General features: G+C 71.2%; 95 protein-coding genes and 1 riboswitch (1 of these 96 running past the window's edge). Of the genes, 55 read left to right on the top strand and 40 right to left on the bottom strand.

The window, feature by feature from the left end; genetic code table 11:
• A protein-coding gene (locus ACZ7M2_RS34955) for a GntR family transcriptional regulator (RefSeq protein ID WP_352049258.1) crosses the window boundary here: on the bottom strand, positions 1-178 show its start. 563 nt of this gene lie to the left of the window's left edge; only the first 178 of its 741 coding nucleotides appear in the window; it begins with the start codon at positions 176-178; the stop codon falls past the left edge of the window.
• A gap of 212 nt (positions 179-390) precedes the next feature.
• Here ACZ7M2_RS34955 and ACZ7M2_RS34950 point away from each other — a divergent pair, with 212 nt between their 5' ends.
• The 10 genes from ACZ7M2_RS34950 to ACZ7M2_RS34905 all read left to right on the top strand — a co-directional run bounded on the left by ACZ7M2_RS34950 (position 391) and on the right by ACZ7M2_RS34905 (position 12,033).
• A complete protein-coding gene (locus ACZ7M2_RS34950) occupies positions 391-1,548 on the top strand; it encodes an ABC transporter substrate-binding protein (RefSeq protein ID WP_471598723.1) in 1,158 nt (385 codons plus the stop codon).
• Positions 1,545-2,456: an ABC transporter permease gene (locus ACZ7M2_RS34945; protein WP_471598722.1), complete on the top strand. Its 912-nt coding sequence runs from the start codon at positions 1,545-1,547 to the stop codon at positions 2,454-2,456. Before ACZ7M2_RS34950 ends, ACZ7M2_RS34945 begins: the two co-directional genes overlap by 4 nt.
• On the top strand, positions 2,441-3,319 hold the full coding sequence (locus tag ACZ7M2_RS34940) for an ABC transporter permease (protein WP_471598721.1): 879 nt from the start codon (positions 2,441-2,443) through the stop codon (positions 3,317-3,319). The genes ACZ7M2_RS34945 and ACZ7M2_RS34940 overlap by 16 nt, the downstream gene beginning before the upstream one ends.
• A 3-nt stretch (positions 3,320-3,322) precedes the next feature.
• The gene (locus tag ACZ7M2_RS34935) at positions 3,323-4,399 is read left to right on the top strand and encodes an ABC transporter ATP-binding protein (RefSeq protein ID WP_075027524.1); all 1,077 of its coding nucleotides are present in this window, start codon (positions 3,323-3,325) and stop codon (positions 4,397-4,399) included.
• 45 nt (positions 4,400-4,444) lie between these two features.
• Positions 4,445-5,920: an HAD-IA family hydrolase gene (locus ACZ7M2_RS34930; protein WP_471598720.1), complete on the top strand. Its 1,476-nt coding sequence runs from the start codon at positions 4,445-4,447 to the stop codon at positions 5,918-5,920.
• A 140-nt stretch (positions 5,921-6,060) separates the two neighbouring features.
• Positions 6,061-8,370 carry a sensor histidine kinase gene (locus tag ACZ7M2_RS34925; RefSeq protein WP_471598719.1) on the top strand — a complete coding sequence of 770 codons (2,310 nt, stop codon included), beginning with the start codon at positions 6,061-6,063 and terminating at the stop codon, positions 8,368-8,370.
• Positions 8,360-8,830, top strand: coding sequence for a roadblock/LC7 domain-containing protein (locus tag ACZ7M2_RS34920; RefSeq protein ID WP_471598718.1), 471 nt, complete (start codon positions 8,360-8,362; stop codon positions 8,828-8,830). The genes ACZ7M2_RS34925 and ACZ7M2_RS34920 overlap by 11 nt, the downstream gene beginning before the upstream one ends.
• A 7-nt stretch (positions 8,831-8,837) precedes the next feature.
• A complete protein-coding gene (locus tag ACZ7M2_RS34915; RefSeq protein WP_403694961.1) occupies positions 8,838-9,218 on the top strand; it encodes a DUF742 domain-containing protein in 381 nt (126 codons plus the stop codon).
• 252 nt (positions 9,219-9,470) lie between these two features.
• Entirely contained in the window at positions 9,471-10,259 is a 789-nt protein-coding gene (locus tag ACZ7M2_RS34910; RefSeq protein WP_471598717.1) for a carbon-nitrogen hydrolase family protein, read from the top strand.
• A 64-nt stretch (positions 10,260-10,323) separates the two neighbouring features.
• Positions 10,324-12,033, top strand: a complete 1,710-nt coding sequence (locus tag ACZ7M2_RS34905; protein WP_471598716.1) for a flavin monoamine oxidase family protein — start codon at positions 10,324-10,326, stop codon at positions 12,031-12,033.
• Between the two features lie 160 nt (positions 12,034-12,193).
• Here ACZ7M2_RS34905 and ACZ7M2_RS34900 read toward each other — a convergent pair whose 3' ends face one another.
• Complete coding sequence (locus ACZ7M2_RS34900; protein ID WP_471598715.1) at positions 12,194-13,126, bottom strand: LLM class F420-dependent oxidoreductase; 933 nt, start codon at positions 13,124-13,126, stop codon at positions 12,194-12,196.
• Positions 13,127-13,184: 58 nt separating this feature from the next.
• A complete protein-coding gene (locus tag ACZ7M2_RS34895) occupies positions 13,185-13,889 on the bottom strand; it encodes a DUF5995 family protein (protein ID WP_471598714.1) in 705 nt (234 codons plus the stop codon).
• 142 nt (positions 13,890-14,031) lie between these two features.
• Here ACZ7M2_RS34895 and ACZ7M2_RS34890 point away from each other — a divergent pair, with 142 nt between their 5' ends.
• A complete protein-coding gene (locus ACZ7M2_RS34890; RefSeq protein WP_471598713.1) occupies positions 14,032-15,222 on the top strand; it encodes a glycoside hydrolase family 6 protein in 1,191 nt (396 codons plus the stop codon).
• Here ACZ7M2_RS34890 and ACZ7M2_RS34885 read toward each other — a convergent pair.
• Positions 15,204-16,598 carry a uracil-xanthine permease family protein gene (locus ACZ7M2_RS34885; RefSeq protein ID WP_471598712.1) on the bottom strand — a complete coding sequence of 465 codons (1,395 nt, stop codon included), beginning with the start codon at positions 16,596-16,598 and terminating at the stop codon, positions 15,204-15,206. The genes ACZ7M2_RS34890 and ACZ7M2_RS34885 overlap by 19 nt on opposite strands.
• Before the next feature lie 121 nt (positions 16,599-16,719).
• Here ACZ7M2_RS34885 and ACZ7M2_RS34880 point away from each other — a divergent pair, with 121 nt between their 5' ends.
• Together ACZ7M2_RS34880 and ACZ7M2_RS34875 are read left to right on the top strand one after the other, a co-directional pair.
• A complete protein-coding gene (locus tag ACZ7M2_RS34880) occupies positions 16,720-17,985 on the top strand; it encodes an alginate lyase family protein (protein WP_471598711.1) in 1,266 nt (421 codons plus the stop codon).
• Positions 17,986-18,083: 98 nt separating this feature from the next.
• Positions 18,084-18,545: an acyl-CoA thioesterase gene (locus ACZ7M2_RS34875; protein ID WP_471598710.1), complete on the top strand. Its 462-nt coding sequence runs from the start codon at positions 18,084-18,086 to the stop codon at positions 18,543-18,545.
• Here the strand turns inward: ACZ7M2_RS34875 and ACZ7M2_RS34870 are convergent.
• Entirely contained in the window at positions 18,505-19,707 is a 1,203-nt protein-coding gene (locus ACZ7M2_RS34870) for an MFS transporter (protein WP_471598824.1), read from the bottom strand. The genes ACZ7M2_RS34875 and ACZ7M2_RS34870 overlap by 41 nt on opposite strands.
• A gap of 129 nt (positions 19,708-19,836) precedes the next feature.
• Here ACZ7M2_RS34870 and ACZ7M2_RS34865 point away from each other — a divergent pair, with 129 nt between their 5' ends.
• The 10 genes from ACZ7M2_RS34865 (at position 19,837) to ACZ7M2_RS34820 (ending at position 29,084) form a co-directional block, all read left to right on the top strand.
• Positions 19,837-21,087 carry an ROK family transcriptional regulator gene (locus ACZ7M2_RS34865; protein ID WP_471598709.1) on the top strand — a complete coding sequence of 417 codons (1,251 nt, stop codon included), beginning with the start codon at positions 19,837-19,839 and terminating at the stop codon, positions 21,085-21,087.
• 316 nt (positions 21,088-21,403) lie between these two features.
• Positions 21,404-21,534, top strand: a riboswitch (FMN riboswitch).
• Between the two features lie 152 nt (positions 21,535-21,686).
• A complete protein-coding gene (locus tag ACZ7M2_RS34860; RefSeq protein WP_054236274.1) occupies positions 21,687-22,322 on the top strand; it encodes a riboflavin synthase in 636 nt (211 codons plus the stop codon).
• Complete coding sequence (locus tag ACZ7M2_RS34855; RefSeq protein WP_471598708.1) at positions 22,319-22,963, top strand: nicotinamide mononucleotide transporter family protein; 645 nt, start codon at positions 22,319-22,321, stop codon at positions 22,961-22,963. Before ACZ7M2_RS34860 ends, ACZ7M2_RS34855 begins: the two co-directional genes overlap by 4 nt.
• Positions 22,960-24,249: a bifunctional 3,4-dihydroxy-2-butanone-4-phosphate synthase/GTP cyclohydrolase II gene (locus tag ACZ7M2_RS34850; protein WP_471598707.1), complete on the top strand. Its 1,290-nt coding sequence runs from the start codon at positions 22,960-22,962 to the stop codon at positions 24,247-24,249. Before ACZ7M2_RS34855 ends, ACZ7M2_RS34850 begins: the two co-directional genes overlap by 4 nt.
• 22 nt (positions 24,250-24,271) lie before the next feature.
• Complete coding sequence (ribH, locus tag ACZ7M2_RS34845; RefSeq protein ID WP_352049238.1) at positions 24,272-24,757, top strand: 6,7-dimethyl-8-ribityllumazine synthase; 486 nt, start codon at positions 24,272-24,274, stop codon at positions 24,755-24,757.
• Between the two features lie 34 nt (positions 24,758-24,791).
• A complete protein-coding gene (locus ACZ7M2_RS34840; protein ID WP_054236279.1) occupies positions 24,792-25,064 on the top strand; it encodes a phosphoribosyl-ATP diphosphatase in 273 nt (90 codons plus the stop codon).
• 57 nt (positions 25,065-25,121) lie between these two features.
• Complete coding sequence (hisG, locus tag ACZ7M2_RS34835; protein WP_075027511.1) at positions 25,122-25,979, top strand: ATP phosphoribosyltransferase; 858 nt, start codon at positions 25,122-25,124, stop codon at positions 25,977-25,979.
• A gap of 17 nt (positions 25,980-25,996) precedes the next feature.
• Positions 25,997-26,452 carry a PH domain-containing protein gene (locus tag ACZ7M2_RS34830; protein ID WP_471598706.1) on the top strand — a complete coding sequence of 152 codons (456 nt, stop codon included), beginning with the start codon at positions 25,997-25,999 and terminating at the stop codon, positions 26,450-26,452.
• Positions 26,453-26,655: 203 nt separating this feature from the next.
• On the top strand, positions 26,656-27,990 hold the full coding sequence (locus tag ACZ7M2_RS34825; protein ID WP_471598705.1) for a hemolysin family protein: 1,335 nt from the start codon (positions 26,656-26,658) through the stop codon (positions 27,988-27,990).
• The gene (locus ACZ7M2_RS34820; protein ID WP_471598704.1) at positions 27,987-29,084 is read left to right on the top strand and encodes a hemolysin family protein; all 1,098 of its coding nucleotides are present in this window, start codon (positions 27,987-27,989) and stop codon (positions 29,082-29,084) included. Before ACZ7M2_RS34825 ends, ACZ7M2_RS34820 begins: the two co-directional genes overlap by 4 nt.
• Positions 29,085-29,175: 91 nt before the next feature.
• On the opposite strand, the gene ACZ7M2_RS34815 is transcribed toward ACZ7M2_RS34820, so the two are convergent.
• Complete coding sequence (locus tag ACZ7M2_RS34815; protein ID WP_471598703.1) at positions 29,176-31,041, bottom strand: AAA family ATPase; 1,866 nt, start codon at positions 31,039-31,041, stop codon at positions 29,176-29,178.
• Positions 31,042-31,477: 436 nt separating this feature from the next.
• On the bottom strand, positions 31,478-32,098 hold the full coding sequence (locus ACZ7M2_RS34810) for a uridine kinase family protein (protein ID WP_471598823.1): 621 nt from the start codon (positions 32,096-32,098) through the stop codon (positions 31,478-31,480).
• Between the two features lie 242 nt (positions 32,099-32,340).
• Between ACZ7M2_RS34810 and ACZ7M2_RS34805 the strand changes: the two genes are divergently transcribed.
• Positions 32,341-33,699, top strand: a complete 1,359-nt coding sequence (locus ACZ7M2_RS34805; protein WP_471598702.1) for a peptidase C39 family protein — start codon at positions 32,341-32,343, stop codon at positions 33,697-33,699.
• A 70-nt stretch (positions 33,700-33,769) separates the two neighbouring features.
• Here the strand turns inward: ACZ7M2_RS34805 and ACZ7M2_RS34800 are convergent, their stop codons facing one another.
• On the bottom strand, positions 33,770-35,269 hold the full coding sequence (locus tag ACZ7M2_RS34800) for a M1 family metallopeptidase (protein ID WP_471598701.1): 1,500 nt from the start codon (positions 35,267-35,269) through the stop codon (positions 33,770-33,772).
• Between the two features lie 245 nt (positions 35,270-35,514).
• On the opposite strand from ACZ7M2_RS34800, the gene ACZ7M2_RS34795 reads away from it, so the two are divergent.
• Together ACZ7M2_RS34795 and ACZ7M2_RS34790 are read left to right on the top strand one after the other, a co-directional pair.
• Complete coding sequence (locus tag ACZ7M2_RS34795) at positions 35,515-35,661, top strand: SCO1431 family membrane protein (protein ID WP_107096575.1); 147 nt, start codon at positions 35,515-35,517, stop codon at positions 35,659-35,661.
• Positions 35,662-35,831: 170 nt separating this feature from the next.
• Complete coding sequence (locus ACZ7M2_RS34790) at positions 35,832-36,491, top strand: TetR/AcrR family transcriptional regulator (RefSeq protein WP_471598700.1); 660 nt, start codon at positions 35,832-35,834, stop codon at positions 36,489-36,491.
• 51 nt (positions 36,492-36,542) lie between these two features.
• Here ACZ7M2_RS34790 and ACZ7M2_RS34785 read toward each other — a convergent pair whose 3' ends face one another.
• Positions 36,543-37,793 (bottom strand): glycoside hydrolase family 18 protein, encoded by a 1,251-nt coding sequence (locus tag ACZ7M2_RS34785; RefSeq protein ID WP_471598699.1) that lies wholly within the window; start codon positions 37,791-37,793, stop codon positions 36,543-36,545.
• Positions 37,794-38,144: 351 nt separating this feature from the next.
• On the opposite strand from ACZ7M2_RS34785, the gene ACZ7M2_RS34780 reads away from it, so the two are divergent.
• From ACZ7M2_RS34780 to ACZ7M2_RS34770, 3 genes are all read left to right on the top strand, one after another.
• The gene (locus ACZ7M2_RS34780; protein WP_471598698.1) at positions 38,145-39,338 is read left to right on the top strand and encodes an acyl-CoA dehydrogenase family protein; all 1,194 of its coding nucleotides are present in this window, start codon (positions 38,145-38,147) and stop codon (positions 39,336-39,338) included.
• A gap of 422 nt (positions 39,339-39,760) precedes the next feature.
• Complete coding sequence (locus ACZ7M2_RS34775; RefSeq protein WP_471598697.1) at positions 39,761-40,888, top strand: Rv3169 family protein; 1,128 nt, start codon at positions 39,761-39,763, stop codon at positions 40,886-40,888.
• Positions 40,889-40,899: 11 nt separating this feature from the next.
• The gene (locus tag ACZ7M2_RS34770) at positions 40,900-42,012 is read left to right on the top strand and encodes a phosphotransferase family protein (protein ID WP_471598696.1); all 1,113 of its coding nucleotides are present in this window, start codon (positions 40,900-40,902) and stop codon (positions 42,010-42,012) included.
• Between the two features lie 13 nt (positions 42,013-42,025).
• On the opposite strand, the gene ACZ7M2_RS34765 is transcribed toward ACZ7M2_RS34770, so the two are convergent.
• A complete protein-coding gene (locus ACZ7M2_RS34765) occupies positions 42,026-42,463 on the bottom strand; it encodes a hypothetical protein (RefSeq protein WP_471598695.1) in 438 nt (145 codons plus the stop codon).
• Positions 42,464-42,730: 267 nt separating this feature from the next.
• Between ACZ7M2_RS34765 and ACZ7M2_RS34760 the strand changes: the two genes are divergently transcribed.
• The 4 genes from ACZ7M2_RS34760 (at position 42,731) to fxsA (ending at position 46,870) form a co-directional block, all read left to right on the top strand.
• Entirely contained in the window at positions 42,731-43,171 is a 441-nt protein-coding gene (locus tag ACZ7M2_RS34760) for an Lrp/AsnC family transcriptional regulator (RefSeq protein ID WP_470051082.1), read from the top strand.
• A gap of 47 nt (positions 43,172-43,218) precedes the next feature.
• A complete protein-coding gene (locus ACZ7M2_RS34755) occupies positions 43,219-44,835 on the top strand; it encodes an amidohydrolase (protein ID WP_471598694.1) in 1,617 nt (538 codons plus the stop codon).
• A 537-nt stretch (positions 44,836-45,372) separates the two neighbouring features.
• Entirely contained in the window at positions 45,373-46,167 is a 795-nt protein-coding gene (locus tag ACZ7M2_RS34750) for a polyprenol monophosphomannose synthase (RefSeq protein ID WP_471598693.1), read from the top strand.
• 133 nt (positions 46,168-46,300) lie between these two features.
• Entirely contained in the window at positions 46,301-46,870 is a 570-nt protein-coding gene (gene fxsA / locus ACZ7M2_RS34745; protein WP_352049224.1) for an FxsA family membrane protein, read from the top strand.
• 222 nt (positions 46,871-47,092) lie between these two features.
• Here fxsA and ACZ7M2_RS34740 read toward each other — a convergent pair whose 3' ends face one another.
• The 4 genes from ACZ7M2_RS34740 to yczE all read right to left on the bottom strand — a co-directional run bounded on the left by ACZ7M2_RS34740 (position 47,093) and on the right by yczE (position 50,569).
• Positions 47,093-47,467, bottom strand: coding sequence for an RNA polymerase-binding protein RbpA (locus tag ACZ7M2_RS34740; RefSeq protein WP_003977404.1), 375 nt, complete (start codon positions 47,465-47,467; stop codon positions 47,093-47,095).
• A 255-nt stretch (positions 47,468-47,722) separates the two neighbouring features.
• Positions 47,723-49,072 carry an MFS transporter gene (locus ACZ7M2_RS34735; RefSeq protein ID WP_471598692.1) on the bottom strand — a complete coding sequence of 450 codons (1,350 nt, stop codon included), beginning with the start codon at positions 49,070-49,072 and terminating at the stop codon, positions 47,723-47,725.
• 43 nt (positions 49,073-49,115) lie between these two features.
• On the bottom strand, positions 49,116-49,883 hold the full coding sequence (locus ACZ7M2_RS34730; protein ID WP_388552533.1) for a glycerophosphodiester phosphodiesterase family protein: 768 nt from the start codon (positions 49,881-49,883) through the stop codon (positions 49,116-49,118).
• Entirely contained in the window at positions 49,880-50,569 is a 690-nt protein-coding gene (gene yczE / locus ACZ7M2_RS34725) for a membrane protein YczE (protein ID WP_471598691.1), read from the bottom strand. Before yczE ends, ACZ7M2_RS34730 begins: the two co-directional genes overlap by 4 nt.
• Positions 50,570-50,704: 135 nt before the next feature.
• On the opposite strand from yczE, the gene ACZ7M2_RS34720 reads away from it, so the two are divergent.
• A complete protein-coding gene (locus ACZ7M2_RS34720) occupies positions 50,705-52,204 on the top strand; it encodes an SCO1417 family PLP biosynthesis transcription factor (RefSeq protein WP_352049221.1) in 1,500 nt (499 codons plus the stop codon).
• A gap of 80 nt (positions 52,205-52,284) precedes the next feature.
• Here the strand turns inward: ACZ7M2_RS34720 and ACZ7M2_RS34715 are convergent, their stop codons facing one another.
• Positions 52,285-53,844 carry a P-loop NTPase family protein gene (locus ACZ7M2_RS34715; RefSeq protein WP_471598690.1) on the bottom strand — a complete coding sequence of 520 codons (1,560 nt, stop codon included), beginning with the start codon at positions 53,842-53,844 and terminating at the stop codon, positions 52,285-52,287.
• A gap of 37 nt (positions 53,845-53,881) precedes the next feature.
• Positions 53,882-54,076, bottom strand: coding sequence for a hypothetical protein (locus tag ACZ7M2_RS34710; protein ID WP_235455802.1), 195 nt, complete (start codon positions 54,074-54,076; stop codon positions 53,882-53,884).
• A 360-nt stretch (positions 54,077-54,436) separates the two neighbouring features.
• Here ACZ7M2_RS34710 and ACZ7M2_RS34705 point away from each other — a divergent pair, with 360 nt between their 5' ends.
• The 5 genes from ACZ7M2_RS34705 (at position 54,437) to ACZ7M2_RS34685 (ending at position 59,817) form a co-directional block, all read left to right on the top strand.
• Complete coding sequence (locus ACZ7M2_RS34705; protein WP_067366209.1) at positions 54,437-54,829, top strand: ankyrin repeat domain-containing protein; 393 nt, start codon at positions 54,437-54,439, stop codon at positions 54,827-54,829.
• A 300-nt stretch (positions 54,830-55,129) separates the two neighbouring features.
• A complete protein-coding gene (locus tag ACZ7M2_RS34700) occupies positions 55,130-56,548 on the top strand; it encodes a HEAT repeat domain-containing protein (RefSeq protein ID WP_352049219.1) in 1,419 nt (472 codons plus the stop codon).
• Positions 56,549-56,687: 139 nt separating this feature from the next.
• Positions 56,688-57,812, top strand: coding sequence for a glycosyltransferase family 4 protein (locus ACZ7M2_RS34695; protein WP_352049218.1), 1,125 nt, complete (start codon positions 56,688-56,690; stop codon positions 57,810-57,812).
• Positions 57,809-58,963: a glycosyltransferase gene (locus ACZ7M2_RS34690; RefSeq protein WP_471598689.1), complete on the top strand. Its 1,155-nt coding sequence runs from the start codon at positions 57,809-57,811 to the stop codon at positions 58,961-58,963. The genes ACZ7M2_RS34695 and ACZ7M2_RS34690 overlap by 4 nt, the downstream gene beginning before the upstream one ends.
• Positions 58,960-59,817, top strand: a complete 858-nt coding sequence (locus ACZ7M2_RS34685; RefSeq protein ID WP_471598688.1) for an SGNH/GDSL hydrolase family protein — start codon at positions 58,960-58,962, stop codon at positions 59,815-59,817. The genes ACZ7M2_RS34690 and ACZ7M2_RS34685 overlap by 4 nt, the downstream gene beginning before the upstream one ends.
• Before the next feature lie 27 nt (positions 59,818-59,844).
• On the opposite strand, the gene ACZ7M2_RS34680 is transcribed toward ACZ7M2_RS34685, so the two are convergent.
• From ACZ7M2_RS34680 to ACZ7M2_RS34660, 5 genes are read right to left on the bottom strand one after another with little or no spacing between them, the layout of a single operon-like run.
• Positions 59,845-60,714 (bottom strand): 5-oxoprolinase subunit C family protein, encoded by an 870-nt coding sequence (locus tag ACZ7M2_RS34680; protein WP_471598687.1) that lies wholly within the window; start codon positions 60,712-60,714, stop codon positions 59,845-59,847.
• Entirely contained in the window at positions 60,711-61,355 is a 645-nt protein-coding gene (locus ACZ7M2_RS34675) for a 5-oxoprolinase subunit B family protein (RefSeq protein ID WP_471598686.1), read from the bottom strand. Before ACZ7M2_RS34675 ends, ACZ7M2_RS34680 begins: the two co-directional genes overlap by 4 nt.
• Positions 61,352-62,110 carry a LamB/YcsF family protein gene (locus ACZ7M2_RS34670; protein WP_471598685.1) on the bottom strand — a complete coding sequence of 253 codons (759 nt, stop codon included), beginning with the start codon at positions 62,108-62,110 and terminating at the stop codon, positions 61,352-61,354. Before ACZ7M2_RS34670 ends, ACZ7M2_RS34675 begins: the two co-directional genes overlap by 4 nt.
• A 30-nt stretch (positions 62,111-62,140) precedes the next feature.
• On the bottom strand, positions 62,141-62,971 hold the full coding sequence (locus ACZ7M2_RS34665; RefSeq protein ID WP_471598684.1) for a putative hydro-lyase: 831 nt from the start codon (positions 62,969-62,971) through the stop codon (positions 62,141-62,143).
• Positions 62,968-64,287 carry an MFS transporter gene (locus ACZ7M2_RS34660; RefSeq protein ID WP_471598683.1) on the bottom strand — a complete coding sequence of 440 codons (1,320 nt, stop codon included), beginning with the start codon at positions 64,285-64,287 and terminating at the stop codon, positions 62,968-62,970. The genes ACZ7M2_RS34665 and ACZ7M2_RS34660 overlap by 4 nt, the downstream gene beginning before the upstream one ends.
• A gap of 172 nt (positions 64,288-64,459) precedes the next feature.
• Between ACZ7M2_RS34660 and ACZ7M2_RS34655 the strand changes: the two genes are divergently transcribed.
• From ACZ7M2_RS34655 to ACZ7M2_RS34640, 4 genes are all read left to right on the top strand, one after another.
• Complete coding sequence (locus tag ACZ7M2_RS34655) at positions 64,460-65,164, top strand: GntR family transcriptional regulator (RefSeq protein ID WP_471598682.1); 705 nt, start codon at positions 64,460-64,462, stop codon at positions 65,162-65,164.
• A gap of 270 nt (positions 65,165-65,434) precedes the next feature.
• On the top strand, positions 65,435-66,952 hold the full coding sequence (locus ACZ7M2_RS34650) for a hypothetical protein (RefSeq protein WP_471598681.1): 1,518 nt from the start codon (positions 65,435-65,437) through the stop codon (positions 66,950-66,952).
• A 154-nt stretch (positions 66,953-67,106) separates the two neighbouring features.
• The gene (locus tag ACZ7M2_RS34645; RefSeq protein WP_067366242.1) at positions 67,107-67,988 is read left to right on the top strand and encodes a hypothetical protein; all 882 of its coding nucleotides are present in this window, start codon (positions 67,107-67,109) and stop codon (positions 67,986-67,988) included.
• A gap of 69 nt (positions 67,989-68,057) precedes the next feature.
• Positions 68,058-72,761 (top strand): hypothetical protein, encoded by a 4,704-nt coding sequence (locus ACZ7M2_RS34640; RefSeq protein ID WP_471598680.1) that lies wholly within the window; start codon positions 68,058-68,060, stop codon positions 72,759-72,761.
• 60 nt (positions 72,762-72,821) lie between these two features.
• Here the strand turns inward: ACZ7M2_RS34640 and ACZ7M2_RS34635 are convergent, their stop codons facing one another.
• The 9 genes from ACZ7M2_RS34635 to ACZ7M2_RS34595 form a co-directional block, all read right to left on the bottom strand.
• Positions 72,822-74,372 (bottom strand): GMC family oxidoreductase, encoded by a 1,551-nt coding sequence (locus ACZ7M2_RS34635; RefSeq protein ID WP_471598679.1) that lies wholly within the window; start codon positions 74,370-74,372, stop codon positions 72,822-72,824.
• Between the two features lie 50 nt (positions 74,373-74,422).
• Entirely contained in the window at positions 74,423-75,988 is a 1,566-nt protein-coding gene (locus ACZ7M2_RS34630) for an APC family permease (protein ID WP_471598678.1), read from the bottom strand.
• Positions 75,989-76,079: 91 nt separating this feature from the next.
• Positions 76,080-77,546: an aldehyde dehydrogenase family protein gene (locus ACZ7M2_RS34625; RefSeq protein ID WP_471598677.1), complete on the bottom strand. Its 1,467-nt coding sequence runs from the start codon at positions 77,544-77,546 to the stop codon at positions 76,080-76,082.
• Positions 77,539-78,684: an aromatic ring-hydroxylating oxygenase subunit alpha gene (locus ACZ7M2_RS34620; protein WP_471598676.1), complete on the bottom strand. Its 1,146-nt coding sequence runs from the start codon at positions 78,682-78,684 to the stop codon at positions 77,539-77,541. The genes ACZ7M2_RS34625 and ACZ7M2_RS34620 overlap by 8 nt, the downstream gene beginning before the upstream one ends.
• Before the next feature lie 11 nt (positions 78,685-78,695).
• Positions 78,696-79,850, bottom strand: coding sequence for an N-methyl-L-tryptophan oxidase (gene solA, locus ACZ7M2_RS34615; protein ID WP_471598675.1), 1,155 nt, complete (start codon positions 79,848-79,850; stop codon positions 78,696-78,698).
• A gap of 10 nt (positions 79,851-79,860) precedes the next feature.
• The gene (locus ACZ7M2_RS34610) at positions 79,861-82,437 is read right to left on the bottom strand and encodes a GcvT family protein (RefSeq protein ID WP_471598674.1); all 2,577 of its coding nucleotides are present in this window, start codon (positions 82,435-82,437) and stop codon (positions 79,861-79,863) included.
• 44 nt (positions 82,438-82,481) lie between these two features.
• Positions 82,482-83,138 (bottom strand): MBL fold metallo-hydrolase, encoded by a 657-nt coding sequence (locus tag ACZ7M2_RS34605; protein ID WP_471598673.1) that lies wholly within the window; start codon positions 83,136-83,138, stop codon positions 82,482-82,484.
• Entirely contained in the window at positions 83,135-84,220 is a 1,086-nt protein-coding gene (locus ACZ7M2_RS34600) for an S-(hydroxymethyl)mycothiol dehydrogenase (protein WP_351708528.1), read from the bottom strand. The genes ACZ7M2_RS34605 and ACZ7M2_RS34600 overlap by 4 nt, the downstream gene beginning before the upstream one ends.
• A gap of 233 nt (positions 84,221-84,453) precedes the next feature.
• Entirely contained in the window at positions 84,454-85,275 is an 822-nt protein-coding gene (locus tag ACZ7M2_RS34595) for an IclR family transcriptional regulator (protein ID WP_471598672.1), read from the bottom strand.
• A gap of 215 nt (positions 85,276-85,490) precedes the next feature.
• Here ACZ7M2_RS34595 and ACZ7M2_RS34590 point away from each other — a divergent pair, with 215 nt between their 5' ends.
• Both ACZ7M2_RS34590 and ACZ7M2_RS34585 read left to right on the top strand, forming a co-directional pair.
• Entirely contained in the window at positions 85,491-85,811 is a 321-nt protein-coding gene (locus tag ACZ7M2_RS34590; protein WP_471598671.1) for a bifunctional 3-phenylpropionate/cinnamic acid dioxygenase ferredoxin subunit, read from the top strand.
• Positions 85,812-85,845: 34 nt separating this feature from the next.
• A complete protein-coding gene (locus tag ACZ7M2_RS34585) occupies positions 85,846-87,039 on the top strand; it encodes an NAD(P)/FAD-dependent oxidoreductase (protein ID WP_471598670.1) in 1,194 nt (397 codons plus the stop codon).
• 179 nt (positions 87,040-87,218) lie between these two features.
• Here the strand turns inward: ACZ7M2_RS34585 and ACZ7M2_RS34580 are convergent, their stop codons facing one another.
• Positions 87,219-87,776: a hypothetical protein gene (locus tag ACZ7M2_RS34580; RefSeq protein ID WP_471598822.1), complete on the bottom strand. Its 558-nt coding sequence runs from the start codon at positions 87,774-87,776 to the stop codon at positions 87,219-87,221.
• Positions 87,777-88,464: 688 nt separating this feature from the next.
• Here ACZ7M2_RS34580 and ACZ7M2_RS34575 point away from each other — a divergent pair.
• From ACZ7M2_RS34575 to ACZ7M2_RS34555, 5 genes are read left to right on the top strand one after another with little or no spacing between them, the layout of a single operon-like run.
• Positions 88,465-91,353, top strand: a complete 2,889-nt coding sequence (locus ACZ7M2_RS34575) for a sensor histidine kinase (protein WP_471598669.1) — start codon at positions 88,465-88,467, stop codon at positions 91,351-91,353.
• Positions 91,350-91,790, top strand: a complete 441-nt coding sequence (locus ACZ7M2_RS34570; protein ID WP_054237190.1) for a roadblock/LC7 domain-containing protein — start codon at positions 91,350-91,352, stop codon at positions 91,788-91,790. Before ACZ7M2_RS34575 ends, ACZ7M2_RS34570 begins: the two co-directional genes overlap by 4 nt.
• Before the next feature lie 9 nt (positions 91,791-91,799).
• Positions 91,800-92,195: a DUF742 domain-containing protein gene (locus tag ACZ7M2_RS34565; protein WP_067366277.1), complete on the top strand. Its 396-nt coding sequence runs from the start codon at positions 91,800-91,802 to the stop codon at positions 92,193-92,195.
• A gap of 24 nt (positions 92,196-92,219) precedes the next feature.
• Positions 92,220-95,849: a hydantoinase B/oxoprolinase family protein gene (locus ACZ7M2_RS34560; RefSeq protein ID WP_471598668.1), complete on the top strand. Its 3,630-nt coding sequence runs from the start codon at positions 92,220-92,222 to the stop codon at positions 95,847-95,849.
• The gene (locus ACZ7M2_RS34555; protein WP_352049196.1) at positions 95,830-96,435 is read left to right on the top strand and encodes a GTP-binding protein; all 606 of its coding nucleotides are present in this window, start codon (positions 95,830-95,832) and stop codon (positions 96,433-96,435) included. The genes ACZ7M2_RS34560 and ACZ7M2_RS34555 overlap by 20 nt, the downstream gene beginning before the upstream one ends.
• 118 nt (positions 96,436-96,553) lie before the next feature.
• Here the strand turns inward: ACZ7M2_RS34555 and glpK are convergent, their stop codons facing one another.
• The 5 genes from glpK to ACZ7M2_RS34530 form a co-directional block, all read right to left on the bottom strand.
• Positions 96,554-98,074: a glycerol kinase GlpK gene (gene glpK, locus ACZ7M2_RS34550; protein WP_471598667.1), complete on the bottom strand. Its 1,521-nt coding sequence runs from the start codon at positions 98,072-98,074 to the stop codon at positions 96,554-96,556.
• Positions 98,075-98,129: 55 nt separating this feature from the next.
• A complete protein-coding gene (locus tag ACZ7M2_RS34545; RefSeq protein ID WP_471598666.1) occupies positions 98,130-98,870 on the bottom strand; it encodes an MIP/aquaporin family protein in 741 nt (246 codons plus the stop codon).
• A 423-nt stretch (positions 98,871-99,293) separates the two neighbouring features.
• A complete protein-coding gene (locus tag ACZ7M2_RS34540; RefSeq protein WP_471598665.1) occupies positions 99,294-100,919 on the bottom strand; it encodes an EAL domain-containing protein in 1,626 nt (541 codons plus the stop codon).
• 171 nt (positions 100,920-101,090) lie between these two features.
• Complete coding sequence (locus tag ACZ7M2_RS34535) at positions 101,091-102,281, bottom strand: lipid-transfer protein (protein WP_471598821.1); 1,191 nt, start codon at positions 102,279-102,281, stop codon at positions 101,091-101,093.
• A gap of 26 nt (positions 102,282-102,307) precedes the next feature.
• A complete protein-coding gene (locus ACZ7M2_RS34530; RefSeq protein WP_471598820.1) occupies positions 102,308-102,733 on the bottom strand; it encodes a Zn-ribbon domain-containing OB-fold protein in 426 nt (141 codons plus the stop codon).
• Between the two features lie 289 nt (positions 102,734-103,022).
• Here ACZ7M2_RS34530 and ACZ7M2_RS34525 point away from each other — a divergent pair, with 289 nt between their 5' ends.
• Together ACZ7M2_RS34525 and ACZ7M2_RS34520 are read left to right on the top strand one after the other, a co-directional pair.
• Positions 103,023-103,832, top strand: coding sequence for a M15 family metallopeptidase (locus ACZ7M2_RS34525; protein ID WP_471598664.1), 810 nt, complete (start codon positions 103,023-103,025; stop codon positions 103,830-103,832).
• Positions 103,833-103,958: 126 nt separating this feature from the next.
• The gene (locus ACZ7M2_RS34520; protein ID WP_471598663.1) at positions 103,959-104,495 is read left to right on the top strand and encodes an NUDIX domain-containing protein; all 537 of its coding nucleotides are present in this window, start codon (positions 103,959-103,961) and stop codon (positions 104,493-104,495) included.
• Positions 104,496-104,523: 28 nt separating this feature from the next.
• Here ACZ7M2_RS34520 and ACZ7M2_RS34515 read toward each other — a convergent pair whose 3' ends face one another.
• The gene (locus ACZ7M2_RS34515) at positions 104,524-106,890 is read right to left on the bottom strand and encodes a glycoside hydrolase family 31 protein (protein ID WP_471598662.1); all 2,367 of its coding nucleotides are present in this window, start codon (positions 106,888-106,890) and stop codon (positions 104,524-104,526) included.
• A 204-nt stretch (positions 106,891-107,094) separates the two neighbouring features.
• On the opposite strand from ACZ7M2_RS34515, the gene ACZ7M2_RS34510 reads away from it, so the two are divergent.
• Complete coding sequence (locus ACZ7M2_RS34510; protein WP_471598661.1) at positions 107,095-109,062, top strand: acetoacetate--CoA ligase; 1,968 nt, start codon at positions 107,095-107,097, stop codon at positions 109,060-109,062.
• Here ACZ7M2_RS34510 and ACZ7M2_RS34505 read toward each other — a convergent pair whose 3' ends face one another.
• On the bottom strand, positions 109,063-110,382 hold the full coding sequence (locus tag ACZ7M2_RS34505) for an aminotransferase class I/II-fold pyridoxal phosphate-dependent enzyme (RefSeq protein ID WP_471598660.1): 1,320 nt from the start codon (positions 110,380-110,382) through the stop codon (positions 109,063-109,065). It lies immediately after the preceding gene.
• Positions 110,383-110,493: 111 nt separating this feature from the next.
• Here ACZ7M2_RS34505 and ACZ7M2_RS34500 point away from each other — a divergent pair, with 111 nt between their 5' ends.
• A complete protein-coding gene (locus ACZ7M2_RS34500) occupies positions 110,494-111,702 on the top strand; it encodes an MFS transporter (protein ID WP_471598659.1) in 1,209 nt (402 codons plus the stop codon).
• A 22-nt stretch (positions 111,703-111,724) separates the two neighbouring features.
• Positions 111,725-112,618, top strand: a complete 894-nt coding sequence (locus ACZ7M2_RS34495; RefSeq protein WP_471598658.1) for a hypothetical protein — start codon at positions 111,725-111,727, stop codon at positions 112,616-112,618.
• A gap of 68 nt (positions 112,619-112,686) precedes the next feature.
• Here the strand turns inward: ACZ7M2_RS34495 and ptsP are convergent, their stop codons facing one another.
• Positions 112,687-114,357, bottom strand: a complete 1,671-nt coding sequence (gene ptsP / locus ACZ7M2_RS34490) for a phosphoenolpyruvate--protein phosphotransferase (RefSeq protein ID WP_352049185.1) — start codon at positions 114,355-114,357, stop codon at positions 112,687-112,689.
• An 83-nt stretch (positions 114,358-114,440) separates the two neighbouring features.
• A complete protein-coding gene (locus tag ACZ7M2_RS34485; protein ID WP_099923862.1) occupies positions 114,441-114,890 on the bottom strand; it encodes a PTS sugar transporter subunit IIA in 450 nt (149 codons plus the stop codon).
• Positions 114,891-115,343: the final 453 nt, after the last annotated feature.

The raw sequence follows: 115,343 nt of genomic DNA, 5'->3' as shown, positions 1-115,343 counted from the left end.
GGGAGCCGATGAGGCCCTCGGCGGTCAGGGCCGCGACGGCCTGGCGGACCGTGCCGCGTGCCACGCCGTACTGGGCCGCGAGGTCCGTCTCCGCGGGCAGCAGACTGCCCACCGTGTACTCCTCGCGGTCGATGGCGCGCCGCAGCTCGTCGGCGATCTCCTCGTGTCGCGCCGGCATGCTTCCCCTCTGATTCGACTGCTGTGCACAGCGTGACCAGCCTAATCGAGATCGGACGGTGATCTGCGCGCCCCGGGATTGTGCAGGGAATCAGGGTCCAGCGTTTCGCCAGTGTTTACGAACAGGACACCAGCGACGGGCCTACTGAGGCCAACTTGTTCAGACAAGTTCGCCGCACTACTCACACCCTCGTGCGTACTCCTGGAGAGACCGTGACCGTGTTCCTGCCGAGGACCGCCGTCCTCACCGGCGGCCTCGCCGTCGCCGCCGCCCTCGCCCTCAGCGCCTGTGGCGCGGCCCCTGACGACAAGTCGACCACCGCTGACGGCAAGAGCGCGGCCACCGCGACCTCCGCCGCGGACTTCGGCGGCCTCGACGCCCTGGTCAAGGCCGCCAAGAAGGAGGGCACGCTGCACGCGATCGCGCTGCCCCGTGACTGGGCCAACTACGGCGCCCTGATCGACGGCTTCAAGAAGAAGTACGGCATCAAGATCGAGGTGGAGAACCCGGACGGCTCCAGCCAGGACGAGATCAACGCCGTGACGTCGAGGAAGGGGCAGGACCGCGCCCCGGACGTCGTCGACCTGGGCAGCTCGTTCGCGCTCAGCGCGGCCCAGCAGGGGCTGCTCGCGCCGTACAAGGTGACCGCGTTCGCCGATATCCCCGAGGGGCAGAAGGACGCGCAGGGCCGCTGGTTCAACGACTACGGCGGCTACATCTCCATCGGCTGCGACGCCAAGAAGGTCAAGGAGTGCCCGAAGACCTTCAAGGACCTGCTCAAGCCGGAGTACAAGGGCCAGGTCGCCCTCAACGGCAACCCGACCAAGTCCGGTTCGGCCTTCGGCGGCGTGTACGCGGCCTCGCTCGCGGCCGGCGGTTCGTTCGACGACATCCAGCCCGGCCTGGACTTCTTCGCCAAGCTGAAGAAGAACGGCAACTACACGCCCGTCGAGTCGACCCCGGCCACCGTCGAGAAGGGCGAGACCCCGATCAGCATCGACTGGGACTACCTGAACGCCGGTTACGCCGACGAGTTCAAGTCGAAGGGCGTGGACTGGACGGTCACGGTCCCCTCGGACGGAAAGTTCTCCCAGTACTACTCCCAGGCCATCAACAAGGCCGCCCCGCACCCGGCGGCCGCCCGCCTGTGGCAGGAGTACCTCTACAGCGCCGAGGGCCAGAACCTGTGGCTCAAGGGCTATGCCCGCCCGGCCCTGATGACCGCCCTGCAGACCGCCGGCACCCTCGACAAGACCGCCGCCGCCAAGCTCCCCGCGGTCTCCGGCACGCCGAGCTTCCCGACCGAGGCCCAGCAGGCCAAGGCCAAGACGGTCCTCGCGCAGGGCTGGGGCAAGGCCGTCTCCGGATGACCACCGTCCTCACCGAGGCCGAGGCCGACGTGACGCCCGCCGCCGCCGCTCCCCAGCGGCGGCGGCGCCGCGCCCCCGGCTGGCTCGCCGTGCGCCCGCTGCTCGTCTTCGTCACGATCGCCTTCGGCATCCCCGCCCTGGCCATGCTGAACGGCGCCTTCACCGTCAAGGACCAGACGACCGGCGCCACCTCGTACACCACGGCCAACCTGACCGACTCGCTCCAGGGCGCCTACCTCACCGCCCTGATCGGCAGTGTCAAGCTGTCCGCGGTCTCCGCGGGCATCGCGACCCTCCTCGGACTGCCGCTCGCCCAGGCCGTGGTGACCTCCCGCTTCCGCGCCCTGCGCGAGGCGGTCCTCACCGCGTCCGGCGTCCTCGCCAACTTCGGCGGCGTCCCGCTGGCCTTCGCGTTCGTCGCCACCCTCGGCAACGCGGGTGTCCTGACCGAGCACCTGGGCCTGAAGGACAAGGGCTGGAACCTCTACAGCTTCTGGGGCCTGGTCATCGTCTACCTGTACTTCCTGATCCCGCTGATGGTCCTCACCATCACGCCCGCCCTGGACGGCCTGCGCTCCCAGTGGCGCGAGGCCGCACAGAACAACGGCGCCACCGCAGTCCAGTACTGGCGGCACATCGCCCTCCCCGTCCTCACGCCCTCCCTGCTCGGCGGCCTCGTGCTGCTCTTCGGCAGCGCCTTCGCCGCGTACGCCACCGCGGCGGCCATGGTGGGCAGTGCGGTCCCGCTGGTCACCCTGCAGATCGCCGACGCCATCTCCGGCAACGTCCTGGTCGGCCAGGAGAACGTGGCGCTCGCCCTCAGCCTCGACATGGTCCTCATCGCGGGCCTGGTCATGGCCGTGTACCTGCCCCTGCAACGACGGAGCGCGCGATGGCTGGAAGCCTGAACAATCCCGCTCGGGTCCCCAAGCCCGCCCGCGGGGCGAACAAGTCCGTACGCGTACGTCCCTGGCGCGGAGTCGTCCTCGTCTGCGCCGGGCTCTACTTCCTGGTCCCGCTCGCCGCGTCCGTGATCTTCACGGTCGACGTGCCGAACCAGGGGATCACCTTCGACGCGTACCGCCAGATCGTCTCCGCCGACGGCTTCGGCTCCAGCCTGCTGCTCTCGCTGGAACTGGCCGCCGCCACCATCGCCGTGGTCCTGCTGCTGATGGTGCCCGCGATGGTCGCGCTGCGGCTCGGCGCGCCCAGGCTGCGCCCGGTGGTGGAGGTGATCTGCTCGCTGCCGCTGGTCGTCCCGCCGATCGCCTTCGTCGCCGGGATCGCCACGGTCCTCAAGTGGGGACCCGAGCACCTCTCCCGCACCCCGCTGTTCGAGACGTTCGTGGCCCTCCAGAACCCCGACTTCCCGTTCGTGCTGGTCCTCGCGTACGTCGTGATGGCGCTGCCGTTCGTGTACCGGGCCCTGGACGCCGGGCTGCGCGCCGTCGACGTACGCACCCTCGTCGAGGCCGCGCGCAGCTGCGGGGCGAACTGGCCGCAGGCGCTGGTACGGGTCGTGCTGCCCAATCTGCGCGGGGCGCTGCTCAACGCCTCCTTCCTCACGCTGGCCCTGGTGCTCGGCGAGTTCACCGTCGCCCAGCTGCTCGGCTTCCAGCCCTTCGCCGTGTGGATCTACAGCGTCGGCGGCTCGCAGGCCCAGCTCTCCGTCGCCGTCTCCGTGCTCAGCCTGCTCGTCACGTGGGCCCTGCTCCTCTCGCTCGCCGGGCTCGGCGGGCGCTCCCGTTCCGCTTCCGCCTCCCGGGGATGAACCATGACCGTCACCACGCTTGAGAAGGCCGCCGACGCCAAGGCCGCCACCGTTGAATTCCGAGGCCTGCGACGGGAGTTCGGCCCGACCGTCGCCCTCGACGGCCTCGACCTGACCGTCCGTCCCGGCGAACTCCTCGCCCTGCTCGGCCCCTCCGGCTGCGGCAAGACCACCGCGCTGCGCATGCTTGCCGGGTTCGAACACCCCGACTCCGGCGAGGTACTGGTCGACGGCGAGGACGTCACCCGGGTCCCGGCCCACCGCCGTGACGCGGGGATGGTCTTCCAGTCCTACAGCCTCTTCCCGCACCTCAGCGCCCTCGACAACGTGGCCTTCGGGCTGCGGATGCGCAAGGTGCGTACCGCCGAACGGCGTTCCCGCGCGGCCGAGTTGCTCGACCTCGTGGGCCTCGCCGACAAGGGCGAGCGATTCCCGCACCAGCTCTCCGGCGGCCAGCAGCAGCGCATCGCGCTGGCCCGCGCGCTCGCCCTGCGTCCGCGCGTGCTGCTGCTCGACGAGCCTCTCTCCGCCCTGGATGCCAAGGTGCGGCTCACCCTGCGCGAGGAGATCCGCCGGCTTCAGCAGGAACTCGGCATCACCACGCTGTTCGTGACGCACGATCAGGAAGAGGCGCTGTCCATGGCGGACCGCGTCGCCGTGATGCGGGCCGGGCGGCTCGAACAGTGCGCCGCGCCCGCCGAGCTGTACGGGCGGCCCGCGACCGCCTTCGTCGCCGAGTTCGTCGGCACGATGAGCCGGATTCCGGGGCGGCTGGACTCCGGCGTGGCCGAGGTGCTCGGACAGCGGCTGCCGGTCGACGGGGACGCGCCCGCCGCGACCGAGATCGACGTGCTCGTACGGCCCGAGGCGGTGCGGGTACGGGCCGACGAGGCCGGGACCGCCCGCGTCGTCGCCACCGCCTTCCTCGGCGCCGCCACCCGCGTCACCGTCCGGCTCCCGGACGCCACCGAGGTCAAGGCCGACCTGCCCACCCACGAGGCCGCCGGGCTCGGCTCGGGCGCCGCCGTGACGGTGAGCCTGCCGGAGCGGCCGGTGCTGGTCGCCGAGCGCACGCAGTAACCGACGCATCCCCCCACTGAGTTACGCCGACTGAAAGAGAGCACCGTGACCCTCCGCACCACCTCCCGCCGACTCCCCCTCCAGGCCGTCCTGTTCGACATGGACGGCACGCTCGTGGACACCGAGCGGCTGTGGTGGGAGGCGGTGGAGCAGGTGGCCGAGGGGCTCGGGCGCCGGCTGACCGGGGCCGACCAGCCGGAGGTGCTCGGCCGGCCCGTCGAGTACACCGCCGCCTGGCTGGGCGGGGTCACGGGCGCCGAGGTGGGGGAGATCGCCGCCGAGCTGCACCGGGAGTTCGCGCACCGGGTCCGCACCGGCATCGTGCCCCGCCCGGGTGCCCTGCGGCTCCTTGGCGAACTGGTCCGCGAGGGTGTCCCCACCGCCCTCGTGACCGCGTCGCCGCGCGCGGTCGCCGACACCGTCCTCGCGGCCCTCGGCGCCGAACACTTCGCGGTCTCCGTCACGGCCGACGACACCGAACGCACCAAGCCCGCCCCCGACCCCTACCTGGCTGCCTGCCACGCCCTCGGCGTCGATCCCGCCGCGTGTGTGGCCGTGGAGGACACCGAGACGGGTGTGGCGTCCGCCGAGGCCGCGGGCTGTGCCGTGCTCGCCGTGCCCTCGCTCGCGCCGATCGACTCCGTACCCGGACGCACCGTCCTGACCAGCCTGGAGGAGGTGACCCCGGCCCGGCTGCGCGCCATGGTCGCGCCCCGCGAGCTGCGGGTGATGAGCTGGAACCTCTGGTACGGCGGGACGAAGGTCGACGACCACCGCGAGAAGCAGCTCAAGGTCATCGCCGAGACGGGCGCGGACGTGGTCGGCCTCCAGGAGACGTACGGCACCTCGGCACAGGAACTCGCCGAGGCCCTCGGCTGGCACCACCACCGGGCCGGCGAGAACCTCGGCGTCATCAGCCGCTACCCGATGACCGCCCGCCACGGCGACCCGGACGTCGGCTTCTACGGCGGCACCGGAGTGCGCGTCCGGCTGGACGGCGGCCAGGAGGTGGACGTCTGGAGCGCCCACCTCGACTACACGCCGTACGGCCCCTACGAGGCCCGCTTCGACGGGCTCCCGGCGGCCGAGCTGATCGCCCACGAGGGCGTCCGGCTGGAGCAGATGCGGGAGATCCTGCGGCGGATCGCCGAGTCCGCGACCGAGTCGGTCCCCGTGGTCCTGGTCGGTGACTTCAACGCGCCCTCGCACCTGGACTGGCCGGACGTCGCGTGGCCCGTGACCAGGGCCGCCGAGGAGGCAGGCCTGCGCGACTCCTACCGCGAGGCCCACCCCGACCCCGTGCGGGAGCCCGGTCACACCTGGTCGCCGGTCCACGTGGAGCACGAGGACGGCAGCGGGCGGCCCGAGCCGCAGGACCGGATCGACTTCGTGCTGCACCGGGGACTGACGGTGCTCGACTCCCGGGCGCTCGTCACCGGCACGCCGCGCCCCTGGCCCGAGGTCGCCGGCAACGACTGGCCCTCGGACCACGCCGCGGTCGTCACCACCTTCGCCGTCTGAACCGAGCGGCGGTCCAGGAAACCATTGCGGTGCGGGCGCGCCATCACGTAGGTTGATCCGCGCCCGCTACCAGCGAGTAACACCGATGGGTAACCAACCGTCGCCCGGCCACTCGACCGTCCTGTCGTCCTGGGGAGTCCATGCGCTGGTCCTTCGGCCGTCCCGCCACGGTCCGTACGCGCATCGTGGCGCTCGCGCTCGCACCGGTGGTCGCCCTCATGGTGCTGTGGAGCTTCGCCATGGTGTCCGTCACCGGCGAACTGCGCGCGCTCGTCCGGGTCCAGGGGGTGTACGACGACTTCGGGACGCCCGTCGACACGGCGATCGGCCAGATCCAGATCGAACGGCGGCTCGCGGCCGCCTATCTGGGCGCCGGCCACGGCACGGCGGCGGCCCTCGACCTGATGGAGCAGCAGCGCCGCACCGACCGCGCCGTGACCGCGATGCGGACGGCGATCCGGGACGGCGACCGCGGGCGGCTCTCCGGCAGGCAGCGGCAGGTGCTCGACGCCGTGCTGCGCTCCTTCGACGGGCTGGAGGGGCTGCGGGAGCGGGTGCTCTCCCGTGCCATCAGCTGGGACCGGGCGGTCACCGAGTACGGCGCCCTCGTGGAGCCGGGCTTCGACGTCCAGTCCGCCCTCACCGCGCTGCAGGCCGGACAGTTGGCTCGCGAGGCCCAGGTCGTCATCGAGCTGGTGCGGGTCAGGGAGTTCGTCTCGCGGGAGGACGCGCTCGTCGCCGGGGCGCGAGCCGCCGGATCGCTCACCGACCGCCAGTACGACACGCTCACCGCGACGATCGAGGACCGCCGGGTCTTCGAGCGGACGTATGTGCCCGACCTCCCCGCCGACTCGCGCGCCCTCTTCGAGGAGTTCCAGCGCGGCTCCCTGTACCGGGAGCTGACCCGGGGTGAGGACGCGCTGCTGCGGGCGGGCGCACGGGGTGCGGGGGAGGCCGTCGCGGCCGGCTCCTGGCGCACCACCACCGACCGGGCCGTCAAGCGGTACATGCAGTTGTGCACGCGGTCGGCCGTCAACTCCGCCGAACGCGGACGGGCCTTCGCCTACCGGGAGCTGGCCAAGGCGGCGATCGTCGGTGCACTCGGACTCGCCGCCGTCGGACTGTCCCTGTGGCTCGCCGTGCGCGGCGCCCGGCGCATCTCGCGCCGCCTGGAGACCCTCCGGGACGCCGCCGACCTCCTCACCACCCGCCAACTGCCCGACGTGATGCGGCGGCTCGGCGCGGGCGAGGACGTGGACGCCGCCACCGAGGCACCGCCCCTGGCCGACGGGGAGGCGGGAGCCGACGAGATCGGCCAGGTCGGCCGCTCCTTCAACACCGCCCGTCTCGCGGCCGTCGAGGCGGCCGTCAAGCAGGCCACCCTGCGCCGCGGGCTGTTCGCGGTGCTCCTCAACATCGCCCGCCGCAACCAGGCGCTCGTCCACCGCCAGCTCAAACTGGTCGACACGCTGGAGCGGCGCACCGAAGACCCGGACGTCCTGGACGACCTGTTCAGGATCGACCACCTCACCACCCGGATGCGGCGCCACGCGGAGAGCCTGATCATCCTCTCCGGCGCGGCGCCCGGCCGCAGATGGCGCAGGCCCGTACCGGTCGCCCGTGTGGTGGCCTCCGCGGTGAGCGAGATCGAGGAGTACGCGCGCGTCGTGGTCCCGCCGATGCCGGAGGTGGGCGTGGCGGCGGACGCCGTCGCCGACGTCGTCCACCTGATCGCCGAACTCGTCGAGAACGCCACCGTGTTCTCACCGCCCCGGACCCAGGTCACCCTGCGCACCGGCCGGGCCGGGGGCGGGTTCGTCCTGGAGATCGACGACCGGGGCCTCGGTCTCGAACCCGAACAGATCGAGGAGGCCCACCGCACCCTCACCACGCCGGACGACTTCGACCCGACCCGGCACGACCGGCTCGGGCTGTACGTGGTGGGGCGGCTCGCCGCACGGCACGGCATCGAGGTCACGCTGTGCCGGTCGCCGTACGGCGGTACGACGGCGGTGGTGCTGCTGCCGGAGACGGTCCTCGCGCCGGTCGACCCCGAGCGGCCGGGGCCGGCGGCGGACACGGACCCGCGGGCACTGCCGTCGCGCACCTCCCGGACCTCGGAGACTTCCCGGAAGGGCGCCGCGGTCCTTGAGAAACAGCGGGAGGCACCTGAGCGGCACGCGGACCGTGTGCCCAAGAACGCTCCCGCCACGAGCCCGCCCGCGCTGCCCACCCGCGTCCGGCAGACCTCCCTCGCCCCCGAACTGCGCACCGAGGGCCCCGCCGCCGACGAGCCGTCGCAGCGCGAGGTCACCCCCGAGGAGGTCCGCGCGGTCTTCGGCGCCTTCCAGCGCGGCCTCGACCGCGGCCGCAAGGGCCTGCCCACCGGGCCCGGATCCGAGCGGCGAACCGACACCGAGGAAGGGACGGACGCCGACGATGCTCCGTGACCAGACCCCCGAGCACTCCGACCGGGCCTCCGAGCCCCAGGACAGCACCCCCGAACCGCCCGGCACGGACCTCGGCTGGCTGCTCGACGACCTCGTGGCCAGGACCGACCACGTCCGCCAGGCCGTGCTCCTGACCGCCGACGGCCTCCCGCTGAGCTGCTCGGACGGCATGCGCCGACGGGACATCGAGCACCTCGCCGCCGTCTGCTCCGGCTTCCACAGCCTGGCCCGCTCGGCCGGTGAACGCTTCGCCGCGGGGGAGGTGCGCCAGACCATGGTGATGCTCGACGACGCCTACCTCTTCATCACCCCGGCGGGCGACGGCAGCCGGCTGGCCGTCCTGAGCGAGGTGCAGACGGACGTCGGACAGCTCGCCCACGAGATGGCGTTGCTGGTGCGCCGCGTCGGCCGCCACATGGCCGCCGCCGTACGGTCGGCCGCCGACCCCGCGGGCCCCTGACCCGGCCGTGACCGACGACCACTGGTACGAGGACGAGACCGGGTCGATGGTGCGGCCCTACACCGTGACCCGGGGCCGTACCCGGCCCTCGGACCGGCACACGATCGATCTGATGTCGCGGGTCACCGCCCTGAGGACGGAAGAGGGCCGGCCGGGTGTCGACCACGCCGGCGCCGCCCTGCTGGCCCTGGTGCGCCACGGACCCCGGCCGGTCGTCGAGCTCGCCGCCGACGCCGACCTGCCCCTGACCGTCGTACGCGTGCTGCTCGGCGATCTGGCCGAGGCCGGTCTCGTACGCATCGACGCGCCCCGGCGGCCGGAACAGGGCGGCCCGGCGGCCGACCCCGAGCTGCTGCGCGAGATCGTGGAGCGACTGCGCGCGCTGTGAGAACGGGACACGGGCCGTGCGGCCGGGACGGCTCGGCACGGCAAGGTCGCGTCGGCTCGTGACGGCGTCTGTGACCTGCGCCTCAAGGGTTTTGGGCCCCGCCCGAGGGCGCGCAACGAATCGCCGCCGGAGGCGGGGCGCACGCAACGATTCGTCCACCGGCGCGCAACGGCTCCTCCTTGTCCCCCCGAGCCCCCCGCCCGTACCGTCTAAGCAGCCCCCGACACCCCTCCGTACCCGTGAGGACCACGCATGCGCACAGCCCTGCTCCAGAGCTCCGGCCGCCCCGGCTCGGTCGTCGAGAACCTGAAGGTCCTCGACGAGGCCGCGGGCCGCGCCGCCGCTGCCGGCGCCGGGCTCGTGGCGGCGCCGGAGATGTTCCTCACCGGGTACGCGATCGGCGACGACATCGCCCGCCTCGCCGAGCCCGCCGACGGGGACTCCGCCGACGCGATCGCCGCGATCGCCACCCGCCACGGCGTCGCCGTCGTCTACGGCTACCCCGAGCGCGAGGGCGAGACGGTCTACAACTCCGCGCAGCTCATCTCCGCCGACGGCACCCGCCTCGCGAACTACCGCAAGACCCACCTCTTCGGCTGCTTCGAGCGCGACCACTTCACGCCCGGCGAGCAGCCCGTCGTCCAGGCGGAGCTGAACGGCCTCCGCGTCGGCCTCATGATCTGCTACGACGTCGAGTTCCCGGAGAACGTCCGGGCGCACGCCCTCGCCGGCACCGACCTCCTCGTCGTGCCGACCGCGCAGATGCACCCCTTCCAGTTCGTCGCCGAGGCCGTCGTCCCGGTGCGCGCCTTCGAGAACCAGATGTACGTCGCGTACGTCAACCGGGTAGGTCCGGAGGGCGAGTTCGAGTTCGTCGGACTGTCCACGCTGGCCGGCCCCGACGGGATCGCCCGTACCCGGGCCGGACGCGGTGAGGAACTCGTCCTCGCCGACGCCGACCCCGGCTTCCTCGCGGCCTCGCGCGAGGCGAACCCGTATCTGAAGGACCGCCGCCCCGGCCTCTACGGGTCGCTCGTCTGACACCCGGCCGTCCCCCGGCGCCTCGCCTTCCCTCACCAGCTTTCCCGCAAGGAGTCCGTACCCCATGACGTCCACGGTGCCCACCGCCGTCCAGCACGCCGACGCGCAGCAGCCGCCGATCACCATGTTCGGCCCGGACTTCCCGTACGCGTACGACGACTTCCTCGCCCACCCGGCGGGCCTCGGCCAGATACCCGCGACCGAGCACGGCACCGAGGTCGCGGTCATCGGCGGCGGCCTGTCCGGCATCGTGGCCGCCTACGAGCTGATGAAGATGGGCCTCAAGCCCGTCGTCTACGAGGCCGACGAGATCGGTGGTCGCCTGCGCACCGTGGGCTTCGAGGGGTGCGACCCGTCGCTGACCGCCGAGATGGGCGCCATGCGCTTCCCGCCCTCCTCCACCGCCCTCCAGCACTACATCGACCTGGTGGGTCTGGAGACCCGGCCGTTCCCCAACCCGCTCGCGGAGTGCACTCCTTCGACGGTCGTCGACCTCAAGGGCGAGTCGCACTACGCGACCACCGTCGACGACCTGCCGCAGGTCTACCGCGACGTGATGAACGCCTGGAACGCCTGCCTCGAAGAGGGCGCCGACTTCTCCGACATGAACCAGGCCATGCGTGAGCGCGATGTGCCGCGCATCCGCGAGATCTGGGCGAAGCTCGTCGAGAAGCTCGACAACCAGACCTTCTACGGCTTCCTCTGCGACTCGGACTCCTTCAAGTCCTTCCGGCACCGCGAGATCTTCGGCCAGGTCGGCTTCGGCACCGGAGGCTGGGACACCGACTTCCCGAACTCGATCCTCGAGATCCTGCGCGTCGTCTACACCGAGGCCGACGACCACCACCGCGGCATCGTCGGCGGCTCCCAGCAGCTGCCGCTGCGCCTGTGGGAGCGCGAGCCGCAGAAGATCGTGCACTGGGCCTACGGCACCTCGCTCGCGAAGCTGCACGACGGCGCCCCGCGCCCGGCCGTGACCCGGCTGCACCGCACCGCGGGCAACCAGATCACCGTCACCGACGCGAACGGCGACATCCGCACCTTCAAGGCGGCGATCTTCACCGCCCAGTCCTGGCTGCTGCTCTCCAAGATCGCCTGCGACGACTCGCTCTTCCCGATCGACCACTGGACGGCGATGGAGCGCACCCACTACATGGAGTCGAGCAAGCTCTTCGTGCCCGTGGACCGGCCGTTCTGGCTGGACAAGGCCGTCGACGACAGGGGAAATCCGACGGGGCGTGACGTCATGTCGATGACGCTCACCGACCGCATGACCCGCGGGACCTACCTCCTCGACGAGGGCCCGGACAAGCCCGCCGTCATCTGCCTCTCGTACACGTGGTGCGACGACAGCCTGAAGTGGCTGCCGCTGTCCGCGAACGAGCGGATGGAGGTCATGCTGAAGTCGCTCGGCGAGATCTACCCGCAGGTCGACATCAGGAAGCACATCATCGGCAACCCGGTGACCGTGTCCTGGGAGAACGAGCCCTACTTCATGGGCGCGTTCAAGGCCAACCTGCCCGGCCACTACCGCTACCAGCGCCGCCTGTTCACGCACTTCATGCAGGACGCACTGCCCGAGGACAAGCGGGGCATCTACCTCGCAGGCGACGACATCTCCTGGACGGCCGGCTGGGCCGAGGGTGCCGTGCAGACCGCGCTGAACGCGGTCTGGGGCGTCATGCACCAGCTGGGCGGGGCGACCGACCCGACCAACCCCGGGCCCGGCGACGTCTACGACGAGATCGCGCCGGTGGAACTGCCCGAGGACTGAGCGCTCCGCTGGAAGTGCGGGGAGGTGCCGTCGATCGTCCGCGGCTCCATCGTGGCCGGTCGCGCAGTTCCCCGCGCCCCTTCAGGGCGCTGCCGAACCGCAGCGGACTTCGCCCGACCCGCTTAGGGCCTGACCGGGCCGGCCTTCGCGGGGCGGCCGGTCAGATTCCGGCCGCGCGCGCCGCCGTGTACACCTCGGCGGCCAGGTCCTTGAGTTCCTCGGCGTCCCGCGGGCCGTCCTGGAGGTCGACGAAGTACTCGTCGAGGCCGATCTCGGCGTACGGCACCAGGTCCGACACGATCTGGTCGACGTTGCCCTGGAAGGGCTGGCGGTCCGCGCCGTCGTAGGCCTTGGCGGAGTAGCGCGTGTTGATCCGCGCCACCGACTGGATCGGCTCGGTGCGCCCGCGCTCGGCCGCGAAGTCCTGCACCTGCCGCCACTGGGCGGCGAGTTGGTCGGCGCCTCCCTGGGCCACCGGCTGCCAGCCGTCGCCGCGGTCCACGAGCCGGGTCAGCGCCTTCTTGCTGAAGGCGGGCAGCAGGATCGGGATCGGCCGGGCGGGCTTCGGGGCGACCACGGCCGACTCGATCCTGGTCAGGCGGCCCTCGTACGACACCGGGTCCGGGCCCCACACCGCGCGGCACACGTCGAGGACCTCGTCCAGGACCCGGCCCCGCTCCTCGAATGGCGCCACGCCCGCCGCGGCGTACTCGTCGAGCGACCAGCCGGTACCGAGACCCGCCACGACCCGGCCGCCGCTCGCCGCGTCCAGTGTGCCGAGGGCCCTGGCCAGCTGGAACGGGCCGTGCAACGGGGCGACCAGGACGCTGGTGCCCAGCCGCGCCCGCTGCGTGGCCGCCGCGGCCAGCGTCAGGGTCACCAGCGGCTCGGCGACCCCGCGGTAGGAGTCGGGCCAGGGCAGGTTCGGGACGCCGTACAGCCCCTGCGTGGCGGGGTCCGGGAACAGGGCGCGCTCGAACACCCACAGGCTCTCGTAGCCGATCTCCTCAGCCGTGCGCGCCACGTCCGGGACGTCTCGACCGATGTCGTACTGGCGTGTTTGAGGAAGACTCAGACCCAGCCGAGCAGCCATGCTTGTGCTCCTTCGCGTCAGGCACGTGAACCGTGAACGTAGCGCGTACGAGCGTGAGTTACACGCCGTACGCGGGGATATGGCCGGATCCGTCCCCCAGGGGCGTGAGCAGCATCCGGCCCGCCAGACCGACGGCGGCGCCGAGACGGTCGGCGAACTCCTCGGCGAGGTCGGGGAGTCCGCGCAGCGCCCACAGGGCCCGCGCCGCCGACCAGGCCGCGTCGCGGGCCCTCTCCAGGCTCCACGAGCCGAGCAGGTGGGTGAGCGGATCGGCGATCTGGAGGAGGTCGGGGCCCGGCATCAGATCTTCGCGGACGCGCTCCTCCAGCGAGACGAGGAGGTCACCCACGCGCTCGAACTCGTCCTCCAGGTCGGCTGGTTCGCAGCGGAGCGTACGGCAGGTGTCCACGACGGCGAGCGCCAGATCGTGTCCGATGTGCGCATTGATGCCCGCGAGCGCGAACTGCAGCGGGCGTACTCCCGGATGGCGCCGGAACTGGAACAGGGGGCGCCAGCAGGCGGGCGGGGACCCCTCCTCGGCCACGCGCAGATAGCGCTCGGCGAAACGTACATCCAGCGTGACCGCGGCCTCGCCGTCCGGGAATTCCCCTGCGTCCAGGCGCCGTTCGACCTCCTCCGTGACGGTGAGGTAGACGCGGTTGAAGACCGCGATTCCGTCCCGCTCCGGCAGGGTCGCCGCCAGGGTGCGCATCCGGGAGGCGATGGCGTCCACGGGGGTGGTGAACTGTTCCAACTGCGTCATGGGGGCAGGTTCCCAGTCCTAGGCTGACCGGAGTCGCCGCCTGGCCGGGCGCATCCCCAGAACGGGGGAACCCGCCCGTGTCGTCAGGCGCGGATGTGGCCGGGAGCGGCGGAAACGTGGTGGGAACCGGGGGGAGCGGTACGTGTCAGGCTTACGTGCGCGGCGCCTGGCCGCACGCAGGGCCGAGCGCAGGCGGGCGGCCCGGCGCGCGGCCATGGTCGCGGCGGCCTCGGTGGTCGTGGCGGTCGGCGCGGTGACGGGGACGATGTCCGCCCTCGACCGCGAGCGGCCCTCCGACGACGCCCGACCGCTGGTGACCCGCTCGCCCGGCCTCCGCCCGCCGCCCGCCGTGCCGACGCCCTCCCCGCCCGGGACCTCCGCCGCGCCGTCCCCGTCCTCGTACCACCCGTCCCCGAAGCCGAGCCCGACGCCCTCCCCGAGCAGGAAGGCCCCGGCGACCGTGGCCGCCCCCGCCCTGCTCTACAGCCACCCCGACTCCCAGGTCCTGGACTGGGTCGCGTCCCACCCCGGCGACCACCGGCGCGCGGTCATCGAGTCCCGGATCGCCGACCGCCCGGCCGCCGTCTGGTTCGCCGACTTCACCCCCGCCACCATCACCGCGCGGGTCAGGGCGGTGACCGCGGGCGCCGCGGCCGAGGGCCGGGTCCCGGTCGTCGTGCCGTACGCCATCCCGCAGCGCGACTGCGGCGGGGCCTCACAGGGCGGCGCACCCGACCTCGCCGCGTACGACGGCTGGATCGACGACTTCGCGGCGGGCCTCGGCGACGACGAGGTCATCGTCATCCTGGAGCCCGACTCGGTCGCCCAGGCCGGCTGCCTCCCCGCGACCGACCGGGCCGCCCGCTTCGCCTCGCTGGCCCGCGCCGGCCGCGTCCTCAAGGCCGCCGACCCCCGGGCCCGCGTCTACTACGACGCCGGCCACTCCGCCTGGAACCCGGCCGGCGAGCAGGCCGCGCTCCTCGCACGGGCGGGCGCCGCCTCGGCCGCCTCCTCCGACGGCGTCTTCACCAACGTCTCCAATTTCCACCGTACGAGCGACGAGATCGCGTACGCCCGGCAGGTGCTGTCCGCGCTGGGCGGCCCCGTGAGTCTCGGCGCCGTCATCGACACCAGTCGCAACGGCAACGGTGCCCCGGCCGACGGGGAGTGGTGCGATCCGGCGGGCCGGAAGATCGGCCGGGCGCCGACCCTGAACACCGGGGAGGCCAGGATCGACGGCTATCTGTGGGTGAAGCTGCCGGGGGAGTCGGACGGGTGCAAGGGCACACCTGGAACGTTCTCGGCGGAGTACGCCTATGAGCTGGCGCGCTGATCGTCCGCCTCGTCGTACGAGGACGTGCCGGAGTCCAGCAGTGGCTTCTGGGTCTTGAGATGGGCCGGGGCCATCGCCCGCAGCGCGTGGTACCCGGTGATCACGACGAGCGTGCCGAGCGCGATGCCGCTGAGCGAGAAGTTGTCCGTGAACTTCAGCGAGACGCCACCGATGCCGATGATGACGCCCGCGGCGGCCGGCACCAGGTTCAGCGGGTTGCGCAGGTCGACCCGGGCGTTGAGCCAGATCTGGGCGCCGAGCAGGCCGATCATGCCGTACAGGATGACGGTGATGCCGCCGAGCACGCCGCCCGGGATCGCGGCCACGATCGCGCCGAACTTGGGGCAGAGGCCGAAGAGGAGGGCGAAGCCCGCGGCGGCCCAGTAGGCGGCCGTGGAGTAGACGCGGGTCGCGGCCATCACGCCGATGTTCTCGGAGTACGTGGTGTTGGGCGGGCCGCCGACCGCCGTGGAGAGCATCGAGGCGACGCCGTCCGCGGAGATCGCGGTGCCCAGCTTGTCGTCCAGCGGATCGCCGGTCATCTCGCCGACGGCCTTGACGTGCCCCGCGTTCTCGGCGACCAGCGCGATCACGACCGGCAGCGCGACGAGGATCGCCGACCACTGGAAGGACGGGCCGTGGAAGGACGGCAGCCCGATCCAGTCCGCCTTGCCGACGCCGGAGAGGTTTAGCCGCCAGTGGTCGGTGAGCTTGCCGCTCGCGTCCACCGAGTGGATCTTTCCGAAGACCCGGTCGAAGACCCAGGAGATCCCGTACCCGAAGAGCAGGCCCAGGAAGATCGCGATCCGTGACCAGAAACCGCGCAGACAGACGACCGCCAGACCGGTGAGCAGCATGGTGAGCAGGGCCGTCCACTGGTCCTGCGGCCAGTACGTGGACGCCGTCACCGGCGCCAGGTTGAAGCCGATCAGCATGACGACCGCGCCCGTGACGATCGGTGGCATCGCGGCATGGATGATCCGCGCCCCGAATCGCTGCACGGCCAGGCCCACCAGGAACAGCGCGACGCCGACGACGAACACCGCGCCCGTCACCGTGGCGCTGGTGCCGCCCTGCGCGCGGATCACCGCGGCGACGCCCACGAAGGAGAGCGAACAGCCGAGGTAGCTGGGCACCCGGCCGCGGGTGGCGAGCAGGAAGATGACCGTCGCGAAGCCGGACATCATGATCGCGAGGTTCGGGTTCAGACCCATGAGCACGGGTGCCACGAACGACGCCCCGAACATCGCCACCACGTGCTGGGCGCCGAGCCCGATCGTGCGCGGCCACGAGAGGCGTTCATCGGGGCGGACAACCGCTCCGGGCGCGGGCGTCCGCCCGTCGCCGTGCAGTTTCCAGCGCACGCCGAGGTCCATGGTGAGTTTCGCTTTCTTCGTACGTGAAACTTTGTCCGGACCATTGTCACGGGTACCTGGTGGTTCTAGGCTCGCACGGTCTTACTCATGAACTGCGTTCATATTTCTGATCGGAGGCTTGATGAGTGCGCGACCCCGTCTGGCTGTCCTCCTCGCCGCCGTGGCCACCTTCGCGGCGGTCGTCGTCCCCTCCGCCTCGGCCCACGCGGCGCCGAAGGCCCCCCGGACCGTCGTCCTCGACGGCGCCCGGCTCCAGCAGACCCGACTCCGCCTCGACCGCGGGGATCCCCAACTGAAGCGCACGCTCAAGGACTTGACGGTCCGCGCCGACAACTGGCTGCCCCAGGGCCCCTGGACGGTCGTCGACAAGCCCAAGCCCGCCCCCGGCGGCGACGTCCACGACTACCTGAGCCAGGCCCCGTACTGGTGGCCCTCCCAGCCCAAGACCGCCGACAACCCCTGGGGCTGCCCGTACGTCCAGCGCGATGGCCAGCGCAACCCCGAGGTCGACACCGGCACCGACCGTCAGGACGTCGAGAAGGTCTTCGACTCGACGTACGACCTCGCCCTCGCCTGGTACTACACCGGCAGGAAGCAGTACGCCGAGAAGGCCGCCACCGTGCTGCGCACCTGGTTCCTCGCCCCGGCCACCCGGATGAACCCGAACCTCGACCACGGGCAGTTCATCCCCTGCAAGTACGACGGCCGGGCCATCGGCATCATCGACTTCTCGCAGTCCTACACCAGTGTCCTGGACGCGATCGCGATCCTGGAGACGGGTGCCCCCGGCTGGTCGAAGAGCGACCGCACCGCCATGCGCGCCTGGAACACCGACTTCCGCGACTGGCTGGAGAACAGCGCCTTCGGCGGCGAGGAGGGCGCCGCCAAGAACAACCACGGCACCTTCTACGACATGCAGCTCGCCGCCCTGGCGTACGCGACCGGCGACGAGGACCTCGCCCGCCGGACCGTCCTCGGCGCCGAGCCCAAGCGGATCGACCCGCAGGTCGCCGCGGACGGCAGCCAGCCCCAGGAGCTCACCCGCACCCGCAGCTGGCACTACTCGACCTTCGACCTCGTCGCCTACACCCGCCTCGCGGCCATCGGCCGGCACGTCGGCGTGAACCTGTGGCGGTACACGGGGCCGGACGGCCAGACCCTGGCCAAGGCGGTCGACTATCTGCTGCCCGCCGCGACGGGCGCCGCGCCGTGGCCCTACCCGGAGCTGGAGTTCCACCGCTACGCGGCGAGCGACATCGTGCACGCGGCGGCCGACGCGGGGGACCGGGCGGCCCAGGCCGCGGTGCCGAGACTGGAGACACCGCCCGGCGGCGACCTGTGGACACTGCGGCCCGCCGCCGAGCAGCTGGACTCGATCGCCGGCTGACCGGGGGCATACGAACACCCTGATCAGGGGCTCCTGAGCGGCCGCTTAGGATGGAGGTGTCCCCACCGTCTCCACCGGCACCCTCAGGAGCCCCGCCCGTGACCGCCGAAGCCCCCGCAGCCCCCGCCCTCTCCTACGGGCGGCTCCTCCCCGTCACCGTCCACTTCGACGACCTGGACGCACTCGGCCTGCTCCACAACGCCCGGTACCCGGTCATGGTCGAACGCGCCTGGACAGCCCTGTGGAACGACCAGGGCTTCCTGGCCTACGAGGGCGACTGGGGGGCGGCGGGCGACTTCTGCAACGCCGTCAAGGAACTGCGGATCAGCTACGAGGCCCCGGTCAACCGCCCCGGCGAGTACGCCGTCCACCTCTGGCTGGAGCGTCTGGGGAACACCGGACTGACGTACGGCTTCCGCTTCTGCTCGGCCGACGGCGCGCTCACGTACGCGCACGGGACACGGGTCCTCGTCCGGCTCGACGCCGCGACGCTGCGCCCCACGCCCTGGAGCGACCGCTTCAGGGCCGTGGGTCGGGAACTGCTGCGGTCGCGGGACTGACCTTGGGCCGGTCGCGCTCGCCCGCGCGCAGCACCCCCGCGAACGCGGCAAGGCCGCACGCCAGCACCGTGACCAGCCCGAACGACACCACCAGACTCGTCGCCTGCGCCAGAGTGCCGATCGCGCTCGGCGCGACCAGGCCGGAGGTGTACGTGATGGTGGCGACGCCCGCGATGGCCTGACTGGGGTTGGGGCCGCTGTGCCCCGCCGCCGCGAAGCAGAGCGGGACGACGACCGCGATGCCGAGACCCATCAGCGCGAAGCCGCTCATCGCCACGGCCGGATGGTCCGCGACGACGACGAGCAGCCCGCCGAGCACGGCGAGACCGCCGCCGGCCCGCACCGTGCGCACCGCGCCGAACCGGTTGACCACCGCGTCGCCCACGATCCGGGCCAGTGCCATGGTCAGCATGAATCCGGTCGTCGACGCGGCCGCAAGACCGGCAGAGCTGCCCAGCTCGTCCTTCAGGTAGACCGCCGACCAGTCCAGACTGGCACCCTCCGCGAACACGGCGCAGAAGCCGACCGCCCCGATGAGCAGGGCGGACTTGGGCGGCAGCGCGAAGCGCGGCGGCGGGGCCTCGTCCTCGGTCGGTCGCAGGTCCAGCACCCATCGGCAGGCGGTCAGACCCAGGACCGTCAGGACCCCGGCCGCCAGCGCGTGGTGCAGGCGCGCGTCCGAACCGAGGTGCGCGGCCAGGGTGCCGCCCGCCGAGCCGACCAGGGCGCCCGCGCTCCACATGCCGTGCAGCCCCGACATGATCGACTTGCCGAGGCGGCTCTCGATCTCGACGCCGAGCGCGTTCATCGCCACGTCCGCCATGCCCGCCGACGCGCCGTAGACGAAGAGGGCCGGGCACAGCGTGTAGATGTTCGGCGCGAGGGACGGGAGGATCAGTGACAGCGTCCACAGGGACATCAGCCCGCGCAGCGCGGTACGGGCGCCGAAGCGGTGGCTGATGCGGCCCGCCAGTGGCATCGCGACGGAGGCACCGATCGCCGGGAACGCGAGGGCCAGTCCGAGCTGGCCGGTGCTGACGGACGTGTGGTCCTGGATCCAGGGGACACGGGTCGCGAACGAGCCCGTCACCGCTCCGTGCACGGCGAAGACGGCAGCCACGGCGTACCGCGCCCGCTTCACCTCACGCAGGTCGTAGACCATGTAACCCATCTTTCCCGCTCCTCCAGGCTCTGCTCCCCGCGCTGCCGCCGTAAACTATCAGGAACCCTGCCTGATAGATAGATGATTTACTGGCCACCGACTGCGCGACTGATCTGGGAGGATCCCGGCATGCCCGCATCACCGAGCACCGCCCGGGCCATCAACGACCGCCTCGCCCTGCGCCTGCTCCAGCAGGAAGGCCCCCTGACGGCGGGACAGTTGAAGCAGCTCACGGGACTGTCCCGGCCCACCGTCGCCGACCTCGTCGAACGCCTCACGGCCGCCGGACTGATCGAGGTGGTGGGGGAGTCGGGGGAACAGCGCCGTGGCCCCAACGCCCGTCTGTACGGGATCGTCGCCGACCGGGCCCATCTCGCCGCCCTCGACGTCCGCACCGAGGGCGTCTCGGTCGTCGTCTCCGACCTCCTCGGCAGGGAGCTGGCCCGGGCGTCGGTGCCGATCGCGGACGACACCGGCACCGGGCCCGCCGTCGAGCAGGCGGTCACGTTGGTCGAACGCGCGGCCAAGGAGGCCGGGGCGGAGCGCCTGCACACCGTCGGCGTCGGGGCCCCCGGCCTCATCGACCCCGCCACCGGCGAACTCCGCGACTCCTCCGGCCTGCCCGAGTGGCACCGCCGTCTGGTCGCCGCCCTCCAGGAACGGCTGCCCGCCCGTGTGATCGTCGAGAACGAGACGAACCTCGCCGCCCTCGCGGAGCAGCGTGACGGCGCCGCCCGTGACCGCGACACGTTCGTCCTGCTCTGGCTCGGCCACGGCACCGGTGCGGCCGTCGTGCTCGACGGCAGACTCCGTCGTGGGGCGTCCGGCGGCACGGGCGAGATCGGGTTCCTGCCGGTGCCGGGCACGTCGACGCTGCCCTCGGCGACGGACTGCGAGGGCGGTTTCCACTCCCTGGCGGGGTCCGCCGCGATCGTGGAACTCGCGGCCGGCCACGGGCTGGTGGCGACAGCGGTGTCTCCCGGCGAACCAGAGGCGGCGGCGCTGGTGAGGCAAGCGGTGGCGGCGCTTGCCTCCCCCTCTCCTTCGCGCTCCCCCTCCCCTTCCTCTTCCCCCTCCCCTTCTCCTTCGGCTTCCTCCGGAGCCGACCGCTTCCTCTCCGCCCTCGCCGACCGCCTCGCCATCGGCGCGGCGTCCGTCGTGGCCGTTCTCGACCCTGGATGCGTGGTGCTCGGCGGTGAGGTGGGGCAGGTGGGCGGTGAGGTGCTGGCCGCGCGGGTCGGTGAGCGACTCACCCGGATGTCCCCGCTGCCGGTCGAGGTGCGCGCGAGCGTGCTGGGCGGCGGCGCGGTACTCCGCGGAGCGCTCCTGACGGCCCGGGAGTCGGCCCAGGACGAGCTCTTCGCGCCACGCTCCCGGTGATTCGATGCGGGCGCGCCCCGGAAGGGGAGACCCGGCGGCGGGGCAAGGGCCTCCGTCACCGCCGCCGGGCCGCTCAAGGGGCGAGTGCGACACCTCGGCTTCGACAAACCATTGATCATGGACCTTAAGTGGACTAGACCAGGGCGGTCAATGGGTGCGGACCAAGGGGCGATCGCGTCAAGCACGAGGAGTCTCGCGGGAGTTGACCTGCCGCGATGCGCCGGAGAAGTCCATCCGGACGACCTGTGAGGCACCCCACAGGCGATCGCTCGCATGGACGTGGATCAGACGTGGCACACTGATGCTGTACCAGAAGCAGCGCACTCCGGGGTCGGTGAAAGTCCGAACCGGCGGTTATAGTCCGCGACCCGGTCGCTTCCAGCGGCCGGTTGACCAGGTGAAATTCCTGGACCGACGGTTAAAGTCCGGATGGGAGGCAGTGCGCGGCGGGCGGGCATTCGTGCGCGCTGCCGTTTGTTTCGGCACGTCCTTCGGGACGTGCCGCCCATGCGGCTCGCTCCCGGTGTCGCAGTCCGCTCATTCTGTCGTCATCGACAGGCCCCGGAGTCCGTGCCCCATGAGGCAGGAGGACCCGGGAAGTGTTCACCGGAATCGTCGAAGAGCTGGGTGAGGTCACCGCCGTCGAAATTCTCGACGACGCCTCCCGTTTCCGTCTGCGTGGCCCCGTCGTCACACAGGGCGCACAGCACGGCGACTCCATCGCCGTGAACGGCGTCTGTCTCACGGTCGTCGAACACGAAGGCGACGAATTCACCGCCGACGTCATGGCCGAGACCCTGGACCGCTCCAGCCTCGGCGCCCTGACCGTCGGCTCCCGCGTCAACCTGGAACGCCCGATGGCCGTGGGCGAGCGCCTCGGCGGCCACATCGTCCAGGGCCACGTCGACGGCACGGGCACGGTCATCGAGCGCAAGCCGTCCGAGAACTGGGAGATCGTGAAGATCTCCCTCCCCGCGGACCTCTCCCGCTACGTGGTCGAGAAGGGCTCCATCACCGTCGACGGCATCAGCCTGACGGTGGTCGACGCGGGCCCGGACTTCTTCACCGTCAGCCTCATCCCCACCACCCTCGACCTGACCACGCTCGGCCACAAGCAGGCAGGCGACCCGGTCAACCTCGAGGTGGACGTGATCGCCAAGTACGTCGAGCGACTGCTCGGCGCCCGTGGCGAGCAGCCGGTCGCGCTGCCCGACACCCAGGGGAGCGGTCGGTGAACTGGCTGAACTCCGAGGCGTTCACGCTCCTCGGACAGCACATCAAGTGGTCGGACATGATCGGCAACATCATCGGTCTGATCGGCCTCGCACTCGGCTGGCTGCGCTCCATATGGAGCTGGCCCGTACAACTCCTGTCCGGCGTCGTCCTCTTCGCGGCCTTCGCCAGCGGCCATCTCTCCGGCAGCGCCGGCAAGCAGGTCGTGGTCATCGTCGTCGCCGTGTGGGGCTGGTGGCAGTGGAACCGCGGCAAGGCGGAGGGCCAGGGCGGCCACATCTCCGTACGGTTCGCCACCTGGCGCGAGCGCGCCTACATGGTGGCCGCCGCCGCCGTCGGCACGCTCGCGGTCAGCGGTCTGTTCCACGCGTACCCGACCCTGTCCTGGGACCCCTGGCCGGACGCGTACATCTTCGTCGGCACGATCGTCGCCATGTACGCGCAGGCCCGCGGCATGGTCGAGTTCTGGTTCGCCTGGCTGCTGGTCGACGTGGTGGGCGTCCCGCTCAACTTCGCCAACGGCTACGCCTTCTCCGGTTTCGTCTACGTCGTCTACGGCGCACTCGTCCTGTCGGGCATGCGCGACTGGTGGCTGCGCTCCCGCAAGGCCGGGCAGCCCGTCCTGGAAGGAGCCCCCGCATGACCGCGGCACCCGTCTGGTACAGCACGGACAATATCGAGGACTTCGCGCTCGACCCGGTCGAGAAGGCCATCGCCGACATCGCGGCGGGCCGACCGATCGTGGTCGTCGACGACGAGGACCGGGAGAACGAGGGCGACCTCGTCGTCGCCGCCGAGAAGGCGACCCCCGAGATCATCGCCTTCATGATGAGCGAGTGCCGCGGGCTGATCTGCGCACCCATGGAGGGCGACGAACTCGACCGCCTCCAGCTCCCCCAAATGGTCCAGAACAACACCGAGTCGATGAAGACCGCGTTCACCGTCTCGGTGGACGCCTCCGCCGCCCACGGCGTGTCCACCGGCATCTCCGCGGCCGACCGCGCCACCACCCTGCGGCTGCTGGCCGGCGGCGAGGCCGAGGCGGGCGACTTCGTGCGCCCCGGCCACATCTTCCCGCTGCGCGCCAAGCCCGGCGGTGTCCTCGTCCGCAACGGCCACACCGAGGCCGCCGTCGACCTCGCCCGGCTCGCGGGCCTGCGCCCGGCCGGCGCGATCGTCGAGATCGCCGGGGAGGACGGACGCATGCTCCGTCTGCCCGAGCTGATCCCGTTCGCCCGCAAGCACGGTCTGACGATCATCTCCATCGAGGACCTGATCGCCTACCGCCGCACCGCGGAGCCCACCGTCCGCCGCGAGGCCAAGACGCAACTGCCCACTGCCTTCGGCGAGTTCACGGCGTACGGCTATCGCTCCACCGTCGACGGCGTCGAGCACGTCGCCCTGGTGCACGGCGAGATCGGCGAGGGCGAGGACGTCCTCGTCCGTGTCCACTCCGAGTGCCTGACCGGCGACATCTTCCACTCGCTGCGCTGCGACTGCGGCCCCCAGCTCCAGACCTCCATGGAGCGCATCCAGGCCGAGGGCCGGGGCGTCGTGGTCTACCTGCGTGGGCACGAGGGGCGCGGCATCGGCCTGTTGTCCAAGCTGCGCGCCTACGAGCTCCAGGAGCGGGGCCGCGACACCCTCGACGCCAACCTGGAACTCGGCCTGCCCGCCGACGCCCGGGACTACGGCGCGAGCGCGCAGATCCTGGAGGACCTCGGCGTCCACAGCCTGCGCCTGCTGACCAACAACCCCGACAAGACCGACGCGCTGGTCCGGCACGGCCTCAAGGTCACGCGCCGGGAGCCGATGCCCGTACAGGCGGGCGAGCACAACCTCCGTTACCTGCGCACCAAGCGGGACCGGATGGGTCACGACCTGCCCTGGCTCGACACGGCCACCGTGTCCGCCTGCGGCAACCAGTAACAAGAAAGCACTGAGGAGAGACGTGAGCGGCAAGGGTGCACCTGAACTGTCCGTACGCAACTGCGGCGACCTGCGGGTCGCGGTCATCGCGGCACAGTGGCACGAAAAGGTGATGGACGGCCTCGTCAACGGCGCGCTGCGCGCCCTGCACGAGCTCGGGATCGACGAGCCGACCCTGCTCAGGGTCCCCGGCAGCTTCGAGCTGCCGGTCGTCGCCAAGGTCCTCGCGGGCCGCGGCTACGACGCGGTCGTCGCGCTCGGCGTCGTCATCCGCGGCGGTACCCCGCATTTCGAATACGTGTGCCAGGGCGTCACCCAGGGCCTCACCCAGGTCTCCATCGAGACCGGCGTCCCCATCGGCTTCGGCGTGCTGACCTGCGACACCGAGGAGCAGGCTCTCGACCGTGCGGGCATCGAGGGCTCCAACGAGGACAAGGGACACGAGGCGGTGACGGCCGCCGTGGCGACCGCGGCCACACTGCGCTCAGTATCCGAACCCTGGCACTGAGGCAGGGGCGGTAGCGCGTAGGGTGGGCGGCATCATGTCCAAGAAGACGTTCGAGGAGCTCTTCACTGAGCTCCAGCACAAGGCCGCCACCGGCGATCCCACCACTTCGCGCACCGCCGAACTGGTCGGCAAGGGCGTCCATGCCATCGGCAAGAAGGTCGTCGAAGAGGCCGCCGAGGTCTGGATGGCCGCCGAGTACGAGGGCAAGGACGCCGCCGCCGAGGAGATCTCGCAGCTCCTCTACCACGTTCAGGTGATGATGGTGGCGCGCGGGATCTCCCTCGACGACGTGTACGCCCACCTCTGAGCCGTAAACCCCGCAATCCCGTACGTATCGTACGCACGAACGAAGGAAGCCGACCTCATGCTGCGCATCGCCGTCCCCAACAAGGGTTCCCTGTCAGGCCCTGCGGCGGAGATGCTGCATGAGGCCGGCTACCAGCAGCGCCGGGAGTCCAAGGAACTGCGCATCGTCGACCCGGGCAACGAGGTCGAGTTCTTCTACCTCCGCCCCCGCGACATCGCGATCTACGTCTCTTCCGGCCGCCTCGACATCGGCATCACCGGCCGCGACCTGCTCATCGACTCGGGCGCCAACGCGGAGGAGATCCTCCCGCTCGGCTTCGCCCGCTCGACGTTCCGCTTCGCCACCAAGCCCGGCACCGCCAAGGGCATCGAGGACCTCGGCGGCATGACGGTCGCCACCTCCTACGAGGGCATCGTGGCCAAGCACCTCGCCGACAGCGGCATCGACGCCTCCGTCGTCCACCTCGACGGCGCCGTCGAGACCGCGATCGAACTCGGTGTCGCCGAGGTCATCGCGGACGTCGTCGAGACCGGCACCTCGCTGCGCAACGCGGGCCTCGAGGTCTTCGGCGACCCGATCATGAAGTCCGAGGCCGTCGTCATCCGCCGGGTCGGGGCCGACACCTCCGAGGACGCCGAGCCCAAGGTGCAGCAGTTCCTGCGCCGCCTCCAGGGCGTCCTGGTCGCACGGACGTACGTGATGATGGACTACGACTGCCGCGCCGAGCACCTGGAGAAGGCCGTCGCGCTCACGCCCGGCCTGGAGTCGCCGACCATCTCCCCGCTGCACAACGAGGGCTGGGTCGCCGTCCGCGCCATGGTGCCCGCCAAGGAGGCCCAGCAGATCATGGACGACCTGTACGCGCTCGGCGCGCGGGCCATCCTGACCACGGCCATCCACGCCTGCCGCCTCTGAGGACCCCGACCGAAACCATGCCCGACCTTCCCACGCTCCCCGTCACGTTCCGGCCGTCCCTCACCCGGGCCGTGCTGCTCACCGCGGGCGTCGCGATCTTCGTCGTCATAACGACGGTCGCGCTGCTCCTCGAACAGCTCAGCCCGGGGGAGAAGCTCAGCTTCGTCTTCATCGGCGCGCTGCTCTTCGGTGTCCTGCTGATGCTCTCGCGGCCCAAGGTCGTCGCCGACGAGACCGGCGTCACCGTGGTGAACATCACCAGCAGGCGACACCTGGAATGGGCGGAGATCCTCCAGGTCAACCTGCGCCCCGGCGACCCCTGGGTGTTCCTCAACCTCAGCGACGGCACCAGCCTGCCCGTGCTCGGCATCCAGCCGGGCATCGCCAAACAGCGCGCGATCCAGGACGCCCGCGCCCTGCGCGCGCTCGCCGAAGCCCGCTCCATCGGCGACCGGGAGCAACATCACGGCTGACTCTCGGCCTTCCACCCTGCCGTACGGGCCCATGTCTTGATTAATCTGTTGGCGGAGGCGTTTTCGTTGCGCCTCCGCCGCTGATGTTCCACCTGGTGACTCAGAGGCCCCCTGCTACCCGAGGAGTGACTCCCTCCAGCGATGGACGGATCGTCCTGTAGTACCTGCGCCGCCCCCTCCCGACATATCGAGGCGGCGGCATCATGACCATCCCCCTGCTGCTCCTTGGGGCGGCGTTCCTGTTGATCCTCGCCAACGGCTTCTTCGTGGCGGCCGAGTTCGGCCTGGTCACGGTCGAGCGGCCGGACGCCGAGAAGGCGGCGGCCGAAGGCGACCGACGGGCCGGTACGGTCGTCGAATCGCTCAAGGAGCTGTCCTTCCAGCTCTCCGGCACCCAGCTCGGCATCACCATCACCTCGCTCGTCGTCGGCATGCTCGCCGAACCCGCGCTCGCCGAACTGCTGCACGGACCCTTCACCGCGATCGGGCTGCCCGAGGGCGCCGTGTCCGGTGTCGCCGTGGTGGTCGGCATGCTGCTCGCCGCCGCCGTGCAGATGGTGATCGGCGAGCTCGTGCCCAAGAACTGGGCGGTCTCCAAGCCGCTTCAGGTCGCCCGCTTCGTCGCGGGTCCGCAGCACGTCTTCTCCCGCCTCTTCCGGCCGGTGATCGCCGCGCTCAACACCGTCGCCAACCGGCTCGTACGGGCCCTGGGTGTCGAACCCGCCGAGGAGCTGGCCTCCGCCCGCACCCCCGGCGAGCTTGTCTCCCTGGCCCGGCACTCGGCCCAGGCCGGTGCCCTGGAGCAGGACACCGCGGATCTCTTCGTACGGACCATCTCGCTCGCCGACCTGACCGCGCAGCACGTCATGACCCCGCGGGTACGGGTCAGCGCGCTCCAGTCCTCCGCCACGGCCGAGGACGTCGTCAACCTCACCCGCGCCACCGGCCTCTCCCGCTTCCCCGTCTACCGGGAGCGGATCGACGAGATCGTCGGCATGGCGCACCTCAAGGACGCCCTGGCGATCCCCTCCCAGGACCGGCTGCGCACTCCCGTCGGCCGGATCGCCCAGGCCCCGCTGCTGGTCCCGGAGACGCTGCCCGTGCAGCCCCTGCTCGAGCAACTGCGCAGCCAGCAGCCGATCGCCGTCGTCGTCGACGAGTACGGCGGCACGGCGGGCGTGGTCACCCTGGAGGACATCGTCGAGGAACTCGTCGGCGAGGTCCGCGACGAGCACGACGCCAAGGACCTGCCGGAGCTCGCCGCCGTAGCGCCCGAGGACGGGTGGCCCGCCTGGGACGCCGACGGCAGCTGCCGGGTTGACATCCTGCAGCGCATAGGCCTCGACGTGCCCGAGGGCCCGTACGAGACCGTCGCGGGCCTCGTCGCCGATCTGCTCGGCCGGATCCCGGCCCCCGGCGACAAGGCCGAACTGCCCGGCTGGCGTCTGTCGGTACGCCAGGTCGGACACTACCGGGCCGAACGGGTCCGGCTGGTCAGGACCGCCGACGCGGTTGCCGCGCCGGAGGCCGTCCGATGAGCGTGCTCCAACTCCTGTTCGCCGTGTTGCTGGTGCTCGCCAACGGGTTCTTCGTCGGCGCCGAGTTCGCGCTGATCTCCGTACGGCGCAGTCAGATCGAACCGCTCGGCTCCGCGCGGGCCCGCCAGGTCCTGTACGGACTGGAGCGGCTGCCGCAGATGATGGCGGCGGCCCAGTTCGGCATCACCGTCTGCTCGTTGACGCTCGGCGCGGTGGCCGAACCGACGGTGGCGCATCTGCTGGAGCCCGTCTTCGAGGCGGTGCACCTCCCCGAAGGGGTGATCCACCCCCTCGGATACGTCATCGCGCTCGCCCTCGTCGTCTTCTTCCACCTCGTCATCGGCGAGATGGTCCCGAAGAACCTGGCGATGGCCGCGCCCGAGAAGACGGCGCTGTGGCTGAGCCCCGGCCTGGTGGCCTTCGCGCGCCTGTGCCGTCCCGTCACCGTCGCCCTGGGCGCCTGCGCCCGCCTCATCCTGAAACTCTTCCGGGTCGAACCCAAGGACGAGGTCGAGGCGGTCTTCACGAGCGAGCAGCTCAACCGGCTCGTCGAGGACTCCGGTCAGGCGGGCCTGCTGGACCCCGAGGAGCAGGAACGCCTCGAAGACGCCCTGGAACTGGGCTCCCGCCCGGTCAACGACGTCCTCCTGGACCACGGCTCCCTGGTCACCGTCGGCCCCTCCGTCACCCCCGGCCAGGTCGTCGCGCTCACCGCCCGCACCGGGTACTCCCGGTTCCCGGTGGTCGCGGAGAACGGCGCCTTCATGGGCTATCTGCATGTGAAGGACGTACTCGACCTGGAGGAGTCCGAACGGGCGGTTCCCCAGCACCTGTGGCGACACATGACCACCCTGAGCTCCGAACTCCCGCTGGACGACGCCCTGACCGTGATGCGCCGCGCCGCGACGCACCTCGCGCAGGTCGCGGACGCGTCGGGGAAGGTTCTGGGTCTTGTCGCGCTGGAGGACGTCCTGGAGCTCCTCGTGGGCGAGGTACGCGACCCGGCCCATCGGGACGTCGGCGCTGCCGCTGTGGCCACGCCGCTGAAGGAACCCCGCCTCAGCGAGACCCCCGAGCAGGCCCTGGCAACCTGACGCCACCGTGTGGGGAGCTGTTCGCGCAGCTCCCCACACCCCTGAGAGCCTCGGTGGCCGATGAGGGGGTCTGGGGGCGGGGCCCCCAGGGTTACATTGCTGACGGATCCTGGGGGCCCCGGCCCGACAGCACCTCCCCGTACGCCTGCATGAGGTCCGGCAGCCGGAGTGTCGACAAATCGTCGCGGGAGGGCGTGTTCGGGTAACCGGAGAGACGCAGGTCCCGGTACGCGCAGCTCTTCTCGTACAGGGTGCGCAGGAACCGGCCGTTGCCGAGTTCGTCGATCCAGCCCTGATCGACCACGTGCCCGGCGATGGAGCGGAGCTCGTCGAGCGCCTCCTCGTCCCAGATGTCACCGTTCTCGGCGGCGAGCACCTCACCGATGGAGGTGAGTTCCAGGGGGCGGTAGGAGGGGAAGTCGACCCGGGTGGTGAAGCGGGAGGAGAGGCCGGGGTTGGCGGCCAGGAGACGGTCCATGCCCTCCGGGTAGCCGGCGAGGATGACCACGAGGTGGTCGCGGTTGTCCTCGGCCCGCTTCAGCAGCACCTGCAGCGCCTCGTCCCCGTACGCGTCCCCCTTGCCGTAGCCCGAGTTCGACAGCGCGTACGCCTCGTCCACGAAGAGCACCCCGCCGATCGCCGAGTCGATCAGTTCGTTGGCCTTGACGGCGGTCTGGCCGAGGTACTCGCCCACGAGGTCCGCCCGCTGCGCCTCCACGAGGTGGTCACCGCCGAGCAGACCGAGCGCGTAGAAGACCCGTCCGAGAATGCGAGCCACCGTGGTCTTGCCGGTGCCCGAGGGGCCGGAGAAGACGAAATGGCGCTTCGGCGGCTGGACGGGCAGGCCCTGTCCGGCCCGCAGCCGCGCCATGTTCAGCTGCGCCGACAACGCCTTGACCTGGCGCTTCACCGGCTCCAGCCCGACCATGCGCTCCAGTTCGGCGAGCGCTTCGTCAAGTAAGACGGGGTCGGTCGGCCCGGCCGGCAACGGCTGCACCGGTACCACGGCCTTCTCGCGCACCACATCGGTCTCCGGCGGCAACGCGCCCGGCGGGAGAGGATCGGGCTCCGAGAGTTTCAGGTCGCGGCCCTCGACGCCGAAGAGGGGATCGATTCCGTCGGGGCCGTCCATGACGTCCTGCCCGACCCCGGCAAGGGTGATCGCCGCGAGGTCGGCGGCGGCATCGTCGTACCCGTCGCCCTCGGAGATCGCGGCCAACCGGGCCGAGGTGTCCATGAAGGCCGGGTCGACGCGGTGCACCGCCCGGTACAGAGGCAGCGCGGCGGCCGACCGCCCGGTGCCCTCGTGGGCCCGCGCGAGCCAGTACCGCAGCTCCTTGCGCTGGGGCTGCTCGCTGCGGCAGCGCATCAGCGCGGAGGAGAGGAGCGGCTCCGCCTGGCCGAACATCTCCAGGCGGACCCGGGCCATGCCACCGAAGAGGCCGGCCTCTATGCCCAGCATGGGGTCGTCGATCAGCGGATCCGTGTGCCGGACCAACTGCTCCCAGTCCTTGACCAGATAGGCCCGGCAGGCATGCAGAAAGCGCACCTGATGATCGGCGTCGACCGGCGGCAGCCCCGCGAGGGCCCGGTCCAGCTCGGGCACATGGCGGCCGTCCAGCCAGTGCGAGGCGTGCGCGAGCAGCAGATCGCGCGGGCTCTCCAGTACCGGCTGCACCCACCAGCCCAGCCAGTACCAGGAGTTGAGCGTGCGCCGGTGGCGCGAGCGCTGCTCACCGAAGCGGTCCCGGTGCCGGAACATCCGCAGCAGCGCGGTCGTCGTGTCCACCCGCAGCGCGTGCAGTCCGAGCCAGCCGTCCGCCATGCCCGGGTCCATCCGGACCGCGGTGCGGAACTCCTCCTCCGCCTGCGGATAGGCCCCCATGGTGTAGGCGTCCACACCTCGCATCCAGGCGAGGTCGGCCGGGGCCTCCGGGCCCTGCATGCCGAAGTCCATCACGTCCCCCACAAACCGTGCCCCCGATGCTTCTCCGAACGGGCCGGTGCCCGTCGGCAGCTTTGGTCGAACCCCTGTGCCGCGGACGGGAGTTGCATCGGTGCGCAGAGCAGCCGTCCGAAGGTCGCACCGAGAGGCATCGTACCTGCGGTTCATGGGCGTGCCGAAGGGTGCCGCACGCCCCCGTTCCACGAGGTGGGAGCAGATGGGGCGCACTTGACTCGGTGACCGAGGGTGAGCGAATCGCGGCGCGGAGCGCCCGAAAAGGGAGGGTGTGGGCAGAACGAAGCCCCCGATCACGGGGGAACAACCGGGGGCTTCGCGACTGCGGGCGGCTTCGAAAGACCGCACATTCAGAACGTAAGTCCTGTACGGCCCCCGGGTCAAGCCGAGTTGAGGCACTTCGGGAACTTCCCTCGCACGGCTCTTCACAAGTTCAGCACATTGCGGATGATCCGTCACCGTGAGTGAGGGGCTGGTCCGGTCCAGCGGTCCCAGTGGGTTCCGAAAACACCTCGTATCCCTCAGAACACTGCCGCACCAGAAGATCGGCAAAGGGTTTTGAGGGATCCTCGACGAAGTGCTGACGCTCGGCGGCGACCCACCCGGCCCAGAACGCGCTCTGCGCCTCGCCGTCCCGTCGCCGCCCTCGTGTCCAGGCCTCGTCGCGCGCCAGTTCCATCCACAGCAGCCGCGCCAGATACGGGCGCAGCGCCCGGCGCCCGGCGCCGACCCCCTCCAGCAGGATCACGGGCGCGGGAGGCAGTTCGCGGACCGGACCGAAGGCGCGGGCGCTCCAGTCGTACGGGACGTAGCGCGCCGTCTCGCCGCGGCTCAGCGGATCGACCACCTGGCACAGCAGCCGCCGGGTCCAGCCGAACAGCTCCTCGTGCGTCGCGATGTCGTCGAGGTGCAGCACGGGCGCGTCGCCCAGTGCCGCGGCCAGCCGTCCGGCGAAGGTGGTCTTCCCGGAGCCGGCGTGCCCGTCGACACCGATCAGGCGGACGGGTCCGCAGGAGGGCGGCAGGGCACGCAGGCGCGCGGCGAGGTCGCGAATGACGGTTCCCGAGGTGCGATGAGACGCGGGCGCATCCGCCCGGCGGGCACACGCACCCCTGTACGGGGAACACTCTAGTGGCGGCCGGCGCGCCCCCGCCGGAACCGAGGCGTCGCAGGTCATGCCAGTGGTTCCGACCAATATTGGTGGGCGCGGCACAGGTCGAAGTGCTGGCAGGAGCCGCCTTTCACCGTCCATAGTGGGGAGCCGCCGCTTCCGGACGAACTGGGGGTCCCTCACCCATGACCAGAGCTTCAGAGCCGTCCCGCAGAGCCCTCCTGGCCGTGGCGGTCGCCGCGGCGGCGACCAGTACCGCGGGCACCGCGGCCGCGGCCACGCAGGCCGGGGCGGCGCACTCGCACGCGGGTCCGGGCACCGTGGACAACCGGGCCTGGACCTCGTACGCCGACTGGCGGACGGGCACCGCGAAGGGCACGCGGGCCCTCGCGGCCGCCCGTCCCGGCCTGGTGATCGCGACCCCGGCCGGCACCGCGGACTACACCGACCCGCACACCGGAAAGACCGCGACCTGGGAGTACGCGACCTGGACCTCCCCGGTCCACCGGCTCACCGTCCCCGCCACCGAGGCCATCGCCTCCTGGAACGCGCACACCCCGGCGGGCACCTGGCTCCAGGTCGAGCTCACGGGCACGTACTCCGACGGCACCACCACGCCCTGGTACGTGATGGGCCGCTGGGCGGCCGGCGACCAGGACATCAAGCGGACCTCCGTGGACGGCCAGAAGGACGGCCGGAGCAGTATCTGGACGGACACCTTCGCGATCGACGACGCGGCCTCGGGCCTGCGCCTCGTCTCCTGCCGGCTCCGTCTCACCCTCTACCGCACCCCGGGCTCCGGGCTCACGCCGACGGTCTGGCGGCTCGGCGTGATGGGCTCCGACATCCCCGACCGTTTCACCGTCCCGGCCTCCACCCCCGGGCTCGCGAAGGAGTTGACGGTCCCGCGCTACTCCCAGGAGATCCACGCGGGCCAGTACCCCGAGTACGACAACGGCGGCGAGGCCTGGTGCAGCCCCACCTCCTCGCAGATGATCATCGAGCACTGGGGGCGCAGGCCCACGGCGGAGCAACTCGCCTGGGTCGACCCGGCTTTCGCCGACCCCCAGGTCTGCCATGCGGCCCGCTTCACCTACGACTATCAGTACCGCGGCTGCGGCAACTGGCCCTTCAACGCGGCGTACGCGGCGACGTACAAGGACCTCCAGGGGGTGGTCACCCGCCTCCGCTCGCTCACCGACCTGGAGAAGCTGATCGCCGCCGGCATCCCGGCCATAACGTCCCAGTCGTTCCTGAAGTCCGAGCTGACGGGGGCGGGGTACGGGACCTCGGGCCACCTCATGACCGTCATCGGATTCACCGCGGGCGGCGATGTGATCGCCAATGACCCCGCCTCGCCGGGCGACGACGCCGTGCGCCGGGTGTACAAGCGGCGCGAGTGGGAGAACATCTGGCTCCGTACCAAGAGGTACAACGCCTCCGGAAACGTCGTCCCCGGTACGGGCGGGGTCTGCTACCTGTACTTCCCGGCGAATCCGTCGGCGGGGCAGCGCGCAGCGCTCAAGGCGGTCGGAGTCCGTTGAGCGAGGGGGCGACCCCCGTGGTGCCGCCCCCTCACTCGGCCTTGGGCCCTCAGCCCTCAGCCCTGGATCCTCAGCCCTGGACCGGGTTGACCACCCAGTCCGGGTGATGGGGCATCGGCGGGGTCTTGGCGCCGTAGAGCCACGGGTGCAGGAAATCGTCGAGGTCCTGGCCCGCGACCTTGGACGCCAGATCGATGTAGTCCTGGGTACTGGCGATCTTTCCGCGGTACTCGGTGACCCAGGCCCGCTCGATCCTCCCGAACGTCTCCTGGCCCACCTTCTCGCGCAGCGCGTACAGGACGAGCGTCGAGCCGTCGTAGCGCATCCGCTTGAAGAGGTTCGGTTCGGTCGGTTCGGCGGGGGCGCCGTAGTCGTGGCGCCACTGGTCGTGGCTCGCGTACGCCGTCTTCATCGCGGCCTCGAAGCTGTCGCCGCCGTGCGCCTCCGAGTACAGCCGCTCGTAGAAGCGGGCGTGGCCCTCGCTCAGCCACAGGTCGGACCAGGTCTTGATGCCGACGCTGTCGCCGGTCCACTGGTGGGTGAGCTCGTGCACCAGGTTGCGCTCGGCGCTGACCCGGTCGCCGAGCAGGTCGGCCTTCGGGATCAGGGAGAGCGTCTGTGTCTCCAGGGCCACGCCCAGGTCGGTGTCGCCGACGAGGAGGCCGTAGCGGTTGAAGGGGTAGGGGCCGAGCCGCTCCTCCAGCCACGCGATGTGGTCGGCCGTGAGCTTGCGGTACTGGTCGGTCGGGGCGACCAGGTCGTCCGGGACCACATCGCGGATCGGCAGCCCGTGCGGACCGGTGCTGTCCACGAAGGTGAACCTGCCGATCGCCAGCTGGGCGAGCTGGGTGGCGACCGGCTGTTCGGAGTCGTACGTCCACTTCACGCGGCCGTCCGCCTGCTCGGCGCGGCCGGTGAGCTCGCCGCCCGCGACGGCCGTGAGGCCCGGCGGGGTGGTGATACGGAAGGTGATCGGGGCGCGCTGACTCGGGTGGTCGTTCGACGGGAAGATCATCTTGGCGCCGTTGGGCTGGGGGTACAGCACCGTGCCGTCCGGCGTGGGGATCCAGCCGTAGTCCTCGATGGCGTCGTCGCGGTGCCGAATCTGGGTCGGGTCGGCGGTGTAGGTGACCTTGACTGTGAAGGGCTTGCCCTTGGCGAGCGGCTTGGCCGGGCTGATCACCAGTTCGTCGCCGTCGCGTACGGCCTTGGCGGTCGTCCCGTCCACGGTCACCGTGTGCAGGGTGTTGCCCGCGAAGTCCAGGTCGAAGCGGGACAGGGCCTGGGTGGCGGTCGCCTTGACCGTCGTGGCGGCCTCGAAGGGAGTCCGGGGTGCCTGCCAGTCGAAGTCGAGGAGGTAGCGGTTCACCTTGTAGCCGCCGTTGCCGTCGAGCGGGAAGATCGGGTCGCCGAGGCCCGGCGCACCCGGGGAGGGCGCGGCGGACGGGGATGTGGGGGCGGACGGGGATCCGGCGGCTTGCGAGACCGGCCCCGCCAAGGCGGCTGCCACCGTGATCGCCGCCGCCAGAGCGAGGCGGGCTCTGCGGCGAGGCGTCCGGAACGTGCTCATCGAGGACCTTTCGGTTGGCTGACCACTGTCCTGTGAGGAGACCCACACGCCCGGCACATCGTTGCCGAAAGGCGAGGTATTCGAAGGTGGTCGAAGTGTCCGGGGTGTCCCGTCGAGGTGTGCGAGGCGTCCGGGGTGACCTGGGTCTCTACCGCTGAAACCCGTCCGGTGGCAAGGTGGTCGGGTCGGTGGGGAGCCGGCGTGAGGCGGGGGATGTCACCGCACCACTACGTCAGCGAGAAACCATGACCGCGAGCTCCGCCACCGCCACCCGACTCCGCGCCCGCACCGGCGGTCCCAAGGACGACGGCCCCAAGATCCTCGAACATGTCGCGGGCTGGACCTTCGTCGTGGTCCTCGCGATGCTCGTCACCCAGCTCGGCCTGCTGTGAACCGAACCGGCGGACCGGCTGTGAACTGAACCGGCGGACGTCGGGGCGCGCTGAGCCCACACGACAGTTTCCCCCAAGACCGCGCCCCGTCGATCAGAGTCGAACGAGTGGGTGGTACCGGTCTGCCATACTGCCAACGTCCCGCTGGCAGTCGGAGACTAGGGCTGGAATTGAATCATAGTCAACAGCGCGCCGTCGACCGCCCCCGGGCGCGCGGCACCGATCGCTCACTGGCGCGCCGCGCCGAACTCATCGCCATCGGGCGGAAGTTGTTCGCCGACACGTCCTACGACGCGCTGTCGATGGATGACATCGCCCGCCAGGCGCATGTCGCCAAGGGGCTGATCTACTACTACTTCAAGTCCAAGCGCGGCTATTACCTCGCGATCGTCGAGGACTCGGTCGCGGACCTGATCTCCCGGGCGGCGAGCGGCCTCGAACTGCCCTCGGTCGAGCGGGTGCACCGCACCATCGACGGCTATCTGCGCTATGCCGAGCACAACCAGGCCGCGTACCGCACGATCATCACCGGCGGAGTCGGCTTCGACACCGACGTGCAGACCATCCGTGAGGGCGTGCGCGAGGTCATCGTCGAGACCATCGCCGAAGGGGCCTACGGCAGACGCAAGATAGCGCCGCTGCCCCGTATGGCGCTGCTCGGCTGGCTCTACAGCGTCGAGGGCGCGACCCTCGACTGGATCGGCAATCCGGCTCTGCCGCGCGACACGGTCCGCGAGCTGCTGGTGAAGATGCTGGGCGGCGCGATGCGCGCGGTCGAGGAACTCGACCCCACCTACCGGGCCCCGCAGCCGGCCCGCCGGGAGACCTGAGCGCGGGGCGGGGGCAACCGAACCCCCGCCCCGGCTCACCTGCGAGACCGGCTAGTTGATCGCCTTGATCAGCTCCCCGTTCGAGGTGTCACCGCTGAGCTCCCAGAAGAAGGTGCCGCCCAGGCCCTGCTGGTTCTTGTAGGCCATCTTCCCCGCGATGGTCGACGGGGTGTCGTAACTCCACCAGTTCGTACCGCACTTGGCGTACGCCGTGCCGCCGACCGTGCCCGTCGCCGGGCACTTCGTCTTCAGCACCTTGTAGTCGTCGATGCCCTGCTCGTACGTTCCCGCCGCCGGTCCGGTGGCCGTGCCGCCGGGGGCCGCCTGGGTGACGCCGGTCCAGCCGCGCCCGTAGAACCCGATGCCCAGCAGCAGCTTCGAGGCCGGGACGCCCAGGCCCTTGAGCTTCGCGATCGTGGCGGAGGTGTGGAAATCCGCCTTGGGGATACCGCTGTACGAGCTCAGCGGGGAGTGCGGAGCCGTGGGGCCGGCCGCGTCCCAGGCGCCGAAGAAGTCGTACGTCATCGGGTTGTACCAGTCGACGTACTGCGCCGCGCCCGCATAGTCCGCCGCGTCGATCTTGCCGCCCGCGGTGGCGTCCGCCGTGATCGCCGCGGTGACCAGGTTGCCGGAGCCGAACTTCGCCCGCAACGCCGCCATCACGTTCTTGAAGGCCGCCCTGCCGCTGGTGTCGCAGGTGTTGCCGCAGGCGTTCGGGTACTCCCAGTCGATGTCGATGCCGTCGAAGACGTCCGCCCACTTGGAGTTCTCGACGAGGTCGTAGCAGGACTGCGCGAACGCGGCCGGGTTCTTGGCGGCCTCACCGAATCCGCTCGACCAGGTCCAACCGCCGAAGGACCAGAGGACCTTGAGGTTCGGGTGCTTCTTCTTCAGCTTGCGCAACTGGTTGAAGTTGCCGCGCAGGGGCTGGTCCCAGGTGTCGGCCACCCCGTCCACCGACTGGTCGGCGGTGTACGCCTTGTCGGTCGCCGCGTAGGCGTCGCCCATGGCGCACTTGCCGCCGGTGACATTGCCGAAGGCGTAGTTGATGTGGGTGAGCTTGGCGGCCGAGCCGGACGTCTCGACGTTCTTGACGTGGTAGTTCCGGTCGTAGACGCCCCATTCCGTGAAGTAGCCGACGACCTTGGAACCGGCGGCCTGCTGGGCCGAGGGGGTCGTGGTGGTCGCGGTGGTCGCGGTGGCCGTGCCCGCGCCGGCGAGCAGCGTGGCGCCGAGGGCGGCGCAACAGGCGGCGGACAGCAGTGCTCGGAAGCGGGAGCGGGGGCGGTGCGGTCGGAGCATCGGTTCTCCTCGTGGGGGAGGGGAGTGTGGGGGAGGCATGCTGGGACCTGCGCGTGCTGTTTGGCATGAACGCGGTGAGGCGTTGACCGAACAGTAGGAGGACTAGACCAGTGCGTCAATGGTTCGGACCAATCGTGCGGAGCGGTCGGATCGGTTCCCCTTTCTTTCGGTAAGCGGTCGTTAACTGGTGACGCGGTGCCCCTGAACGGGCATACTCACAGCGCCACAGCCGCTGATCAGGCCGTTCTCCACCCAGGAACGACAGCATCGGCTGGGCCGTGAGACCCGGCGACGCCGCCCCACCCCTGGCGCGCGTACGCCGATGCGCCCGACAGGGAGGAGAGCGTCGCCATGCCCGACCGCGCCCCGCAGCCGGTGGACCGTCAACTGCCCACGGATGAGGCCCGGGATCTGATCTCGCTCGTCCGTGACATCGCGCAGCGCGAGATAGCCCCGAAGGCGGCCGAGGAGGAGGACGCCGGACGCTTTCCGCGCGAGATCTTCGGCCTGCTCTCCGATTCCGGATTGCTCGGACTGCCGTACGACTCCGAGTACGGCGGCGGCGACCAGCCGTACGAGGTCTACCTCCAGGTTCTCGAAGAGCTCGCCATGGCCCGTCTCACCGTCGGCCTCGGCGTCAGCGTGCACACCCTCTCCTGCCACGCCCTGGCGAACTACGGCACCAAGGAACAGCGGGCCGAGTACCTGCCCGCGATGCTCGGCGGCGGCCTCCTGGGGGCCTACTGCCTCTCGGAGCCGTCCTCCGGCTCGGACGCCGCCTCCCTGCGGACCAAGGCCGTCCGGGAGGGCGGGGGAGAAGCCGGGAGCGGGGAAGAGTGGGCGATCACGGGCACCAAGGCCTGGATCACGCACGGCGGCGTCGCCGACTTCTACACCGTGCTCGCCCGCAGCGGCGGCGCGGGCCCGCGCGGCATCACCGCGTTCCTGGTGCCCGGCCACGCCGAGGGGCTGAGCGCCGCCCCGCCCGAGAAGAAGATGGGCATGAAGGGCTCGCCCACCGCGCAGATCCACTTCGACGGCGTACGGGTGTCCGACGGCCGGCGCATCGGCGACGAGGGGCAGGGCTTCGCGATCGCCCTCGCCGCGCTCGACTCCGGCCGGCTCGGCATCGCGGCCTGCGCCATCGGCGTCGCCCAGGCGGCCCTCGACGAGGCTCTCGCGTACGCGACCGGGCGCGAGCAGTTCGGCCGGCGGATCTCCGACTTCCAGGGCCTGCGTTTCATGCTCGCGGACATGGCGACGCAGATCGAGGCGGGCAGGGCGCTCTACCTGGCTGCGGCACGGCTGCGCGACGCGGGGCGGCCCTTCACCAAACAGGCCGCCATGGCGAAGCTGCTGTGCACGGACACCGCGATGAAGGTCACCACGGACGCCGTCCAGGTGCTCGGCGGGTACGGCTACACCGCGGACTTCCCGGTCGAGCGCTATCTGCGCGAGGCCAAGGTCCTCCAGATCGTCGAGGGGACCAATCAGATCCAGCGGATGGTCATCGCCCGTCACCTCGCGGGGCCGGAGTCACACTGAACTCCCCGTAGCCGTACAGGACCGGCGGCGCCACCAGCCGGACCCACTCCGGGTCGTGGCGCCCCGGCAGCGTGCGGCCGCGGTCGGCCCAGGCGCGGATCAGCGCGCGGTAGATGGGGGGATCCTGGGGCGCCGGCGCGGCGGCTGCCGGCCGAACCGATTCTGCCGGAGCCGGGACGAAGATCCGGCGAGGCCGCTCGGTCGCCGCGTATGTGGGGGTCATACCGGGGCAACGCGCGGACGAGTGCGCAGGTCACCCGCCCGCCTAATCGAGCGTGGGTTCGCGGCGGGCCCCTACGGGGGGTGCCCCGACGTGCAGGTGTCTGGCCCCGGGCCGTCATCTGACGTACCGTCAACTCGCGCCGCCGGGGGCCGCACCCCTCCGAGGGACGTCAACCGCCGTGCCCCCAGGGAGGCTTGCAGTGCCCGACGACCGCCCCGTTGCCCTCGACGAGTACCCCGTGCACCAGGTGCCCCTGTCCATGAAGCACCTCGCGACCGGGGACCGGAACGCGTACGACCGCTGCATCTTCCATGTTTTCGACCACCAGGGCCGGGCGCTGCTGATCCTGGGTCTCGGCGTCTATCCGAACGTCGGGGTCGTCGACGCCTACGCCACCCTGCGACTCGGCGACCGCCTGCACGCCGTGCGCGCCTCGGACGCGCTCGGGGACGACCGGATGCGCCTCGCCGTCGGCCCGCTGCGCATCCTCGTCGAGCGCCCCCTGAGGACCTTCGTGCTGAGCTGCGCTGCCGATCCCGCCGACCCGGAGGGACTGTCGTACGAGATCACCTGGACGGCGGACTTCCCGGCCCTGTGGGAGCCGCACCACCTCCAGCGGCGCGGCGGCCGGCTCACGCTGGAGGGCAAACGCTTCGTGCAGGCGGGGCACTGCGAGGGCTGGATCCGGATCGGCGGCGAGGAGATACGTCTGGAGCGCGGCCGCTGGACCGGCACCCGCGACCGCAGCTGGGGCGTGCGCCCGATCCCGGGGGAGGAGGGCGGCCGGCTCGTGGAGGAGAACCCGACGGAGGGCTTCCACTGGCTGTGGTGCCCGGTCCGGTTCGAGGACCGGTTCCTGATGATCGTCGTCCAGGAGGACGCCGACGGCTACCGGACGCTGAACGACGCGACACTCGTACGCAACGCGGAGCGCGACGTGCAACTGGGCTGGCCCCAGGCCGACATCACCTATCGCTCCGGCAGCCGCCACCCGACGTCGGTCGTCATCCACCTCACCCGCCCGGGGGACCGCAAGCCCATGGAGCTGGACGTGGAGGTGCTCACCTCCTCCCCGCTCGCCGTCGGTGCCGGTTATCCGCCCGCCGACGACTGGCAGCACGGCACCTGGGTCGGGCGCGACTGGACCGACCGCCGCGCCTACGACCTCTCCGACCCGTCCGCGCACCCCCGCGCCGCATACGGGGTGATCGACCACGCGGCCCGCTGCACGCTGGACGGGCAGGTCGGCCACGGCATCTTCGAACACGGCTCGTTCGGCCGCCACGACCCGAGCGGGTTCACCGGCTTCGACTCGGTCGCGTCCTGAGGGGGAACGAGATGGCCACGGCACCGCGCCCGCGCACGACCACCCGCGACCCGGAGGAACTGGGCCGCCGGCTGACCACCTGGCTCACCGCCCGCCTCCCGGGCGCCAAGGCGGCCAATGTCACCGTCCCCGAGTCCAACGGCATGTCCAGCGAGACCCTGCTCTTCGACATCGAGCATCCCGAACCACCCCTGACCGCCTGCGCGTTGCGGCTGGCCGCGGACCCGGCGGCGTACACCATCTTTCCCGTCTACGACATGCCCCGCCAGTACCGCACGATGAGACTGGTCGCCGAGCGCACCGATCTCCCCGTGCCGCGGGTGCTGTGGCTGGAGGAGGACCCCGCCCCGCTCGGCGCGCCGTTCTTCGTCATGGAACGGGTCGAGGGGCGCGTGCCTCCTGACGTCATGCCCTACACGTACGAGGGGAACTGGCTGCACGCGGCGAGCGACCAGGAACGCGAACGGCTGGAGGCGGCCTCGGTGGGTCTCCTCGCCCGGCTGCACGACCAAGTCCCGCTGCCGGAAGCCGACTTCCTGGCCTTCCCAGGTGAAGGCAGTCCCCTCCGTCGTCACGTCGAGGCCCAACGCGCCTACTACGAATGGGTGATTGACGGGCTGTCACGCTCACCCCTGATAGAGAGCGCGTTCGACCGGCTCGACGCGCTGTGGCCGCGTGACGAGGGCGAGGCGGTGCTCAACTGGGGCGACGCGCGCATCGGGAACGTCGTCTACGACGGGTTCGCCCCCGCCGCCGTCCTCGACTGGGAGATGGCGGCCCTCGCCCCGCGCGAGGTCGACCTCGGCTGGACGGTCTACCTGCACCGCTTCTTCCAGGACCTGACAGCGAGCTTCGGCCAGCGCGGACTGCCCGACTTCCTGCGCCGTGACCGCGTCGAGCGGCGCTATGCCGAACTCACTGGCCACACACCCCGGGACATGGACTTCCACACGCTGTACGCGGCACTGCGGCACGCGATCGTCATGCTGCGCGTCGCCTACCGCCAGGTGCACTTCGGCGAGGTCGCCGTACCGCCGGACCCGGACACACTGATCCTGCACCACGGCAGCCTGCGAGCCATGGTGCAGGGCAGTTACTGGGAGGGACCGGCCGCCGGCCGCTGAACGCGAGGGCCGGTCAGGCGGCCTGACGGCGCATCTCGGGGACCCGCATCGGGCGCGAGGCCGGACCGCCGACGTGCGAGAACGGCTGCGTCCGCCAGTCGAGTCCCTGAGGGAGCGTCAACAGGAGGGCGGCGTCCTGCTCCTGAGGCTCCACCGACTCGTCGGCGGGGCGGGCGTCGCCCGCCGCACGGCCCGTGCCTGCGCAGACCGTCAGCCCGAACGGGTTCCACGGCGAGGCGCACAGCGCGTGCTCGGGCAGGCTCTCCTCGTCCGCGAGGAGCGCGATGGGCTGGGCGCAGTCCGGGCAGATCACCCGGTACATCTCGAAGGTGTCGTAGGCGTCGAACTCCTCACCGTCGAGGGCGTCCGGTTCGACGCCCTCCGGCTCGGGTTCGACGACCAGCTTGGGCTGCCTGGATGCGGGACGACCAGGGCGCTTAAGACTCTGCATGGGATTCTCCCCCTCGGGTGGGCCGACAAGGCGCTGCGGCCTCGACCACAGCAAGCATTTCCCGTCCCGTCTCTGCGGTAATCACGAGAACATCACGGACCCGGTTGCGGCACTGTGTCGTTCGTCACATGCCGCCCGCAGGTGCCCGGCGCGGTGGATTTGTCCACCAGGCGGTTCACATGCAGCACTCTGCCACATCACAAAGCGGGTATGACCTGCGCCGCTGAGGTATCCGACGAGATCAAGGGCCCTGTAGGTTCTTGCGTCATGGAGGAGCTGGACCGACAGATCGTGCAGCTGCTCGTCGCAGACGGGCGGATGAGTTACACCGACCTGGGCAAGGCCACGGGCCTGTCCACGTCCGCCGTGCACCAGCGGGTGCGCAGGCTCGAACAACGCGGTGTCATCCGCGGCTATGCCGCGGTCGTGGACCCCGAGGCCGTCGGGCTGCCCATGACCGCCTTCATCTCGGTGAAACCGTTCGACCCGAGCGCCCCCGACGACATCGCGGAACGTCTCGCCGGCGTGCCCGAGATCGAGGCCTGCCACAGCGTCGCGGGCGACGAGAACTACATCCTGAAGGTGCGGGTCTCGACCCCGCACGAACTGGAGGAGCTCCTCGCCCGCCTGCGCACCCTGGCAGGTGTGTCGACCCGCACGACCGTGGTGCTGTCGACGCCGTACGAGGCGCGCCCGCCCCGCGTCTGACCCACCCGGGGACCGACCGGACACCGGCAGGCGCGAGACTGTTCCCCATGAGTGAGAGCACCGCCACGTCGGACACCGTGCTGTTGCGCGGTGGAGAAGTCCACAGTCCCGCCGATCCCTTCGCCACCGCGATGGTCGTCGAACGCGGACAGATCGCCTGGGTCGGCTCGGAGGGCGCGGCCGACGCCTTCGCCGACGGGGTCGCCGAGGTCGTGGACCTGGACGGCGCACTGGTCACCCCGGCGTTCACCGACGCCCACGTCCACACCACCTCCACCGGGCTCGCGCTCACCGGCCTCGACCTGTCCGACGCGCCCTCGCTGGACGCCGCCCTCGCCCTCGTACGCGAGTTCGCTGCCGGCCGCCCCGCCGACCGGGTGCTGCTCGGCCACGGCTGGGACGCGGCCCGCTGGCCCGGTGGCCGCCCCCCGACGCGCGCCGAACTCGACGAGGCGGCCGGCGGACGCCCGCTCTACCTCTCCCGCATCGACGTGCACTCCGCCGTGGTCACCACCGCGCTCCTGGACCTGGTCCCGGGGGTCACCGCACGAGCGGGGTACGCCGCCGACGGCCCCCTGACCCGAGACGCCCACCACGCCGTGCGCGCCGCCGCGCTCGGCGCCGTCACCCCGGCCCAGCGCACCGAGGCCCAGCGCGCCGCGCTCGCCCACGCCGCCTCGCTCGGCATCGGATCCGTGCACGAGTGCGCGGGCCCCGAGATCTCCTCCGAGGACGACTTCACCGGACTGCTGCGGCTCGCCGCCGAGGAAGCCGGCCCCCGGGTCGTCGGCTACTGGGCCGAACAGGATGTCGAAAAGGTCCGGGCGCTGGGCGCGCTCGGCGCCGCGGGCGACCTCTTCGTCGACGGGTCCCTGGGTTCGTACACCGCCTGCCTGCACCAGCCCTACGCCGACGCCGGCCACACCGGCACCGCCTACCTGGACGCCGCCGCCGTCGGCGCGCATGTGGTCGCCTGCACCGAGGCGGGCCTCCAGGCAGGCTTCCACGCCATCGGGGACGCCGCCGTGGCCGCCGTGGTCGAGGGAGTCCGCGCAGCCGCCGAGAAGGTCGGCCTGGCCCGTGTGCGCGCCGCCCGGCACCGCGTCGAGCACGCCGAGATGCTCACCCCCGAGACCATCGCCGGCTTCGCCGAGCTCGGCCTCACCGCCTCCGTGCAGCCCGCCTTCGACGCGCTGTGGGGCGGCGAGGACGGCATGTACGCCCGGCGCCTGGGCGCCGAGCGGGCCCGCGCCCTCAATCCGTTCGCGGCCCTGCTGCGCACCGGCGTGCCGCTGGCCTTCGGTTCCGACAGCCCCGTCACCCCCCTCGACCCGTGGGGCACCCTGCGCGCCGCCGCGTTCCACCGCACGCCGGAGCACCGGGTCTCCGTGCGCGCCGCGTTCACGGCGCATACGCGCGGCGGGTGGCGGGCGATCGGACGGGACGACGCGGGAGTCCTGGTGCCGGGCGCGCCCGCCGACTACGCCGTGTGGCGCACCGAGGAACTGGTCGTGCAGGCCCCCGACGACCGGGTCGCACGCTGGTCGACCGACCCTCGTTCGGGTACTCCTGGACTGCCCGATCTGAGCCCCGGCGGCGACCTGCCGGTGTGCCTGCGCACGGTCGTCGGCGGGCGGACGGTCTTCGTACGGCCGGGCGAGTGATCTCCGGGGGTGGCGCCGCGGTGATCATCCGCCGCCGCCCTGTCGCTCGACCTGCGCATCCTCCGTGCTGACCAGGCAATTGAGGGAAAACCAGCAGGTCAGAGGAGTGTTGACAGCTGGCCTCGGAGGGCCGGTAGGTTCGGCCGGGTCCACCACCGGACGTCCGACCGGAGAACTTCCACGCAGTCGCCGGAGCGCCGCTGGGTCAGGGGTGGTGCGCCGCACCGGCGCACCACCACTGGGAGCCAGGCTCAGCGCCAGTGCGACGGCGAGGGAACGTTCATGCCTGTCGGAAGGGTGTGACCCGGGTGGGGCCCGGACGTCCAGTAGACAACGGCTCTCGGTCGACCCGCAGCCAGCGGGTCCCAGGTCGGCCCGAAGGGCGCCGGGCCCCGATCCGCAGTACGGTGCTCCGGCGCGGCGGGCTCTCTTACCCGGCTCTTGCCGAATCGACACCCCCGTACTAACGCGCCGACGCTTCAGTGCAGGCTGCGGCCACTATGGTGGACCCCTGCGTACGGACATGAAGGGGCAGTAGTGAACGACGGCGACGGGACCCTCGCGGCAGGAGCCAAGGGGAGGCAGTTCGGCCCGCTCGGCACGGCCTTGGTGATCATCCCGACCTACAACGAGGCGGAGAACATCAAGAAGATCGTCGGCCGGGTACGAGCCTCGGTGCCCGATGCACACGTTCTCGTGGCGGACGACAACAGCCCGGACGGCACGGGCAAGCTCGCCGACGAGCTGGCCGCCGAGGACGACCATGTCCAGGTGCTGCACCGCAAGGGCAAGGAAGGCCTGGGCGCCGCGTATCTCGCGGGCTTCGCCTGGGGCCTGGAGCGTGGCTACGGCGTCCTCGTGGAGATGGACGCGGACGGCTCGCACCAGCCCGAGGAACTGCCCCGGCTGCTGACCGCGCTCAAGGGAGCCGACCTCGTGCTGGGGTCGCGCTGGGTGCCGGGCGGGCGGGTCGTGAACTGGCCCAAGTCCCGCGAGTTCATCTCGCGCGGCGGCAGCATGTACTCCCGCCTCATGCTCGACGTGCCGATCCGGGACGTCACCGGAGGCTTCCGTGCCTTCCGCCGCGAGACCCTCGAAGGCCTCGGACTCTCTCAGGTCGCGTCCCAGGGGTACTGCTTTCAGGTGGACCTGGCCCGGCGTGCGGTCAAGTCCGGTTTCCACGTCGTCGAGGTGCCCATCACCTTCGTCGAGCGAGAGCTCGGCGACTCCAAGATGAGCCGCGACATCCTCGTGGAGGCGCTGTGGCGGGTCACCACGTGGGGCGTGGGGGAGCGGGTCGGCCGGATCACCGGCCGGAAGCACACATCGTAGGAGCGCTTGCGAAGCGGGGGGGCGGGCCCGGGTGGGGCCGCCCCCCACTTCCACTTCGCCCTCACTTCACTCCACAGCTACGGCTGATCATCCGCTTATCCCGTACTGAGCTGTGCCCAGGCACACTGGGTGCATGACGACTGGCGCACCGACCCCTGCATACCCCGCGCGGCCGCGGCGATCCCGGCTGCGCACCTACCTGCCGCTCGGCATCGCCGTCTGGCTGGTGCTGGAGATCTGGCTCCTGACCGTGGTCGCGGGCGCGGCGAGCGGTTTCGCGGTCTTCCTGCTGCTGGTCGCCGGTTTCATCCTCGGCTCCGTGGTCATCAAGCGGGCCGGCCGCCGTGCCTTCCGCAATCTCACCGAGACGCTGCAACAGCAGCAGAGCGGGGTGGCTCCCACGAGCGGGGGCGGCGAAGGCAACGGGCTGATGATGCTCGGCGGTCTGCTCCTGATGATCCCCGGGGTCATCTCCGACGCGCTGGGCCTGCTCCTGCTGATCCCGCCCGTCCAGAAGGCCCTGAGCCGTTACGCCGAGCGCGCCATCGACCGCAAGATCCGCGAGGCCGCGCCGGGCAGCGTCGGTGACGCCTTCCAGCAGGCCCGTATCCATCGCCCCGACGGCAAGGTCGTCCAGGGCGAGGTCATCAGGGAAGAGAACCCGACGACGGACCCGGGCCCGCGTCCGCCACTGAACCGCTGACCCAGGCTTCCCCCTCGCAGGCCCGTGGGTTTTCACCCGCGGGCCGGTGGGGGCTGGTCGCGCAGTTCCCCGCGCTCCTGAGGGGGCGCGATGGCCGGCGCCGGTCCATATTCCACCGCACGGCACCGCCACGCGCACAACGCACAGAGCCGCGGGCCCCGTACGACTTGCGTACGGCGCTCGCGGCTGCGTGCGTGGTATGCCGCCCAACCCCCGGAGGGGTTACGCGGACTTGCGGCTGTCCCGCGGATGCACCGCGATGTTCATCGCGCCGGAGCGCAGAACGGCCAGGCGCTCCTCGAGGACCTCTTCGAGCTCCTCTCGGGTGCGCCGCTCCATCAGCATGTCCCAATGCGTACGCGCGGGCTTGGCCTTCTTTTCCTCAGGGCCGTCGCCGTCCACCAGGAGTGCCTGGGCCCCGCAGACCTTGCACTCCCACTCGGGCGGAATCTCCGCCTCGACCGAGAAGGGCATCTCAAACCGGTGCCCCTTCTCGCATGCGTACTCCACGGCCTGGCGCGGGGCCAGGTCGATGCCGCGGTCCGTCTCGTAGCTGGTCACCACGAGGCGCGTGCCGCGAAGAGCTCGCTCACTCATGAATCGTGCCTCCCGGGCTTGTCGCCCACAGGACAGGTGTCGCTGTCGTCGTCATCCGGTCAACGTCCGGTCGGCGGTAAAGATTCCCGTTCCGGGTCATGCGTCGCCGTCGTAGCCGCCCCTTGTTGTACCCACCGGCGCCCGGTTTGTCACATCTGGCAGCAGATGTCACCCAACGCTTCAGTATCTTTGACGCGCAGTAACGGTACGCCTGGCAGGCCAAACGCGTACACTACCGGCCTTTGGCCTCAGGTGCTAAATCCTGTCCGGTACGGGATTCCCCGCGTCGTGCACGGCCTGCCGCACCGGAACCCTCGCGAGCAGCACGAATCCGATGACGAAGAAGGCCACGAGCGAGATGATCGCGTCCCGATAACTTCCCGTCAGCTGGTAGGTCAAACCGAACAGAAGCGGGCCGAGCCAGCTCATCCCCCGGTCGCTCATCTCGTACGCGGAGAAGTACTCGGCCTCCTTCCCGCTCGGCACCAGATGGGAGAACAGCGAGCGCGAGAGCGCCTGGCTGCCGCCCAGGACCAGGCCGATCCCGGCGGCCAGGACGAAGAACCAGACGGGCGCGCCTGCCGGCAGGAAGTACCCGGCGCCGAGCGTCACGGTCCAGGCGACGAGCGAGCCGAGGATCGTGCGCTTCGCACCGTACGTCCGTGCGAGCCGTCCCATCCCCAGGGCGCCCCCGACCGCGAGCACCTGCACCAGCAGCACGGCGACGATCAGGGTCGACTGGCTCAGCCCCAGCTCCTCCGATCCGTACACCGACGCCTGCGAGATGACCGTCTGGATTCCGTCGTTGTAGACGAGGTAGGCGAACAGGAAGGCGAGGGTGAGCGGTTTGCCCCGCATGTCGCGGACGGTGGCCGCCAGCTGCCGCCATCCGTGCCCCGGCGCCTGCCCCGCGGACGCCGTGGGCCGGTCCCGCAGCCGCTTCAGCGGTACGAGGGTGAAGGCGCCCCACCAGACGCCCGCCGAGGCCAGGCAGATGCGGACGGCCGTCGACTCGGAGACGCCGAAGGAGTCGTGGGCCGAGTACAGGACCAGGTTCACGACCAGCATCAGCGAGCCCGCCGCGTAGCCGAAGGCCCAGCCGCGGGACGAGACCGCGTCACGCTCCTCGGGCGGGGCGATCTGCGGCAGGTAGGAGTTGTACAGCACCATCGACACGGCCACCGAGGCATTGGCGACGATCAGCAGCAGACCGCCGAGCAGATAACGGTCGCCGTCCAGGAAGAACATGCCCGTGGTGGCCGTGGCGCCGAGATAGGCGCAGAGCGCGAGCAGGGGCTTCTTGCGGCCGGTGCGGTCGGCGGCCGCGCCCGCCATCGGCATCACGAAGATCGACACAATGACGGACGCCGAGACCGCGTAGGCGAAGAAGGAGCCCGCGCGGACCGGGATGCCCAGCGGATGGACGAAGCCGTCCGCGTCCGCCGCGTGCTTGGCGACGGATGTGAGGTAGGGGCCCAGGAACACGGTGAGCACGCTCGTCGAGTAGACGGAGCACGCCCAGTCGTAGAAGTACCAGCCGCGCTGCTCGCGCTGTCGTTCGGTGACCTCTTCGGTCGCCTGTGCCCGCACGGTTTCGGTGCTCACCCGTGCCCCCTCGCTTCCCGCTGGACGGACCGCGCGAGAGGGCTCAGACCCAGGTGCCCCGGTCCTCCAGGACCCTGCGCAGCGTGTCGATGTGATCGGTCATGATGCCATCGACGCCCAGGTCCAGGAGCCGGTGCATCCGATCGGGTTCGTTGACCGTCCACACGTGGACCTGCAGGCCGCGCGCGTGGGCGGCGCGTACGAAGCGCCGGTCGACCACCGGCACGCCCGACTGGGACTCGGGCACCTGGGCGGCGATCGCCGAGTCGCGCAGCGCGGCCGGGATGCCGTACGAGCGCAGCCGCAGCCCCACGACACCCTTGGTGCCGTACGAGGTCGCCAGACGAGGTCCGGCCAGACGTTGGGCGCGGAAGACCCGCGCCTCGGAGAACGAGCCGACGCAGACGCGGTCCCAGGCGTCGAGACGGCCGATGAGGTTCAGCAGGGGGTGGAGGGCGGGTTCGGCCTTGACGTCGACGTTCCAGCGGACGTCGGGGAAGGTTTCGAGGAGTTCCTCGAAGAGGGGGACCGGTTCCTTGCCCGCCACGCGCGCGTGGCGCACGTCCTCCCAGGGCAGGTCCGCGATCCGGCCCGCGCCGTCCGTCACCCGGTCCAGGGTCGCGTCGTGGAAGGCCACGAGCTTGCCGTCCGACGTCGCGTGCACATCCGTCTCGATGTAGCGGTAGCCCGCTTCCACCGCGTGGCGGAACTGGGCGACGGTGTTCTCCAGGCCGTCCGCCGCGCCGCCCCGGTGGGCGAAGGCGATCGGGCCGGGGTGGTCGAGGTACGGGTGGCGTATGCGCGGGCTCACCCTGGAAGTATCGCTCGCTCCGGTTGACCGGCGGCAACGACGGTGCTGCCGCCCGGTGCCGGGCGGACGGCGAACACGCGCAGGAAGAGCTGGGCGAGCGGCCCGATCGCGACGGCGTACAGCACCGTGCCGATGCCGACCGTGCCACCGAGCGCGAATCCGGTCGCGACGACCGCCACCTCCAGGACCGTGCGCACCAGCCGGACCGAGCGTCCCGTACGCCGGTGCAGGCCCGTCATCAGACCGTCACGGGGGCCCGGACCGAAGCTCGCCGAGATGTAGAGGCCCGTCGCCACACCGTTCAGCACGATGCCCGCCACGAGCAGTGGAATCCGTACGGCCAAGGAGCGGGCGTCCGGCACCAGGGCGAGGGTGCCGTCCAGGGCGATGCCGACCACGAACACATTGGAGACCGTGCCGAGGCCCGGGCGCTGGCGCAGCGGGATCCACAGGAGCAGTACCGCCGCGCCCACGACGATCGACACCACGCCGATCGTCAGACCGGTCAGTTCGGCGAGCCCCTCGTGCAGCACGTTCCAGGGCTCCAGACCGAGGCCCGACTCCACCAGCAGGGCCGAACTCGCGCCGTACAGCGCGAGGCCCACGTACAGCTGGACGAGGCGACGAGGAAGTCGTCGCCCGGATCCCCTGCGTTCCCGGTGTGGGGAGTCGGCGTGTGTGGACAAGAGGTGCCCCCTGTGGTGATGACCCGTGCTGGTGCGTGATGACCCGCGGTGGTGATAGTGGCCTGGCTCGTGACATTCTGTGGCCTGAAGGATGGCGCGATCCAAGGCCAATCCGAGGAAGGTGGACTGGGAATCATGACGCAGTGGACTTCGGCGATGGGTGCCGCGCAGCTCGCCCGGCTGCTCAACTCCCAGCAGGAGCGCCCCGCGGGGCTCGGCACCCGCCGCCCGCCCGCCTATCGCGCGCTCGCCGACGGCATCCGGCTGCTCGTCCTCGAAGGCCGGGTTCCGGTCGCCGCGCGGCTGCCCGCCGAGCGGGAGCTCGCGCTGTCCCTCTCCGTCAGCCGTACGACGGTCGCCGCGGCCTACGAGGCGCTGCGCGGCGAAGGGTTCCTGGAGTCCCGCAGGGGAGCGGGCAGTTGGACCGCCGTCCCCGCCGGGAACCCGCTGCCCGCGCGCGGCCTGGAACCGCTGCCGCCCGAGGCCCTCGGCTCCATGATCGACCTCGGCTGCGCGTCACTCCCCGCGCCGGAGCCCTGGCTCACCCGTGCCGTGCAGGGCGCCCTGGAGGAGCTGCCACCGTACGCGCACACGCACGGCGACTATCCGGCGGGGCTGCCCGCGCTGCGCGCGATGATCGCCGAGGGGTACACCGCGCGCGGCATTCCGACCATGCCCGAGCAGATCATGGTGACGACCGGCGCGATGGGCGCGATCGACGCCATCTGTCATCTCTTCGCCGGGCGCGGCGAACGCATCGCCGTCGAGTCCCCCTCCTACGCCAACATCCTCCAGCTGATGCGGGAGGCGGGCGCCCGGCTCGTCCCCGTCGCCATGGCCGAGGGGCTCGCCGGCTGGGACGTGGAGCGTTGGCGCCAGGTCCTGCGCGACGCCGCGCCCCGGCTCGCGTACGTCGTCGCCGACTTCCACAACCCGACGGGAGCCCTCGCGGACGAGGACCAGCGCCGCCGCCTGGTGGACGCGGCGCGGTCGGCGGGGACCGTACTGGTGGTCGACGAAACGATGAGCGAGCTGTATTTGGAGGAGGGGCTGTCGATGCCCCGCCCTGTGTGCGGCTTCGACCCCTCCGGGTCCACGGTCATCACCGTGGGGTCGGCCAGCAAGGCGTTCTGGGCGGGGATGCGGATCGGGTGGGTCCGTGCGGCCCCCGATGTCATCCGCAGTCTCGTCTCCGCGCGCGCGTACGCCGACCTCGGAACGCCCGTGCTGGAGCAGCTGGCCGTGAACTGGCTTTTCAGCACCGGGGGATGGGAGCGGGCCGTGGAGATCCGGCGTGCGCAGGCCCGCGAGAACCGGGACGCGCTCGTTCTCGCCGTGCGCCGTGCGCTGCCCGATTGGGAGTTCACTGTGCCGCGGGGCGGGCTGACGCTGTGGGTGCGCACCGGCGGGCTGTCCGGCTCGCGGATCGCCGAGGCGGGCGAGCGGGTGGGGGTACGGGTGCCCTCTGGGCCGCGGTTCGGGGTCGACGGCGCCTTCGAAGGGTATGTGCGGCTGCCGTTCACCGTGGGGGGTGCGGTGGCCGAGGAGGCGGCGGTCCGGTTGGCCGCTGCGGCGCACCTGGTGAAAACGGGCGCGACCGGGGGCAACGAAGCGCCGCGCACGTTTGTGGCCTAGCGCCCGACCGGAATCCCGGTGGGTTCGTCGGCTGCGGGCCGGTGGGGGGCTGGTCGCGCAGTTCCCCGCGTCTCCCGGGCTCAGGTCTCCGCTACCGCGGCCTCCGCGGGGATGGGGGCCGCCTCTGCCGGAGTCGTGCGTTCCGGCAGCAGGTCGAGGACGGCGCGTCGATGGGTCTCGCTGGTGGCGTCGTCGTAGGGGTCCGGCGTAGCCGGAACCTGGAGGCGCAGGACGGGACCCGCGCCCAGCCGGGCGTACCCGCGGCCGGGCGGCACCTCCCGCGTAGGAGTGGTGTGCGGCGGCGCGCCGAGGACGGCTGCCAGCTGGACCGGAGAAGCCGGACCGAGGACCACGCGCGCGCGGGTGTGCTGCTGCACGGCCTCGCTGAGCGCCTCGAGATCCTCGAACTGCTCGGCGATGACGACCGTGACGCCCGCCGCGCGCCCGTGCCGGAGCGGGACTTGAAGGAGTGCCTGGGGATCGTTGCGGCCGTCGGCGGCGGCGAAGTGACCGAGCGCGCTCGGCCGGTCGAGCAGGATCCACAGGGGGTTCTTGGTGTCGTCGGGGGCCGGATGCCCCGCCTGCCGTGCGCGGTTGGCGGAGATCAGCCGCCGCTCCGTCTCGTTCGCGGCCCACTCCAGACTCGCCAGCGCCCCGGCGAGGCCGGACTCGACGGCGAGGACGCCGGCCCGGCCGGTCAGGCACGCGTACTCGCCGGTGCCGCCGCCCTCGACGATGACGACATCGCCGTACTGAAGGGCCTGGAGTGCGATGGAGCGCACGAGTGTGGTCGTGCCGCTGCCGGGGTTGCCGGCGATCAGCAGGTGCGGCTCGGTGGAGCGGATGCCGGTGCGCCAGACGACCGGGGGGACGTCTCGCTGTTCCTCCCCGTAGGTGAGGGGGAGGGTGCGCTGGACGTCGGCCGGGTCGGTGAACCCGAGGACGGTCTCGCCGGGTGCGGAGACGAAGCGCTGGGCGGCGATGTCGGTGGGAAGCGGCGGGAGGACGGTGACGGTGAGCTCGTTGCCTTCCTCGTCCCAGTCGAAGTGGTACTCGCGACCACGGCCCGACTTGGCGTGCAGAAGCTGCTCGATCCGGGCCCGGGACTCCGCCTCGCCGTCCGTGAAGTACGCCGGGTAGCGGATGAGCAGCCGGGACACACGCCCGTCGTCGTCGAAGTCGTGCGTGGGGAAGGCCTTCTCCCAGTCGCCGCCATGGGCGTACAGAGGGGCCGGGTCCTCGGCCACGGAGAAGTACGGGACGAGGGCGTCGTACAACGACTGGAGTCGTTGGATCTGCGCCTCGTCGGGGCCCGCGGGCCCCGACGAGGCCGGCTGACGGCCCGTCCACGCTGCCGCCGCCATCAGGGTGATGGCGGCGAGCAGCGGTCCGTACGGCGCCAGCGCCACGACCAGGATCACCGAGGCCACCAGGAACAGCAGCGGCCCGCGCCGGTCCTTGGGGGTGGCGGCCCACTTGCGCCCGCCGGCGGCTGCCAGCCGGCGCAGTCCACGGGTGACCGTGATCAGTGGGTGGAGGACGTCGGTGGCGCTGTCGGCTGCCGTTCGGGCCAGCTCCCGGCTTCGGGCGATCTGTGCGCTGCCGTTGCTGAGGATGCGGGGGAGAGGGCGCCGGGCCACTGCTGTCTCCTGAAGGTGCGTGCGATGGGCAGGGACGTCAGAACTTGATCCCGCCGAGGAGGCTCGCCAGGCTCTCCCCGCCGGCCTTGATGCTCGGCGCGATGGCCGTGCTGGCGAGGTAGAAGCCGAAGAGCGAGGACACACAGGCGTGCGACGCCTTGAGTCCGTCCTTGCGGAAGAAAAGGAAGACGATGATGCCGAGCAGGACGACGCCTGACATGGACAGAATCATTTGTGCTCTCCTGGTTCGTGGGGACAGTCACCATGAGTACTTCCAGGATCACAGGATGTATCCATACGATAAAAGGTGCAACTGAGTGAAATTCGGCTGATTTCATCCAGTCGGTGGAGTCGTTCCGGGCCCTCTGGGCAGGTCTGTCGCCCCCTGTCGGCTCTTGGGTGGCTTGTGGTGATCTTTGCCTCGGTCGGCGCCGGTCATGTGCCGCCGGAGCCAGTACGCTGGCGAATCACCCGTACGGCCGCACGCTTCGCTGTCGTACGGACCTGCGCATGACAGCCCACCCGCTGTCGTACGCTCCCGCAGTCCCCCATGACATAGCTGTCGTTGTCCTTGTGAGAGGTGGTCCGGCCGATGAGTGAAGCCCCCGACCCCGAAGTCGTGGAGCTGGCGACCAAGATCTTCGATCTGGCGCGCCGAGGGGAGACCGAGGCGCTCGTGGCGTACGTCGACGCGGGTGTGCCGGCCAACCTCACCAACGACCGCGGTGACTCGCTGGTGATGCTCGCCGCCTACCACGGCCACGCCGAGGCGGTGCGCGCCCTGCTGGAGCGCGGCGCCGAGGCCGACCGCATCAACGACCGCGGCCAGACCCCCCTCGCAGGGGCCGTCTTCAAGGGCGAGGCGGCGGTCATCCGCGCGCTTCTGGACGGCGGCGCCGACCCGGCCGCGGGCACCCCCTCGGCCGTCGACACCGCCCGGATGTTCGGCAAGACGGAACTGCTCGAATTGTTCGGGGCGCGCTGATCCGGCCGCGCTGACCAGGTACAACACCGAAAACGGGGGAGGCGGTACGGGGCCGCCGGAAATACGGTCGCGGCAAGAAGAACTGCCGAGTCATCATGACGTCGTGATTCACGGACGCGATGGCTGGGCAGGTGTTGCCGCACCGCGCGGGCCGTGACGCGGCCCGTATGGGCCACCGACGAGAGGCAGAGGAAGATGGTCTACAGCAAGCAAGAAACGGCGGGCGCTCCGACGTGTTGTCACGCGGCCAGGTAATGCAGGATCCCGGTTGCGTCGACGCTTGATGTGAGGCTGTTTCCCATGTTCGATCCGGTCATAGCGCCCAGCGGTACGCTGCTCGGCCTGCTTCAGAGGGGCCGCGGCGACGGTACGCTGCACGCGCTCACCGCACCGCGAGCCGAAGCGCTCGCGGCACTGAACCACTGTGTGCTGCGCGATCCCCGCCACGACTGGCAGGTGGAGAACCGCTCCCTGTACTACGCCCGTCTCTACCTCGATCTGAGCGGTGAGCTCGACGAGATCGAGCGGCACCTCTTCGACGCCGAGGACGTCCTCGACGACTGCGAGTCACGCACGGGGCTCGCCCTCGCGGTCCTCGGCCACCTCGCCTCGTACGGCAGGCGGGACGCCCTGGAACTGTTGCGCGGGTACGCCGCCTCCGGCACCAACTGGGCCTGGGCCCTGGACGAGCTGGCCCTGCGCGACGACGACGCGGGACTGCGCGCCCTCGCCGTGCCCGTCCTCGCCCGCTTCCCGGCCGATCCGGAGGGCGAGGCCGCGCTCGTCGCCCAGGTGCGCGACGCCTTCGAGCCCCGGCCCTGGCGGCTGTGGGCGGACGACTCCCGCGAACCCATCGCCACGCGTGTGCGGGCAGCCCAGGAACAGGGCTCCTTCGACCGTTGGCAACGGCAACTGCGCCCCACCGGACCACGCCCGGGGTGGAGCGTGCGGGCCGTGTTCGAATGGGCCCAGCAGGGCCTCGACCGCGGCGCCGCACTCCATGTGCCGGCCGCGCGCTGCCTCACGGCCGTCGCGGGTCCCGAGGACCGGCCTGAGATTCTCCAGGCCGCCCGGGACGGCGGCGACGGAGCCCGCTGTACCGCTTTGCGCTACCTCGCCGACAGCAACGATCCGGACGCTCTCGATCTGATCGAGGCCGCCGCGACCGGCGGCACGGCGACCGTCGGGGAGGCCGCCGTCGACGCGTTCGAACGTATGCGCAGTGTCGCCGCCGTCGAGCGGGCCCGGCGGTGGGCCGAGCGGCCCGACGCCCTCGGCGCCGCCGCGGGGCGGATGCTCGCCTGCCGGGGCGGCACCAAGGACAGCGAACTGGTGCTGGGCGCCCTGCGTGAGGCCGTACGCGGCGAAGGCCCCGACGCACCCACACTCTGGACCCTCGTCGACGGAGCCGGGCGCCTCGGCATCGTCTGCGCCGCACCCGTGCTGCGCCATGTCTACCGGGAGACGGCGTCGTCCCATCTGCGCGGGCGAGCCGCCCGCGCTCTCGCCGCCACCGACCCCTCCTTCCCCGCCGGCTTCGCCGTCGAGTGCCTGTGGGACTGCGAGGAATCGACCCGCGAGGTGGCCGCTCGACACGCCGAAACCGGTGACGCGCGCGTCGTCGATCAGTTGCGGCGGCTGGCATCGGATCCGGCCGAGGAAGCGGAAGTACAGACGGCCGTACGCAGCCGGATCGGGCCGGACGCACCCGCCGTATGAACGCGAAGTGACTCGCGGGTCAGGAGGGCGTGGCCGCGGGCTGACCTGGAAAAGCGTGCAGTACAACGCTCACGGGGCGTTCCCCGGCAGGAAAGATCGACGTTGACGCGGCCACGTCCAGCACGGCGACAACACGGGTATGCGTGTCGTCATCGTGACCGAATCCTTTCCCCCCGATGTGAACGGCGTGGCCCACTGCGCGCTCCAGACCGCCCGGCACCTCGTCGATCGCGGTCACGCTCCCCTCGTCGTCGCCCCGGCCACCGCGGCCGGGCACGGGCCCGACGCCCTCGCGCCGTGCCCCGTCGTCCGTGTCCCCTCCCTACCACTCCCCGGCTACCCCCAGGTCCGCGTCGCTCTCCCCAGCCGACGCGTCGCCGCCGCGATCACCGAACACCGCGCCGACATCGTCCACCTGGCCAGTCCCTTCATCCTCGGCGTCCGCGGCATGGCGGCCGCCGCCCGGCTCGGCGTCCCCGCCGTCGCCGTCTACCAGACCGACCTCGCCGGTTACGCCCGTACCTACGTGGGCGCGGGCGAGGCCACCGCCTGGCGGCGCATCCGCTCCGTCCACGCCGCCGCCGACCGGACACTCGCCCCGTCCAGCGCGGCCCTGCACGACCTGGAGGCACACGGTGTGCCCCGGGTGCGGCTGTGGCCGCGCGGTGTGGACACCGTCCGCTTCCGCCCCGAGCACCGGGACGAGACCCTCAGGCGCGAACTCGCGCCGAACGGTGAGCTGATCGTCGGCTACGTCGGCCGGCTCGCCCCCGAGAAGCAGGTCGAACTGCTCGCCGGAGCCTGCGGCCTGGAAGGCGTACGCGTCGTGATCGTGGGCGACGGGCCCAGCGAGACGAGCCTGCGCGAGGCGCTTCCCGGCGCTGTCTTCCTCGGGCGTCGCACCGGCGACGAACTCGCCCGGATCTTCGCCTCCCTGGACGTCTTCGCGCACACCGGCCCCTTCGAGACCTTCTGCCAGACCGTCCAGGAGGCCATGGCCAGCGGCGTACCGGTCGTCGCACCCGCCGCGGGCGGACCGCTGGACCTGGTCGCACACGGCCGTACGGGGCTGCTGGTGCCGCCCCGCGACGAGGCCGCCGTGCGCGACGCGGTGGGTGCGCTCGCCGCCGATCCGGCGCTGCGAGCGGCCTACGGCGCCGCCGGGCGGGCCACCGTCGAGGGCCGCACCTGGGCGGCCGTCGGCGACCAGCTCATCGACCACTACGCCGACGTGCTCACCGCGCGGACGGTGGTGGCGGCATGAGCCTGCGCATCGTACGGCTGGCCAACTTCGTCGCCCCCGCGTCGGGCGGTCTGCGTACCGCCCTGCGGGAGCTCGGCAGCGGCTACCTGGCCGCGGGACACGAACCCGTGCTCATCGTCCCCGGCGAGCGCGCCACCGACCGTGAGACCGAGCAGGGGCGGGTCATCACGCTGCCCGGTCCGCTGCTGCCCGGAACCGGCGGCTATCGCGTCCTCACGGACAAGCGGCGGGTCGCCCGGCTCCTGGAGTCGCTCGCGCCCGACCGCCTCGAGGTCTCCGACCGGACCACCCTGCGCTGGACCGGGGTCTGGGCGCGGCGCGCCCGGGTACCCGCGGTCATGGTCTCCCACGAGACCGCCGACGGCGTGCTCCGGACCTGGGGGCTCTCCGAGGGAATGGCCCGCAAGGCGGCCGACGCCCTCAACATCCGTACGGCGCACACCTACGCGCGGGTCGTGTGCACCACGGAGTTCGCGGAGCGCGAGTTCGTCCGCATCGGGGCCCGCAATGTCGTACGGGCCCCGCTGGGCGTCGACCTGGCCGGCCGCCACCCCGGGCTGCGCGATCGCGAGGTGCGCGAGCGGTACGCGCGCGCGGACGAGGTGCTGCTCGTCATGTGCTCCCGGCTGTCCGTCGAGAAGCGGCCCGGTACGGCGCTCGACGCGCTGGAGGCGCTGCTGCGGCGCGGCGAGCGTGCCGTGCTCGTCGTCGCAGGGGACGGGCCGCTGCGGGCCCGGCTCGAACAGCGGGCCCGGGAGCGGCGGCTGCCCGTCACCTTCCTCGGGCATGTCGCCGACCGCGCACTGCTCGGCGCGTTGCAGGCCTCCGCCGACGTGTGCATGGCGCCGGGGCCCGCCGAGACGTTCGGGCTGGCCGCCCTGGAGGCCATGGCCTGCGGTACGCCCGTGGTGGCCAGCGCGGTGTCGGCGCTGCCGGAGGTGGTCGGCTCCGCCGGAGCCACCGCCGCGGACAGCGGGGACTCCTTCGCGGACGCGGTACGCCTGCTGCTGGGGCGCCCCGAGGCCGCGCGCAGGGAAGCCGCACGCACGCGTGCAGAGTGTTTCGGCTGGGGCACCGCCGTGGAGGCGTTCCTCGCCGCGCACGACGCGGTGGTCGAGTCCCGGCCGCGCCTCCAGGAGGGCGTCGGATGAGACCCCTTCGGTTCGTCGCCCTCGGTGACTCGTTGACCGAGGGCGTGGGCGACCCCGTCGGCGAGGCCTGGCGGGGCTGGGCCGCGCTGCTCGTCGACGGGCTGTCCGACGGTCCGGACACGTCCGTGGAGTTCACCAACCTCGCGGTGAGCGGGGCCCAGACGCGCGACGTCCTGGAACGGCAGACTCCGGCCGCGCTGGCCCTGGGGCCGGACGTGGTGTCCGTCGTGATCGGTGTGAACGACACCCTGCGCTGCACCTTCGACATCCACGCCGTGGCCGCGCGGCTCGACCAGGTGTACGCGGCGTTCCGGGCCCAGGGCGCCGTCCTGCTGACCGCCTGCCTGCCGGATCCCGGCGCGATGCTCGGGCTGCCGGGGGTGCTGGCCAGGCCCCTGGCCCGGCGGCAGCGGGCCGTCAACACGGTCGTGCACGCCCTGTCCGAGCGCCATGGAGCCGTGCATCTGCACGCGGCGGAGGGCGCCTGGCTCATGGACCGTGCGATGTGGAGCGCGGACCGGCTGCACCCGGGGGAGCGGGGGCACCGGCAACTCGCCCTGCGTTTCCACGCGCTGCTCGAACAGGAGGGCATCGCCACGGGGGACACCCCCTCGGCCGAGCCGGAGTTTCCCGCGCCCACACGGTCGGCCAGCCTGTGGTGGCTGGCCACCGCGGGGACGGGGTGGGTGGCCCGGCGGTGCACCGACCTGCTGCCGCAACTGCTCACCCTGGCCGCCGCCGAGGTGCGACACCGGGCGCGCGGCACCAGCGCCCGGCTCGACCTCAGCGCCTCGCACGCCGTGGCGTCCGCGCTGGCCGCCCTGACGGTGGCGGAACAGCCGGACGCGGCATGACGGTTCGAGGCGGTGGGCCGACGCCCGTCAGCGGCGTCGTACGGCCATGAAGCGCACCGGCGTGCCCGGGACCGCCTGAGCGGCCGCGGGGAGGTCGGCGCCACGGACCACCGCGATCACCGGGTACCCCCCGGTGGTCGGATGGTCGGCGAGGAAGACGACCGGTCTGCCGTCGGGCGGCACCTGCACGGCGCCCAGCACCATGCCCTCACTGGGGAGTTCGCCGGAAACGGCCCTCTCCAGTGAGGGCCCTTCCGTACGCAGCCCTATGCGGTTGCTCGCGGAGGACACCCGGTAGGTGCCCGTCGCCAGGGTCCGCAGAGCCGAGGCCGTGAACCAGTCGTCGCGCGGGCCCGGTGTCACCCGCAGGACCAGCTCCGAGGGCGGCCCAGGATGCGGAACCACGTCCACACGCGTGTGCATGCCGTCGGGGCGCCCCAGAGGCAGCACCGTGCCGTCCGTGAGCGGCGGCGGACCGAGCCCCGAGAGGAGGTCCGTGGAGCGGCTGCCGAGGACCGGATCCACGGCCACTCCGCCCGCGACGGCCACATAACTGCGTACCCCCGCGCGGGCCGGGCCGATGTCCAGCAGCGCTCCGGCGGGGACGCGCACGGGCGCTCCCCAGGGCGCCGGACGGCCGCCCACCGTGACCGGGCAGGGCGCGCCCGTCACGGCCACGGTGACCACCGAACGCGGGCGCAGGGCACATCCGTTGAGCGTCGTCTCCAGTACGGCCGCCTCGACGGGGTTGCCGACGAGCCGGTTGGCCAGCGCCGCGGCGGGCGCGTCCAGCGCGCCGGAGCGGGGTACGCCGAGGTGGGCGTGGCCGGGGCGGCCCCGGTCCTGGACGGTGGTCAGGGCCCCGGCGCGCACGACGGCGAGGGCCCGGTCGGTCATGAGCACCCCGCCGGTACGAACCGGACGGGCGTCCCAGGGGCGAGCAGCGCGGCCGGCACGCGCGCGTGGTCCCACAGCACCGCGTCCGTCGTGCCGATCAGCTGCCAGCCGCCCGGCGAGGAGCGTGGGTAGACGCCCGTGTACGGGCCCGCGAGCGCCACGGAACCCGCAGGAACCGCCGTCCGCGGAGTCGCCCGGCGCGGCACGTCGTACCGGGCCGGCAGCCCCGTGAGGTAGCCGAAGCCGGGCGCGAACCCGCAGAACGCGACACGGAACTCGGCCGCCGCGTGGATCGCGGGCACCTCGTGCTCGGGCACCCCCCACAGAGCCGCGACATCCGCCAGGTCGGGACCGTCGTACCGTACGGGGATCTCGATCGCCTCCTCCGCGCGCGCGGCGTGCGGGGGGATCTCCCACCCGGGGAGCTGCTCCGCCAGCCGCCGGGGGTCCTCCAGACCGTCCAGGAGGACCGTGCGCGCCGCGGGGACGATCTCCGCGGCCGAGAGCGAGCCCTCGGCGCGGCGGCGCAGCAGTTCGGCGTGCAGGGCCTGGGCCGCCGCGACCGAGGAGACCTCGACGAGCAGAGCGTGGTCACCGACCGGCAGCGCCCTCGTGCCGCCGACGGCGGGAGCAGCCTTCATACGAAGGCCTTCACGTGCACGCCCGAGGACTCCAGACGCGCGCGGACCCGACGTGCCAGGTCCACCGCGCCCGGGGTGTCGCCGTGCAGGCACAACGAGCGGGCGCGGACCGGGATGCGCGCACCGGAGTGCGACGTGACCATGCCGAAGCGGGCCAGGCCCAGCGAGCGCTCGACGACCGCCTCGGCGTCCGTGATCACCGAGTCGGCCTGGGTGCGGGGCACCAGGGTGCCCTGCTCGGTGTAGGCGCGGTCCGCGAACGCCTCCGTGGCGGTGGGCAGTCCGGCCTGCTCGGCCAGCTTCAGGAACCGGGAGGACGGGAGACCGAGGACGGGCAGCGCGGCGTCCGCGAGCAGCACGCCCTCGACGACCGCCGCCGCCTGCTCCTCGTCGTGCACGACGCGGTTGTAGAGCGCGCCGTGCGGTTTCACGTACGACACGCGCGCCCCGGCCGCGCGTGCGAAGACCTCCAAGGCACCGATCTGGTAGGCGACTTCGGCCGCCAGCTCGTCGGGCGGCACGTCCATCGCGCGCCGCCCGAAGCCCGCCAGGTCGCGGTAGGAGACCTGGGCGCCGATCCGTACACCCCGCTCGGCCGCCAGCTCGCACACCCGCCGCATGGTGGCCGCGTCCCCGGCGTGGAAGCCGCAGGCCACGTTGGCGCTGGTCACGACGGACAGCAGTTGTTCGTCATCGGTCAGCCGCCAGCGGCCGAAGCCCTCGCCGAGGTCGGCGTTGAGGTCGATCGGGGTCATGAGGTGCGGTCTCTCCTTCGTCGGTCGTTCTCAGGCCACGCGGTACTGCTCGTCGCGGGCGTCGGTGAGGAACATCTGTCCCGGTGCGTGGGTGATGGCGAAGGGCGGGCGGGACGCCATCACGGCCGCCTGGGGTGTCACCCCGCAGGCCCAGAACACCGGGATGTCGTCCGGCTCGGCGTCCACCGCGTCGCCGAAGTCGGGGCGCGAGAGATCCTCGATGCCCAGCCCCGACGGCTCGCCGCAGTGCACCGGGCCGCCGTGCACGGCCGGCAGCAGGCTGCTCTCCCTGATCGCCGCGGCCACATGCTCGGGAGGGACCGGGCGCATCGACACCACCATCGGTCCGTGCAGCCGCCCGGCGGGGCGGCACGCGCGCTCCGTCACGTACATGGAGACGTTGCGGCCCTGCTCGATGTGGCGCATCGGGACGCCCGCCTCGGTCAGCGCCCACTCGAAGGTGAAGCTGCATCCGATGATGAACGACACCAGGTCGTCGCGCCAGCGGTCGATCACGTCCGTGGGCTCGTCGACCAACTCGCCGTGCTCCCACACCCGGTAGCGCGGCAGGTCCGTGCGCAGGTCCGCGTCCTGGGCGAGCGGGGTGGTCCAGGAGCCGGCGTCCGTGACGTCGAGGACCGGGCAGGACTTCGGGTTGCGCGTGCAGAACAGCAGCATGTCGTACGCCCAGTCGGCGGGCACCGAGATCAGGTTCGCCTGGGTGTGGCCGGTGGCGACTCCGGCGGTGGGACCGGACACGCCCGAACGGAACCGGGCGCGCGCCTCCTTGGGGGTCCACCGGTGCGCGTGGCCGTCGATGGGGCGGAGGCTCGAAGGGCGTTCCTGGAGGATGTGCTTCACAGCAGTTCCTTCCCACGCGTCTCGGGGAGTCCGATCAGTGCCAGGGCGGCGAGGGCGTAGCCGATCGCGCCGAAGACCAGGGCGCCGCCCACACCCCAGCTGTCGGCCAGGAAGCCGACGGTGGTGGGGAAGGCGGCCCCCACGGCGCGCCCGGTGTTGTACGTGAAGCCCTGCCCCGTGCCGCGCACCGCCGACGGGTACAGCTCGCTGAGGAAGGAGCCGAACCCACTGAAGATCGCCGACATGCAGAAGCCGAGCGGGAAACCGAGCACAAGGAGAAGCGTGTTGGCGCCGCTCGGAATGTTGGCGTAGGTGAGGATGCAGGCCGCGGAGAGGATCGCGAAGAGCAGGATGTTCCGTTTGCGGCCCAGTTTGTCGGTGAGATAGCCGCCGGTGAGGTAGCCGATGAAGGCCCCGGAGATCAGGAACGTGAGGTAGCTGCCGGTGCCGACGACGGACAGACCGCGCTCCGTCTTCAGATACGTGGGCACCCAGGTGGCCAGCGTGTAGTAGCCGCCCTGGACGCCGGTGGAGAGCAGGACCGCGAAGAAGGTGGTGCGCAGCAGGCCGGGACCGTCGGCCGAGGCGGGCTTGAAGATCGCGACGAACGAGCCCTTCTCGGCGCTCTTCTCGCGCACGGCGGCCGCCTCCGGGGCGTCCTGCACCCGGCGCCGCACCCACACGACGAGCAGTGCGGGCAGCGCGCCGGTCCAGAACATCACGCGCCAGGCGAGGTCGTCGCCGAGGAACTGGAAGACCAGGGTGTAGACGATCACCGCCAGCCCCCAGCCGACGGCCCAGGAGCTCTGGATCGCGCCGAGTGTGCGCCCCCGGTGCCGGGCGCTCGAGTACTCGGCGACGAGGATCGCGCCGACCGCCCACTCACCGCCGAAACCGAGGCCCTGAAGGGCACGGAAAACCAGCAGCGTCTCGTAGTTGGGCGCGAAGCCGCAGGCCACCGTGAACACCGCGTAGGTGATCACGGTGATCATCAGTGCCTTGACCCGTCCGATCCGGTCCGCGACCACACCCGCGATCGCGCCGCCGACCGCCGAGACGACCAGCGTCACGGTGGTGAACAGACCGGTCTGGCCGCTGTCCAGGCCGAAGTACGCCGCCAGCGCGACCATGCTCAGCGGCAGCGTGAAGTAGTCGTACGAGTCCAGGGCATAGCCGCCGAACGCGCCGGCGAAGGCCCTGCGGCCCTGCGGACCGAGGGCGCGCAGCCAGGCCAACGCGCCGTCGTCCGAGGTGAGTTCACCCGTTCCGGGGTGTGTGCCGGTGGTCAGGGCCTGTGGTGGAGGGGTCGTGCTCATGGGCACCTCGCAGTGGGAGGACGGAGGGTGCTTGAGGGCTGAGCCGTGCCGTGCGGAAGCCGTCGGCGCTCGGGTGAGCGGGCGGCGCCGTGTGTAGCAAGGTAGAGGATCGTTGAACGATCCCTCAATACCCGTGTTGTTTCGTTCTTATTTCTGCGATTGAATTCCGGGCATGGCAGAGCTGACGGGACTGGCCGACGATCGTGCCCTGCTGGGCCGCACCAGCACCGCCGAGCGGGTCTCGGACATCCTCAGGAGCCGTATCGCCGAGGGGTACTTCCCGCCCGGGACACGACTGTCCGAGGACAGCATCGGCGGGGCGCTCGGCGTCTCCCGCAACACACTGCGCGAGGCGTTCCGGCTGCTCACGCACGAACGGCTCCTGGTGCACGAGCTCAACCGCGGGGTCTTCGTGCGGGTGCTGACGATCGAGGACGTCGAGGACATCTACCGCACCCGCACCCTCGTCGAGTGCGCCGTGGTCCGTGGCCTCGGCGAGCCGCCGTACGCCGTGGACGACCTCGCCCAGGCCGTCGCCGACGGGCAGCGGGCGGCGGGCGAAGGTGACTGGAAAGGCGTCAGTACGGCCAACATCCACTTCCACCGGGAACTGGTGGCGCTCGCCGGGAGCGACCGCACCGACGAACTGATGCGCAGCGTCTTCGCCGAACTGCGCCTCGCCTTCCATGTGGTGGCCGACCCGCGGCGACTTCACGAGCCGTACCTCGCGCGCAACCATGAGATCCTCAAGACGCTCCGGGCGGGCGACCGCGACGGGGCCGAGCGACTGCTCGCGGTCTATCTCGACGACTCGCTCACCGGGGTCGTGGAGGCCTATGCGCGGCGGGTCGCCGACGGGGCGCAGGGGATCGGCTGAACCGGGTCGTGGTTCTCGGGGACGGCCGCGACGGCGGTTCGCTCCGCCGTACTCGCCGCTGCTCTCGGCGCTGCTCTCGCGAGGCGGCGACCGAGAGGCGCTGCGCGGAGCCGGTGTGACGGGCTGCGCGGAGCCGGTGTGATGTGCGGCATGGAGCCGTCGTGACGGGCTGCGTGGAGCCGTCGTGACATGCGGCGTCGAGCGGGTGTGACGGCGGTCGCTTCTGCGTCGTTTCGACCGTTGTCAGACCGAGGACCTAGTCTGTGCACCGTGACTTCGCCTGCATCGACGGACAGCGTTCCGCCCCAGCTCAGCGCGGGGCCGCGCCCCGCTCCGGGCCCGGCCGCCGACGAGGGCCTGGCGCGGCGGCTGCGCGCGCTCGCATGCACCGCGCCGCTGCACGACCTCGATGTGCGCAAGGCGAATCTCGCGGGCGAGTACACGGTGTACGGGATGGCCGAGGTGGCCCTCGCCGCCATCGACCTCGTCACACTGAACATGGACTTCGACACGGGCGCCGACCACGACCAGATAGTGGCCCGGCTCATCCCCCGCATCGCCGCGCAGGCCCCGCAGCGCCCCGTCGCCGAGCACGAGCGCGTGGCCAGGTGGGTCCTGGAGAACCTGATCAACGTCGGCAGCGTCGACCGCGGCTTCCGGGCCGTATACGGCACCTTCGCCCCCGACGGCTCCTATGTGCGCCGCGACTACGACTTCAAGCTGATCGAGGAGGTGCCCGGGTACGGGGGGACGGTCTACCTCCGTACGACGGACGAGGCGGTCAACGTCCTCGTCGGCGCCCTCGACACCGACGTCACCAGCGCGCAGATCGCCGCCGAGGTCAAGCTCGAGGTGTTGATCAGCCGCGGCCGCCTCGCCGACGCCCAGCTCGCCGCCGAGCAGGCCCGCTACCGGACCGTGCAGTACTCGGAGACGCTCCGCAGGGCCCTCGACGCGACCCGGCGCAATGTGCGGGCCGTCGACTGGCTCCAGGCCGTGCCCGACATGATCGCCGAGGCGCTCGACCACGTCGCCGACCGCTACCGCCACGAGAACGCGATCCTCACCAACATCCGCAAGGCCCGCGACGAGTCCGAGGACCCCGAGCAGAAGCGCCGCGCCGCCGAGCTCGTCGACATCGTCAAGGACTGCATCCGCCGGCACACGCAGTTGCAGTCCCGGCTCCTGGAGGCCGGGCCCCTGTTCCGCGCCGAGCAGGACCGGCAGGCCTTCGCCACACCCATGACGACCTCGGGGATCGACCTCTACGGCCACCTCGTCGCGCCCGTGCTGCCGCTGCCCGTCGCACAGGCCCGGCGCGTGACGGACGCGTTCTTCGCACGCGGGACGGGGCTGCGTACGCCGGTGGCCGTACGGGTGGGGGATCTTGTCGAGCTCCTGCTGACACCGCCCCTGGAGCGGGAGCACCTCGGTGCGGAGATGCCCGAGCCGGACCTGATCGCCACGCCGGACGACAGTCGGTTCAGTGAGGAGCAGCTCGCCTCCGCGATGGACCTGCTGGATCTGCCGGCGGACGCGCCGCGACGGCTGTCCGGGCTGCTGGCCGAAGCGCGCCGCCGAGATCCCGAACTGCCCTACCTCGTCGCCCTGTTGGCCGTTCACGCGGCCAGTCCGCCGGTCGGTACCGCGTATCGGCAGGGTGAGGAGAAGCTGTTGTTCGCCGTCGACGACGGGGTGGAGCTGGACGATCCCGAGTTCGGCGGGGCCGATCTGATCGTGGGCATGGCCCTGCTCGACGCGGCGGGGATGGCGGCGGATCGGTCGTGAACGCCCAGTCGCCGGGGAACCGCGCCGCGCTCGCCGCCCGCGGGCTGTTCGCGGCTCGCCGCGCCCGCGCCGCGCAGCCGCGGATGTCACCGCCCCGCGCCCCTGACGGGGCGCTTGTCCTCACCCCCCTATCCCAGACCATGGAGCCCCAGTCGTGACCGAGCAGCACGTCGAGTGGAGTGAGCCGGATGCCGTCGCCGCGCCGGCGAACGCTCCCGTCACACCCGCCGACGCCGCCGACGCGGCGCGGCTCGTCGCCTTCGGGCTCCAGCCCAAACTGCAGCCCGCGCGGGACCAGGAGTACGCGGAGCTGTTGCGGCGGTACCGAGAGGACCCGGCGTTCGCCCGCCTCGCCGACGCCGTGGCGGCCGGGCTCGGGCTGGTTGTGCTGGAGGTGTCCCCGCGCGCGGGGATGGCCGTGACGGCCGCCGAGGACTCGGTGTTCGCCGTCCGGATGGGCGACTACGCCCGTCGTACCTCGGCCGACTCCGCGGACCGCTTCCTGCACGGCCTCGCCCACCTCGCGGTCGCCGCGATGGCCTTCCCACGCCCCGAGGACCTCGCGGACGACGGGTACATCGGGCGGGTCTCGGTCAACGGCGTCGACGCGTTCGTACGACAGGCCTGCCGCCGTCTGGAGGAGCGGGCCGAGGAGCAGGGCGAGAACACCGATCCGGCGACCGAGGCGCCCGGCCTGGAGGCGGCCTGGCGGATCTGGGCACGGCGCAGCTCCACCGGTGCCACCAAGGACGCGCGAAGACTGTCCGGTTCGACCACCGGCATCATCGGCAAGGCCGTCGCCTTCCTCACCGACTCCGGATTCCTCCAGCGGACCGGGGACGACTCCGGAGGGACGTACCGGACGACGGCCCGCTATCAGCTCCAGGTACGGGACATGGCGGGCAGCGCCGCGATGGCCGAGCTCCTCGAGCTGGGCGTCGTCCCGGTGACCGACGGCACCCCGACGCTGCTGCCCGCCGAGCACACCGACGACCTGGAGCTGGTGGCGGACGCAGGCCTGCCGTTCCACTCCTGAACCCACCTACGCAGCTCCCCTGCGTATCTCCCCTACGTATCCGAAGACTTACTACGAGAGTCCGCCGCCATGTACGAGCTGTCCCGGGTCCGCCTCTACTCCATCGGGCCTGCTGGCGCGCGCTATGCCGACACCGTCCTTGACCTGAGGGGTGTCGGCGAGCCCGTGCCCGACCCCGCCCCCACCCAGGCGGAGTTCTTCGAGGAGGAGCCCGTCGGGCCACCGCGCCGGCCCGCGCCCGCGGGCGTGCTCTTCCTGGAGAACGGCGGCGGCAAGTCGGTGCTGCTCAAGCTGATCTTCTCGGTGATGCTGCCGGGCCACCGCAACACCCTGGGCGGCGCCAGCTCCGGTGTGCTGCGCAAGTTCCTGCTAGCCGACGACTGCGGTCATGTCGCGCTGGAGTGGCAGCACACGCTGACCGGCGAGTGCGTCGTGGTGGGCAAGGCCAGCGAGTGGCGGGGGCGGCAGGTCTCCAACGACCCGCGGAAGTTCGCCGAAGCCTGGTACTCCTTCCGGCCCGGGCCCGGCCTGAGCCTGGACAACCTGCCCGTCGCCGAGGCGACCGCCGTCCGGCCGCCCGTCGAGGGCGCGTCCGGCGCACAGGGACGGCGGCGCACCATGAAGGGCTTCCGCGATGCCCTCACCGAGGCCGGAAAGGCGTATCCGCACCTCGAAGTGCACTGGGAAGAGATCCACGACCGCTGGAACGAGCATCTGACGGACCTCGGCCTCGACCCCGAACTCTTCCGCTACCAGCGGGAGATGAACGCCGACGAGGGCGAGGCCGCCGGTCTCTTCGCCGTCAAGAAGGACTCCGACTTCACCGACCTGCTGCTGCGCGCGGTCACCGACACCCGGGACACCGACGGGCTCGCCGACCTGGTCGGCGGCTTCGGCAACAAGCTGGGGCGGCGCGCCGAGCTGATCGCCGAGCGGGACTTCACGGCGGGGTCCGTGGATCTGCTCGGCCGGATCGTCGAGGCCGCCGAGGCACGGGCACGCGCGCGTGACATCCACGCGGGATCCGAGCGGCGTACCCGCACCCTGGCCCGGCGACTGTCCGCACGAGGCGTGCGGGAGCGCGTCCGCGCCGGTGAGCTCGCACAGCGCGTGACCGCCGCCGCGTACGCCGTCACCCACGCCGAGGGCGCACGCGAACGCAGTGCCCTCGTCGCCGCCGAACTCGCCTACCGGCACGCCTCGCTGGCGCTCGTCGGGGCCGAGAAGTCGGCGGCCGCCCAGAAGCGCGAACTGGCCGACGCGCGCACCCTGCACTCCTCCTGGCAGGCCGCCGAGCTCGTACTGCGGCACCGCGCCGCCGCCGACCGCTCCGCGCGCGTGGCCGCCGCGATCCTCGAGGCCGAGCGGGACGCCGCGCCCGCCCTCGCCGCCCGCGCCAAGGCCGCTGTCGACCTCGTCCGCGCGCTGCACCGCGCCGCCGACGGCGCCGAGGCGCTCGCCAACGAGGAGGAGGAGCGCTCCGCCGGACTCCAGGAGGTCGGCGAGACCGCGTACGCCGACTCGACTGCCGCGGCCACCGCCGCCCAGCGCGCCCGCAGCGAGGTCGGACATCTGCGCCAGCGCCTGAGCGAGGTCGAGCAGGAGACCGCCGAGGCGGTCCGCGCCGGCTGGCTCGACGACAGCGCCCCCGACGCCGACCCGGCCCGCGCCGCCCTGGCCGCCAGCGACGCCGAGAAGACGGCCGTCGCGGCGTGGGACACCGCACGGGAGGCCTCGCGACGGGCCTCGGAGCACGGCCGCGAGGCGGCGTCCGCCGAGTCCCGCGCCGAACTGACGGCCGCCCGCGCGGCGGACGCGGCGACGGCGGCCGAGCGCGCGTACGACGGTGAGCGCAGTACGGCCGAGGCACTGGCGGGGGAGGAGCGGCTCGCGGAGCTGCTCAGCCTGCCGGGCGCCGGCGGAGCGCGGCACGGCGGGGTACCGGTGCCGCGGGCGGCGGGGGACGCCGCCGCCTCGACCGGCCACGGCAAGGGCGGCGACACCGGCCGAGGCGCCCGCGGCAACTCCGCCGACGTCTGGGCGGAGACCGAAGGCGCCCTCACGCCCGAGGAGTTGGACCAGTACGCCGACGAACTGCGCGAGCTGCTCGACGACGGAGTCGCCTCCGCCGAGCGCCAGCTGTTCGAGCTGCGGACCGCGGCGGCCGACGACGCCCGGATCCTCGGCGCCCTCGGCGACGGCGGACTCCTGCCGCCCGGCCCCGACGTGCTGGCCACGGTCGAGTACCTCGGTGAGCACGGCATCCCCGCCCTGCCCGGCTGGCGCTATCTCGCGCAGGCCGTCGACCCCGTCGACCACGCGCGCGTGCTGGCCGCCAGGCCCGAGCTCGTCGACGGCGTGATCATCACCGACCCGGACACCCACGCGCGGGCCCGTGCGGCGCTCAGTGAAGCGGCACTGCTGCCGCGCTCCGCCGTCGCCGTCGGCACGGCCGCCGCGCTGCTCGCCCCGACCCCGGCCGCCGACGCGGGCGACGGCGGCGTCTTCCTCGTACCGCCGAACCCGGCCATGCACGACGAGCACGCCGCCGATGAGGAACGGCAGGCGCTGCGCACCCGGGCGACCGAGCGAGACGAGGAGATCCGCGTCCTCGCGGCCCGGCTCGGCAAGGACCGGGAGCTCGCGGCGCGGCTCGCCTCCTGGCGCACCGGCTGTCCCGCCGGGCGGCTCGTCGAACTGGCCGTGGCCGCCCGGGAGGCGCGCGCGTTCGCCGAGGAGGCCGAGGCCGAGCTCGCCGAGGCGCGCACCGTACGGGCCGAGGCCGACGAGGCTGCGGCCGAGGCGGCCCTCGTGCGCGACGAGCGCCAGGACGCCGCCCAGCGCGCCCGGCGCGCGGCCGACGCGCTCGCCGGACTCGCCTTCCGCCTGCGCGAACGCGCCGGCTGGCAGGTCAAGGTGCGCGAACTCGCCGACGAGGCCACCGAGTCGGAGGCTCGCGCCCAGGTCTGCCTGGAGCGCGCCCGCGCCGCCGACGAGGACCGCCGCGCCGCCCAGCGCGCCGCCGACGACGCCCGCCGCACGGCCCGCGCGCTGCGCGCCGAGCGCGCCGAGATCGCGGGCGCCCCCGACGACGTACCGGAGGACGCGTCGGAGACGGCGAAGTCCTCGCTGCCCGCCCTGCGTGAGGCCTACCGGGCCGCGTCACAGCTGTACGAGAAGGTCGGCGTCGGCGCCGATCTGCGTGCCGAGCAGGCCCGCGCCGAGAGCGACGAGACCGCGGCCCTGGCAGAACTGGACCGGCTCAGCAACAAGGTGCGCACGCGCGCCGCACAGCTCCTTCAGGCGCCGGACGGTTCCGACGGGCCGTCCCGGCAGGCCGCCGCCGCCCGTGCCGAGGAGCTCGTGCAGCTCCTGGAGACCCGTATGTCCACCGCGAGCGAGCAACTCGGGCGGCTGCGCGGCGAGGCCGAGCGGCACGCGCCCGAGGACGGCGAGGCCCACACCGAGCTGTCGCAGGAGCTGGTCCCGCGCGACGCCGAGCACGCGCAGTCGCTGCTGCGCACGGCCACCGGTGAACTCGCCTCCCGCGCCGAGGCGCTCAGCCAGGCTCGCGAGGCGCACGCCGAGCTGCTCGACGCGCACCGCGCCGCCGAGGACGCGGCCGGTGGCTTCGACGAGACGGCCGCTCTGCTCAGGGACCTGCTGCGGGAGCACTCCGACGAGGAGCAGGACGAGCCCGAGCCCTACCCCGGCACCCTCGAGGAGGCCCGGCACTCCGCCGCCGAGACCCGCCGCTCCCTGCGCGGCTGCGCCGCCGACCTCTCCGCGGCCGAGGGCGCCGTGCGCGAGGCGAGCGACATCCTTGTACGGCATGCCAACTCCAACCGGTACGAGCAGGTGCGCACCCCTGCCCGGCAGCAGATCCGTGAGCTGCCGGCGTCCGCGCTGCCGGAACACGCCCAGAAGTGGGCGGACGCCTTCGCGCCCCGACTGCGGGTGCTGACCGACGAGTTGGCGCAGCTGGAGCGCAACCGGGACTCGATCGTGGACCGGCTGCGGGGGCTGGTGGAGTCCTCGCTCGCCACCCTGCGGTCCGCGCAGCGGCTGTCCCGGCTGCCGGAGGGGCTCGGGGAGTGGTCCGGGCAGGAGTTCCTGCGCATCCGCTTCGAGGAGCCCGATCAGGCCACGCTCGCCGAGCGGCTCGGCGAGGTCGTCGACGAGGCCACCCGCGCGGCGGTCAAGAAGAACTCCGACATGCGGCGCGACGGCATGTCACTGCTGCTGCGCGCAGTCAGCGCCGCCCTCGAGCCGAAGGGCGTCGCCGTCGAGATCCTCAAGCCGGACGCCGTACTGCGTGCCGAGCGCGTCCCCGTCGGGCAGATGGGTGACGTCTTCTCCGGCGGTCAGCTGTTGACCGCGGCCATCGCGCTGTACTGCACGATGGCCGCGCTGCGCAGCAACGACCGGGGCCGTGACAAGCACCGGCACGCCGGCACGCTCTTCCTCGACAACCCCATCGGACGCGCCAACGCGACCTACCTGCTGGAGCTGCAGAGGGCCGTCTCGGACGCGCTCGGCGTCCAGCTCCTGTACACCACCGGCCTGTTCGACACGACCGCGCTCGCCGAGTTCCCCCTCGTCATCCGTCTGCGCAACGACGCCGACCTGCGCGCCGGGCTCAAGTACATCAGCGTGGAGGAACACCTCCGGCCGGGGCTCCCGCAGCAGGCCCCGGCCGGGCAAGGGGAGTCGGTGCACAGCGAGATCACGGCGACGAGGATGTTCAAGAGGCCCGCACCGAGCACCCCTTGAGCCGCGGGGGGAACTGCGCGACCAGCCACGTTAGGCCCGCAGTTCCCCCACCGCTGCCGCCTACCCGTCCTCCTTCAAGAGGTCCGCGCACTTCTCGCCGATCATCATGGTCGTGATACAGGGGTTGACGGAGATGAGATCCGGCATCACCGAACCGTCCGCGACCCGCAGCCCCTCGACCCCCTTGACCCGCAGCCGCGCGTCGAGCGGGGCCGAGGAGTCGCCGTCCGCGCCCATCTTCACGGTGCAGGACGGGTGGTAGACGGTGTTGTGGGTCTTGTGGATGTAGTCGAGCAGCTCGTCGTCCCTCCGGACGTCCGGCCCGGGGGCCAGCTCCGCGCCCGCCCAGCCGCTCAGCGCCGGCTGGGAGGCGATCTTCCGCGCCAGTTTCAGCCCGTACGTCATCACGCGCACGTCGTGCTCGTGCGTGAAGTAGCGCGGATCGACCATCGGCTTGTCCCGGTAGTCCCGGGTGCGCAGTCGCACCGTGCCGCGTGACTTCGCGCGCGTCACGTTCGGCGTGAGGCAGAACGCGTTCTCGGACGTCGGGAACCCGTGCCGAGCCGTGTTCATGTCGAACGGCACCGAGCCGTAGTGGTACATCAGGTCGGGCCGGTCCAGGCCCGGTTCGGTGTCGTAGAAGATGCCCGCCTCCCACCACTGGCTGGACGTGGCGGTCATGGGCTGCTTGGCCTCCCACATGATGACGCCCTCGGGGTGGTCCTGGAGGTTCTTGCCGACCCCCGCAGAGTCCACCACCACCTCGACCCCCACCTCGCGCAGATGCGCGGCGGGCCCGATGCCCGACAGCATCAGCAATTTGGGAGTGTCGATGGACCCGCAGGACACGATCACCTCGCGGCGTGCGCGCACCGTGCGGGTGTGGATCAGGTCCGGGTCCAGGTACTCGGCGCCCACACAGCGGCGGCCGTCGAGCACGAGCTTCTTGGCCCGTACCCCGGTGCGCACTTCCAGATTCGGCCGTTTGTCCATGACCGGATGCAGATACGCGACCGACGAGGACTGCCGGATGTTGTTCTCGTCGGAGTTGATCTGGAACCAGTTGGCGCCACGGACCACGGTCTTGCCGGTGTTGAACGCGGTGGTCGGAATGCTCGCCTGCGCACACGCCTCCAGCAGGGCGGAGCCACAGGGGTCCGCGCCCTTCAGCGTGCGCAGTTTCACCGGGCCGGTGTGGCCGTGGTGGTCGCCGGGAGCGTCGTTCGACTCCAACCGCTGGTAGAGCGGGAAGAGTTCGGCCGCGCTCCACCCCGTACAGCCCGCGGCGGCCCAGTCGTCGAGGTCCTCCGCGGGTGCCCAGAAGGCGATGCAGGAGTTGTGCGAGGAACAGCCGCCGAGCACCTTGGCGCGGGCATGCCGCATGAAACTGTTGCCGCTGACCTGCGGTTCGACCGGGTAGTCCCAGTCGTATCCGGACTCCAGCAGTCCCATCCAGCGTTCCAGCTTCAGGATGTCGTCGTCGCCGACATCGCTGGGGCCCGCCTCGAGGACGCACACGGTGACGGACGGATCCTCGGAGAGCCGGGCCGCGACCACGTTGCCCGCGGTGCCGCCGCCGACCACGACATAGTCGAACTCATCGACGTTCATGGGGAGTTGACCTCCTTGCTTTGCTCTTCGGTCGGTCGTGTGACGGTCCTTCAGTCGGTCGCGGGGGTCACGGGGGTCGCGACGGAAGCCGTCGCGGAGGCCTGGAACTGGTGCTCGGCGAGCACCCCGGTCCGGTGCCGCTGCACGAACCAGTAGTAGGCGAAGCCGCCGCCCGCGACGACGGCCACGAACAGGACGGCACCCCAGCGCAGGTACCAGTGGTACGGCGCGGTCGCGTTGTAGACCGCGGAACGTGGCCAGATCAGGTTGATCGTCATGGCCGCGCCCCACACCACGGCGACGATGTTGACGAGCAGCCCCCAGCGGCCGAGCGAGAACTTGCCGTCGCCCGCGGGCTGCCACGTGCCACGCAGCCGTGCGATCAGCATTGGACCGGTCACCAGCAGATATGCCAGGTAGATCATGATGATGCCGATGCTGGTGACCACGGTGAAGATCTGCGGCTGGCGGATGTTGACCACCAGGATCGCCAGTGCGAGCACACCGATGACCACGGTCGGCAGGACCGGCGTCTGGAAGCGCGCGTTGACCTTGGCCAGCTTCGAGGATGCGGGCAGGTTGTTGTCGCGGGCCATCGCGAAGGCCAGCCGGATCGCCGCCGTGTGCACGGCCAGGGCGCACACCGTGACCGCGATCAGCACGCACCACAGCATCGCCTTGCCGGCCGTCGGGCCGAGTACATCGAGGACGATGTACTGCAGACCGTCCGTGGAGAGCTTGTCGCCCTTCAGGCTGGAGACGCTCATCAGCGCGAGCAGCAGCACGAGCCCGCCGAGGACGAACGAGGCGACGATGGCACGGATGATGGCGCGCGGCGCGTTGCGCGACGGGTCGAGGCACTCCTCACCGAGCGAAGAGGCCGTGTCGAATCCGTACATGACGTACGCGGACGCCAGCGAGGCAACCAGGAACGCGCCGAGGTAGCCGAACGACTGCCCGTGGCCGGTGCCCTGGGTGTCCATCACCACCTGCGGGCCGCGTGTGATGTGCACCGCGAACAGGATGATCAGTACGACGGTGGCGATCAGCTCGATGAAGACGCCCGCCGTGTTGATGGTCGCCATCAGCTTCACACCGAAGGCGTTCACCACGGTGGTGAACAGGATCAGTACGGCCGCCAGCAGAACCGCGTTGGTGGCGACGTCGTACTTGCCCGTGCCGTCACCCACGAACTGGAAGGTGGAGGAGATCTGGGGAAGTGTCAACTGATAGGCGAGTGCCACGGCCGAGATCGACACGATCGACGCGAGCAGCATCATCCAGCCCGCGAGCCAGCCTATGTGCGGATTGCCCACCTTCTTCGACCAGTTGTAGACGGAGCCGGCCACGGGATAGCGGGCGGCGAGCTCGGCGAAGCAGAGGGCGACCATGAACTGGCCGATGAAGACCATCGGCCAGGACCACCAGTAGGCGGGGCCACCGCTGCCGTAGCCGAAGTAGAAGAGCTGGAAGGTGCCGGTGAGGATGGAGATGTAGCTGATGCCGGCGGCGAAGGTGTGGAAGTTGCCAAGGGTGCGCTTGAGTTCGGGCTTGTAGCCGAACTCGGAGAGTTCGGCGTCGTCGTTCTGCTCGGTCGCGGGTGGATGGGTGGTCATGAGCGGCCTCCTGGATCAGGGGAGAGGGGCGCGGCTCGTGCGGGTGGTGGGGGGAATCAGGGGATCAGATCATCCGGACGTCACCGGGGGATTACGCGAACCACCCTTGTGGGGACGGGTTGGTGTTGCGCCAGATGTGCTTGGCCTCGCGGTACTCGGCGAGGCCGGCGGGTCCGAGCTCGCGCCCGAACCCGGACTGCTTGAAACCGCCCCATTCCGCCTGAGGGACGTAGGGGTGGTAGTCGTTGATCCAGACCGTGCCGAGCCGCAGCCGGGCCGCCACGCGCTGGGCCTTGGCCTCGTCGGTGGTGAAGACGGCGCCCGCGAGCCCGTAGATCGTGTCGTTGGCGAGCCGCACGGCCTCCGCCTCGCCGCTGAAACGCTCCACGGTCAGCACCGGCCCGAAGGACTCGTCCTGGACCACGGCCATGTCGGACGAGCACTCGTCCAGTACGGTCGGCGGATAGTAGAAGCCCGCCTCGAACTCGGGTCCGGAAGGCCGCGCGCCGCCGCAGCGCAGCACCGCGCCTTCCGCCAGCCCCTTGGCGACGTACGCCTCGACCTTGGCGCGATGCGCCGCCGAGACCAGCGGCCCGCTCTGTGCCCGCTCGTCGAACGGACCGCCGAGCCGGATCTCCGAGGCCCGGCGGACGACCTCGTCGACGAACCGGTCGTGCAGCGAGTCCTCGACCAGCAGCCGGGCGCCGGACGAACAGACCTGCCCCGAGTGGAGGAAGACCGCGGTCAGCGCCATGTCGACGGCCGTATCGAAGTCGGCGTCGGCGAAGACGATGTTCGGGTTCTTGCCGCCGAGTTCCAGGGCCACCTTCTTCACCGTCCCGGCCGCGGCGGCCATCAGCCGCCGCCCGGTCTGCAGCCCGCCGGTGAAGGAGACGAGGTCGACGTCCGGATGATCGCCGAGCGGGGCCCCTGCCTCGGGGCCCGCGCCGAGGACGAGGTTGGCCACTCCGGGCGGCAGCCCGGCCTCCTCCAGCAGCCGCATCAGATGGATCGCCGTGTGCGGGGTGAGCTCGCTCGGCTTGAGGACGAAGGTGTTGCCCGCGGCGAGCGCCGGGGCGACCTTCCAGGCAGTCTGCAGGAGCGGATAGTTCCAGGGGGTGATCAGCGCGCACACTCCGACCGGTTCGTACACGACCCGGCTGTCGACGCTCGCCGTACCGGTCTCGACGACCCGGCCCGTCTCGGCGGTGGCCGCCCGCCCGAAGTAGCGGAAGCAGTTCGCGATGTCGTCGATGTCGTACTCGCTCTCGACGAGCCGCTTGCCCGTGTCGAGCGACTCGGCGCGGGCGAGCGCGTCCTTGTCACGTACGAGGAGGTCGGCGACGCGCATCAGCAGGTCACCGCGGTCCGCGGCCGGGGTCGTGGGCCAGGGCCCCTCGTCGAAGGCGCGGCGCGCAGCGGCGATCGCCTCCACGGTGTCCTTGCCGCCCGCCTCGTCGACGACGCCCACCAGGGAGCCGTCGGCGGGGCAGCGGATCTCGCGCGTGCGCTCGTCGAGAGCGCTCCGCCACGTACCGTCGATGAACAGGTCAGGCACTGGGGCCTCCCAATTGCTGGATCAGCCACTCGTGGAAGATCCCGATGTGGTGCTCGGTGGGCACCAGGACACCACCGTTCCGGTAGGCCCGCGAGGTCATGGCCGGCTGCGTACGTTCACACGCCTCGAAATCCTGTTCGTTGACCCGGTGGAAGAGCTCGACCGACTTGGACACGTCCGCGCCGGACTCCACGACCTCCGGCGCGTAGAGCCAGTCGCACTCGACGACCGTGCGGTCCTCGGCGAGCGGGAACATGCGGTGCAGAATGACATGGTCGGGGACCAGGTTGATGAAGACCGTCGGTTTCACAGTGATCGCGTAGTAGCGACGGTCCTGGTCGTCCGCTATGTCCGGCAGCCGGCCGAAGCCCTCGCTGCCGTCGACCGTGAAGCCCTGGATGTCCTCGCCGAACTCGGCGCCGTGCCCCACGTAGTACTGGGCTGCGTAGCCTTCCGCGAACTCCGGGAGGACGTCGACGAGTTCGGGGTGGATCGTCGCGCAGTGGTAGCACTCCATGAAGTTCTCGACGATCAGCTTCCAGTTCGCCTTCACGTCGTAGGTGATGCGCTTGCCGAGGGCCAGCTTCTCGGTGCCGTAGTGCCCGATGGCGGCCGCGTTGCCCAGCCGCTCCACGGCCGCGCCCATCACCGTCTCCTCGAAGGAGGGCGGCTCGTCGGCCAGGCACACCCAGGCGTACCCGAGCCACTCGCGCAGCGCGACCTTGACCAGGCCGTACTCCACGCGGTCGACGTCCGGCATCTTGATCAGGTTCGGCGCGGCGACCAGCTTGCCGTCGAGGTCGTAGGTCCAGGCGTGATACGGGCACTGCAGATTGCGGCGGACCTCCCCGGACTCCTCCGTGCACAGCCGGGCCCCGCGGTGACGGCAGATGTTCAGGAAGGCGCGCAGCTCACCCGTGCGGGAGCGGGTGATCAGGACGCTCTCGCGGCCCACCTGGACGGTGCGGAAGGCGCCGGGCCGGGCGAGATCCGCGGAGCGGACGGCGCAGAACCACATCGACTCGAACAGGGACTCCTGCTCCTGCCGGAAGATGTCCGGATCGGTGTAGTAGTGCCCGGGGAGGGTGGCGATCAGGCTGGGGGAGATGGGGGACGGGGAGACGGGGATCGTCGTCACGTGCGTACTCCTCAGGCGGGCGCGGCGGCGAGGCGGTGGGGGTCGAACAGCCCGATCGGGTGATCGGTGGCGCCGGTCAGGGCGAGGTCGGCGACGATCTCGCCGACGACCGGCACGAACTTGAAGCCGTGCCCGGAGAATCCGCAGGCCACAGTCACGGACTCCGGGCGGGCGGGGTGGCGGGCGATGACGAAGTGTTCGTCGGGAGTGTTCGAGTACATGCAGGTGGCGGCCTTGAGGAAGGTGCCCGGCAGATCCGGGATGTGCCGGGACATGTGATCCGCCATGGCCTGGACCTCGTCCTCGTGGACCGTCCGGTCGATGGTCTCCGGGGTGGTCACGATCCCCTTGCGGAAGAAGGCGACCTTGGCGCCCAGCTCCGGCCCGTCGATCGACGGGAAACCGTACGCCCGGACTCCGGCCGTGTCCTCCCAGATGTAGATCGGGTGGTTTTCCGGCAGGAACGGCCCGACCCCGCCCCTTGGCTGGAACCAGTACATGACCTGGCGCTCGATCGTGAACGGCACCCGTAGATCGGTGAGCAGTTGCGGTGCCCACGTGCCCGGGCAGATCACCAGCTGGGCCGCCGTGTAGGTGTTCTCGGCCGTGTGGACGCGTACGCCGTCCTTGTACGGCTCCCAGCGGGTCATCGGTTCCTCGAAGTGCAGGTCCGCTTCCTGCCGGGTGGCGAGCTGGAGGTGCGCGGCGACGGTGTTCTCGGGGCGCAGGAGCCCGGCCCGCGCCTCGAACAGCGCGACCTCGTCGTCCTTCGGGGTCAGGGTCGGGAAACGCCGGCGGATCTCGGAGGCGTCCAGCATCTCGTGCGGCAGGTCCCACTGTTCGGCGGAGAGCAGCGAACCGGAGACCGTCCGGGAGTCGGGGCGTCCGACCATGACGCCGCCGCACAGGGTGGCGATCTCCCGGCCGGTCGCCCGCTCCAGCTCCTCGTACAGCTCGTACGAGCGCAGCAGCAGCGGCACGTACGCCGGGTCCTCGAAGTAGGACTGGCGGGTGATGCGGGAACCGCCGTGGCTGGAACCGCGGTTGTGCACCGGGCCGAACTTCTCCAGGCCGAGCACGCGGGCACCGCGCGCGGACAGATGGTGGGTGGCGGCGCTGCCCATACCGCCGAGACCGATCACGATCACGTCGTACGTGGGGGACACAGGGGCCTCCTCATGCCGTGCAGCCGGGCTCATGCTCATGCCGTGTGGCCGAGCTCATGTCTATTGATCGGTTACAGCGGCGGATTCGGTTCATCTTCGGGTCGAAGAGGGGTTCTTCCGCGACGGTCGCGGGGACCTTCTCGCCGAAGTACTCGATGTGCACGCCCGTACCGGTCGGGAGCGCCGGCAGCCAGGCGTACGCGACGCAGCGGCCCAGCGTGTAGCCGTACGAGGCGCTGGTCACGTAACCGGACGGGGCGCCGTCGACATAGACGGGCTCCTTGCCTAGCACGACGGCGACCGGGTCGTCGAGGAGGAGGGGGGTGAGCCTGCGCGCGGGTTCCTCCGTGGCGAGGCCTTGCAGCGCCTCCTGGCCGACGAACCCGTCCTTGTCCATCCGGACCGCGAAGCCGACCCCCGCCTCGAACGGGTTGTGCTCGTCGGTCATGTCCACGCCCCAGGCGCGGTAGCCCTTCTCCAGGCGCAGACTGTTGAAGGCGGAGCGCCCGGCCGCGATCACGCCGTGCTCCTGGCCCGCCTCCCACAGCGTGTCCCAGAGCCTGAGCCCCAGATCGGTGGACGTATACAACTCCCAGCCCAGCTCGCCGACGTACGACAGCCGCATCGCCGTCACCGGGACGTGCCCGAGGTGGGTCTCCTTCGCGCGGAAGTAGCCGAAGCCCTCGTGCGAGAAGTCGTCGCGGGTCAGCGGCTGCACGAGCTCGCGGGCGAGCGGACCCCAGACGCCGATGCAGCAGGTGCCGGAGGTGATGTCCCTGATCCGTACGCCGTCCGGTGCGTGCCGGACCAGCCAGTCCAGGTCGGTGGGGGAGTTGGCGCCCACCTGGAAACGGTCCGGGGCAAGGCGCGCGACGGTGAGGTCGGAGCGTACGCCGCCCGTCTCGTCCAGGAGCAGCGTGTAGGTGACCGCGCCCGGCTTCTTGCGGAGGTTGTTGGTGGTCATGCGCTGGAGGAAGCCGAGAGCCCCGGGCCCGGTGACCTCGAGGCGGCGCAGCGGGGTCATGTCGTACAGGGCGACCTTCTCGCGGGTCGCCTTCGCCTCGGCGGCCGCGATGGGCGACCAGTAGCGGGCCGACCAGGCGTCGCGCTCGGGAAGGTGCAGACCGTCCACGAGCGGGGCGTTCGACTCGTACCAGTGCGGGCGCTCCCAGCCGCCGCCCTCCAGGAAGTACGCGCCGAGTTCCTGCTGCCGTGCGTAGAAGGGGCTGACGCGCAGGGGGCGCGGGTGGTCCATCGGCTGGAGGGGGTGCAGGACGTCGTACACCTCGACGAACTGCTGCGAGCCGCGTTCGCGGACGTACGACGGTGAGCGCTGCGCGTCCTCGAAGCGTGCGAGGTCGCATTCGTGCAGGTCGATGGAGGCGCGCCCGTCGACCATCCATTCGGCGACCGCCTTCGCGACCCCCGCGGAGTGGGTGACCCAGACGGCCTCGGCCAGCCAGAATCCGCGCAGTTCGCGCGATTCCCCGAGCACCGGCATGCCGTCCGGGGTGAAGGAGAAGACGCCGTTGAAGCCCTCCTCGATCTCCGTCTCGCGCAGGGCCGGCATCAGCCAGCGGCAGTCGTCCCAGCTCGGCGCCCAGTCCTCCTCGGTGAAGGGGTACGACGACGGCATCTCCATGTCGTTCGCGCGCGCCTCGTCGTAGGGGAGGATCCCGAACGGGTCGATGGGCAGCGGCTTGTGGGCGTAGCTGCCGATGCCGATGCGGTCGTGGTGCTCTCGGAAGTAGAGGTCGCGGTCCTGGAAGCGGAGGATGGGCTTCGAGGCGTCGGTGAGGGTGTGAGCAGTGGTTTCAGCCGGGGTTTCAGCGGTGGCTTCGGAGGTGGCTTTCGGGGTGGCTTCGGCCAGTTCAGGGAGCTGCTTGGTCTTTGCGTACTGGTGTGCGAGCGGCTGAAGGGGGACATCGACTCCAGCCATCCGGCCGATGACCGGGCCCCAGAACCCGGCCGCGGAGACGACGTGGTCGGCGGGGAAGGTGCCGCGGTCGGTGACCACGGCGGTGACCTTGCCGTCCTCCTTTTCGATACCGGTGACCGTGTGGCGGTCGAGGAAACGGGCGCCCCGTTCGGTGGCGTGCTCCCTCTGGGCCCGGGACGCGAGCACGGCGCGGGCCAGGCCGTCGTCGGGGGTGTGGAAGCCGCCGAGGACGGCCGACTGGTCGATGAGCGGCCACAGTTCCTTGCAGCGGGTCGCGCTGACGATCTCGCCGCGTACGCCCCACGAGGCGGCATAGCCGGCCTTGCGGTGCAGGTCGGCGAGGCGCTCGGGCGTGGTCGCGAGTTCGAGACCGCCGACCGGGTTGAAGCAGGAGACGCCCTCGACCTGGAGCGAGCTGAACTTCTCCACGGTGTACCGGGCGAACGCCGTGAGCGTCTTGGACGGGCTGGTCTGGAACACCAGGCCCGGCGCGTGCGAGGTGGAGCCGCCCGGGGCGGGCAGCGGCCCCTGTTCGAGAACGGTGACGTCGGTCCAGCCGCGGGCGGTCAGCTCGTCGGCGAGCGAACAGCCGACGATGCCGGCGCCGATGATGACGACACGGGGATGGTTTGCGGGCGTGCTGGACATGCCCCTCCTTGCCGGGGTGGGGAGTGGACGCGCTCGGGGGTGGATCAGACGGTCGGGACGTGGGGGCGTTCGGCGGCGATGGTGGTGTCCTCGCCGTGCCCGGTACGGACCACCGTGTTGCCGGGGAGGGTGAGGAGCCGGTTGCGGAGCGAGGCTTCGATGGCGGGCCGGTCCGAGTACGAGCGGCCGGTCGCGCCGGGGCCGCCGTGGAAGAGGGTGTCCCCGGTGAAGACCGTGTCCAGGAACGGGGCGTAGAGGGAGCAGCTGCCCCAGGTGTGACCGGGGCTGTGGATCACCTGGAGTTCGATACCGGCGACCGCCAGGATCCGGCCGTCACGCAGTTCCCCGTCCGGCTTGCGCCCGGGGTGGGTGAAGGACCACAGCTCGTTGTCGTCGGGATGCAGGAGCACGGGCGCGCCGGTCAGTACGGAGAGCTCGGCGGCCGCGTCGATGTGGTCGTCGTGCGCGTGGGTGCAGACGATCGCGGTGGCACGGCGTCCGGCGACGGCCCTGTGGATCGTACGGGCGTCGTGGGCGGCGTCGACGATCAGCACCTCCTCGTCGTCGCCCACGAGCCAGACGTTGTTGTCGACGTCGAAGGTCTCGCCGTCGAGGCTGAAGGTGCCCGAGGTGACGACGCGTTGGACCCGTACCGTGTGGTCCTGTTCGTGACCGTGTCCCTGGGGCCCGGCTTGGCTCACAGGACCACCACAGACCGCAGTACCTCACCGCGGTGCATCTTCGCGAACGCCTCCTCGACCTGGTCGAGGGAGATGGTCTCGCTGACGAAGGCGTTGAGGTCGAGCAGCCCGTACAGGTACTGGTCGATGAGGAACGGGAAGTCGCGGCTCGGCAGGCAGTCGCCGTACCAGGAGGACTTCAGCGCACCGCCGCGCGAGAACAGGTCGATCAGCGGGAGGTCGATCTTCATCTCGGGGTCGGGGACACCGACCTGGACGAGCACACCCGCGTGGTCGCGCATGTAGAACGCCTGTTTGTACGTCTCCGGTCGGCCCACCGCGTCGATGGCGATGTCGACCCCGAAACCATCCGTGAGCGCACGGACGGCCTCGACGGGATCCGTCCCGCGCGAGTTCACCGTGTGGGTGGCGCCGAACTTCTCGGCCTGGTCGAGCTTCTTGTCGTCGATGTCGACGGCGATGACCTTCATCGCGCCGTTGAGACAGGCGCCCGCGATCGCCGCGTTGCCGACGCCTCCGCAGCCGATGACGGCGACCGTGTCGCCGCGCCCGACGTTGCCGGTGTTGACCGCCGCGCCGTATCCGGCCATCACACCGCAGCCGATCAGGCCCGCGGCCTCGGGGCGGGCGGCCGGGTCGATCTTCACCGCCTGCCCGGCCGCGACCAGGGTCTTCTCGGCGAAGGCGCCGATGCCCAGCGCGTTGCTGAGCGGGGTGCCGTCGAGCAGTGTCATCGGCTGGGTGGCGTTTCGCGAGTCGAAGCAGTACCAGGGGCGCCCGCGGCGACAGGAGCGACAGGTTCCGCAGGGCGCCCGCCAGGCGAGGACCACGTAGTCGCCCGGGACCAGGTCGGTGACGCCGTCGCCGACCGCCTCGATCGTGCCGGCCGCCTCGTGGCCGAGCAGGAAGGGGAAGTCGTCGGTGATCGCGCCCTCCCGGTAGTGCAGATCCGTGTGGCAGACCCCGCAGGCCTGGACGTTGACGAGCACCTCTCCGGGGCCCGGGTCGGGAACGACGATCGTCTGCACCTCGACGGGTGCGCCCTTCTTGACGGCGACTACGGCACGGACCTCGTGTGGCACGACAAGCTCCTCTGCTGTTGCGCAATGCACGATGGGTTGCGCGATGAGGAACATATTGAGAACGCCGTCATGGGGTCGTCAAGGGGTCGGCGTTAACCCTTGGCAAAAGGAACGGGCCGCCCGAAACGTGCCGGACACACGGACTGGACAGACGGACTGGACAGACGGACTGGACACACGAAGGGGCAGGGCCGGGAGAATCCCGTGCCCTGCCCCTTCGCCCCTGAGGGCTCTCAGAAGCCGTACCCCATCCGGCGTGACAGCTCGGCCCCCGCCGCCACCGTCCGCTTGGCCAGCTCCGGCAGCCGGTCGGAGTTCAGCCGGTACACCGGACCCGACACGCTGATCGCCCCGATCACCTTCCCGTCGTGCGCCCGGATCGGCGCGGCCACGGCGGCGAGCCCCAGCTCCAGTTCCTCGATGGTGACCCCGTAGCCCTGCTCGACCACGGCCTCCAACTCGGCGCGCAGCACGGACGTACCCGTGATCGTGCGCTCGGTGAACCGTGGCAGGGCGCGTGCGAGCAGTCCTTCGCGCAGGGTGGGCGGCATGTGCGCGAGCAGCACCTTGCCGCTGGAGGTCGCGTGCAGCGGGGTGCGCCTTCCCAGCCAGTTCTGCGCGGTGACCGACGCGGTGCCGCGCGCCTGCATGATGTTGACCGCCGCGTCGTCGTCGAGCACCGCGACGTTGACGGTCTCGCCCAGCTCGTCGGCGAGTTCGCGGCAGACCGGCACGCCCTCCTGGGAGATGTCGAGGCGCACCGCCGCCGCCCCCGCCAGACGCAGTACGGCGGCCCCCAGGTAGTACTTCCCGCGGTCCTTGGCCTGGGCCACCAGACCGCGGTTCTCCAGGACACCGAGCAGGCGGAAGGCGGTGGACTTGTGCACGTCCAGCTCCTCGGCGATCTCGGTGACCCCGGCCTCCCCGACCCGGGCGAGGATCTCCAGCACGCTCACGGCGCGGTCCACCGACTGGACGGCGCTGCCGGCCCCTCTCCCGTGCTGCTTCCCGGAACCGTCCCCGTTGTGCTCAGCCTGCTTCTGCGTGCGGGTCATAGCTCAACTCTCACCACCTGACGGCCCGGTTTGGGCCGCATCTGCGGGAAGCCCTTGACGTGACGGGACCCCCGCGCGGATTCTGTTGCGCATAGCGCTCCCTCGTGCGCCATGCGAAACACCATGTTACCGAAGCGTCCGGAACCCGAAAGGTCTCCGGACCCACCTGGACCAGGAGGTCCCGGACGAAGAGTCCCGGACCGAGAGGGGGGCCCATGATTCCCGTCTGCCGCCTCGACGACCTCCCCGCGGGCGAATCCGTCCGTGTCGACACCACGCCGCCCATCGCGGTGTTCAACGCCGACGGCGAGTTGTACGCCATCGACGACACCTGCACCCACCAGGACGCCTCCCTCGCGGAGGGCTGGCTGGAGGGCTGTCTGGTCGAATGCCCGCTGCACGCCGCCTCATTCGATCTCCGTACGGGTCTGCCGACGTGCCTGCCCGCACGCCGCCCCGTCCGCACCCACCGCGTCACCGTCGACGACGGAATCATCCACGTCCACCTGGCCGCGGAGGAGGGCACCGCCGCATGAACGCCCTGACCGAGTGCGCCCAAGAGCGCGCCTCATGAGGACCGTGACCGTCGTCGGTGCCTCCCTCTCCGGGCTGTACGCCGCCCGGGAACTCCGGGAGCAGGGGTTCGACGGCCGCATGGTGATCGTCGGGGACGAGCCCCACCTTCCGTACGACCGCCCACCCCTCTCCAAGGACTTCCTCACCGGCCGCGCCGACGAGACCCGGCTCGCCCTCGCCGACGTCGAGGAGATCGCCGAACTCGACGCCGAGTGGCTGCTCGGCGTACGCGCCCGCGGCCTCGACGCCCGGGGGCGCACCGTTCTCCTCCACGACGGCCGCACCGTCTCCACGGACGGCGTGGTCATCGCGACCGGCGCGTCGGCACGCAGGCTCCCGGGGGACGGACTCGTCGGCGTGCACACCCTGCGCACGCTCGACGACGCCCGCGCCCTGCGTGCGGAGCTCTCCTGGGGCCCGCGCAGCGTCGTCGTCATCGGAGGCGGTTTCATCGGCGCCGAGACCGCGTCCTCCTGTGCCGGACTCGGCCACGACGTCACCGTCGTCGAGGCCGCGCCCCTGCCCCTCGTTCCCCAACTCGGCCCCGAGATGGCCGCCGTGTGCGCCGCCCTGCATCGCCGCGGTGGCGCAGGCCTCGTGACCGGCATCGGTGTCGCCGGCCTGCGGGGGAGCGGCACCGTCACGGGTGTGGAGCTCTCCGACGGCCGGGTCCTGCCCGCTGATGTCGTGATCGTGGGCATCGGCGCCACCCCCAACACCGGCTGGCTCGTCGGTTCGACACTCGCTCTGCACGATGGCGTGCTGTGCGACGACGGTTGCGTGACCGCACTGCCGCAGGTGGTCGCCGTCGGCGACGTCGCCCGCGTCGGAGGCGCCCGCGCCGAGCACTGGACCTCCGCCACCGAACAACCCCGCGTCGCGGTCCGCAACTTGCTCGCCGGGCGCACCGTCGAGAGCGCACGGTCCCTGCCCTACTTCTGGTCCGATCAGTACGGCGCACGGATCCAGTTCGCGGGGCGCCGGCACGCGGCGGACGCCGTCCGCCTCACCGAGGGCGCGCTCGACGACGGCGCACCGGCCGAAGGCGGCCTTCTCGCCCTCTACGAGCGCGGCGGCCGCACCACAGCCGTGCTGTCCATCGACCGCCCCCGCCCGTTCATGAAGGCACGCCGTGAACTGGCGCGCAGCGAGGACCCGGTGGAGCCGGCTGGCGCCGTGCCGAGCTGACGGCCCGTGGGCGGACCCACGGACGGGGCCACCTTGACCACCAGGATCACGGGCTCCACGGTGTCCGTGGAGCCCGCCCCTTGGCCGTGCCGTGGGCAACCGTGAGCCGGGCTCAGTCACGAGGCGGGCTCAGCTGCGAGTCGTACTCAGTCGCGAGCCGCACTCGTCGCGAGCCGTACTCAGGGGTGCGACAACTGCCCGGTGCCGCCCTGCCGCCGTATTCGCTTCTGAGCGCGCTCCGTCGCGCGTGCCTGCCGTCGGGCCCGGCGCCGCTCGCGCCTCAGGGTCCTTGCGGTACTGCTCGGTTCGGACACCACGCCATTGCGCTGGTTCCACACCTGGCGGGTGACCCAGACGTCGAGGGCGGCCCAAGTGGCCACCACCGTGCTGGCCACGCTGCTCAGGACCATCGGGAAGGCGAGCCAGGACTCCGCCAGCGTGGACAGGAAGGCGATCACGGCCTGGATCAGGGTCACCGCGATGATCAGCACCGCACGTACGGCCGACGTGCGCACCGGATCGGGCAGCCGTCGCCGACGCGCGGGCTCCTCGATCCACAACGGCCGGTAGTACGCCTGCTCTTCGTATCCGTCCGTGTGCCCGACAACTGCCCGTGCCTGCCCGCCGGCACGCCGCTGACCGGCAGCTGCACCCTCCCCGACCGCCCGCTCATGCCCACCGGTTGCAGTGCCCCGTCCGCCCACCGGCTCGGGCCCGCCCTCGGCCTGGGCGCTCATGCGCTCGCTTCCGATTCCGGCGGCACCCGTCCGGTCGTTCTTCCGGTCGCGTCCCTCCGGGGCCACGCTCTGCCGGCTCACCCGATCGCGACCGTCCGTCACGACGCCTTGTCCGCTCTCTTCGTCGCGCCCGTCCGCCGAGTCCGCCGGTATGTCGCGATCCGTTGTTCGTGTGGCCGATCGCACCGCCACAGGCGCCGCAGTACCCACCCCTGGTGTCCCGCCCCGCTCCGCCGTGCCCATCAACTTGTCACTCCCCACCGCCCAGCAGACCCTCGCACGGGTGTCATACGACACCTGCTCCCCAGTGGCTGCCCGGCTTGCGCTGTTTTACGCCGCCTGGACGCGGCATGCGGCCCCTGTGGCCGATTCCGCCCCCATTTCCCGTAGAGAAGGACGAACAATGTGCCCGGAAGATTCCCAACTAGCGAAAAATTCCGGCCAACTGACCAAGTTCACTGGCCTGATGAGCTCTGGCTCGCCATGCCGGATTCGGGGCGGCAATCTCCCCCAATGAACGGACAACTGCCCATCTCCGGTTCCCTCAAGAGCCAGGGTTCCACCCTCTTCACGCCGGGCGGCCGCCCGGACACGTCTTCGAGTTACCTGTGCGTCAGTAGTAGGCTCACGCCGTTTGTTGACGCACAGGTGTGCCCCCGGGCCGGAGGGGGTCGAGCTGGGGGAGGCCATGCGCTTTCGCGGGAAGTCCATCCGCCGGAAGATCGTGGCGCTGCTCCTCGTGCCGCTCCTCTCCCTGACGGGGATCTGGGCCTTCGCGACGGTACTCACCGGCCGCGCGGCCAACCAGCTGTTCAACGTGTCGGACGTGGTCGAGAAGATCGGCTACCCCACCGAGGACACCATCAGCGTTCTCCAGCAGGAACGCCGCCAGACACTTGTCTATCTCGCCGATCCCCGCGCCTCCGACGCGCTGGCGGCGCTGAAGCGCAGTCGCACCGCGACCGACCGGGCCGTGGCGAAGGTCCGCAAGAACGCCAAGGACGAAGACGTACAGGAAGAGATGAACGGGGGCACCTCACAGCGCCTCACCACCATCCTGGACGCCCTCGACGGCATCGACTCGCTGCGCCGCAGTGTCGAGGAGGGCACCGTCAACCGGGCCCAGGCCCTCGACCTGTACAACCGTCTGGTCGACCCCTGTTACACACTGATGGCCAACCTCCACGTCGTGGACAACGTGGAGATGGACAAGCAGGGCCGCGCCCTCGTCAACGTCGCCAACGCCCGCGAACTGCTCTCCCGCGAGGACGCCCTCCTCGGTTCCGCGCTGGTCGCGGGCCGCGTCACCCGCGACGACATCCGCGACATCTCCGATCTCGTCGCGCAGCGCACCCTGCTGTACGACATCAGCCTGCCGCTGCTGCCCTCCTCGGAACGCGGCCGCTTCGAGCGCTACTGGTCGAACGCCGACACGGCTCCCCTGCGCGTGGCGGAGCAGGCCGTTGTCACCTCCCCGGCCGGATCCCCGCACGGTGTCACCGCGCAGAGCTGGGACCGGGCGGCCGGACACGTGCTCGACGAACTCGCCGACCTCGACGACAAGGCCGGCGACCGCTACCAGGACCGTGTCCGCCCCGTGGCCACGGGCGTCATCGTCAAGGCCGTCATCGCGGGTGTCCTCGGACTCATCGCCCTGCTGGCCTCGCTCGTCATGTCCGTACGCATCGGCCGGGGCCTCATCCGCGACCTGCGACGGCTGCGGCTGGACGCCCACGAGGCGTCAGGCGTCCGCCTCCCCAGCGTCATGCGCCGCCTCTCCGGGGGCGAACAGGTCGACGTCGAGACCGAAGTGCCCCGCCTGGAGTACGACAAGAACGAGATCGGCGAGGTCGGCCAGGCTCTCAACACCCTTCAGCGTGCGGCCGTCGAGGCCGCCGTCAAACAGTCCGAACTGCGGGACGGCGTCTCCGAGGTCTTCGTCAACCTCGCCCGCCGCAGCCAGGTCCTGCTGCACAAGCAGCTCACCCTCCTCGACACCATGGAACGCAGGACCGAGGACACCGACGAACTCGCCGACCTGTTCCGCCTCGACCACCTGACCACCCGTATGCGCCGGCATGCCGAGGGCCTGGTCATCCTGTCCGGCGCGGCCCCGTCCCGGCAGTGGCGCAAGCCCGTCCAGCTCATGGACATCGTCCGCGCCGCCGTCGCCGAGGTCGAGGACTACGAGCGCATCGAGGTACGCCGACTGCCCCGCGTCGCCGTCACCGGTCCCGCGGTCGCCGACCTCACGCACCTGGTCGCCGAACTCCTGGAGAACGCCACGGTGTTCTCGCCCCCGCACACGGCCGTGCAGGTCGTCGGCGAACGCGTCGCCAACGGTTTCACCCTGGAGATCCACGACCGCGGTCTGGGCATGGCGGCCGAAGCGCTCCTCGACGCCAACCTACGGCTCGCCGAGACCCCCGAGTTCGAACTGTCCGACACCGACCGGCTCGGTCTGTTCGTGGTCAGCCGGCTCGCGCAGCGGCAGAACGTCCGTGTCTCCCTCCAGCCTTCCCCGTACGGCGGCACCACCGCCGTGGTGTTCATCCCCGACGCGCTGCTCACGGACGACGTCCCGGACACCAACGGCATCGGCTTCCGTCTCGACCGAGCGCTGCCCTCGAAGGAGGGCAAGATCGAGGAGGACCGCAAGGCGGCGCTCTCCGACGTACCGGTGCGCCTCCCCGGCCTGCCCGCCGCGATCCTCGACGGGCCGGTCGAACTGGAGGCGCCGGTCGATCTTGACGTGCTCGGCGGTTTCCCGGGCGCCCTCGACGACGAGGACGCCGAGCAGGGCGGTCTGTTCCGGCCGCGCCGCTCCATAGCGGGTGTCCCGGTCGAGCCGCACCGGCCCCACCAGCAGCCCCGCACAGGCGGCGCGGAGACGGCCCGCTCCGGCGACGACGACCACGCCGGGGGCCCGGTCCCCCTGCCGCACCGCAGAACTCCCAAGCTGGTCAGCTCGCACGGTCGTCCCGTGACCCGGACGAGGCCCCGGCGCGGCGAGGCGGGCGAGGAGCCCCCCGAGGCGCTGAAGCCGGTGGAGAGCCTCGAAGCGGTCCTCGAGCCGGTGGAGCGGCAAGGCATCGCGGAGAGGGCGAGCGCACAGTCGTCGACCGCCCGGCGTGCTGACCGCACCGAAACCTCCGGACGCCGCACCAACGAACGCACCGAGACTCCGGGCCTTCGTTCCGAGACGTCGGGCCTCCGAGAGGCCCCCGCTCTCCCCCGGCGCACTCGCGCCGCCGGCGCGCCGGCGGGCAGGGCTGGGACCACCCGGGGCTCCGCCGCCACGACGCAAGGGGCAGAATCGGGTGCGAGCCCGCTGCCCCGCCGCGTCCGACAGGCCAATCTGGCCCCCCAGTTGAAGGACGGACCCGAACGGCGCGCCGAGCGCGTCAAGGACCACACCCCGAAGGGGGCGGAACTCGCCGATCGCGACGCCGACGAGGTACGCAGCCGGATGGCCTCGCTCCAGCGGGGCTGGCAGCGGGGCCGCGAGGAGAACGCCGCGGGCGACGGGGCCCAGGGCGGCACAGCACCAGGAACGACGAAGGGGGACGGTCGATGACCGCACCGAAGGCCACAGGGCCCACCGCGACCAGCAAGACGTCGGGAGAGCTGAACTGGCTGCTCGACGACCTGGTGGACCGTGTCGCCAGCATCAGCAAGGCGATCGTGCTCTCCGGCGACGGCCTTGCCACCGGGGCCTCCAAGGATCTGACCCGGGAGGACAGCGAGCACCTGGCCGCCGTCGCCTCGGGCTTCCACAGCCTCGCCAAGGGCGTAGGCCGCCACTTCGAGGCGGGAGGTGTCCGGCAGACCGTGGTCGAGCTCGAGGAGGCCTTCCTCTTCGTCACGGCCGCCGGGGACGGCAGCTGTCTCGCCGTTCTTTCGGACGCCGACTCCGATGTCGGGCAGGTCGCCTACGAAATGACGCTTCTGGTGAAGCGGGTCGGCGCACATCTGGCCGCCGCTCCGCGCACCGATCTGCCCTCGGGCGGGTAGTGGGATGGCATGAGCGGAGACGGTCAGGGAAAACGCCACTGGTTCGACGACGACGCCGGACCGGTGGTCCGTCCTTATGCCATGACACGCGGGCGCACCACCAGTCCTGCCCAGCATCGCCTCGACCTGATCGCGGTGGTCGTCACGGAGCCCCACGCGGACGACCCCGAAGCCGACCATTCGCTGTCCCCGGAACACGTGGACATAGTCGAGCTCTGCCGCGGCACCCCCCAGTCGGTCGCCGAGCTCGCCGCCGAGCTCGACCTGCCCATCGGAGTGGTCCGGGTCCTCATCGGGGACCTCGTGACCGAGGAAATGGTCCATGTGACACGTCCCGTACCCCCTGCCGAGCTGCCGGACGAGAGTATTCTGCGCGACGTGATCAGCGGCCTCCGGGCGCTCTGAGCTGGGCGGAAGCGGGGAACAGACGTGACAGGCTGGCAGTTCTGGGTCGACCGAGGCGGCACCTTCACCGACATCGTCGCGCGACACCCGGACGGCCGCCTGCTCACGCACAAGCTGCTGTCCGAGAACCGGGCGAGGTACGCCGACGCGGCGGTGGCGGGTGTCCGTGAACTCCTCGGCGGCAACCAGGACGCCCAGGGCGCGCGGATCGACGCCGTCCGCATGGGAACCACCGTCGCCACCAACGCTCTCCTGGAACGCAAGGGAGAGCGCACCCTCCTCGTCGTCACGCGAGGGTTCCGCGACGCCCTGCGCATCGCCTACCAGAACCGCCCCCACATCTTCGCCCGCGCGATCGAACTGCCCGAGCTGCTCTATGAACGCGTGGTCGAGGTCGACGAGCGGATCGCCGCCGACGGCACGGTCCTGCGCGCCCCCGACCTGGACGCCCTTGCCGGGCCCCTCCGGGAGGCGTACGACTCCGGGATCCGGGCCGTCGCCGTCGTCTGCATGCACAGTCACCTCCACCCCGCCCATGAAGAGGCCGTCGGTGAACTGGCGGCACGCACCGGCTTCCCGCAGATCTCGCTCTCCAGCGAGGTCAGCCCGCTGATGAAGCTCGTCCCGCGCGGTGACACGGCCGTCGTCGACGCCTACCTGTCGCCCGTGCTGCGCCGCTACGTCCAGCACGTCGCCGATGAGCTCCAGGGCGTGCGACTGATGTTCATGCAGTCCAACGGAGGCCTCGCCGAAGCGGGTCAGTTCCGCGGCAAGGACGCCATCCTGTCCGGCCCGGCGGGCGGTATCGTCGGCATGGCCCGGATGTCGCAGCTCGCCGGCTTCGACCGTGTCATCGGCTTCGACATGGGCGGCACCTCCACGGACGTCTCGCACTTCGCGGGCGAGTACGAGCGGGTCTTCACCACCCGGATCGCCGGGGTCCGGCTGCGGGCACCCATGCTGGACATCCACACCGTCGCCGCGGGCGGCGGCTCGGTGCTCCACTTCGACGGCTCCCGCTACCGGGTGGGCCCCGACTCGGCCGGCGCCGACCCCGGCCCCGCCTGCTACCGCGGCGGCGGCCCGCTCACCGTCACGGACGCCAACGTCGCACTCGGCCGCATCCATGCCACCCACTTCCCCGAAGTGTTCGGCCCCGACGGCGACCAGCCCCTCGACGACACCCTCGTTTGCGACCGGTTCGCCGCCCTCGCGCGGGAGATCAGCGAGAAGACCGGAGACGACCGCACCCCGGAGCAGGTGGCGGAGGGTTACCTGCAGATCGCCGTGGCCAACATCGCCAACGCGGTCAAGCGGATCTCGGTCCAGAAGGGCCACGACGTCACCCGGTACGCGCTCACCACCTTCGGCGGAGCGGGCGGCCAGCACGCGTGCATGGTCGCCGACTCGCTCGGCATCCGTACCGTCCTCGTCCCGCCCATGGCCGGCGTCCTGTCCGCCCTCGGCATCGGACTCGCCGACACGACGGCCATGCGCGAGCAGTCCGTGGAGGCACCCCTCGAGGCCTCCGCGATGCCCGGCATCCTCAAGACCGCCGACGACCTGGAGGGCGCCACCCGCGCCGAACTCCTCGCCGAGGACGTGCCCGAGGACCGCATCCGCGTCACCCGCCGCGCCCAACTCCGCTACGACGGAACGGACACGGCGCTCACCGTCGAGCTCACCGAGCCCGACACCATGACCCACGCCTTCGAAGAACGCCATCGCGCCACCTACTCCTTCACCCTCGACCGTCCGGTCGTCGTGGAAGCCCTCTCCGTAGAGGCCACCGGACTCACCGAACCCCCCGATCTCTCCGCCCTCGCGACCTCTTCGTCCGCCCGAGGCGCGGTGCAGACGGTCAGCCTCCACACGGGCGGTGCCTGGTGCGACGTACCCCTGCACCGCCGCGAGGAACTGCCGCCCGGTGAAACGGTCACCGGCCCCGCGATCATCACCGAGGCCAGCGCGACGACCGTCGTCGACGACGGCTGGCGGGCCGCCACGACCGACGACGGGCATCTGGTCATGGAACGCGTGGCGGTTACGCAGAGTTCCGATCTCGGCACGGAAGCGGACCCGGTTCTCCTCGAGGTCTTCAACAACCTCTTCATGTCCATCGCCGAGCAGATGGGTGCCCGCCTGGAGTCCACGGCCCAGTCGGTCAACATCAAGGAACGCCTGGACTTCTCCTGCGCGCTCTTCGACCCCGACGGCAGTCTCGTCGCCAACGCCCCGCACATCCCTGTCCACTTGGGCTCGATGGGCACGAGCGTGCAGGAGGTCATCCGGCGACGCGGCGACAGCATGCGCCCGGGTGACACGTACGCGGTCAACGACCCGTACCACGGAGGCACCCACCTCCCCGACGTCACCGTGATCACCCCGGTCTTCGACACGGAGGGTGAGCACATCCTGTTCTACGTCGCCTCGCGCGGACACCACGCCGAGATCGGCGGCATCGCCCCGGGCTCCATGCCCGCGAACAGCCGCACCATCGAGGAAGAGGGCATCCTCTTCGACAACTGGCTGCTCGCCGAGAACGGCCGCTTCCGCGAGGCCGAGACGCTTCGCCTGCTCACCGAGGCGTCCTACCCCTCGCGCAATCCGAAGACCAACCTCGCCGACTTGCGTGCCCAGATCGCCGCCAACCAGAAGGGCGTCGACGAAGTCGCCCGCATGATCGAGAACTTCGGCCTCGACGTCGTCCAGGCCTACATGCGGCACGTGCAGGACAACGCGGAAGAAGCTGTACGCCGCGTCATCGACGCTCTGGAAGACGGTGAGTTCGCCTACGAGACCGACTCCGGGGCGGTCATCCGTGTCCGGGTCTCCGTGGACCGCGAAAATCGTTCCGCCACGGTCGACTTCACGGGTACGTCCCCGCAGCTCAGCACCAACTTCAACGCACCCTTCGCGGTGGTCAACGCCGCCGTCCTGTACGTGTTCCGCACTCTGGTCGCCGACGACATCCCGCTCAACGACGGCTGTCTGCGGCCGCTCGACATCGTCGTGCCGCGTGGCTCGATGCTCGCTCCCGAGGCCCCGGCCGCCGTGGTCGCGGGCAATGTGGAGACCTCTCAGGCGATCACCGGCGCGCTGTACGGAGCCCTGCGCGTGCAGGCCGAAGGGTCCGGAACGATGAACAACGTCACCTTCGGCAACGAGCGCTACCAGTACTACGAGACCGTGGCCTCCGGATCCGGCGCGGGTGACGGCTTCCCCGGCGCCTGCGTCGTACAGACCCACATGACCAACTCGCGGCTCACCGACCCCGAGATCCTGGAGTGGCGACTGCCGGTCCGGCTCGAAGAGTTCGCGGTCCGGCCGGGCAGCGGCGGAGCCGGACGCTGGAGCGGCGGGGACGGCGCCGTGCGCTGTATCCGGTTCCAGCAGGCCATGACAGTCTCCACACTGTCCCAGCACCGCAGGGTCCCGCCCTACGGCATGGCCGGCGGCGAGCCCGGAGCGCTCGGCGCCAACCGGGTGGAGCGCGCGGACGGCACGGTCACGGAACTTGGCGCAAGTGATACGGCCGACGTCGGCCCCGGCGACGTACTTGTCATCGAAACCCCCGGCGGCGGAGGCTACGGCCCACCGTCCCACGACCCCCATCAAGCAGGAGAAGAGATCGATGATCTTCGGGCGTTCTGAGCGCGGCAAGCCCCCGGTCGAGCCCGTCACGCTCAAGATCCTGGTGGCCGGTGGCTTCGGGGTGGGCAAGACGACCCTGGTCGGCGCGGTCAGCGAGATCAAACCGCTGCGCACCGAGGAGGTGCTCACCGAGGCGGGCCGCCCGGTCGACGACACCAGCGGCGTGGAGGGCAAGCACACCACCACCGTCGCCATGGACTTCGGCCGCATCACGCTCCGCGAGGACCTGGTGCTCTACCTCTTCGGGACACCCGGACAGGACCGCTTCTGGTTCCTGTGGGACGAGCTCGCCTCCGGCTCCCTGGGCGCCGTCGTGCTCGCCGACACGCGCCGCCTGGAGGACTGCTTCGCCGCCGTCGACTACTTCGAGCGGCGCTCCATACCGTTCGTGATGGGCGTCAACTGCTTCGAGGGATCGTCCCGGTACCCAGTCGACGAGGTCCGCCAGGCACTCGACCTCGACGACGACGTTCCGGTCGTCCTGTGCGACGCCAGAGACCGGGAGTCGGCCAAGGAGGTCCTCATCGAGGTCGTCCAGCACGCGATGGCGTACGGAGCCGACCGACGCGAACCGGTCACCACCTGACCCGTACATACGGTCCGAACCGCGCATACGGCCCGTACCCCCGCCGACCGGGGTACGGGCCGTCGTCCCGCACACGCGTGTGGCTCACGCGAGACGCACGCGCGCGTGGACCCCTGACTCAGCTGACGTTGTCATCGTGCCAGCCGAAGCTCTTCTCCACCGCCTTGCGCCAGTTGTGGTACTCACGGTCGCGTACGGAGGCCTCCATGGACGGTGTCCACTCGACGTCCTTCTGCCAGTGCGACTTCAGCTCGTCGAGGTCGTTCCACACACCGGTCGCGAGCCCGGCCGCGTAGGCCGCGCCCAGACAGGTCGTCTCGGACACCCGGGGACGGATCACCGGCACGCCCAGGACATCCGCCTGGTGCTGCATCAGCAGATTGTTCTTGGTCATGCCGCCGTCCACCTTCAGGGTGGTGATCTGCACGCCGGAGTCCTGGAACATGGCGTCCACGACCTCACGGGTCTGCCAGCTCGTCGCCTCCAGGACCGCGCGGGCGAGGTGCGCCTTGGTGACGTACCGGGTGAGGCCGGTGACGACACCGCGCGCGTCGGAGCGCCAGTAGGGCGCGAACAGGCCCGAGAACGCCGGAACGATGTACGCGCCGCCGTTGTCGTCGACGCTCGCGGCCAGCGTTTCGATCTCGTCGGCGTTGCGGATGATGCCTAGTTGGTCGCGGAACCACTGCACCAGGGCGCCGGTGATCGCGATCGACCCTTCGAGGCAGTAGACGGGCGCCTCGCCGCCGATCTTGTAGCCCATGGTCGTCAGCAGCCCGTTCTTCGAGGGGACGGGCCGGTTGCCGGTGTTGAGCAGCAGGAAGCTGCCGGTGCCGTACGTGTTCTTGGCGGTGCCCACGTCGTAGCAGGCCTGCCCGAAGACCGCCGCCTGCTGGTCGCCGAGCGCCGAGGCGACGGGGACGCCCGCCAGCTGGCCCACGGCGGTGCCGTACACCTCGGCCGACGACCTGATCTCGGGCAGCACCGCCTCGGGGATGTTCATCGCCGCGAGGATCGACGGGTCCCACTGAAGGGTCTCCAGGTTCATCAGCATGGTGCGCCCGGCGTTGGTGACGTCGGTGACGTGCCGACCGCCGTCCGTGCCGCCGGTCAGGTTCCAGATCAGCCAGGAGTCGATGGTGCCGAAGGCGATCTCGCCGCGCTCGGCACGCGCGCGCAGCCCCGGCACGTTGTCGAGCAGCCAGGCCGCCTTGGGGCCGGAGAAGTAGCTGGCCAGCGGCAGGCCGGTCTGTTCGCGGAAGCGGTCCTGGCCGTCCGTGCCGCCCAGCTGATTGCAGAGCGCCGAGGTCCGGGTGTCCTGCCACACGATCGCGTTGTGCACGGGCTTGCCGGTGGCCCGGTCCCACAGGACCGTCGTCTCGCGCTGGTTGGTGATGCCGAGCGCGCTCAGCTGGTCGGCGCGCAGCCCCGCCTTGGCGATCGCTCCCGCGACGACCGCCTGCACCTTGGACCAGATCTCGGTGGCGTCGTGTTCCACCCAGCCCGGTTTGGGGAAGATCTGGCGGTGCTCGCGCTGGTCGACGGCGACGATCGCGCCGCTCCGGTCGAAGATGATGCAGCGGCTGGAGGTGGTGCCCTGGTCGATTGCGGCGACGTATTTCTCGGCGTTCTCCGTCATGACGTCCCCTTACGTCTTCTTCGTCAGAAGGCTGCGTTGGAAGCCTGCGTTCTCGTCAGAAGGCTGCGTTGTAGATCGCGGCCCCGATGGCGGCACCGGCGATCGGGCCGACCACCGGGATCCAGGAGTAACTCCACTCCGAGGTGCCCTTGTTGGGAATTGGCAGCAATGCGTGGGTGAGGCGCGGTCCCAGGTCACGGGCCGGGTTGATGGCGTACCCGGTGGGCCCGCCCAGCGAGAGTCCGATACCGACCACGAGGAACGCGATGAGCTGGACGGGCAGTCCCGCGTCGCCGATCCCGGCCACGTGTTTGTGGCCGCCGACCATGGCCAGAATGGGCAGCATCAGGCCGATGGTGGCGATGGTCTCGGTGATGAGGTTCTGCACGGGATGGTTGATCTCTGGCCGGGTTGAGAAGATGCCCAGCGTCTCGATGGCCTTGTCCTCGTCGGCGTTGAGGTTGAACTGGCCGAGGTAGAGCAGCCAGCAGAGCACGGCGCCGATGATGGCGCCTGTGAACTGGCCCAGAATGTAGAAGGGCACGTCCTCCCACTTCGTCGAGCCCTCGATGGCGAAACCGATGGTCACGGCCGGGTTGATCTGACCGCCGGACAGCGGCGCCGCGGTGTAGGCACCGGCGAGCACGCCGAAACCCCATCCGAACGCGATGACGACCCAGCCGGCGCCCTGCGCCTTGGACTTGTTGAGGGTGACCGCGGCGCAGACCCCCGCGCCGAACAGAATCAGAATCGCAGTGCCGATCAACTCGCCGACAAAAATGTCGCCGTTGCTCATGGCGGCTCCTAGGCTTCGCCCGGAGCGGTCCGCTCCGGGCCACCGTGCGGGGTGCGTTTCCCATGGCTACTTCAGCCGAAGGCAGGGAGGTCCCGCGCCCCGCCCGGCGTCCGTGACGAGCGTGCCGTCGCAGCGGAATCGCCCGTGGGGGACGACCTTGGAAACAGGTCGGGAACCCGAGCGGTGCGGTGCCTGAAGACGCCCGAATGCGGCGATGCCGACTGACATCCGGAAGTGTTCACCGGCGCCCAGAGGCCGTCAAGGTCGCCGACGGCAACGGTTGAAGGCCGTGAACGAGCCAAGATCAGGACACGGTACGGGCCTGCCCGGGGCACGGTCTCGGGCAGGCCGTCCCTTCGCCCTCACCCGTCACAGGGGCCCCGGGCGGCACGGCCGTTGCTCAGAACCCTCCCGGTCCGTCGCTCAACCGGCCTGTGCTCGCTCCGCCCCCGAACCACGCAGGACCTCATGTCCCGGCAGTCCCGCCCGCCCCAGCACCCAACTCGCCCCGCTCAGAGCCTTGGCTGCCTGCTTGAGCGGTGCCAGACAGGCCGCCGCCTGTCGGTGGTCGGTCACTGTGCCCGGTGCGCACAGGACCGTGGCCAGCGACAAGGTGACGGGACGTCCGCCCGCCGACCAGGGCGCGTCGAGTACCGTGCCGGCCAGCGGGCCGAGAGTCTCCGGATCGGCGAGGACCAGGAAGTCGTCGCCGCCGATGTGTCCCACCCGGGTCGTCCCGGAAGCCGCGTGCTGTAGCGTCCGCCCGACCTCCCGGATCAGCTCGTCGCCCGCGGCGAAGCCCGCTCCGTCGTTGACCTGCTTGAAATGGTCGACATCGAGCCAACTGAGCGCGAACGTCCGGCCGTCGGCGATCCGCCGGTCCACCTCGCCGGTGATCGCGTCCGAACCGGGCAGCCTGGTCAGCGGGTTGAGCCCGGCTGCCTCCTCGACCCGGCTCTCGGAGAGCGCTCGTACGAGATCGGCCAGGCGTACGACCCCCACGCACCGCCCGTAGTGATCGACGACCGCGACATCGTCCGACGTACGGTCCCGCTCGCCGTCCGCCACCACGTCGAGGACCTCCCACGCGGTCGCGTCGACGCCGACCGTACGCGGCGGATCTCCGAGCTTGGCGGCCGGCCGGTCGGCGTACAGGGCATGCCCGTACGGTCCCGACATCGACAGCAGGAAGCGTGACCGGTGCACCGAGCGGACCGGGATCCCGGAGGGATCCACGAGCAGCACACCGGACACGTCGGGCGAGCCGGTGAGCAGCGCCCGCACCTGCCCCGCGGACGCCGTCGCGGGCAGCAGCGCGGCGGGCCGCACGAACTGCCGCACCGACGGTCCCGACCGGGGGGCCGCCGCGACGCCGGGGGAGAGGGCCGGAACGTATACGTCCGCGACGGGCAGCCGTGCGGGCGGCGCGAAGAGCTCGCCCTGCGCCAGCTGCGCCCCCGCCGACACCGCGGCCGCGCACTGCAGCTCCGTCTCGACGCCCTCCACGGACAGCAGCGCGCCCAACTGCTCGCACAGCGTCCGCATCGCCCTGACCGCCGCCGGCCGCGTCAGCAGGGACGCATCGAGTTTCACCAGCTCGGGCGCGAGGTCCGTGAGCAGCCGCAGGGGTACGTCGCCGTCGCCCACCCCGTCCGCACAGATCCGGAAACCTTCGCTCCGCACCGTGGACACCGCCTCCAGCAGGCCCTGGTGCGGCACGTGCGTGTACGGCGGACCGATGTCGATCGTCACCTCCCACGGCAGCCGACCGGCCTCGCGCACGGCGTCGCGCAGCGCGGCGAGCCGTCCGAGATCGGCCAGTGTCCCGGCGAAGACATTCACGTGCAGCGGCAGCATCGTCTCCCTGCGGGCCGCTGCGCGCATCGCCAACGCCGCCAGCCGCCCGTCGAGTTCGGGGTCGCGGCGGGCCTGTGCCAGGATGTCACCGGATTCGGGACGGGCGAGTATCTCCAGCGCCGCAACCCCTCCGGTCGTCAGATTGACGACCGGCTGGAAGGCGAAGCGGACAGTATCCGTCCAGGAGGGCACGGGAGCATCCTGGCCCCGCCCGTGCACGCCCGGGCGCGATTCACGAGCTGTTCACGCAGCATTCCGGGGTCGTCACACCGAGTACTGACGGCCGCGGGGCGAGCGCCAGTGGACGGTCGTCTTCGCCGCGCACGCCGCGCCCGGACGCGGTGCGTTCGGCCGGCCGCCGACTCAGCGGACGGCGACGACCGACGAACCGTGTCCGAACAGCCCCTGATTCGCCGTGATTCCCACGCGCGCGCCCGCGACCTGCCGGTCGCCCGCGTCCCCGCGCAGCTGCCATGTCAGCTCGCACACCTGGGCTATGGCCTGCGCCGGAACGGCTTCTCCGAAGGAGGCCAGTCCGCCGCTGACATTCACCGGTATGCGCCCGCCCAGCGACGTGGCACCCTCCCGCAGCAGCTTCGCGGCCTCCCCGTCCCCGCACAGCCCCAGGTCCTCGTACCACTGCAGTTCCAGGGCCGTGGACAGGTCGTACACCTCGGCGAGCGAGAGGTCCTCGGGACCGATGCCCGCCTCCTCGTACGCCGCCCGCGCGATCGAGGCCCGGAAGGTGCCGGCCGCGGGTTCCACCGCGACGGCGGAGTCCGTGGCGATGTCCGGGAGGTCGAGCACGGTGGTGGGGTAGCGCGGTGTCACCGTCGACACCGCGCGGATCCGTACGGGGTCCGCCGCCCCGTGCCGTCGCGCGAAGTCCATGCTCGCCAGCACGAGGGCGGCGCCCCCGTCGGACGTCGCACAGATGTCGAGCAGCCGCAACGGGTCGGCGACGACGGCGGAGCCCGCGACCTCTTCGGCCGTGACCCTCTTGCGGTACCGCGCGTTCGGGTTCAGCGCGCCCAGGGCGGCGTTCTTCACCTTGACCTGCGCGAAGTCCTCCAGGGTGTCCCCGTGCACGGCCATCCGCCGCCGCGCGTACAGCCCGAAGTACGTCGGATTCGTCGCTCCGAGGACCCGGAACCGCAGCCAGTCGGGATCGTCCGGCCTGTCCCCGCCCGCCGGACGGAAGAATCCCTTGGGCGCCGCGTCGGCACCGACCACGAGGACCACGTCCGCGAGGCCCGAAAGGATCTGCGTTCGCGCCGTGTTGATGGCCTGCGCCCCCGACGCACACGCGGCGTACACACTCGTGACCCGTGCTCCCTGCCAGCCCAGGGCCTTCGCGAACGTCGCTCCCGCCACGTACCCCGGATAGCCGGCGCGCACGGTGTCCGCGCCCACGACCGAGCCGACGTCCCGCCAGTCGATCCCCGCGTCGGCCAGTGCAGCACGCGCCGCCACGACCCCGTACGCGACGAATCCGCGCCCCCACTTGCCCCACGGGTGCATGCCCGCGCCGAGCACCGCCACCTCACCGCTCATGCCGTCACCCGTACGCCACATGCCCTTCATGCCGTCACCCCCGTCGGCCGCCAGTGCCACGTCGTCCAGGTCGTCTCCTCGTCCTCGTTCAGCACACCGGGGACGACCTCCACCTCCATGCCCACCGCCAGGTCGGAGACGGTGATCCCGGGAATCGTCTGGCCGAGTACGACGAGTCGCTCGGATTCCAGTTCCACAGCGATCAACGCATAGGGTTCCCACGAGAGTTCCGGATCGGTCACATACGGTGACGGGGGCCGGTAGCGGCTGTCGGTGTACGACCAGATCCGACCGCGCCGGGACAGCGGAACCTCGGTCAGCTCACCGCCCTGGCACCCCGGATTGCGGCAGAAGGCGTCCTCGCGGGGGAAGAAGACCGAGGCGCACGCGGAGCAGCGCGTGCCGAGGAGACGGAAGTCGCCCCCGTCCCCGGCGAACCATCCGGTGACCACGGGTGTGCGTGTACGCGACAAGACCCCTCCATGACGCTGGATCTGACGGAACGTCAGAAGTGTGCCACGGGCATCGGGAAATGGGCAGCGCGACGGAGAGAACCGTGCAGGCCTCCTGGGCGTCGGAGTATCGGGAGGTGCGGCCGGGGCCCACGGGGGTGGTTCCGGCTGTGCCTCCCGGTGCGGCTCCGGGGCCCGTTGGGCGATCCGCCGATTCCCTCACTCGATGGTGCCCGACCGCCCGTGATCCCTTCCCCGACGGATCCCGCACCTGATAGATGCAGGGGGCATGACACGACTCTCCACCGCCGTACGCGGTCTGGTGACCACGCTCGCCGCCTTACTGGCCGTGACCGCCGCCTCCGCCACCGCCCGGGCGACGCCCGAGCCCAAGGCTCCCGAGGACTTCGTGGCCCTGGGATCCGCGGACCCGACGATCATCCAGGAGATGCGCTACTTCACGCCGCACAACTTCGTGGGCGAGCGCGTCGACGGCTACCGGCAGCCCATCTGCATCCTCACCCGACCCGCCGCCGAAGCCCTCCACAAGGCCCAGGTGACACTGCTGCACGAGGGCTACACCCTCAAGGTGTACGACTGCTACCGGCCGCAACGCGCCGTCGACCACTTCGTGCGCTGGGCCGAGGACCTCGACGACCAGGCGATGAAGCCCGAGTTCTATCCGCAGGTCGACAAGACCCGTCTGTTCGAGGACGGTTACATCGCCGAGAAGTCCGGACACAGCCGTGGCTCGACGATGGACCTCACGATCGTGCGGCTGCCGGCGAAGCCGACCCGCCCGTACGTCCCCGGAGAACCCCTCGTGTCCTGCTACGCGCCCCAGGCCGACCGCTTCCCGGACAACTCCGTCGACATGGGTACAGGCTTCGACTGCTTCGACACCCTCGCGCACACGCTGGACCCACGCGTCCAGGGCGTGCAGCGAGCCAACCGGCTGCTCCTGAAGAGCACCCTCGAAGACCTCGGATTCGTCAACCTCGCCGAGGAGTGGTGGCACTACACGTACAAGCCCGAGCCCTACCCCGACACGTACTTCGACTTCCCCGTGTCCAAGAAGTCACTGACTTCATCCCCCTGAGCCGGGCCGGTCCGCCCCGTGGCGGCGGGGCGGACCGCATCACGAGACGCACTTGGACAGGCGCCCGGACCGCACCTGATGAGGCACCCGAAGACGAGCGCGAAGTGATCGGCTACAGTCCGCGGCGTGTCCGCAACCCCGCACCCGCCCGCCGACTTCGCGCCGGACTCGCACTGTTCGAGCTGCGGAGCACCCTACGGAGAAGACAACTCCGGCTGGCCCCGCACCTGCGCCGTCTGCGGCGGCGTGGCCTACCGCAATCCGCTGCCGGTCGCGGTGGCCCTGCAGCCCGTGTACGACGACAGGGGCACCGCCCTGGTCGTCATCACCCGGACCATCGCCCCCGCGCGCGGGGGCATCGCGCTGCCCGGAGGGTTCATCGACCACCGGGAGGACTGGCGGCACGCCGTCGCCCGGGAACTCAAGGAGGAGACGGGAATCGACGTGGCGAGCCGCGAGGTGCGGCTCGCCGACGCGATGAGCTCTCCCGCCGGTCACCTGCTGCTCTTCGGGCTCCTACCGGAGCGCCCGGCCGCCGAACTGCCGCCGTCCGCCGCCACGGACGAGACCGAGGGCTGGCACCTGCTGCGCCGGCCCACCGAGCTCGCCTTCCCGCTGCACACCTTGGCGGCGCGCGCATGGTTCGAGGGACGGTACGTCTGAGGGGGCCCCACGGGGTTCTCGGAGGCCGTCAACGCGCCCCGAGGCCCCGCACCCGGACCGGATACTCCGGCTTGCCCGCTCCGCCCTCTCCGGCCCGCCGCACGACCACGTGCTGCCCCTCCCAGCGGGTCACGTAGCGTTCGAGCTCGGGCTCGTCCCAGCCGTCGCCGCGGTCCGGCACGGCGAGCCCGCCCCCGACCCGCCCGCGCGCCGGAGCCCACGCCTCCAGCTCCAGGCCACCGTCGTCGCCCCGGACGGGCACGACGGCACCCGCGCGCGCCAGCACCGGAATCCGCGACAAGGGGGCATCGAGCAACACCTGAGCCGGCCCCTCGTAAGTCTCCTCGGTGACCGTGTCGTACCAACGCCCCCGGGGCAGCTGCACCGCACGACGGTCGGCCCCGTGGTCCAGCACCGGTGCCACAAGGAGGCTGTCACCCAGCATGAAGGCGTCCTCGCAGTCCCTGAGCGCCCGGTCCTCCGGCGCCGCCCACCACAGGGGCCGCACATAGGGTGCGCCCGTGCGGCGCGCCAGCAGCGCCAGCGTCATGAAGTACGGGAGCAGCCGCCGCCGCTCGACGAGAGCCGCGCGCGCGTGCTCCAGTACGTCGTCACCGAACTCCCACGGCTCCCGGCGCCCCGCCCGCAGACTCGCGTGCGTACGGAACAGCGGCAGATACGCGCCGAGCTGGAACCATCGCAGGTACAGCTCGGGAGACGGGCTGCCGTCGAATCCGCCCACGTCGGGACCCGAGTACGGAACCCCGCACAGCCCGAGCCCCATCACCAGTGACAGCGAGGCCCGCAGCCCGGGCCAGCCCGTGGCCACATCTCCGGACCAGGTCCCTCCGTAGCGCTGCATTCCGGCCCACCCGGAGCGCGAGAAGAGGAACGGCCGCTCCTGGGGATCCAGCTCGCGCAGACCCTCGTACGCGGCTCGTGCCATGCCCAGGGCATAGACGTTGTGCGCCTCACGATGGTCGCCGCCGCGTCCCTCCAAGGAGTGCCGAGCCGACCTCGGCAGCGTCGACTCCCCGAACGCCGTGAACGACGTCGGCTCGTTCATGTCGTGCCAGAATCCCGCGAACCCCTGCGCCAGCCGTTCCTCGTAGAGGCCGCCCCACCACTCCCGCACACGCGTGTGCGTGAAGTCCGGATAGACCGACTCCCCGGGCCACACGACTCCCCGTACAAGCCGGCCCGAGCCGTCCCGCACGAAGGCGTCCTCGGCGAGACCACTGTCGTACACCGCGTTGCCCGGTGCGGCCTTGACCGCCGGGTCGACGATCGACACGAGCCGGATGCCGTCGCGGCGCAGCTCCTCGGCGAGCACCGGCAGCTTCGGGAAGCGCTCCCGGTCCACCGTGAACACCTGGAGGGCGTCGTAGTGATCGATGTCCAGGTGGACCGCGTCGAGGGGCAGACCGCGCTCCTGATAGCCCGCGATGATCCGCCGCACCTCCTGCTCGCTGCCGAAGCCCCAGCGCGCGTGATGGTGTCCCAGCGCCCACGCGGGCGGCAGCGCCGGGGCCCCGGTGAGCGAGGCCCAGGCGTGCAGCACGCGCGCGGGGGTGCCCACCATCAACCAGCAGCGCAGCGGGCCGCCGTCCATCCGCAACTCGCACGAGCCCGCCCGGTCGTGCCCCGACCCCGCGCCCTCCTCGCCCTCGCGCAGGGTCACCGTGCCGTCCCAGGAGGTGTCATGGAACACGAGATGTGTGCCCGCGTCGGAGACCACCATCTGCACGGGCATCGTGATGTACAGCGGATCGTCGCCCGGCGCGAAGGCGTGCCCGGGATCCGTGTTCCACAGCCGGTACGTCCCGTCCCGCAGCCTGGGACCGGCCGCGCGCCCGCCCAGACCGAAGAACCGTGCGTCGGCGGCCACTTCCGAGCGCTGCATCCACCGCGCGCCGCCCCCGTCGGCAGGCTCCCACCAACGGGGCGGCAGATCACGGCGCAGGATCACACCACCCGGGGTTCGCACCTCGACGGCGCCGTGTCGCGAGACGACGACCGTCACCCGTTCGGCCACCACCCGCCAGCCGCCGTCCTTGTCGGGCTCCAGAACGGCCCGCGGGTCCGGCTCCGGGCAACGGCCCGCGAGCGCGTAGGACGGCTCCGGACCGGCCCCGTCCCAGCCCCAGAACACCGCCCCGCTCACCGCGACCGTGATGCGCAACTCGGACCGTGCGAACCGGACGATCCCACCCCCGGGCCCCGGCTCCGCCCCCTCCACCGGGCCGGGCACCCGCGCGCGCTCGGCCCCCCGTCGCGGCAGCCCGGCGGCGTCGGCACGCCTCCTTCGCCATGCGGCCCGCACGGTACGCAAGCCCTGGGCCGCCCCCGTCGAACCGACCGTCTTCACCGAACGCACCAGGTCACGACCGTCCATGCTGCTCACCCTGCCATTGCCTGCGCCAAATGAGTGAGTCGTTCAACTGCCGTTCACCCGCGATGGGGGCACATCTTCACGCGGACGACGATCTGCGGCGCACCCTGGTGCGGAAGTCGATCACATGGCATCGTCCGTGTCAGCCGCGTGACGCGCACACCCCAGCTCGTGCGCGACCGACGCACACAGTCCGGGAGCCGATTCATGTCCACCGCGAACCCCTCAGCGCTCTGGCAGCCCGACCCAGGGCGTATCAACCAGGCGCAGGTCACGAAGTTCCAGGCCTGGGCGGCCGAGCACCACGGAGCCCCGTCCGACGGCGGCTACCCGGCACTGCACAGCTGGTCGGTACGGGAACTGGACACGTTCTGGAAGGCCGTCACCGAGTGGTTCGACGTACGGTTTTCGACCCCCTACGCGCGCGTGCTCGGTGACCGCTCGATGCCCGGCGCCGAATGGTTCCCCGGGGCGACCCTGAACTACGCCGAGCACGCCCTGCGCGCGGCCGAGACCCGTGCCGACGAAGCAGCGCTCCTGTACGTCGACGAGACGCACGAGGCGACCCCGGTGAGCTGGTCCGAGCTGCGCCGTCAGGTCGGCTCCCTGGCCGCCGAGCTGCGCGCCCTCGGGGTACGCCCGGGGGACCGCGTCAGCGGCTACCTCCCGAACATTCCCCAGGCCGTGGCCGCCCTGCTCGCCACGGCCGCCGTAGGGGCCGTGTGGACGTCCTGTGCCCCCGATTTCGGCGCGCGCAGCGTCCTCGACCGCTTCCAGCAGGTCGAACCCGTCGTGCTCTTCACGGTCGACGGCTACCGCTACGGCGGCAAGGAGCACGACCGCCGGGACGTGGTCGCCGAGCTGCGCCGCGAACTGCCGACTCTGCGCGCCGTCGTCCACATCCCACTGCTCGGCACCGAAGCCCCCGAAGGTGCCCTCAACTGGTCCGAGCTGACCTCGGCGGACGTCGCGCCCGTCTTCGAAGAGGTCCCTTTCGACCACCCTTTGTGGGTGCTCTACTCCTCCGGCACGACCGGCCTCCCCAAGGCCATCGTCCAGTCCCAGGGCGGCATCCTCGTCGAGCACCTCAAGCAACTGGGCCTGCACTGCGACCTCGGCCCCGAGGACCGCTTCTTCTGGTACACGTCCACCGGCTGGATGATGTGGAACTTCCTCGTCTCCGGCCTGCTCACGGGCACCACGATCGTCCTCTACGACGGCAGCCCCGGATACCCGGACACGGGTGCCCAGTGGCGTATCGCCGAACGCACGGGAGCGACCCTCTTCGGCACGTCCGCCGCGTATGTGATGGCGTGCCGCAAGGCGGGCGTCCACCCCTCCCAGGACTTCGACCTCACGCGTGTGCGGTGCGTGGCGACGACCGGCTCGCCGCTGCCGCCCGACGGTTTCCGCTGGCTGCACGACGAGGTCCGCGACGATCTGTGGATCGCCTCCGTCAGCGGTGGCACGGACGTGTGCTCCTGCTTCGCGGGAGCGGTGCCGACGCTCCCGGTGTACATCGGGGAACTCCAGGCCCCCGGCCTCGGCACCGACCTCCAGTCCTGGGACCCCAGCGGCAAGCCCCTGATCGACGAAGTCGGTGAGCTGGTGGTCACCAACCCGATGCCGTCCATGCCCATCCGCTTCTGGAACGATCCCGACGGCAGCCGCTACCACGACAGCTACTTCGACACGTATCCCGGAGTGTGGCGCCACGGTGACTGGATCACCGTCACCTCGCGCGGTTCCGTCGTCATCCACGGCCGCTCGGACTCGACGCTCAACCGCCAGGGCGTGCGCATGGGGTCGGCCGACATCTACGAAGCCGTCGAACGCCTCCCCGAGATCAAGGAGTCGCTCGTCATCGGTGTCGAACAGCCCGACGGCGGCTACTGGATGCCCCTGTTCGTCCACCTCGCCCCTGGAGCCGCGCTGGACGAGGCCCTCCTGAACCGCATCAAGCAGACCATCCGCGAACAACTCTCCCCGCGCCACGTCCCCGACGAGGTCATCGAGGTGCCCGGCGTCCCGCACACCCTCACGGGCAAACGCATCGAGGTTCCGGTCAAGCGCCTTCTCCAGGGAGCCCCTTTGGAGAAAGCGGTCAACGTCGGCTCCGTGGACAACGTCGAGTTGCTGCACTTCTACGAAGAGCTGGCCCGCAAGCGCGGCTGATCAACCTCCGTAGGTGGCCTCGGACTCGCCGAGCACGGCAGCGAAGTCCGAGGCCAGGCGCACCGCGTCGGAGGGTTCGAGTTCCGCGACCGAGATCCGTACACCGGGCGGGGAAGCGAGCCTGAACCGCGCACCCGCCGCGACCCACCACCGGTAGGACCGCAGTCCATTGACGACGGCCGACTCATCGCGCACCGGTACCCAGACATTCATTCCGCTCACGGAATGGGACGGGATCCCCTGTTCCGCGAGTCGGTGTCGCAGTGCGTTCCGCCGCAGCGCGTACGTGTCCTGTGCGCGGGCGACCAACGCGCGCGTGTCGTCGTCCGTCATCAGTTCGTACACCGTCTCCTGGAGCAGGTGGCTGACCCAGCCGGAGGTCAGCAGCATCCGGCCGTCGTGCCGGGCGAGTGTGATCGGATCGCAGGCCGCGGCAGCCCACCGCAGGTCCGTCCCGAGGAACTTGCTCACGGTCCGCACATGCACCCAGCGCGCAAGGCCGCCCGCGGCCAGAGCATGAAGAGGCGCGTCGGCGACGGCGGACGCATGGTCGTTCTCCACCACGAGCACATCGGGCTCTTCCTGGAGTACGGCGACCAGAGCGTCGCGGCGCTCCGCCGAGAAGCGACCACCGTACGGATTCTGCGCCCGTGGACTGCACACCACCGCTCGTACGCCGGCCCGTAGCGCGTCGCGCAAGGCCTCGGGCCGCACCCCCTGGTCGTCCACGGCCACCGGGACCGTACGCAGCCCCAGCGCGGTGACCAGGTCCAGCAGGTGGTGATAGCCGGGGTCTTCCATCGCGACGGCGTCACCGGGACGCAACTCCACCGACAGCAGTCGCCCGATCAGATCGAGCGCGCCGTGCGCGAAGGTCACGTGTTCCGTCGGCACCCCGTCCGGTCTCAGCCAGTCGCGCACGGCGTCCTCCAACCGCGCCAGACGCGGCGTGCTGCGGTGCGACCGCGCGCCGGGCGAGAGCCGCGAGGGCGGTACCAGGTGCGGAAGCAGCCGAGGGTCGGGATGGCCACCCGCCAGGTCCCGCAGTCCGTCCGGCACTTTCGGTGGTCGTCGCGACGCCACCGAGGGAGCCGCGGCGACCACGGTGCCACCCCGCCCGCGCGTCACGACGATCCCGCGCCGCCGCAGTTCCTTGTACGCCGTCGCGACCGTCCCCGGGCTCACCCCGAGCTCGTCGGCGAGCCTGCGCACCGGAGGCAGCGCCGCACCCGGTCCCAACGCGCCCTCGGCCACGCCTCGTTCGACGGACGAGGCAATTCCCTTGGCCGTCGTACCGCTGATCCCATATTGTGTTGCCACGTTACCAAGTATGTATCAGTACATAAGTGGAAGCAAGGGGGAACGATGGGACCGATCAGCCGCGCAGCCGCATGGTCGACATGCATTCCAGGAGGCCCCGACGGCCGACGAATGCTCTCGATCGCCCTCGTCGACCGGACCGGCAGCGGCCTGTGGGCAGCCGTGTCGGTCCTGTATTTCACCTACGTCACCGGCCTGTCCGTGGCACAGGTCGGCACCCTCGCCGCGGTCTCGGGGGCCATCGGCATCGCCGGCGCACCGCTCGGCGGCCGCATCGCCGACCGCCTGCCCCTCACCCGTGTCCTGATCTCCCTGCAGATCCTGCGAGCCCTGGCCTCCCTCGCCCTGCTGACCACCGACAACTACGCTCTGCTGCTGGCCTTTTCGGCCGCCGGCAGCTTCGGCGACAGGGCCGCCAACGTCCTCACCAAGCTGTACGCCACCCGCGTCTCCGGACCCCACCGCGTCCGCTACCAGGCCGTGACCAGAACCGTCGCCAACGCCGGATGGGCCCTGGGCGGCCTCACCGCCGCGGCCGCTCTCACGATCGGGACCACCACCGCCTACCAGTGGCTCCTGACAGGAGACGCGCTGTCGTTCATCGCCGCCGCCCTCCTCACCGTGCGCTGCGCCGAACCGCCGTCCCCCGCACGCACGATCGCCACGTCCAAGGACCCCGCCCCCACCACCAGGCCGGCCAACCCCTGGCGCGACCGCGACTACCTCGCGTACGTCGCCACCGAGACCGTCCTCTTCCTCGACGACGCGGTGTTCAAGGTTGGCCTGCCGCTCTGGATCGCCCACTCCGACCAAGCCCCGCACGGCCTCGCCCCCTTGCTCATGGTTCTCAACAACCTGATGGTCGTGGCCCTTCAGGTCCCCCTGGCCCGCTTCGGCGCCACCACGGCCGCCGCGCGCTCCCTGCTCCTCCCCCTGTCCGCCGCCTTCGCTCTCGGTGGCGTCGCCATGGCACTCTCGGCCACGGGCGGAGCCTTCACCGTCACGCTGTTCCTCACGACCTCGGCCGTCGCCTTCACCGTGGCGGAGATGCTGCACGCCACCGTCTCCTGGGAACTCTCCGTCGCCCTCGCGCCCGGGACGGCCCAGGGCGCCTACCTGGGCGTCCATGGACTGGCGCAGTCCGCCCAGCGCAGCATCGGACCACTCGCCGTCACCGCGGCCATCGCGACCGGCCCCCTCGGCTGGACGGCCTTCGGCGCGACCATCGCCGTGACCTGCTTGTTTCAGCACCACCTGGTGCGCGACCAACTCTCCCGCACCGCGTTGTCAGTGCCGCCAGTTACTGTGAGTGAGCATTGATCGACTGCGTACAGGGGGAAACATGGCGCACACCGAGCACCGGACCATGCGACGCGTCCTGCGCCGCGAAATCGCCGGCACCATCGGTCTGCTGACCGACGAGCACGACTTCACGGCGATGCGGCGCTACCGCACCTTCACGTTCGATGACCACACGACCTACCTCCACCAGGTGGAATCCCTGCTGAGGACTCTGGCAGCCCAAGGCAGCCACACCACGGTCGCGCTCTTCGATCCCGAGGAATACGCGGAGTTCTGTACTCACAACGGCCTGGAACCCGACACCGCCGCCAGCCGCACACGCTTCACCGCCGAACTCGCGGCCACCGGCCCCACCGTCGCGTACGAGGGACAGCCCCTCGACGAACTAGTCCCCGACCTCGTCGACGAAGCCGTCCGCAAAGCGACCTGGGAGTACGCGACCACACTCCTGGCCCGCATCGGCGACTGCGCGTCCTGCGGAGAGGACATCGGCCGCGCGTCCTTCGCCCGTGCCTCCCACCTGCTGACCCGCGTCCTCGACACCGCGAGCCCCGGCGAGCGCCATCTCGTGTGCAGCGTCTCCGCGGCACCAGAAACACTCGTCGCGGTGCTGCGGGCCGACGACGACGCAGAGGGCACCACCTGCCTCGACGAGGCGGAAGCCCTCGAATTCACGACCGTCCTGGCCCTGGGTCTTGCCACCGGAAGCGCCGGAGGACTCGTCATGCGCACCACCACCCCCGACACGACCGACCGCGTCTACGGATGGCGACTGCGCGGAGAAGGCCTGCAACCCCTCACCGCAGGCGAGGTCTTCGACGCCTACTGCACCGATGTCGCATCCGGAGATCTGGTCTCCCCGGAGTCAGGCGTCGACTACTGCGTACCACCCGACCTCGGCAGCGGAGAGGAGGCGACGGGCCACACGCACTGAACGCGAAGGGGCGCCCCACCCACAGGTGGAGCGCCCCTGAGCAACCGTCGCTCGACGAACGGCCCCGGCTATTCGCCGGACAGCACCGCCTGGGCCGCCGTGCGCGCCTCGTCGGCCGTGTCCGTGGCACGTGCCGCCGCGGCGGCACGCTCGCACTGCGCCAGCGTGTACTTGGCGAGCGTCGCCCGGACATAAGGAATCGACGCGGCACCCATCGACAGGGAGGTGACCCCCAGACCGGTCAGCACACACGCGAGCAGCGGATCGGACGCGGCCTCACCGCAGACACCACAGCTCTTGCCCTCGGCCTTCGCCGCCTCGGCGGACACGGCGACCAGGTCGAGCAGCGCGGGCTGCCACGGGTCCTGCAGGCGGGACACCGCGCCGACCTGCCGGTCGGCGGCGAAGGTGTACTGCGCGAGGTCATTGGTCCCCAGCGACAGGAACTCGACCTCCTGGAGGATCGAGCGAGCCCGCAGCGCGGCCGACGGAATCTCCACCATCGCGCCGAACTTCGCCTTCAGCCCGGCGGCACGGCACGCGTCCGCGAACGCCTTGGCGTCGATGCGGTCGGCGACCATCGGCGCCATGACCTCGAGGTAGACCGGCAGCCCCTCCGCGGCCTTCGCGAGCGCCGTCAGCTGCGTCCGCAGGACATCGGGGTGGTCGAGCAGGGTGCGCAGACCCCGTACACCCAGTGCCGGGTTCGGCTCGTCGGCCGGAGTCAGGAACTCCAGCGGCTTGTCCGCGCCCGCGTCCAGCACCCGCACCACGACACGCCCCTCGGGGAACGCCTCCAGCACCTGCCGGTACGCCTCGACCTGCTTCTCCTCGGACGGCGCCTGCTTGCTGTCGTCCAGGAAGAGGAACTCGGTGCGGAACAGACCGACACCCTCGGCCCCGGCCTCGACGGCGGCCGGCACATCGGCGGGACCGCCGACATTCGCCAGCAGCGGCACCTTGTGTCCGTCGGAGGTGGCACCCGGTCCGGTCGAGGCAGACAGCGCCGCCTTCCGCTCGGCAGCCGCGGCCTCCAGCTGCGCCCGCTTCTCGGCGCTCGGCTCCACGAAGATCTCACCGGTGCTGCCGTCCACGGCGATCATCGTGCCTTCGGCGAGCTCTCCGGCGCCGGGGAGCGCGACGACGGCGGGAACTCCGAGTGCCCGAGCGAGGATCGCGCTGTGGCTGGTCGGGCCGCCCTCCTCGGTGACGAAGCCGAGTACGAGGGTGGGGTCGAGCAGCGCCGTGTCCGCGGGCGCAAGGTCACGAGCAATAAGGACGTACGGCTCGTCGCTGTCGGGGACGCCCGGCATGGGCACTCCGAGCAGCCGGGCGACGATACGGTTCCGGACGTCATCGAGGTCGGCCACGCGACCGGCGAGGTACTCACCGGCACCCGCCAGCAGCGCGCGATAGGAAGCGAACGCGTCATAGACGGCACGCTCGGCCGTGCTGCCGACCGCGATACGTCGATCCACGTCCGCCATCAGTTCGGGGTCCTGGGCCATCATGGCCTGTGCCTCGAGCACCGCCTGGGCTTCGCCCCCCGCCAGATTGCCGCGCGCCATCAGATCGGCCGCCACAGCCTCGACGGCCTTACGGGCGCGCCCCTGTTCGCGCTCCGCGTCCTCCGCCGGGATCTGCTTGGCGGGCGGCTCAAGCACCGCCGTTCCCATGTGCCGAACCTCGCCGATCGCCACACCGTGGCTCACGCCGACGCCTCGCAGCGTTGTCTCCATCTCACCCGTCTCCGGTAGTGCGGCGCGTCCCGCCGCCGCGGTGGTTTTCGAACCTGCCGTCTATGACGGCAGCGCTGTTGATGTCACTGCCAGCTGAAAAGGGCGTCGCCGGCCTTCACATCGCCGTCCTCGCGAAGATCCGAGAGGGAGTCGGCCGTCGCCTCGAGCGCCACGATCGGGCAGATCGGGGACTTGCCGGCGACCTCGACGGCAGCCGGGTTCCAGCGCACGACGGCCTGACCGCGGGTCACGGTGTCACCCTTGTTGACGAGGAGCTCGAAGCCCTCGCCATTGAGCTGCACTGTGTCGATGCCCAGGTGCGTGAGCACGCCATGGCCCTCTGCGTCGACGACGACAAAGGCATGAGGGTGAAGCGAGACGATCACCCCGTCCACGGGGGCGACAGCCTCCCCGGGCTCACGCACGGGGTCGATCGCCGTGCCGGGGCCTACCATCGCTCCGGAGAAGACGGGATCCGGTACCGCGGTGAGTCCGATGGCGCGTCCTGCAAGAGGGGACGTCACGATGGTCATGGGAAGCCTCCCAGGGGTGGAGATTCATATGGGCCGTCACTGCCTGTACCGGACGGCGCACTGTTGAGCAGGGTATGTCATACGAACTACCGGTTCCGCATGAGAGGTCCCGGTTGGCGGCCCTAGAGCACCGCGCAAACGATTTGCGCGCGCTCCAAACCCCCATGTAGAGTCGTACTCCTGCTTGAGGCCGAGCGACGCGACCAAGCGTCCTTGCCTGGCAGCACCCAACTTGTCAGATCCTATCTCGGGGTCTGGTTCTGCATGTCCGCAGAGCCGTGGTCAGAGAGACGGAAAATCGCTGATAGTGTTTGGACCGCCGGAAAGGGAAACGCGAAAGCGGAAACCTGGAAAGCATCGAGGAAATCGGATCGGGAAACGGTCTGATAGAGTCGGAAACGCAAGAACAAAGCAAGACAGCAAGACCGAAGGGAAGCGCCCGGAGGAAAGCCC

The sequence above is a fragment of the Streptomyces sp. NPDC111507 genome, from assembly GCF_055638955.1.
This window is presented reverse-complemented; position numbering and strand designations above follow the sequence as displayed.

Bases quoted from the DNA above. Each gene is read 5' to 3' on its own strand.
- ACZ7M2_RS34945 (WP_471598722.1), top strand. From the start codon at position 1,545: ATGACCACCGTCCTCACCGAGGCCGAGGCCGACGTGACGCCCGCCGCC.
- ACZ7M2_RS34940 (WP_471598721.1), top strand. From the start codon at position 2,441: ATGGCTGGAAGCCTGAACAATCCCGCTCGGGTCCCCAAGCCCGCCCGC.
- ACZ7M2_RS34935 (WP_075027524.1), top strand. From the start codon at position 3,323: ATGACCGTCACCACGCTTGAGAAGGCCGCCGACGCCAAGGCCGCCACC.
- ACZ7M2_RS34925 (WP_471598719.1), top strand. From the start codon at position 6,061: ATGCGCTGGTCCTTCGGCCGTCCCGCCACGGTCCGTACGCGCATCGTG.
- ACZ7M2_RS34920 (WP_471598718.1), top strand. From the start codon at position 8,360: ATGCTCCGTGACCAGACCCCCGAGCACTCCGACCGGGCCTCCGAGCCC.
- ACZ7M2_RS34910 (WP_471598717.1), top strand. From the start codon at position 9,471: ATGCGCACAGCCCTGCTCCAGAGCTCCGGCCGCCCCGGCTCGGTCGTC.
- ACZ7M2_RS34905 (WP_471598716.1), top strand. From the start codon at position 10,324: ATGACGTCCACGGTGCCCACCGCCGTCCAGCACGCCGACGCGCAGCAG.
- ACZ7M2_RS34900 (WP_471598715.1), bottom strand. From the start codon at position 13,126: ATGGCTGCTCGGCTGGGTCTGAGTCTTCCTCAAACACGCCAGTACGAC.
- ACZ7M2_RS34895 (WP_471598714.1), bottom strand. From the start codon at position 13,889: ATGACGCAGTTGGAACAGTTCACCACCCCCGTGGACGCCATCGCCTCC.
- ACZ7M2_RS34885 (WP_471598712.1), bottom strand. From the start codon at position 16,598: ATGGACCTCGGCGTGCGCTGGAAACTGCACGGCGACGGGCGGACGCCC.
- ACZ7M2_RS34880 (WP_471598711.1), top strand. From the start codon at position 16,720: ATGAGTGCGCGACCCCGTCTGGCTGTCCTCCTCGCCGCCGTGGCCACC.
- ACZ7M2_RS34870 (WP_471598824.1), bottom strand. From the start codon at position 19,707: ATGGTCTACGACCTGCGTGAGGTGAAGCGGGCGCGGTACGCCGTGGCT.
- ACZ7M2_RS34865 (WP_471598709.1), top strand. From the start codon at position 19,837: ATGCCCGCATCACCGAGCACCGCCCGGGCCATCAACGACCGCCTCGCC.
- ACZ7M2_RS34850 (WP_471598707.1), top strand. From the start codon at position 22,960: ATGACCGCGGCACCCGTCTGGTACAGCACGGACAATATCGAGGACTTC.
- ACZ7M2_RS34840 (WP_054236279.1), top strand. From the start codon at position 24,792: ATGTCCAAGAAGACGTTCGAGGAGCTCTTCACTGAGCTCCAGCACAAG.
- hisG (WP_075027511.1), top strand. From the start codon at position 25,122: ATGCTGCGCATCGCCGTCCCCAACAAGGGTTCCCTGTCAGGCCCTGCG.
- ACZ7M2_RS34830 (WP_471598706.1), top strand. From the start codon at position 25,997: ATGCCCGACCTTCCCACGCTCCCCGTCACGTTCCGGCCGTCCCTCACC.
- ACZ7M2_RS34825 (WP_471598705.1), top strand. From the start codon at position 26,656: ATGACCATCCCCCTGCTGCTCCTTGGGGCGGCGTTCCTGTTGATCCTC.
- ACZ7M2_RS34820 (WP_471598704.1), top strand. From the start codon at position 27,987: ATGAGCGTGCTCCAACTCCTGTTCGCCGTGTTGCTGGTGCTCGCCAAC.
- ACZ7M2_RS34815 (WP_471598703.1), bottom strand. From the start codon at position 31,041: ATGGACTTCGGCATGCAGGGCCCGGAGGCCCCGGCCGACCTCGCCTGG.
- ACZ7M2_RS34805 (WP_471598702.1), top strand. From the start codon at position 32,341: ATGACCAGAGCTTCAGAGCCGTCCCGCAGAGCCCTCCTGGCCGTGGCG.
- ACZ7M2_RS34800 (WP_471598701.1), bottom strand. From the start codon at position 35,269: ATGAGCACGTTCCGGACGCCTCGCCGCAGAGCCCGCCTCGCTCTGGCG.
- ACZ7M2_RS34795 (WP_107096575.1), top strand. From the start codon at position 35,515: ATGACCGCGAGCTCCGCCACCGCCACCCGACTCCGCGCCCGCACCGGC.
- ACZ7M2_RS34785 (WP_471598699.1), bottom strand. From the start codon at position 37,793: ATGCTCCGACCGCACCGCCCCCGCTCCCGCTTCCGAGCACTGCTGTCC.
- ACZ7M2_RS34780 (WP_471598698.1), top strand. From the start codon at position 38,145: ATGCCCGACCGCGCCCCGCAGCCGGTGGACCGTCAACTGCCCACGGAT.
- ACZ7M2_RS34770 (WP_471598696.1), top strand. From the start codon at position 40,900: ATGGCCACGGCACCGCGCCCGCGCACGACCACCCGCGACCCGGAGGAA.
- ACZ7M2_RS34765 (WP_471598695.1), bottom strand. From the start codon at position 42,463: ATGCAGAGTCTTAAGCGCCCTGGTCGTCCCGCATCCAGGCAGCCCAAG.
- ACZ7M2_RS34760 (WP_470051082.1), top strand. From the start codon at position 42,731: ATGGAGGAGCTGGACCGACAGATCGTGCAGCTGCTCGTCGCAGACGGG.
- ACZ7M2_RS34755 (WP_471598694.1), top strand. From the start codon at position 43,219: ATGAGTGAGAGCACCGCCACGTCGGACACCGTGCTGTTGCGCGGTGGA.
- fxsA (WP_352049224.1), top strand. From the start codon at position 46,301: ATGACGACTGGCGCACCGACCCCTGCATACCCCGCGCGGCCGCGGCGA.
- ACZ7M2_RS34740 (WP_003977404.1), bottom strand. From the start codon at position 47,467: ATGAGTGAGCGAGCTCTTCGCGGCACGCGCCTCGTGGTGACCAGCTAC.
- ACZ7M2_RS34720 (WP_352049221.1), top strand. From the start codon at position 50,705: ATGACGCAGTGGACTTCGGCGATGGGTGCCGCGCAGCTCGCCCGGCTG.
- ACZ7M2_RS34710 (WP_235455802.1), bottom strand. From the start codon at position 54,076: ATGATTCTGTCCATGTCAGGCGTCGTCCTGCTCGGCATCATCGTCTTC.
- ACZ7M2_RS34705 (WP_067366209.1), top strand. From the start codon at position 54,437: ATGAGTGAAGCCCCCGACCCCGAAGTCGTGGAGCTGGCGACCAAGATC.
- ACZ7M2_RS34700 (WP_352049219.1), top strand. From the start codon at position 55,130: ATGTTCGATCCGGTCATAGCGCCCAGCGGTACGCTGCTCGGCCTGCTT.
- ACZ7M2_RS34695 (WP_352049218.1), top strand. From the start codon at position 56,688: ATGCGTGTCGTCATCGTGACCGAATCCTTTCCCCCCGATGTGAACGGC.
- ACZ7M2_RS34690 (WP_471598689.1), top strand. From the start codon at position 57,809: ATGAGCCTGCGCATCGTACGGCTGGCCAACTTCGTCGCCCCCGCGTCG.
- ACZ7M2_RS34685 (WP_471598688.1), top strand. From the start codon at position 58,960: ATGAGACCCCTTCGGTTCGTCGCCCTCGGTGACTCGTTGACCGAGGGC.
- ACZ7M2_RS34680 (WP_471598687.1), bottom strand. From the start codon at position 60,714: ATGACCGACCGGGCCCTCGCCGTCGTGCGCGCCGGGGCCCTGACCACC.
- ACZ7M2_RS34675 (WP_471598686.1), bottom strand. From the start codon at position 61,355: ATGAAGGCTGCTCCCGCCGTCGGCGGCACGAGGGCGCTGCCGGTCGGT.
- ACZ7M2_RS34670 (WP_471598685.1), bottom strand. From the start codon at position 62,110: ATGACCCCGATCGACCTCAACGCCGACCTCGGCGAGGGCTTCGGCCGC.
- ACZ7M2_RS34660 (WP_471598683.1), bottom strand. From the start codon at position 64,287: ATGAGCACGACCCCTCCACCACAGGCCCTGACCACCGGCACACACCCC.
- ACZ7M2_RS34655 (WP_471598682.1), top strand. From the start codon at position 64,460: ATGGCAGAGCTGACGGGACTGGCCGACGATCGTGCCCTGCTGGGCCGC.
- ACZ7M2_RS34640 (WP_471598680.1), top strand. From the start codon at position 68,058: ATGTACGAGCTGTCCCGGGTCCGCCTCTACTCCATCGGGCCTGCTGGC.
- ACZ7M2_RS34635 (WP_471598679.1), bottom strand. From the start codon at position 74,372: ATGAACGTCGATGAGTTCGACTATGTCGTGGTCGGCGGCGGCACCGCG.
- ACZ7M2_RS34630 (WP_471598678.1), bottom strand. From the start codon at position 75,988: ATGACCACCCATCCACCCGCGACCGAGCAGAACGACGACGCCGAACTC.
- ACZ7M2_RS34610 (WP_471598674.1), bottom strand. From the start codon at position 82,437: ATGTCCAGCACGCCCGCAAACCATCCCCGTGTCGTCATCATCGGCGCC.
- ACZ7M2_RS34595 (WP_471598672.1), bottom strand. From the start codon at position 85,275: ATGACCCGCACGCAGAAGCAGGCTGAGCACAACGGGGACGGTTCCGGG.
- ACZ7M2_RS34590 (WP_471598671.1), top strand. From the start codon at position 85,491: ATGATTCCCGTCTGCCGCCTCGACGACCTCCCCGCGGGCGAATCCGTC.
- ACZ7M2_RS34585 (WP_471598670.1), top strand. From the start codon at position 85,846: ATGAGGACCGTGACCGTCGTCGGTGCCTCCCTCTCCGGGCTGTACGCC.
- ACZ7M2_RS34580 (WP_471598822.1), bottom strand. From the start codon at position 87,776: ATGAGCGCCCAGGCCGAGGGCGGGCCCGAGCCGGTGGGCGGACGGGGC.
- ACZ7M2_RS34575 (WP_471598669.1), top strand. From the start codon at position 88,465: ATGCGCTTTCGCGGGAAGTCCATCCGCCGGAAGATCGTGGCGCTGCTC.
- ACZ7M2_RS34570 (WP_054237190.1), top strand. From the start codon at position 91,350: ATGACCGCACCGAAGGCCACAGGGCCCACCGCGACCAGCAAGACGTCG.
- ACZ7M2_RS34565 (WP_067366277.1), top strand. From the start codon at position 91,800: ATGAGCGGAGACGGTCAGGGAAAACGCCACTGGTTCGACGACGACGCC.
- ACZ7M2_RS34555 (WP_352049196.1), top strand. From the start codon at position 95,830: ATGATCTTCGGGCGTTCTGAGCGCGGCAAGCCCCCGGTCGAGCCCGTC.
- glpK (WP_471598667.1), bottom strand. From the start codon at position 98,074: ATGACGGAGAACGCCGAGAAATACGTCGCCGCAATCGACCAGGGCACC.
- ACZ7M2_RS34545 (WP_471598666.1), bottom strand. From the start codon at position 98,870: ATGAGCAACGGCGACATTTTTGTCGGCGAGTTGATCGGCACTGCGATT.
- ACZ7M2_RS34535 (WP_471598821.1), bottom strand. From the start codon at position 102,281: ATGAGCGGTGAGGTGGCGGTGCTCGGCGCGGGCATGCACCCGTGGGGC.
- ACZ7M2_RS34525 (WP_471598664.1), top strand. From the start codon at position 103,023: ATGACACGACTCTCCACCGCCGTACGCGGTCTGGTGACCACGCTCGCC.
- ACZ7M2_RS34515 (WP_471598662.1), bottom strand. From the start codon at position 106,890: ATGGACGGTCGTGACCTGGTGCGTTCGGTGAAGACGGTCGGTTCGACG.
- ACZ7M2_RS34510 (WP_471598661.1), top strand. From the start codon at position 107,095: ATGTCCACCGCGAACCCCTCAGCGCTCTGGCAGCCCGACCCAGGGCGT.
- ACZ7M2_RS34500 (WP_471598659.1), top strand. From the start codon at position 110,494: ATGCTCTCGATCGCCCTCGTCGACCGGACCGGCAGCGGCCTGTGGGCA.
- ACZ7M2_RS34495 (WP_471598658.1), top strand. From the start codon at position 111,725: ATGGCGCACACCGAGCACCGGACCATGCGACGCGTCCTGCGCCGCGAA.
- ptsP (WP_352049185.1), bottom strand. From the start codon at position 114,357: ATGGAGACAACGCTGCGAGGCGTCGGCGTGAGCCACGGTGTGGCGATC.
- ACZ7M2_RS34485 (WP_099923862.1), bottom strand. From the start codon at position 114,890: ATGACCATCGTGACGTCCCCTCTTGCAGGACGCGCCATCGGACTCACC.